This is a genomic window from Methyloceanibacter sp. (assembly GCF_050726195.1).
Lineage (GTDB): Bacteria > Pseudomonadota > Alphaproteobacteria > Rhizobiales > Methyloligellaceae > Methyloceanibacter.
This window is the reverse complement of record NZ_JBOHJC010000004.1, coordinates 110,464-204,971: the sequence shown is the minus strand read 5'-3', so window position 1 is coordinate 204,971 and position 94,508 is coordinate 110,464. Positions and strand designations below refer to the sequence as shown.

101 protein-coding genes and 1 tRNA gene (1 of these 102 running past the window's edge) are annotated in these 94,508 nt (G+C 64.8%); 40 read left to right on the top strand and 62 right to left on the bottom strand.

Annotated elements, in window-relative coordinates:
- On the bottom strand, window positions 1-482 hold a 482-nt coding region (locus ACRECX_RS04630; RefSeq protein WP_431557634.1), incomplete at its 3' end, for a phasin family protein.
- 555 nt (window positions 483-1,037) lie between these two features.
- Here ACRECX_RS04630 and ACRECX_RS04625 point away from each other — a divergent pair.
- On the top strand, window positions 1,038-1,676 hold the full coding sequence (locus ACRECX_RS04625) for a cation transporter (RefSeq protein WP_431557646.1): 639 nt from the start codon (window positions 1,038-1,040) through the stop codon (window positions 1,674-1,676).
- A gap of 101 nt (window positions 1,677-1,777) precedes the next feature.
- On the opposite strand, the gene ACRECX_RS04620 is transcribed toward ACRECX_RS04625, so the two are convergent.
- Entirely contained in the window at window positions 1,778-1,894 is a 117-nt protein-coding gene (locus tag ACRECX_RS04620; RefSeq protein WP_431557633.1) for a hypothetical protein, read from the bottom strand.
- A gap of 75 nt (window positions 1,895-1,969) precedes the next feature.
- Between ACRECX_RS04620 and ACRECX_RS04615 the strand changes: the two genes are divergently transcribed.
- Window positions 1,970-2,581 carry a cytochrome b/b6 domain-containing protein gene (locus tag ACRECX_RS04615; protein ID WP_431557632.1) on the top strand — a complete coding sequence of 204 codons (612 nt, stop codon included), beginning with the start codon at window positions 1,970-1,972 and terminating at the stop codon, window positions 2,579-2,581.
- A 25-nt stretch (window positions 2,582-2,606) separates the two neighbouring features.
- On the opposite strand, the gene ACRECX_RS04610 is transcribed toward ACRECX_RS04615, so the two are convergent.
- Window positions 2,607-3,311, bottom strand: coding sequence for a vWA domain-containing protein (locus ACRECX_RS04610; RefSeq protein ID WP_431557631.1), 705 nt, complete (start codon window positions 3,309-3,311; stop codon window positions 2,607-2,609).
- A gap of 80 nt (window positions 3,312-3,391) precedes the next feature.
- On the opposite strand from ACRECX_RS04610, the gene ACRECX_RS04605 reads away from it, so the two are divergent.
- Window positions 3,392-4,114, top strand: coding sequence for a hypothetical protein (locus ACRECX_RS04605; protein WP_431557630.1), 723 nt, complete (start codon window positions 3,392-3,394; stop codon window positions 4,112-4,114).
- A 73-nt stretch (window positions 4,115-4,187) separates the two neighbouring features.
- Window positions 4,188-4,892: an HAD-IC family P-type ATPase gene (locus ACRECX_RS04600; RefSeq protein ID WP_431557629.1), complete on the top strand. Its 705-nt coding sequence runs from the start codon at window positions 4,188-4,190 to the stop codon at window positions 4,890-4,892.
- Between the two features lie 137 nt (window positions 4,893-5,029).
- On the opposite strand, the gene ACRECX_RS04595 is transcribed toward ACRECX_RS04600, so the two are convergent.
- A tRNA-Ser gene (locus ACRECX_RS04595) sits at window positions 5,030-5,119 on the bottom strand.
- A 393-nt stretch (window positions 5,120-5,512) separates the two neighbouring features.
- Between ACRECX_RS04595 and rplU the strand changes: the two genes are divergently transcribed.
- The 13 genes from rplU to ACRECX_RS04530 all read left to right on the top strand — a co-directional run bounded on the left by rplU (window position 5,513) and on the right by ACRECX_RS04530 (window position 16,878).
- The gene (gene rplU / locus ACRECX_RS04590; RefSeq protein ID WP_431557628.1) at window positions 5,513-6,070 is read left to right on the top strand and encodes a 50S ribosomal protein L21; all 558 of its coding nucleotides are present in this window, start codon (window positions 5,513-5,515) and stop codon (window positions 6,068-6,070) included.
- Window positions 6,071-6,078: 8 nt separating this feature from the next.
- Window positions 6,079-6,333 (top strand): 50S ribosomal protein L27, encoded by a 255-nt coding sequence (gene rpmA / locus ACRECX_RS04585; RefSeq protein WP_431557627.1) that lies wholly within the window; start codon window positions 6,079-6,081, stop codon window positions 6,331-6,333.
- Between the two features lie 78 nt (window positions 6,334-6,411).
- Window positions 6,412-6,951, top strand: a complete 540-nt coding sequence (locus ACRECX_RS04580) for a GNAT family N-acetyltransferase (protein ID WP_431557626.1) — start codon at window positions 6,412-6,414, stop codon at window positions 6,949-6,951.
- Window positions 6,952-6,986: 35 nt separating this feature from the next.
- Complete coding sequence (gene obgE, locus ACRECX_RS04575; RefSeq protein WP_431557625.1) at window positions 6,987-8,021, top strand: GTPase ObgE; 1,035 nt, start codon at window positions 6,987-6,989, stop codon at window positions 8,019-8,021.
- Window positions 8,018-9,142 (top strand): glutamate 5-kinase, encoded by a 1,125-nt coding sequence (proB, locus tag ACRECX_RS04570; protein ID WP_431557624.1) that lies wholly within the window; start codon window positions 8,018-8,020, stop codon window positions 9,140-9,142. The genes obgE and proB overlap by 4 nt, the downstream gene beginning before the upstream one ends.
- Before the next feature lie 50 nt (window positions 9,143-9,192).
- Window positions 9,193-10,434 (top strand): glutamate-5-semialdehyde dehydrogenase, encoded by a 1,242-nt coding sequence (locus ACRECX_RS04565; protein WP_431557645.1) that lies wholly within the window; start codon window positions 9,193-9,195, stop codon window positions 10,432-10,434.
- Window positions 10,398-11,099 carry a nicotinate-nucleotide adenylyltransferase gene (locus ACRECX_RS04560; protein WP_431557644.1) on the top strand — a complete coding sequence of 234 codons (702 nt, stop codon included), beginning with the start codon at window positions 10,398-10,400 and terminating at the stop codon, window positions 11,097-11,099. Before ACRECX_RS04565 ends, ACRECX_RS04560 begins: the two co-directional genes overlap by 37 nt.
- Before the next feature lie 132 nt (window positions 11,100-11,231).
- Entirely contained in the window at window positions 11,232-11,642 is a 411-nt protein-coding gene (rsfS, locus tag ACRECX_RS04555) for a ribosome silencing factor (RefSeq protein WP_431557623.1), read from the top strand.
- 45 nt (window positions 11,643-11,687) lie between these two features.
- Complete coding sequence (gene rlmH / locus ACRECX_RS04550) at window positions 11,688-12,170, top strand: 23S rRNA (pseudouridine(1915)-N(3))-methyltransferase RlmH (protein WP_431557622.1); 483 nt, start codon at window positions 11,688-11,690, stop codon at window positions 12,168-12,170.
- Window positions 12,171-12,333: 163 nt separating this feature from the next.
- Entirely contained in the window at window positions 12,334-13,617 is a 1,284-nt protein-coding gene (locus tag ACRECX_RS04545; protein WP_431557621.1) for a murein hydrolase activator EnvC family protein, read from the top strand.
- Entirely contained in the window at window positions 13,617-14,981 is a 1,365-nt protein-coding gene (locus tag ACRECX_RS04540) for a S41 family peptidase (protein WP_431557643.1), read from the top strand. The genes ACRECX_RS04545 and ACRECX_RS04540 overlap by 1 nt, the downstream gene beginning before the upstream one ends.
- Before the next feature lie 69 nt (window positions 14,982-15,050).
- Window positions 15,051-16,364, top strand: a complete 1,314-nt coding sequence (locus ACRECX_RS04535) for a divergent polysaccharide deacetylase family protein (protein ID WP_431557620.1) — start codon at window positions 15,051-15,053, stop codon at window positions 16,362-16,364.
- A 10-nt stretch (window positions 16,365-16,374) separates the two neighbouring features.
- Entirely contained in the window at window positions 16,375-16,878 is a 504-nt protein-coding gene (locus ACRECX_RS04530) for an RNA pyrophosphohydrolase (RefSeq protein WP_431557619.1), read from the top strand.
- 2 nt (window positions 16,879-16,880) lie between these two features.
- On the opposite strand, the gene ACRECX_RS04525 is transcribed toward ACRECX_RS04530, so the two are convergent.
- The 7 genes from ACRECX_RS04525 to priA form a co-directional block, all read right to left on the bottom strand.
- Window positions 16,881-17,282 carry a F0F1 ATP synthase subunit epsilon gene (locus ACRECX_RS04525; protein ID WP_431557618.1) on the bottom strand — a complete coding sequence of 134 codons (402 nt, stop codon included), beginning with the start codon at window positions 17,280-17,282 and terminating at the stop codon, window positions 16,881-16,883.
- Window positions 17,282-18,769 (bottom strand): F0F1 ATP synthase subunit beta, encoded by a 1,488-nt coding sequence (atpD, locus tag ACRECX_RS04520; protein WP_431557617.1) that lies wholly within the window; start codon window positions 18,767-18,769, stop codon window positions 17,282-17,284. The genes ACRECX_RS04525 and atpD overlap by 1 nt, the downstream gene beginning before the upstream one ends.
- 30 nt (window positions 18,770-18,799) lie before the next feature.
- Window positions 18,800-19,537 (bottom strand): class I SAM-dependent methyltransferase, encoded by a 738-nt coding sequence (locus ACRECX_RS04515; protein WP_431557642.1) that lies wholly within the window; start codon window positions 19,535-19,537, stop codon window positions 18,800-18,802.
- Complete coding sequence (locus tag ACRECX_RS04510) at window positions 19,537-20,421, bottom strand: F0F1 ATP synthase subunit gamma (protein WP_431557616.1); 885 nt, start codon at window positions 20,419-20,421, stop codon at window positions 19,537-19,539. Before ACRECX_RS04510 ends, ACRECX_RS04515 begins: the two co-directional genes overlap by 1 nt.
- Before the next feature lie 8 nt (window positions 20,422-20,429).
- A complete protein-coding gene (gene atpA, locus ACRECX_RS04505; RefSeq protein WP_431557615.1) occupies window positions 20,430-21,959 on the bottom strand; it encodes a F0F1 ATP synthase subunit alpha in 1,530 nt (509 codons plus the stop codon).
- Window positions 21,959-22,519: a F0F1 ATP synthase subunit delta gene (locus ACRECX_RS04500; protein WP_431557614.1), complete on the bottom strand. Its 561-nt coding sequence runs from the start codon at window positions 22,517-22,519 to the stop codon at window positions 21,959-21,961. The genes atpA and ACRECX_RS04500 overlap by 1 nt, the downstream gene beginning before the upstream one ends.
- Before the next feature lie 205 nt (window positions 22,520-22,724).
- Window positions 22,725-25,034 carry a replication restart helicase PriA gene (priA, locus tag ACRECX_RS04495; RefSeq protein WP_431557613.1) on the bottom strand — a complete coding sequence of 770 codons (2,310 nt, stop codon included), beginning with the start codon at window positions 25,032-25,034 and terminating at the stop codon, window positions 22,725-22,727.
- Between the two features lie 121 nt (window positions 25,035-25,155).
- On the opposite strand from priA, the gene ACRECX_RS04490 reads away from it, so the two are divergent.
- Window positions 25,156-26,121, top strand: a complete 966-nt coding sequence (locus ACRECX_RS04490; protein WP_431557612.1) for a tyrosine recombinase XerC — start codon at window positions 25,156-25,158, stop codon at window positions 26,119-26,121.
- 9 nt (window positions 26,122-26,130) lie between these two features.
- Here ACRECX_RS04490 and ACRECX_RS04485 read toward each other — a convergent pair whose 3' ends face one another.
- The 6 genes from ACRECX_RS04485 to ACRECX_RS04460 form a co-directional block, all read right to left on the bottom strand.
- Window positions 26,131-28,212, bottom strand: coding sequence for a WD40 repeat domain-containing protein (locus ACRECX_RS04485; protein ID WP_431557611.1), 2,082 nt, complete (start codon window positions 28,210-28,212; stop codon window positions 26,131-26,133).
- A gap of 86 nt (window positions 28,213-28,298) precedes the next feature.
- Window positions 28,299-28,976, bottom strand: a complete 678-nt coding sequence (locus tag ACRECX_RS04480) for a toll/interleukin-1 receptor domain-containing protein (RefSeq protein WP_431557610.1) — start codon at window positions 28,974-28,976, stop codon at window positions 28,299-28,301.
- Window positions 28,977-29,166: 190 nt separating this feature from the next.
- The gene (locus ACRECX_RS04475) at window positions 29,167-29,814 is read right to left on the bottom strand and encodes a DUF1326 domain-containing protein (RefSeq protein ID WP_431557609.1); all 648 of its coding nucleotides are present in this window, start codon (window positions 29,812-29,814) and stop codon (window positions 29,167-29,169) included.
- A 67-nt stretch (window positions 29,815-29,881) separates the two neighbouring features.
- Window positions 29,882-30,079 carry a hypothetical protein gene (locus ACRECX_RS04470; RefSeq protein ID WP_431557608.1) on the bottom strand — a complete coding sequence of 66 codons (198 nt, stop codon included), beginning with the start codon at window positions 30,077-30,079 and terminating at the stop codon, window positions 29,882-29,884.
- A gap of 484 nt (window positions 30,080-30,563) precedes the next feature.
- Window positions 30,564-31,172: a hypothetical protein gene (locus tag ACRECX_RS04465; RefSeq protein ID WP_431557607.1), complete on the bottom strand. Its 609-nt coding sequence runs from the start codon at window positions 31,170-31,172 to the stop codon at window positions 30,564-30,566.
- A 232-nt stretch (window positions 31,173-31,404) separates the two neighbouring features.
- On the bottom strand, window positions 31,405-31,770 hold the full coding sequence (locus ACRECX_RS04460; RefSeq protein ID WP_431557606.1) for a response regulator: 366 nt from the start codon (window positions 31,768-31,770) through the stop codon (window positions 31,405-31,407).
- Between the two features lie 196 nt (window positions 31,771-31,966).
- On the opposite strand from ACRECX_RS04460, the gene ACRECX_RS04455 reads away from it, so the two are divergent.
- The 6 genes from ACRECX_RS04455 to ACRECX_RS04430 all read left to right on the top strand — a co-directional run bounded on the left by ACRECX_RS04455 (window position 31,967) and on the right by ACRECX_RS04430 (window position 36,537).
- Window positions 31,967-32,200, top strand: a complete 234-nt coding sequence (locus ACRECX_RS04455; RefSeq protein WP_431557605.1) for a DUF6894 family protein — start codon at window positions 31,967-31,969, stop codon at window positions 32,198-32,200.
- A gap of 120 nt (window positions 32,201-32,320) precedes the next feature.
- Window positions 32,321-32,518, top strand: coding sequence for a hypothetical protein (locus ACRECX_RS04450; protein WP_431557604.1), 198 nt, complete (start codon window positions 32,321-32,323; stop codon window positions 32,516-32,518).
- A gap of 254 nt (window positions 32,519-32,772) precedes the next feature.
- Window positions 32,773-33,459, top strand: coding sequence for a TetR/AcrR family transcriptional regulator (locus ACRECX_RS04445; RefSeq protein ID WP_431557603.1), 687 nt, complete (start codon window positions 32,773-32,775; stop codon window positions 33,457-33,459).
- Window positions 33,456-34,445: an HlyD family secretion protein gene (locus tag ACRECX_RS04440; RefSeq protein WP_431557602.1), complete on the top strand. Its 990-nt coding sequence runs from the start codon at window positions 33,456-33,458 to the stop codon at window positions 34,443-34,445. The genes ACRECX_RS04445 and ACRECX_RS04440 overlap by 4 nt, the downstream gene beginning before the upstream one ends.
- The gene (locus ACRECX_RS04435) at window positions 34,442-35,368 is read left to right on the top strand and encodes an ABC transporter ATP-binding protein (RefSeq protein ID WP_431557601.1); all 927 of its coding nucleotides are present in this window, start codon (window positions 34,442-34,444) and stop codon (window positions 35,366-35,368) included. The genes ACRECX_RS04440 and ACRECX_RS04435 overlap by 4 nt, the downstream gene beginning before the upstream one ends.
- On the top strand, window positions 35,365-36,537 hold the full coding sequence (locus tag ACRECX_RS04430) for an ABC transporter permease (protein WP_431557600.1): 1,173 nt from the start codon (window positions 35,365-35,367) through the stop codon (window positions 36,535-36,537). The genes ACRECX_RS04435 and ACRECX_RS04430 overlap by 4 nt, the downstream gene beginning before the upstream one ends.
- Before the next feature lie 43 nt (window positions 36,538-36,580).
- Here the strand turns inward: ACRECX_RS04430 and ACRECX_RS04425 are convergent, their stop codons facing one another.
- On the bottom strand, window positions 36,581-37,948 hold the full coding sequence (locus ACRECX_RS04425) for a calcium-binding protein (RefSeq protein WP_431557599.1): 1,368 nt from the start codon (window positions 37,946-37,948) through the stop codon (window positions 36,581-36,583).
- Window positions 37,949-38,178: 230 nt separating this feature from the next.
- Between ACRECX_RS04425 and ACRECX_RS04420 the strand changes: the two genes are divergently transcribed.
- Together ACRECX_RS04420 and ACRECX_RS04415 are read left to right on the top strand one after the other, a co-directional pair.
- Window positions 38,179-39,309, top strand: coding sequence for a helix-turn-helix transcriptional regulator (locus ACRECX_RS04420; protein ID WP_431557598.1), 1,131 nt, complete (start codon window positions 38,179-38,181; stop codon window positions 39,307-39,309).
- Window positions 39,310-39,315: 6 nt separating this feature from the next.
- Complete coding sequence (locus ACRECX_RS04415; RefSeq protein WP_431557597.1) at window positions 39,316-40,446, top strand: helix-turn-helix transcriptional regulator; 1,131 nt, start codon at window positions 39,316-39,318, stop codon at window positions 40,444-40,446.
- Between the two features lie 67 nt (window positions 40,447-40,513).
- On the opposite strand, the gene ACRECX_RS04410 is transcribed toward ACRECX_RS04415, so the two are convergent.
- From ACRECX_RS04410 to mdh, 9 genes are all read right to left on the bottom strand, one after another.
- On the bottom strand, window positions 40,514-40,822 hold the full coding sequence (locus ACRECX_RS04410) for a Rieske (2Fe-2S) protein (RefSeq protein WP_431557596.1): 309 nt from the start codon (window positions 40,820-40,822) through the stop codon (window positions 40,514-40,516).
- Window positions 40,823-40,900: 78 nt separating this feature from the next.
- A complete protein-coding gene (gene lpdA, locus ACRECX_RS04405; RefSeq protein WP_431557595.1) occupies window positions 40,901-42,301 on the bottom strand; it encodes a dihydrolipoyl dehydrogenase in 1,401 nt (466 codons plus the stop codon).
- An 11-nt stretch (window positions 42,302-42,312) separates the two neighbouring features.
- Entirely contained in the window at window positions 42,313-43,587 is a 1,275-nt protein-coding gene (gene odhB, locus ACRECX_RS04400; protein ID WP_431557594.1) for a 2-oxoglutarate dehydrogenase complex dihydrolipoyllysine-residue succinyltransferase, read from the bottom strand.
- A gap of 18 nt (window positions 43,588-43,605) precedes the next feature.
- Entirely contained in the window at window positions 43,606-46,473 is a 2,868-nt protein-coding gene (locus ACRECX_RS04395; protein ID WP_431557593.1) for a 2-oxoglutarate dehydrogenase E1 component, read from the bottom strand.
- Window positions 46,474-46,546: 73 nt separating this feature from the next.
- Window positions 46,547-47,425 carry a succinate--CoA ligase subunit alpha gene (sucD, locus tag ACRECX_RS04390; protein ID WP_431557592.1) on the bottom strand — a complete coding sequence of 293 codons (879 nt, stop codon included), beginning with the start codon at window positions 47,423-47,425 and terminating at the stop codon, window positions 46,547-46,549.
- A 20-nt stretch (window positions 47,426-47,445) separates the two neighbouring features.
- Window positions 47,446-47,862, bottom strand: a complete 417-nt coding sequence (locus ACRECX_RS04385; protein WP_431557591.1) for a PIN domain-containing protein — start codon at window positions 47,860-47,862, stop codon at window positions 47,446-47,448.
- Window positions 47,771-48,085 (bottom strand): DUF6364 family protein, encoded by a 315-nt coding sequence (locus ACRECX_RS04380; RefSeq protein ID WP_431557590.1) that lies wholly within the window; start codon window positions 48,083-48,085, stop codon window positions 47,771-47,773. Before ACRECX_RS04380 ends, ACRECX_RS04385 begins: the two co-directional genes overlap by 92 nt.
- 40 nt (window positions 48,086-48,125) lie before the next feature.
- Window positions 48,126-49,286: an ADP-forming succinate--CoA ligase subunit beta gene (sucC, locus tag ACRECX_RS04375; RefSeq protein ID WP_431557589.1), complete on the bottom strand. Its 1,161-nt coding sequence runs from the start codon at window positions 49,284-49,286 to the stop codon at window positions 48,126-48,128.
- A 36-nt stretch (window positions 49,287-49,322) separates the two neighbouring features.
- Window positions 49,323-50,291 carry a malate dehydrogenase gene (gene mdh / locus ACRECX_RS04370; RefSeq protein ID WP_431557588.1) on the bottom strand — a complete coding sequence of 323 codons (969 nt, stop codon included), beginning with the start codon at window positions 50,289-50,291 and terminating at the stop codon, window positions 49,323-49,325.
- Window positions 50,292-50,553: 262 nt separating this feature from the next.
- Here mdh and ACRECX_RS04365 point away from each other — a divergent pair, with 262 nt between their 5' ends.
- A complete protein-coding gene (locus ACRECX_RS04365) occupies window positions 50,554-53,925 on the top strand; it encodes a M10 family metallopeptidase C-terminal domain-containing protein (protein WP_431557587.1) in 3,372 nt (1,123 codons plus the stop codon).
- 259 nt (window positions 53,926-54,184) lie between these two features.
- Window positions 54,185-54,625, top strand: coding sequence for a hypothetical protein (locus tag ACRECX_RS04360; protein ID WP_431557586.1), 441 nt, complete (start codon window positions 54,185-54,187; stop codon window positions 54,623-54,625).
- A 1-nt stretch (window position 54,626) separates the two neighbouring features.
- Here the strand turns inward: ACRECX_RS04360 and ACRECX_RS04355 are convergent, their stop codons facing one another.
- Together ACRECX_RS04355 and ACRECX_RS04350 are read right to left on the bottom strand one after the other, a co-directional pair.
- Window positions 54,627-55,055 carry a cupin domain-containing protein gene (locus ACRECX_RS04355; RefSeq protein ID WP_431557585.1) on the bottom strand — a complete coding sequence of 143 codons (429 nt, stop codon included), beginning with the start codon at window positions 55,053-55,055 and terminating at the stop codon, window positions 54,627-54,629.
- 135 nt (window positions 55,056-55,190) lie between these two features.
- Window positions 55,191-55,514 carry a hypothetical protein gene (locus tag ACRECX_RS04350; protein WP_431557584.1) on the bottom strand — a complete coding sequence of 108 codons (324 nt, stop codon included), beginning with the start codon at window positions 55,512-55,514 and terminating at the stop codon, window positions 55,191-55,193.
- 169 nt (window positions 55,515-55,683) lie between these two features.
- Here ACRECX_RS04350 and ACRECX_RS04345 point away from each other — a divergent pair, with 169 nt between their 5' ends.
- A complete protein-coding gene (locus ACRECX_RS04345; RefSeq protein ID WP_431557583.1) occupies window positions 55,684-56,901 on the top strand; it encodes a hypothetical protein in 1,218 nt (405 codons plus the stop codon).
- A gap of 85 nt (window positions 56,902-56,986) precedes the next feature.
- Here the strand turns inward: ACRECX_RS04345 and ACRECX_RS04340 are convergent, their stop codons facing one another.
- The gene (locus tag ACRECX_RS04340) at window positions 56,987-57,295 is read right to left on the bottom strand and encodes a hypothetical protein (RefSeq protein ID WP_431557582.1); all 309 of its coding nucleotides are present in this window, start codon (window positions 57,293-57,295) and stop codon (window positions 56,987-56,989) included.
- Window positions 57,296-57,930: 635 nt separating this feature from the next.
- Window positions 57,931-58,380: a CopD family protein gene (locus tag ACRECX_RS04335; RefSeq protein WP_431557581.1), complete on the bottom strand. Its 450-nt coding sequence runs from the start codon at window positions 58,378-58,380 to the stop codon at window positions 57,931-57,933.
- 143 nt (window positions 58,381-58,523) lie between these two features.
- On the opposite strand from ACRECX_RS04335, the gene ACRECX_RS04330 reads away from it, so the two are divergent.
- The gene (locus ACRECX_RS04330; protein WP_431557580.1) at window positions 58,524-59,066 is read left to right on the top strand and encodes a hypothetical protein; all 543 of its coding nucleotides are present in this window, start codon (window positions 58,524-58,526) and stop codon (window positions 59,064-59,066) included.
- Between the two features lie 111 nt (window positions 59,067-59,177).
- Here the strand turns inward: ACRECX_RS04330 and ACRECX_RS04325 are convergent, their stop codons facing one another.
- From ACRECX_RS04325 to ACRECX_RS04315, 3 genes are all read right to left on the bottom strand, one after another.
- Window positions 59,178-59,588, bottom strand: a complete 411-nt coding sequence (locus ACRECX_RS04325) for a VOC family protein (RefSeq protein WP_431557579.1) — start codon at window positions 59,586-59,588, stop codon at window positions 59,178-59,180.
- Window positions 59,589-59,666: 78 nt separating this feature from the next.
- Window positions 59,667-60,452, bottom strand: coding sequence for a succinate dehydrogenase iron-sulfur subunit (locus ACRECX_RS04320; RefSeq protein WP_431557578.1), 786 nt, complete (start codon window positions 60,450-60,452; stop codon window positions 59,667-59,669).
- 80 nt (window positions 60,453-60,532) lie between these two features.
- Complete coding sequence (locus ACRECX_RS04315) at window positions 60,533-62,395, bottom strand: CHASE3 domain-containing protein (RefSeq protein WP_431557577.1); 1,863 nt, start codon at window positions 62,393-62,395, stop codon at window positions 60,533-60,535.
- A gap of 144 nt (window positions 62,396-62,539) precedes the next feature.
- On the opposite strand from ACRECX_RS04315, the gene ACRECX_RS04310 reads away from it, so the two are divergent.
- Window positions 62,540-62,914 carry a response regulator gene (locus ACRECX_RS04310; RefSeq protein ID WP_431557576.1) on the top strand — a complete coding sequence of 125 codons (375 nt, stop codon included), beginning with the start codon at window positions 62,540-62,542 and terminating at the stop codon, window positions 62,912-62,914.
- Here ACRECX_RS04310 and sdhA read toward each other — a convergent pair.
- The 5 genes from sdhA to ACRECX_RS04285 form a co-directional block, all read right to left on the bottom strand.
- Window positions 62,911-64,758: a succinate dehydrogenase flavoprotein subunit gene (gene sdhA / locus ACRECX_RS04305; RefSeq protein WP_431557575.1), complete on the bottom strand. Its 1,848-nt coding sequence runs from the start codon at window positions 64,756-64,758 to the stop codon at window positions 62,911-62,913. The two genes, ACRECX_RS04310 and sdhA, sit on opposite strands and share 4 nt — an antisense overlap.
- Before the next feature lie 7 nt (window positions 64,759-64,765).
- Window positions 64,766-65,137 carry a succinate dehydrogenase, hydrophobic membrane anchor protein gene (sdhD, locus tag ACRECX_RS04300; protein WP_431557574.1) on the bottom strand — a complete coding sequence of 124 codons (372 nt, stop codon included), beginning with the start codon at window positions 65,135-65,137 and terminating at the stop codon, window positions 64,766-64,768.
- A 1-nt stretch (window position 65,138) separates the two neighbouring features.
- A complete protein-coding gene (gene sdhC, locus ACRECX_RS04295) occupies window positions 65,139-65,543 on the bottom strand; it encodes a succinate dehydrogenase, cytochrome b556 subunit (protein ID WP_431557573.1) in 405 nt (134 codons plus the stop codon).
- A 126-nt stretch (window positions 65,544-65,669) separates the two neighbouring features.
- On the bottom strand, window positions 65,670-65,825 hold the full coding sequence (locus ACRECX_RS04290; RefSeq protein WP_431557572.1) for a hypothetical protein: 156 nt from the start codon (window positions 65,823-65,825) through the stop codon (window positions 65,670-65,672).
- A gap of 98 nt (window positions 65,826-65,923) precedes the next feature.
- The gene (locus tag ACRECX_RS04285) at window positions 65,924-66,436 is read right to left on the bottom strand and encodes a superoxide dismutase family protein (protein ID WP_431557571.1); all 513 of its coding nucleotides are present in this window, start codon (window positions 66,434-66,436) and stop codon (window positions 65,924-65,926) included.
- 223 nt (window positions 66,437-66,659) lie between these two features.
- On the opposite strand from ACRECX_RS04285, the gene ACRECX_RS04280 reads away from it, so the two are divergent.
- Complete coding sequence (locus ACRECX_RS04280; protein WP_431557570.1) at window positions 66,660-67,859, top strand: calcium-binding protein; 1,200 nt, start codon at window positions 66,660-66,662, stop codon at window positions 67,857-67,859.
- A gap of 41 nt (window positions 67,860-67,900) precedes the next feature.
- Here the strand turns inward: ACRECX_RS04280 and ACRECX_RS04275 are convergent, their stop codons facing one another.
- From ACRECX_RS04275 to ACRECX_RS04225, 11 genes are all read right to left on the bottom strand, one after another.
- Window positions 67,901-68,977: a MaoC family dehydratase gene (locus ACRECX_RS04275; protein WP_431557569.1), complete on the bottom strand. Its 1,077-nt coding sequence runs from the start codon at window positions 68,975-68,977 to the stop codon at window positions 67,901-67,903.
- Complete coding sequence (locus tag ACRECX_RS04270; protein WP_431557568.1) at window positions 68,974-69,294, bottom strand: DMT family transporter; 321 nt, start codon at window positions 69,292-69,294, stop codon at window positions 68,974-68,976. Before ACRECX_RS04270 ends, ACRECX_RS04275 begins: the two co-directional genes overlap by 4 nt.
- 146 nt (window positions 69,295-69,440) lie before the next feature.
- Window positions 69,441-69,770 (bottom strand): DUF5615 family PIN-like protein, encoded by a 330-nt coding sequence (locus ACRECX_RS04265; protein WP_431557567.1) that lies wholly within the window; start codon window positions 69,768-69,770, stop codon window positions 69,441-69,443.
- 2 nt (window positions 69,771-69,772) lie between these two features.
- On the bottom strand, window positions 69,773-70,039 hold the full coding sequence (locus ACRECX_RS04260; protein WP_431557566.1) for a DUF433 domain-containing protein: 267 nt from the start codon (window positions 70,037-70,039) through the stop codon (window positions 69,773-69,775).
- Between the two features lie 3 nt (window positions 70,040-70,042).
- Entirely contained in the window at window positions 70,043-72,685 is a 2,643-nt protein-coding gene (locus ACRECX_RS04255; protein ID WP_431557565.1) for a DUF2339 domain-containing protein, read from the bottom strand.
- 243 nt (window positions 72,686-72,928) lie between these two features.
- Window positions 72,929-73,018: a pyrroloquinoline quinone precursor peptide PqqA gene (gene pqqA / locus ACRECX_RS04250; protein ID WP_431557564.1), complete on the bottom strand. Its 90-nt coding sequence runs from the start codon at window positions 73,016-73,018 to the stop codon at window positions 72,929-72,931.
- A gap of 193 nt (window positions 73,019-73,211) precedes the next feature.
- Window positions 73,212-73,301: a pyrroloquinoline quinone precursor peptide PqqA gene (gene pqqA, locus ACRECX_RS04245; RefSeq protein ID WP_045363338.1), complete on the bottom strand. Its 90-nt coding sequence runs from the start codon at window positions 73,299-73,301 to the stop codon at window positions 73,212-73,214.
- 215 nt (window positions 73,302-73,516) lie between these two features.
- Entirely contained in the window at window positions 73,517-75,439 is a 1,923-nt protein-coding gene (locus ACRECX_RS04240; protein WP_431557563.1) for an OFA family MFS transporter, read from the bottom strand.
- A 145-nt stretch (window positions 75,440-75,584) separates the two neighbouring features.
- On the bottom strand, window positions 75,585-77,027 hold the full coding sequence (locus ACRECX_RS04235; RefSeq protein WP_431557562.1) for a GntP family permease: 1,443 nt from the start codon (window positions 77,025-77,027) through the stop codon (window positions 75,585-75,587).
- A gap of 6 nt (window positions 77,028-77,033) precedes the next feature.
- Complete coding sequence (locus ACRECX_RS04230) at window positions 77,034-78,080, bottom strand: patatin-like phospholipase family protein (protein ID WP_431557561.1); 1,047 nt, start codon at window positions 78,078-78,080, stop codon at window positions 77,034-77,036.
- 134 nt (window positions 78,081-78,214) lie between these two features.
- Window positions 78,215-79,420, bottom strand: a complete 1,206-nt coding sequence (locus ACRECX_RS04225) for an NAD-dependent formate dehydrogenase (protein ID WP_431557560.1) — start codon at window positions 79,418-79,420, stop codon at window positions 78,215-78,217.
- A 343-nt stretch (window positions 79,421-79,763) separates the two neighbouring features.
- Here ACRECX_RS04225 and ACRECX_RS04220 point away from each other — a divergent pair, with 343 nt between their 5' ends.
- A complete protein-coding gene (locus ACRECX_RS04220; RefSeq protein ID WP_431557559.1) occupies window positions 79,764-80,399 on the top strand; it encodes a carbonic anhydrase in 636 nt (211 codons plus the stop codon).
- Here the strand turns inward: ACRECX_RS04220 and ACRECX_RS04215 are convergent.
- On the bottom strand, window positions 80,396-80,740 hold the full coding sequence (locus tag ACRECX_RS04215) for a four-helix bundle copper-binding protein (RefSeq protein WP_431557558.1): 345 nt from the start codon (window positions 80,738-80,740) through the stop codon (window positions 80,396-80,398). The genes ACRECX_RS04220 and ACRECX_RS04215 overlap by 4 nt on opposite strands.
- 141 nt (window positions 80,741-80,881) lie before the next feature.
- Here ACRECX_RS04215 and ACRECX_RS04210 point away from each other — a divergent pair, with 141 nt between their 5' ends.
- From ACRECX_RS04210 to ACRECX_RS04200, 3 genes are all read left to right on the top strand, one after another.
- Window positions 80,882-81,463: a GNAT family N-acetyltransferase gene (locus ACRECX_RS04210; protein ID WP_431557557.1), complete on the top strand. Its 582-nt coding sequence runs from the start codon at window positions 80,882-80,884 to the stop codon at window positions 81,461-81,463.
- Window positions 81,464-81,549: 86 nt separating this feature from the next.
- Complete coding sequence (locus ACRECX_RS04205) at window positions 81,550-81,693, top strand: hypothetical protein (protein WP_431557556.1); 144 nt, start codon at window positions 81,550-81,552, stop codon at window positions 81,691-81,693.
- A 95-nt stretch (window positions 81,694-81,788) separates the two neighbouring features.
- On the top strand, window positions 81,789-82,748 hold the full coding sequence (locus tag ACRECX_RS04200; RefSeq protein ID WP_431557555.1) for a tetratricopeptide repeat protein: 960 nt from the start codon (window positions 81,789-81,791) through the stop codon (window positions 82,746-82,748).
- A gap of 8 nt (window positions 82,749-82,756) precedes the next feature.
- Here ACRECX_RS04200 and ACRECX_RS04195 read toward each other — a convergent pair whose 3' ends face one another.
- The 5 genes from ACRECX_RS04195 to leuB form a co-directional block, all read right to left on the bottom strand.
- Entirely contained in the window at window positions 82,757-83,782 is a 1,026-nt protein-coding gene (locus ACRECX_RS04195; protein ID WP_431557554.1) for an aspartate-semialdehyde dehydrogenase, read from the bottom strand.
- A 101-nt stretch (window positions 83,783-83,883) separates the two neighbouring features.
- Window positions 83,884-84,606, bottom strand: coding sequence for an exopolysaccharide biosynthesis protein (locus ACRECX_RS04190; protein ID WP_431557553.1), 723 nt, complete (start codon window positions 84,604-84,606; stop codon window positions 83,884-83,886).
- Window positions 84,607-84,719: 113 nt separating this feature from the next.
- On the bottom strand, window positions 84,720-85,742 hold the full coding sequence (locus ACRECX_RS04185) for a calcium-binding protein (protein ID WP_431557552.1): 1,023 nt from the start codon (window positions 85,740-85,742) through the stop codon (window positions 84,720-84,722).
- Window positions 85,743-85,867: 125 nt separating this feature from the next.
- Entirely contained in the window at window positions 85,868-86,533 is a 666-nt protein-coding gene (locus tag ACRECX_RS04180; protein WP_431557551.1) for a hypothetical protein, read from the bottom strand.
- A 4-nt stretch (window positions 86,534-86,537) separates the two neighbouring features.
- Window positions 86,538-87,644: a 3-isopropylmalate dehydrogenase gene (gene leuB, locus ACRECX_RS04175; RefSeq protein WP_431557550.1), complete on the bottom strand. Its 1,107-nt coding sequence runs from the start codon at window positions 87,642-87,644 to the stop codon at window positions 86,538-86,540.
- 79 nt (window positions 87,645-87,723) lie between these two features.
- Here leuB and ACRECX_RS04170 point away from each other — a divergent pair, with 79 nt between their 5' ends.
- Window positions 87,724-88,143, top strand: coding sequence for a hypothetical protein (locus ACRECX_RS04170; protein ID WP_431557549.1), 420 nt, complete (start codon window positions 87,724-87,726; stop codon window positions 88,141-88,143).
- A 17-nt stretch (window positions 88,144-88,160) separates the two neighbouring features.
- Window positions 88,161-89,126, top strand: coding sequence for a M23 family metallopeptidase (locus tag ACRECX_RS04165; protein ID WP_431557548.1), 966 nt, complete (start codon window positions 88,161-88,163; stop codon window positions 89,124-89,126).
- Window positions 89,127-89,213: 87 nt separating this feature from the next.
- Here the strand turns inward: ACRECX_RS04165 and leuD are convergent, their stop codons facing one another.
- Window positions 89,214-89,819 (bottom strand): 3-isopropylmalate dehydratase small subunit, encoded by a 606-nt coding sequence (leuD, locus tag ACRECX_RS04160; protein ID WP_431557547.1) that lies wholly within the window; start codon window positions 89,817-89,819, stop codon window positions 89,214-89,216.
- Between the two features lie 131 nt (window positions 89,820-89,950).
- Here leuD and ACRECX_RS04155 point away from each other — a divergent pair, with 131 nt between their 5' ends.
- Both ACRECX_RS04155 and ACRECX_RS04150 read left to right on the top strand, forming a co-directional pair.
- Complete coding sequence (locus ACRECX_RS04155; RefSeq protein ID WP_431557546.1) at window positions 89,951-90,349, top strand: PH domain-containing protein; 399 nt, start codon at window positions 89,951-89,953, stop codon at window positions 90,347-90,349.
- A gap of 17 nt (window positions 90,350-90,366) precedes the next feature.
- On the top strand, window positions 90,367-90,690 hold the full coding sequence (locus tag ACRECX_RS04150) for a hypothetical protein (protein ID WP_431557545.1): 324 nt from the start codon (window positions 90,367-90,369) through the stop codon (window positions 90,688-90,690).
- Here ACRECX_RS04150 and ACRECX_RS04145 read toward each other — a convergent pair.
- From ACRECX_RS04145 to leuC, 5 genes are all read right to left on the bottom strand, one after another.
- Window positions 90,687-91,265: a hypothetical protein gene (locus ACRECX_RS04145; RefSeq protein ID WP_431557544.1), complete on the bottom strand. Its 579-nt coding sequence runs from the start codon at window positions 91,263-91,265 to the stop codon at window positions 90,687-90,689. The two genes, ACRECX_RS04150 and ACRECX_RS04145, sit on opposite strands and share 4 nt — an antisense overlap.
- 89 nt (window positions 91,266-91,354) lie before the next feature.
- Complete coding sequence (locus ACRECX_RS04140; protein WP_431557543.1) at window positions 91,355-91,855, bottom strand: hypothetical protein; 501 nt, start codon at window positions 91,853-91,855, stop codon at window positions 91,355-91,357.
- Window positions 91,856-91,937: 82 nt separating this feature from the next.
- Entirely contained in the window at window positions 91,938-92,345 is a 408-nt protein-coding gene (locus ACRECX_RS04135; protein ID WP_431557542.1) for a metallopeptidase family protein, read from the bottom strand.
- Window positions 92,342-93,106, bottom strand: a complete 765-nt coding sequence (locus ACRECX_RS04130) for a class I SAM-dependent methyltransferase (RefSeq protein ID WP_431557541.1) — start codon at window positions 93,104-93,106, stop codon at window positions 92,342-92,344. Before ACRECX_RS04130 ends, ACRECX_RS04135 begins: the two co-directional genes overlap by 4 nt.
- 129 nt (window positions 93,107-93,235) lie before the next feature.
- Window positions 93,236-94,508, bottom strand: partial view of a 3-isopropylmalate dehydratase large subunit gene (gene leuC, locus ACRECX_RS04125; RefSeq protein WP_431557540.1) — the 3' portion only. 134 nt of this gene lie beyond the right edge of the window; only the last 1,273 of its 1,407 coding nucleotides appear in the window; its start codon lies beyond the right edge, outside the window — the gene reads right to left on this strand; its stop codon occupies window positions 93,236-93,238.

Below are 94,508 nucleotides of genomic sequence, written 5' to 3'. Positions count from 1 at the left end.
CGCCCGTCCACGGCGCGTTCGGTCTGCGACTTGATCATCTGCTCGGCCGCAACGGCGGTCACCTTTGTTGACAGCGCGTGGACTTCCTGTGCTTGCGCCGTCAATACGGCGAACTGCTTGCGCCAAAAACCTGCCTGAAGCTCCACGATATCGGTGAGTTTTTTGGCGCCCGCCAGGCTCTCGGCCAAGTTGAAGCTCGCATCGACGTTACGCCGGGCGAGGTCGACGATCTTGCGGTTGAAGGCGGCGGCACTTTGCCCGGCAGCGTCGAAGTTCCTTTCGAACGTCGTCAAGGATGCATCGAAAGCATCCCAGGAGCGGTCAAAGGCTTCGCGGGTCTGCGCTACGGCCTTCTCGGCAAGAGCGCGCACGCCCTCCGGTACGGCGGTATCGAGACCGAGGTTGCCGAGCTGGTCTGTCGTCTTGCGATAGGCGGCGCGGGCCTGGTCGGCGGCAACTTTGGCGTTATGGGTGACGGTCATGAAATACCTCTGGGGGTTAAGCGCAGGCGATTTGCGCAGGCTGTACAACCGCCGGACCCCTGCCGCGTAAAGGCAGGTGCCGGACCCTTACCGCGTAAAGGCAGGTCGTGGTGCTGAATGCTAATTTTTCGGGAAAGGCGTGCACGTAATCGGCACGGTAATCTTTACCGTCAGCGCCTAGGGATGCGGCGTGCCAGTACTAAACAAATGGGCCTTGATGAGGAGGATTACAAGCCTAGCGCGACAAACATATTCATCGCCCGTAATAGTTGCCACATTGGCTTAGGCGGTGCGCAGCGAGGAAGAGAGCGTCACAGCCGACTGACGTGCGCCTCGTGCCAGTTGCCGACCTAAGAGCGAGCCGCCGATGTCCGCTGAGGGTCAAAAACTGACCTGAGGCTGGCCCGCCGGCATGTCAGCTTGGTGCCACTAGCCGACATGAGTTTCGGAAATCTAGACAGGACGGCCGCAAGGTAGGGTGTTTCGCTGCAGGCGGGCTCGCCCTGCTGGGATAGGGGCCTATATTATTTCTTTGTGATTGGTGAGAGGTAGATGATGGGCGGCGGGTGCTGCGCGAGCGGAACCAGGTTTGAAGGGCTGTCGCCGGACTACAAAAGGCGTCTCTGGCTTGTCATCGCCATCAATGCGGCGATGTTTCTGTTCGAGATGGGCGCCGGCGCCATCGCCGGCTCGCGTGCGCTGCAAGCCGACGCGCTCGATTTCCTGGGCGACACATTCACCTACGGGATTACGCTTGCGGTCATCGGGGCCCCGCTGCGTACGCGCGCCCTGGCTGCCTTCGTTAAAGGCGTCAGCCTGACTTTGATGGGGCTCTGGGTCTTCGGGGCTACGGCCTATTACGTGCTGGTTCTTGAGGTTCCCCGCGCCGAAGTCATGGGCATCGTCGGCTTCCTCGCGCTGGCCGCGAATCTCACAAGCGTCCTGATCCTACTGCGCTACAAGGAAGGAGACGCCAATGTCAGGTCGGTGTGGGTCTGCTCGCGGAACGACGCCATCGGCAACATTGCTGTGATGATAGCAGCGCTCGGCGTATGGGGCACGGCAAGCCGGTGGCCCGACCTGATCGTCGCGGGGATCATGGCCGGCATTTTTGTCATGTCTTCCCTACAAATCCTACGACGTTCGGTAGCCGAGCTGCGCAACCTCGAAGCGGCGGCGCCAAGGCAAGCCTGAAAGCTCCGACCCACCCGCCCACCACGGCATCGCAAACTCTCGACGGGGATGAAGAATTGATGGTCCATCCACCGCGGCCGGACCTGTGGGTTCAGTGCCACTCACATCATGCCGCAGTGGCCGCCGAGCAGCGTGTCCGCCTTCTCTTTCTGCGGTCCGGTAAGCACCGCATAGAGGCCTTCGGACACGGGCTTCAGTGCCTTCAGACTTTCCACCATGGCCTCCATGGTCTTCTGCTTTAGCGCTTTATCTGGGCCTTTTTTGGCAACCGGTACGCACGGTGGAGAGCGATTTTGCCCGGTGGTCGCGGTTTCAGTGCGGCTGTCCGGGCCTATGTTGCGTCCTTCCTGACGGGCGAGCCCGAGCAGTATGTGGGACATAATCCCTTGGCCCGTATGGGCGTCACCCTTCTGCTCTTACTCCTGCTCATTCAGGTGATCACGGGGCTTGTCCTCGCAGGAACAGACCTCTATTGGCCGCCTTTTGGCAGCCTCTTTGCGCAATGGGTGGCAGCGCCTGGCGTCGACCCGGGTACTCTTCAGCCGGGTGCGAGCGATTTGGCCGACAAATTAGCCTATCAGGCAATGCGCAACTTCCGCGGACCCTTCGTTGAGGTTCACGAGATAACGTTCTACGTGCTGGCGGCTGCCATCATAGGCCACATTGGAGCGGTGGTGATCACCGAACTCCGGGAGGGCGGCAGCATCACCTCATGTTCACAGGTCACAAAATTCTCAGCAGGAAGCCACCAGACGCACCGGAGAACTCTTGAAGGACAACCTTATGCGACCTGTCCATGGGGAGAGTCATCTCGTCGAACGGATCGCGTTGGGCCAAAAGCGGAAGTCACGCTCGCCATTCGGCATGTCCGCTTAGTGCCAGATGCAGAAGATGCAGACTATTGATGTTGGCCCCAGGGGATCTCCGAACTCACCGAATAGCGCGCTCAGAGATCATCGGGCAATCAAGGGTACTCTGGAAGGCCGCGACCAGCTCGTCCTGGGTGTCAGCAGTGGTGTAGAGACCACCATTCTCTTCGGCGAGGCACTTCGCCTCCTGGATGCTTTGCTCGCCCATCCAGCTGAAATTGTCCGCACGAAAAGAGATGACATGGATGGTGAGCTGGTAGGCCTCAGCGTGGAGCTGCTTGCCGAGGTCGCACGGCGAGCCTGCGCATGTCTCTTCACCGTCGGTGAGCACCACCACGACGCCGGGCTTATTCCGGAAGTCTAGGACGTTGGCCGCTTGTTCCACGGCAGACGTCAGAGGCGTCTTTCCTGCGGGCATCAAGCCGCTCACCTCTCGCATGATGAGGTTAGCCGCATTCGGCGTGGGGTTGAGATTGAGTTCCACATTGCACTGGTTGTATGGGCCAGGGCCGTAGGTAATAAGACCGACCCGACGAAAGCGCGTCGCGCTCGGCAAAACCCTGGCAAGTGCGGATCTTACTTCGTCGATCCGGGTGATGGTCGTGGCGATTCCGAGCTTTTCGTTTCCCGACATTGAGCCCGACGCGTCGAACACGATCATTGCATCGTCGACGCACGGCGGGATCGTCGAGACATCGGCGTCGGCCGCGCTAATCGTTAGGGCGAGCGCCAATCCTGCCGGAGCGAAGGGACGGAAGCCGAGCATTGTTAAATCTCCTCGGACCCAAGGCCAGTTGCGTCAGGGGAGCTCTCGATCAGACGGGCTAAGTAAGGGGTATGTCGTCGATGTCGGAAGCCGAGCACGGACAGTCGCGAAAGGCAATCAGCTTGGCCATTCTCGAGGACGAGCGCATCGTCATCGAAGGCATTTGTTGCGCAACTCCACCTGTTCTGCGAGTCGCATCAACTCAGCCTCGACGCGTTTACGGTCCGATACGTCAGCGACAAGCGGCAGGCGCCATTGTCGAGCTTGGGAAGCAACTGGAGGTCAAGGCAAAGGGGATCGAACGCCCCATCACCCTTTTCGAAGTTTCGGGCATCGGCGGGTTGCATAGGCTCTACTTGTCGCAAGCCACTGAGGCGCTCACATCGCTGCCCGAGGAAATTCCCTTTCTGTACGAGATCGTGGACTCAACTTCCCTCGGCGGCGCCAACTACAGGGGCGCCTGGACTAAGCTATCCCATCGGGAGGCCGAGGCACGTCTCGAAAAGGCGGTTCCGCCCTTGACCAACATCAACATGAAACTCCTCGGCGCCGATGGCCGTGAGATGTCCGGTACGCTTTACGGAAAGGTCCTGGACACAATGCCTGGTAGCACCTCTCGTTTCTCGATCCGGTTCACCTCCGTGACGCCGGAGTTCGAGGCGCTGCTACACAACCTCATCCCGCCTGTCGCTCACGACGGACCGGCGGTCTCGCAGGCGCAAGCTGACTGTCTTCGAATCGGATCGCGCCCAGGCGGCGCCACCGCCGATACGAATTCCGCTTATGGTCAAAAACTGACGTGAGGCTGGCCAGCTGCTACGTCCGCTACGTGCCATGTGTGGACGGCTCCTCATTGGCAAGAGCTTTTTGAAGGTAATGCACGGCTGGTCGGTGCTGCCATGTGTCCGGCCTTTTGATGCGGCGCTTACCCATGGCCGCTGGCTTGGTTCGGCTTCGTGGTGTGGCGTGGAAGGGGGCGCGGGCGACGGCGCCGAGGTGTGGTATCGCAAGGACGATGCGCCGCCGGTGCGCCTCCGCTTCGCCGATAGCTTGCGTCCCGACGCAGCCGAGACGGTCGCCGCGCTGAAGGCCCGCGAACTTGCCGTCGCGCTCCTCTCCGGCGATCGGGCGGGCGTGGTTGAGCGCACCGCGCGCGACGCCGGCATCGACGATTGGCACGCCGCGCTGAAACCGGCGGACAAGATCGCTTGGCTCCACGCGCGCGCGCGCGAGGGGCGCAAGGTGCTGATGGCCGTCGACGGCCTCAACGACGCGCCGGCGCTCGCCGCCGCCCATGCCTCGATCTCGCCGGCGACCGCCGCCGATATCAGCCAGCGCGCCGCCGACTTCGTCTGGCAGGGCGCGAAGCTCGGCACAATCGTCGCGGCGATCGACACGGGGGCCAAAGCCCGCGCCATGGCGCTCCAGAATTTCGGCGTTGCGGCGGTGTACAATATCGTCTGCGTGCCCCTCGCCATCCTGGGCTTCGTCACGCCGCTGATCGCCGCCATCGTCATGTCGACGTCGTCGATCCTGGTCACCTTGAACGCGGCGCGGCTCGCGGGGCGGGGAACGTCATGACATCGCTCGCTTGGCTTATCCCTGCGGCGCTCGCGCTCGGCGCGCTTGGGCTCGGCGCGTTCCTGTGCTGCGCTCGGGCCAATTCGAAGACTTGGAAGGCGGAGTGCGATATTTCTCTGGAAAAACAGGGGACTAGCTGGCGGAGAGGGAGGGATTCGAACCCTCGGTACGGTTACCCGTACAACGGTTTTCGAGACCGTCCCGTTCAACCACTCCGGCACCTCTCCGAGAGCGCTCATGTAGCTTGCCCCTCACCATCCCGCAACCCGGGCCATATCTTGCCGTGGAGGCGCAACAGACTCCCCGCTCCCCCCTTGTGGGGGGAGCAGGATTGCCAGAGGCGATCCGAGGGGGGGTGTGAAGAGGAATGGGGGAATGCATGGTCGTCATTACCCCCCTCCCGCGATGCCATCCGCCGCCTTGGCGGCGGGACATTGCTGCCCTCCCCCACAAGGGGGAGGGCTAGACTTGGGACGATGTCGTGCGCTTTGGGATTGCCGGCAAGTAATTGACTTATCGGCTTTGGCCTCTATATATTGCGCCGCTTATCGCTTCCCTAGAGGCTCTGCCAGGCGCTAAAAGCTGCCGGCAAATCAAGCCCTAAGAGACGGATCAGACAGATGTTCGCGGTCATTCGCACGGGCGGCAAGCAATATCGCGTGGCGCCGAACGACATAATCGAGATTGAGAAGATCGCGGGCGAGCCCGGCGATATTGTCCAGCTTGGCGAGGTTATCCTGCTCGGCGGCGACGGCGGACCCAAGACGGGCAGCCCGACGATTTCCGGCGCGTCCGTGGCGGCAGAGGTGCTCGAGCAAAAACGCGACGACAAGATCATCGTGTTCAAGAAGAAGCGCCGCAAGGGCTATCGCCGCACCAAGGGCCATCGCCAGGCGCTGACGGCGCTCCGCATCACCGAGATCCTGACCGACGGCAAGAAGCCGTCGAAGGCGGCGGCGAAGCCGGAGCCGAAGAAAGCCGAAGCGCCTAAGCCCAAGCCAGAGGCGAAGAAGGCGGAGGCCAAGCCGGCTGCCAAGAAACCCGAGGCGAAGCCAGCGGCCAAAAAGGCCGAGGCCAAGCCCGCGGCGAAGAAACCGGCGGCCAAGGCGGCGGCGAAGAAGCCTGCCAAGGCCGCAGCGAAGGCGCCCGCCAAGAAGCCGGCGCCGAAGAAGAAGTAGAGGCTCCCATGGCACACAAAAAAGCAGGCGGCTCCTCGCGCAACGGCCGCGACTCCATCGGCCGGCGCCTCGGCGTCAAGAAGTCGGGCGGCCAGAGCGTGGTGGCCGGCAACATCATCGTGCGCCAGCGCGGCACCAAGTGGCACAAGGGCGAGGGTGTCGGCATCGGCAAGGACCACACCCTGTTCGCGCTCCGCGACGGCGAGGTCGAGTTCGCGACCAAGCAGAAGGGCCGGGTCTACGTCTCGGTGAAGCCGAGCTAGGCGCTCGCCCGAGCTTCCAGCACTTTTTCCGTTCCCTCTGACTCCCGCGCGCTTGGCCGCCCGTGTACCCTTGCTCCCATGCCCTTCGTCCCGGCCATCAAGACCGAGCGGCTCGCGCTTCGCCCCCTGGGGGCCGCAGACGCCGTGCGCCTCAGCGCGCTTGCCGGCGACTACGATGTCGCCAGCATGACCGGCACCGTCCCGCATCCCTATAGCGAAAGCCAAGCCGCCGAGTGGATCGCCAGCGTCAAGGCCGGCGAAGAGGGCGTGGTCTTCGGGATCTTCAGGGATGATGAACTCATCGGCTGCACCGGCTATCGCGCCTTCGGCGACGACCACGCCGAGCTCGGCTATTGGATCGGCAAGCCCTATTGGGGCCAAGGCTACGCCACCGAGGCGGTTGGTGCCCTGATCGGCTACGCCTTCGACGCGAACGGGTTCGACTATCTGAAAGCCGGGCATTTCACCGACAATCCGGCGTCGGAGCGGGTGATCCGCAAGCTCGGCTTCGTGGCGCAAGGCGGGGAGGTGCGCGACTGCGCGGCGCGTGGGACCAAGACCCAGTGCGTGACCTATCGGCTCGACCGCGCGGAGGTTCAGGCGGCCCTTCGCGGCTAGTGCAACGGTAAGACCTCTGGTGCTAAGCCCTTGCCATGCAGTTCCTCGACCAAGCCAAGGTCTATGTGCGCTCCGGCGACGGAGGCAACGGATGCGTGGGCTTCCGGCGGGAGAAGTTCATCGAGTTCGGCGGCCCTGACGGCGGCGACGGCGGCAGAGGGGGCGACGTCATCGTCGAGTGCGTGGCGAACCTCAACACCCTGCTCGACTTCCGCTATCAGCAGCACTTCAAGGCCAAGAAGGGCGGCGCCGGCATGGGCCAGAACCGCACCGGCGCTGGTGGCGCCGACGTGGTGCTGAAGGTGCCGCCGGGGACGCAGATCCTCGATGAGGACGAGGAGACCTTGCTCGCCGACCTGACCGAGCCGGGCGATCGCGTCGTGCTGCTCAGGGGCGGCAATGGCGGGTTCGGCAATGCGCGGTTCAAGTCGTCGACCAACCGCGCGCCGCGCCTCGCCAATCCGGGGCAGGCGGGCGAGGAGATGTATATCTGGCTCAGGCTCAAGCTGATCGGCGATGCCGGCATCATCGGGCTCCCCAATGCCGGCAAGTCGACCTTCCTCGCCGCGGTCAGCGCCGCCAAGCCGAAGATCGCCGACTACCCGTTCACCACGCTCCACCCCAATCTCGGCGTGGTGCGCATCGACGGGTTCGACTTCGTGCTTGCCGATATCCCCGGCCTGATCGAAGGTGCGCACGAGGGCGCCGGCATCGGCGACCGTTTTCTCGGCCATGTGGAGCGCACCGCCGTCTTGCTGCACCTCGTCGATGCGACCCTCGACGATCCGGTCGAGGCCTACGAGATCGTGCGCGGCGAGGTGGAGGCTTATGGTGCGGGACTCGGCGAGAAACCGGAAGTGCTCGCTCTGTCCAAGGCCGACGCCGTGCCGAAGGACGAGCTCAAGGCCAAGGCGCGTGAGCTGAAGAAAGCGGCCGGCGTTAAACCCCTCATCGTTTCCGCCGCGACCGGGACCGGGGTGCCGGAAGTGCTTCGTGCGGTCGCGGCCAAGATCAAGGCGGTGCGCGCCGAGGAGAAGGCGGAGCCGGCGCGTGCGGGGTGGCGGCCATGAGACAGGAATGGACATCCGCCCGCCGCATCGTGGTCAAGATCGGCTCATCGCTTTTGGTCGATGGCGCGACCGGCACGCTCAAGGCCGAGTGGCTCAATGCGCTCGCCGACGACATCGCGGGTCTTCGCGCCCAAGGCAAGGAGGTGATCGTCGTCTCCTCCGGCGCCATCGCGCTCGGCCGCAACGCGCTCAAACTGCCGAAGAGCGCGCTCAAGCTAGAGGACAGCCAGGCGGCGGCCGCCGTCGGCCAGATCGATCTTGCGCATGCTTACGAGGAGGCGTTCCGCGCGCGTGACCTCGTGGCGGCGCAGGTGCTGGTCACCCTCGGCGATACGGAAGAGCGCCGCCGCTACCTCAACGCGCGCAGCACCATGACGACCCTTCTCAAGCTCGGCGCGGTGCCGGTCGTGAACGAGAACGACACGGTGGCGACCAACGAGATCCGCTACGGGGACAACGACCGGCTTGCGGCCCGAGTCGCTTCGATGATGAGCGCCGATTGTCTCGTGCTGCTGTCGGATGTCGACGGCTTCTACACCGCGCCGCCCGGCAGTTGCGCGGACGCGCGGCGTCTCGACGAAGTACGGGAGATCACCCCCGAGATCGAGGCGATGGCGGGCGACGTCGGCTCGGACCTGTCGCGCGGCGGCATGGTCACCAAGATCGAGGCGGCGAAGATCGCCGTGCAGGGTGGGACCCATATGGTGATCGCGAGCGGCAAAGTGCTCCACCCGCTAAAGGCGCTGGCCGAGACCGGCATCGCCACGTGGTTCCTGGCGCGCTCGGATCCGGTAACGGCGCGCAAGCGCTGGATCGGCGGCACGCTCGAGCCGCGCGGTGCGTTTACCGTGGACGGCGGAGCGGCGGCAGCTCTGGCCTCGGGCAAGAGCCTGCTGCCAGCAGGCGTCACGGCGGTCGAAGGGCGGTTCGAGCGGGGCGATGCCGTGGTGATCAAGAACGGCGAAGGGGCCGAGATCGGCCGCGGGCTCACCGCTTACGGGAACGAGGAGGCCAGGGCCATTATCGGTCGCAAGAGCAGTGAAATCGCCGATATTCTCGGTTACCTTGGACGGCCTGAGCTGATCCACCGCGACGACATGACGTTGAACCGCAAAGGCTAGAACACGTGTCCATCCTCGCCCAGAACCCGGAAGCGAGTCTTGAGCCGATGATGCTCTATATGGGCCGGCTTGCCCGCGAGGCGGCGGCCGAGCTTGCGCTCGCCTCGACAGACAAGAAGAACGACGCGCTCGGGCGCATGGCTGCGCGGCTCGAAGCCGAAGCGGAGAAGATCATCGAGGCGAACCGCCAGGACCTCGAGGCCGCGCAGAAGAAGGGGCGCGACTCTGCCTTCCTCGACCGGCTTCGGCTCGATGGATTGCGCGTCGCCGCAATGGCCAAAGGACTGCACGAGGTGGCGGCGCTCCCCGATCCCGTCGGCGAGACCATCGCCAAGTGGACCCGTCCCAACGGTCTCGAAATCTCCCGCGTACGCGTGCCACTCGGCGTCATCGGCATGATCTATGAGAGCCGGCCGAACGTGACGGCGGACGCCTCGGGACTTTGCCTCAAGGCGGGCAACGCCGTGATCCTGCGCTCTGGCTCTGAGAGCTTCCTCACCTCGCTCGTCATCGCCAACATTCTGACCGAAGCCGTCGCCGCGTCGGGTCTGCCCGCTGCGGCGATCCAGCTCGTGCCGACGGTGGACCGCTCGGCGGTCGGCTTCATGCTCGGCGGGCTCGGTGGCGCCATCGACGTCATCGTGCCGCGCGGTGGCAGGAACCTGGTGGAGCGTGTGCAGCAGGAAGCGCGCGTGCCGGTGTTCGCGCATCTCGAAGGCGTGTGCCACGTCTATGTCGACAAGAACGCTGGCGTCGACATGGCGCGAAATATCGTCGTCAACGCCAAGATGCGGCGGACCGGTGTCTGTGGTTCGGCGGAGACACTGCTTGTCGCGCATGATGCAGTGCCGACCCATCTCAGTCCGATCGTCGATGCGCTGATCGAGGCGGGCTGCGAGGTGCGCGGCGATCCGGAGACGCAGCGCACCGACAGCCGCGTCAAGGCGGCGACCGACGAGGACTGGGGCACCGAGTATCTCGCGCCCATCATCTCGGTGAAGGTGGTCGACGGGCTCGACGAGGCGATTGCGCACATAGCGCGCTACGGCTCGCAGCATACTGATGCCATCGTCACCAACGATCAGGCCGCAGCGAACGCCTTTCTCGCCCGCGTCGACAGCGCCATCGTGCTGCACAACGCCTCGACCCAGTTTGCCGACGGCGGCGAGTTTGGCATGGGTGCCGAGATCGGCATCGCCACGGGCCGGTTCCATGCACGCGGGCCGGTCGGCGTCGAGCAACTCACCACGTTCAAATACGTGGTGCGCGGGCAGGGCCAGACGCGGCCTTGAGCACGACGGAAGGCTCACATCTAAAGCTTCCAGCGGCTGCCCCCGGCATGCGTATAGGGTTGCTTGGGGGCTCGTACAATCCGCCGCACGAAGCCCATCGCGACATCAGCCTCACGGCGCTGAAGCGCCTCGGGCTCGACCGCGTGTGGTGGATGGTCACCCCCGGCAATCCGCTGAAGGATGTCTCTAAGCTGCCGACCTTGGCGAAGCGGGTCGCAGCGGCGGAGAAAGTTGCACGGCATCCGCGCATCGACGTGACCGGCTTCAGCGGCGGAGCGAGCTACACGATCGACCTTCTCAAGGTGCTTAAGCAGCGCTTCCCGCGGGTGCATTTCGTGTGGTTGATGGGGGCCGACAATCTGGCGGACTTCCATCGCTGGAAGGCTTGGCCGGAGATTTTCAGAACTTTGCCGATCGCGGTGCTGGACCGGCCGGGCTACCGGCTCGAGGGCATGGCGAGCCCTGCCGCGCGGCGATTCGCGCCCTATTACGTGGATGAAACCGATGCTGCAGGGCTCGCGTTGCTGATACCTCCGGCCTGGACGATTCTCAGCCACAGGTTGTCGGACCTCTCTTCGACCGCCCTGCGCAAAGGTGGTTTAAGGAGGGACAAAGAGCCACAGTCATCGAGAAAAAAACCAACAACGAGCGACAACCAATACTAGCTATTGAAACGAGCAGAGCCGGCATACTATGTTTATGGTGCGAAGCGGCAATAAGGGGCCCCTCCAGCATGATGTGTGAGATGTGGCCGACGCCGTTTCCAGGAGCAATGGCAGAAGGACACCCACGCAAACATGCGCTCACCTAGAGAGGGTGCCGCACGCGGCACGCCTCCTACCGGATTTGCGTCATTTCGCGCCAATCCGAACCGACTGCTCGAGATCGTTGTCGATACGCTCGATGGCTCCAAGGCCGAGGACGTCGTCGTCATCGACTTGAAGGGCAAGACCTCAATCGGCGATCACATGGTGCTCGCCTCGGGTCGCTCGCAGCGGCATGTCGGCGCCGTCGCCGACCACCTCATCAAGAAGCTGAAGGATGAAGGCTATGGCCGCGCCCGCGTCGAAGGCTTGCCCCAGTGCGACTGGGTGCTGATCGATGCAGGCGATATCATCGTCCACGTCTTCAGGCCCGAGGTTCGCGAGTTCTACAATCTCGAGAAGATGTGGTCCGCCGATCGGCCCATGGAGCGGATGGTGGTCTGAGAGACCGCCCGACCGCAGCCGGCGGCCCGCGGTGAGAGGTGAGCCATGCGGCTCCTGATCGCGGCCGTCGGCAAGTTGAAGCAAGGGCCGGAGCGCGAGCTCTACGTCCACTATCTCGCCCGCGCCGAGGCGCTCGGCCGGAAGCTCGGGCTCACGCCGGTCCTGGGCATCGAAGTCTCGGAATCGAAGGCAAGCGGCCCGGGTCAGCGGGTGAGCGCCGAAGCCGAGGCGCTGCTCGGTAAAGTGCCGCCATCTCATAAAGTTATTTGCCTTGATCGCGAAGGGGACAAGCTGTCCAGCGAGGCCTTCGCGGCAGCGCTGGCCAAGCTCAGGGATGGCGGCGCGCCAGGCGTCGCCTTCCTCATCGGCGGGCCGGACGGGCATGGGCGAGAGGTTGTGGAGAGGTCCGACCGCACCCTTTCGCTCGGGCCCATGACCCTGCCGCACGGGCTTGCCCGCATCGTCGTGGCCGAGCAGATCTACCGGGCCATGACCATTCTTGCGGGCCATCCCTACCACCGCGCCTGAGGACCTCTAAGGTTAAGGATTCGTAAGCGTTTTGCCTTGATTCTGCCGCTTCCCTCCGGTGCCATCGACTGAACGGCCAGGGCGTATGGCGCAACCCGATCGATTGGCTTTTCCGAGACAGAGATTCCGGTTTGTCCTTTGCCTGGCCGGGCTGCTTTGCGTCTTGCCGTGGCAAGGTCATGCGGAGGACGATCTTTCCCGCGACGAGGCCAAAAAGCGTCTCGACGAGACCGAGCAGGAATTGCAGTCGAGCCGGGTCAAAGCCGAGGGCCTCACCAAGGACCTGGTTGCCCTGGCGGAAGAACGGGCGCGGCTCAACAGCGAGCTGATTGAGGCGGGCGAGAGGGTACAGGCGAGCGAAGCCAAGCTGTCGGAAACCGAAGGCAAGCTCGCCGAGCTTACCGAGCAGGTGAACGTCATTCAAAGCTCGATCACCGAGCGGAAGGAAGCCATCGTCAAAATGTTGAGCGCCATGCAGAGGATCGGACGGACACCGCCGCCCGCGCTGGTGACCCGTCGCGACGATGCGCTCGCCGTGGTGCGGAGCGCCATGCTGCTCGCGGAGGTGTTCCCCGAGCTGAAATATCAGGCCGACAACCTGTCGGGGGAGCTGGATAGTCTCGTCACGGTCGAGAACAGCATTCGCGCCAAGCGCGACGAGGAAAAAAAAGAATCGGAGCAACTCGCTGCCGAACGGGCGCGGTTAGACCAACTGCTTGAAGAGAAGAAGACCAAACTTGCGCAGGGCGAGATCGAGTTGACCCAATTGGAACAGTCCACCGAGGCGCTGGCGCTTGAGGTCACCGGCCTGAGCGAGCTAATCGAACGGCTCAACGTTCAGATCGCCAAGGTCGAAGTCGCACAGTACGACGCCGAGATCGCCGCCGAGAAGGCACTTCGCGAGCGGATGCAGGCACAAGTGATGGCCACGCCGGCGAATGAGAGCGTGGTGGAAATCAAGCCGGAATCGACCAGGGTGGCGTTCGCGAGTCCCGACCGGCTGAAGCCGGCCCTGCCGTTCGAGCAGGCTAAGGGCACGTTAAGGTTGCCGGCCCAGGGGCGGCAGCTTAAGGGCTTCGGCGACGCCGACCCGGCCGGTTCAACGCTTAAGGGGATTTCCCTGCAAACCCGCGAGGAAGCCCGGATTACGGCTCCTGCCGACGGCTGGGTGGTCTATGCCGGGCCATTCCGCTCCTACGGGCAACTCTTGATCATCAACGCTGGCGGGGGCTATCATATTTTGCTTGCGGGGATGAGCCGCATTGACGTGAGCCTCGGCCAATTTGTACTTGCCGGCGAGCCCATCGCTGTTATGGGAAATCCGGCAGTGCCGAGCAGCGGCGACGACAGTTCACGCCCCGTCCTCTATGTAGAATTCAGGAAGGACGGTAGGCCAGTAGACCCCGGCCCATGGTGGGCTGCGGCTTCCGGGAAGGTGCAAGGATGATGCGGAAATCGGAATATGCGCTTTGGGCGCTTCTGGTGTTGGCAGTGCTCGCCGCCGGTTCGACAATGGTCAACCTGGCCCGGAGCCAGTCGGCCTCCGCCGCCAACTCGGAGATCTACAAACAGCTCGACCTGTTCGGCGAGGTGCTCGAGCGCGTACGCGCCGACTACGTGGAGGCGCCCGAGGACGCCAAGCTGATCGAATCGGCCATCAACGGCATGTTGACGGCGCTCGACCCGCACTCCGCCTATCTCAACCCCAAGCACTTCCGCGACATGCAGGTGCAGACCCGCGGCGAGTTCGGCGGGCTCGGTATCGAGGTCACCATGGAGAACGGCGTGGTCAAGGTCGTGGCCCCGATCGAGGACACGCCCGCGTCGCGTGCGGGGGTCATGAGCGGCGACCTGATTACGCACTTGGACAAGGAGCAGATTCTCGGCCTCACCCTTCAGGAGGCGGTCGAGAAGATGCGCGGGCCGGTGAACTCGCCGATCACATTGACCATCGTGCGCAAAGGCGTCGAGGATCCCTTCGAGGTGAAGGTCGTCCGCGACATGATCCATATCAACCCGGTGAAGTACAACGCCGAGGGTGACGACGTGGGCTATATCCGGCTCACCACGTTCAACGAGCAGACGACGGCCAATCTGCAGAAGGCGGTCGAGGACCTGAAGAAGGAACTCGGGCCGAACCTAAAGGGCTACGTCATCGATCTCCGCAATAATCCCGGTGGGCTTCTCGACCAGGCTATCTCGGTGTCGGATGCGTTCCTCGACCAGGGCGCGATCGTGCTGACCCGCGGCCGCAATCTTGAGGAGACCCAGCGCTCCAACGCGCGGTCTGGCGACATCACCGATGGCGCGAAGCTCGTAGTGCTGATCAACGGCGGCTCGGCCTCGGCGTCGGAGATCGTCGCCGGTGCGCTCCAGGATCATCACCGGGCGACGGTGATCGGCACGCGCTCGTTCGGCAAGGGGTCGGTGCAGACCATCATTCCGCTCGGCTCGAACGGCGCGCTTAGACTCACCACGGCGCGCTACTACACCCCATCGGGGCGCTCGATCCAGGCCAAGGGCATCGATCCCGAGCTCGTGGTCGAGGAGGAGTTGCCGGAGGAACTCAAGAAGAAGACCGACGTCCAGGGTACCCGCGGCGAGTCCAATCTGCGGGGCCACCTCAAGGGTGAGTACGAGGATGAGGACGGCGCCGAAGCGGAGGCGGAAGAGGAGGAGGAAGAATCCGGAAGCTCGTCCTATGTGCCTCAAGACAAGACCAAGGACACGCAGCTCAACTATGCCCTCGATCTCTTAAGGGGCATCAAATCCGTCGACACCGAAGCCAAGAAGAAGGCGGAAGCCAATTAGCCACGGCATGTGCCCCGAGGGGAAGGCGTTAGCCCCAGACTACGGCCGGGAAGCGGGGAGGACGAAAACATGAAGGCCCTGGCCATCGCAGCTGGGATTGTGTTCTGGACGCTGGTGCTCGGCACCGCCGTGCTCGTCTTCTTCCCGGGCGGCAATGCGGGCGAGCCCGTCGCTGTCCTCCAAGTTGAGCCGGCACCTCCGGCGGCCGCTCCCGCCACGGCTCCCATGGCACCTCCGCCACATGGAGACACCCGCGGCGTCGACTTGCCGCCTGGCTTTGCCGTGACCGGGCCGGCGCAGCCCCAGGCGCCGCTACTCGCGCCGCCCGATCAGGGCACGGAAATGGTACCGGTCACGCCCGGCCAGCTCACCCCGCCGCCCCAGGCGCCGGGGCCGGAAGGCTCGCTACCGCAGGCTCCCGATCGCCACGGCGAGGCGCCCCCGACCGAGTCGCAAGCCGCGGCAGGCGGGGAGACGCAACAGGCTGCGCTCGGAGGCGTCGAATCGCCATCGATGCCGGCAGACGCACCGCCGGAGGCGGCGGCCGAGGTCGACGAGACTGGCGCTGTGACGCTGGCGGCGGTGCCGGTGCCGGCGCTGGTGGAGGAGTCACAATATGGGCCGCTGCCCAAGGTCGCCGCCGACGGGCGCCGCCCTGCCGAGGTCTATGCGCGGCCATCGCGCTACGCTCAAGCGGCCGGGGGGCCGGCGCGCGTGGCGGTATTGGTCGGCGGGCTCGGCGTTCCCGGCGCGCCGGACGGCGACGTGATCAAGGGACTGCCGCCGCCAGTGAGTATCGCCTATGGCGCCTACGGGCGCCGTCTCCAGGAGTGGGTGACAAAAGCCCGCGCCGACGGCCACGAGGTTCTCCTCGCAATCCCCCTGGAGCCGAACAACTACCCGAACGAAGACCCCGGCCCCCACACCCTCCTCACCACCCTCCCCCCCGAAGACAACATCAAGCGGCTGCATTGGCTGATGTCGCGCTACACCGGCTATGTCGGCGTGACCAACCACATGGGCGCCAAGTTCGAGGCAACCCAGAGCGCGCTCCAACCGGTGCTCGAGGAACTGAAGCGGCGGGGCCTCATCTATGTGGATGACGGCGGCGCGGAGGGGTCGGCCGCCGGGCAGGTGGCAGGGGCGCTGGGTCTCGACTACGCGGTGGCCCAGGTGCGGCTCGAGGCGAAGTCGGCCGCCGAACTCGCCACGGCCTTGGCGCAGCTCGAAGCCACCGCCAAGGAGCGCGGCACGGCGATCGGTGTTGCCAAGGCAGAGCCTGCTACGGTCAAGCAGATCGGCGAGTGGGCCAGTTCGCTCGAAGGCAAGGGTCTCGTTCTCGTGCCGGTCAGCGCCGCGGTGCGGGCGCAGCGGCAGAGCTGAGTCTTCTCCGATGACAGATGCTGCGGGCCTGCCCTACCGGCCGTGCGTGGGCGTGATGGTGCTGAACGCGCAAGGCTTGGCCTTCGTCGGCCGCCGCGCCGATCACGGCAATGAGCCGGAGGGCAAAGGAAATTGGTGGCAGATGCCGCAAGGCGGCATGGACGAGGGCGAGGATCCCGAGACTGCGGCGCGGCGGGAGCTTGAAGAGGAGACCGGCATAAGCAGCGTGTGCTTCATCGCCCGCGCCAAGGACTGGCTGCGTTACGATCTGCCGAGCGAGCTGATCGGTGTCGCCTGGCACGGCCGTTATCGCGGCCAGAAGCAGATGTGGTTCGCCGCCCGCTTCGAGGGGGAGGAGAGCGAGATCGAGCTTGAGCGTCCAGGCCACGAGGCCGAGTTCGATGCGTGGCGCTGGGTGCCGGTGGCTGAGTTGCCGGACCTCGTCGTGCCGTTCAAGCGCGACGTCTATGCCGCGGTGGTGGCTGAGTTCACGCCCATGCTCGGCAGCCGATAAACCTAAAGATGGAGCGCTGCCTGGACCTGGCGCAAATGGTCGAGCTTGGTCTGCGCGCGGTCGCGCGCCTCGCCGGCGCAGTCGGCGACGTCCTCCTCGGCATCCTTGATCGCTTGCGCAAGCTGGTCGGCCCTGAGCTCGTCGAGATCGATGGCCGTTTCGGCGAGAACGGTGAGGCCGGCCGGGTTGACCTCGGCAAAGCCGCCGCGGATGAAGAAGCGCTGACGCTTGCCGCCGGGAAGGCCGATGTCGAGCACGCCCGGGCGCAAGGTGGTGAGCACCGGCGCGTGGCGTGCGAGCACGGTCATGTCGCCCTCGGCGCCAGGCACCAGCACCTGCTCCACATCGCCGGACACGAGCAGTCGCTCCGGCGACACCAGCTCGAACTTGAATGGATCAGGCATCAGGCGGCCTCGGCGAGCTTCTCGGCCTTGGCCACCGCCTCTTCGATGGTGCCGACCATGTAGAAGGCCTGCTCCGGCAGGTGGTCGTAGTCGCCGTCACACAGGCCTTTGAAGCCCTTGATGGTGTCGGCGAGGTCGACGAACACCCCCGGCGAGCCGGTGAACACCTCTGCCACATGGAACGGCTGCGACAGGAAGCGCTCGATCTTGCGGGCGCGCGCCACGGTGATCTTGTCCTCCTCCGACAACTCGTCCATGCCGAGAATGGCGATGATGTCTTGCAGCGCCTTGTAGCGCTGCAGGATCTCCTGCACGCGGCGGGCCACGGCGTAATGCTCCTCGCCGACGACCAGCGGCGACAGCATGCGGGAAGTCGAGTCGAGCGGGTCCACGGCGGGGTAGATGCCCTTCTCGGCGATGCCGCGCGACAGCACCGTGGTGGCGTCGAGATGCGCGAATGAGGTCGCCGGCGCCGGGTCGGTCAGGTCGTCAGCCGGCACGTAGATGGCCTGCACCGACGTGATTGAGCCCTTCTGCGTCGTGGTGATGCGCTCTTGCAGCGCGCCCATGTCGGTTGCGAGGGTCGGCTGATAGCCCACGGCCGAGGGAATGCGGCCGAGCAGCGCCGACACTTCCGAGCCGGCTTGCGTGAAGCGGAAGATGTTGTCGACGAAGAACAGCACGTCCTGGCCCTGGTCGCGGAAGTACTCGGCGACGGTGAGACCCGACAGGCCGACGCGGGCGCGCGCACCCGGCGGCTCGTTCATCTGGCCGTACACCAGCGCGCATTTGGAGCCCTCGACGGAGCCCTTGCGCGGGTCCTTGTTCACGCCGGAGTCGATCATCTCGTGATAGAGATCGTTGCCCTCGCGGGTGCGCTCGCCGACGCCGGCGAACACCGAATAGCCGCCATGCGCCTTGGCGACGTTGTTGATCAGCTCCATGATGAGCACGGTCTTGCCGACCCCGGCGCCGCCGAACAGGCCGATCTTGCCGCCCTTGGCGTAAGGCGCGAGCAAATCGACGACCTTGATGCCGGTCACGAGAATCTCGGCCTCGGTCGACTGGTCGACGTAAGCCGGCGCCGGCGCATGGATCGGACGCTTTTCCGCGGTCTTGATGGGACCTGCCTCGTCAACCGCCACGCCGACCACATTCATGATGCGGCCTAGGGTCTCGTCGCCGACGGGCACCGCGATGGCCTCGCCGGTATCGACCACCTCCTGTCCGCGCACCAGGCCCTCCGTCGAGTCCATGGCGACGGTGCGCACGGTGTTCTCGCCGAGATGCTGCGCCACCTCGAGCACGAGGCGATTGCCCTGATTGTCGGTTTCGAGCGCGTTCAGAATCGCCGGCAGTTGCTCGTCGAACTGGACGTCGACGACAGCGCCCATGACTTGGCGCACATGGCCTTTGGGGCCTTTGCCTGCGGCGATCCGCTTCTCTTGCTTCTTGGTCTCGGCGACCACGGGTGATCTTTTTGCCATTTCAAGGCTTCCTTTTGGTCTCACACTGCATTAAGGCGCGATCGGTTGTGCCGTCACGATGTAGGATACTCCGAACGGCAGGGCAAACCGGCCCATGGCGACGCGCTCGGATGCAAACAGGCGCGCGAGCAACCAATTGATAAGCGACGGCGGCATGGCGAGGTCGCTCTGGTCCCCGATGCCAAGCAGATTTTTGCCTGCTCGCCCCAGCGCAACCAACGGAAACAGCCAGAAGTTGGCGAAGCTCTGGTAGCCAGGCCGGAAACCTGTCTCACGCAGCCTTTCGTTCAGCGCGCGGCGCGTATAGCGGCGGCAATGGTGAGAATGGACGTCGTGTGCCGACCACAGAAATGGAAATGCAGGGACTGTCATCACCAGCCAGCCAGCCTCGGCAAGATGGGCGCGGATGGCAGCGAGACTCGCGCGATCGTCCTCGATATGCTCGATCACGTCGAGCAGGACGATGAGGTCGAAGACTTCGTCGTCGAAGGGGAAGCGATCCGGCAACGCACACGGTACGACACGGCCGGCAACGCCGCGACCGGCCGCCAGGCGGCGGGCTTCGTCATTGTACTCGCCGGCCGACAATCGCCCGTATCGGGCAAGCATCGCAAAGTTGCCGCCCGAACCGCAACCGATCTCTAGAATCTCGGCATTCTTGCTCAAGGGTAGACGCGAGAGCAACGCATCGATGATCGCGCGGCGTCCGACGAACCACCAGTGGCGGTCCTCCAATTCGGCCATTTCCCGGTAAGCGGCGGCGTCCATCACAAAGCCTCGGCGCCGGAGATGATCTCGATCAGCTCCTTGGTGATCTGAGCCTGGCGGGTCCGGTTGTAGTTGAGGGTCAATCTGCCGATCATGTCGCCGGCATTGCGGGTGGCGTTATCCATGGCGCTCATCCGCGCGCCCTGCTCTGACGCCGCGTTCTCGAGCAGCGCCTTGAAGATCTGGACGGTGATGTTGAGGGGCAAAAGCTCGGTCAGGATCTCGGCCTCGTTCGGCTCGTACTCGTAGACGGCGCCGCCAAGATCGGTGGCGGCCGCGCCGCCGGCCGGGATCGATGCCGGGATGATCTGCTGCGCCGTCGGGATCTGGCTAATCACCGACTTGAAGCGCGAGAAGAATAAGGTGGCGACATCAAAGGCGCCTTCGGCGAACAGCGCGAGCACTTTCTGGGCGACCTGCTCGGCATGCTCGAAGGAAAGCTGGCGGACCCCCCTGAACTCGATGGTGTCGATGATGAGCGGCTTGTACAGCCGGCGCAGCTGGTCATAGCCCTTCTTGCCGACGCAGAGGATCTTCACCCGCTTGCCGTCGGCCTGAAGCCTATTGATGTGCTCGCGGGCGAGGCGGACGATGGACGAGTTGAAGGCGCCGCACAGCCCGCGCTCTGCGGTGCAGACGATGAGCAGATGGACCGCGTCCTTGCCGGTGCCGACCATCAGTGGCGGACCGCCTTCGCGGCCTTCCAATGCTGCGGCGAGGTTGGACAACACGGCCTCCATGCGGCTCGCATAGGGCCGGGCGGCTTCCGCCGCGGTCTGGGCGCGCCGAAGCTTCGCCGCGGCCACCATCTGCATGGCCTTGGTGATCTTCTGGGTCGCCTTCACCGAGGCGATGCGATTCCTGAGCTCCTTCAGCGACGCCATGGATCAACTCACGCGAATGCCTTGGCGAACTTGTCGACCGCGGCTTTGAGCTTGTCGCCGGTCTCCTTGGAGATTTCCTTCTTGTCGCGGATGTCGTCGAGAATGTCCTGATGCTCGGCGCGCATGAAGCGGAGCAGCTCGGCCTCGAAGCGGCCCACGTCGGAGACCTTGATGGGATCGAGATAGCCGTTCACGCCGGCATAGATCACGACCACCTGCTCCTCGACCTTCATCGGCGAGAACTGCGGCTGCTTGAGAAGCTCGGTGAGCCGTGCGCCGCGGTTGAGCAGGCGCTGGGTGGTGGCGTCGAGGTCGGAGCCGAACTGGGCGAAGGCGGCCATCTCGCGGTATTGCGCCAGCTCGCCCTTGATCTTGCCGGCCACCTGCTTCATCGCCTTCACCTGCGCGGCGGAGCCCACGCGCGACACCGAGAGGCCGACATTCACCGCCGGCCTGATGCCCTGATAGAACAGGTCGGTCTCGAGGAAGATCTGGCCGTCGGTGATGGAGATCACGTTGGTCGGAATGTAAGCCGACACGTCGTTGGCCTGGGTCTCGATCACCGGCAGCGCGGTGAGCGAGCCCGAGCCATTGTCCTTGTTGAGCTTGGCGGCGCGCTCCAAGAGCCGCGAGTGCAGATAGAACACGTCGCCGGGATAGGCTTCGCGTCCGGGCGGACGGCGCAACAGCAGCGACATCTGACGATAGGCCACGGCCTGCTTGGAGAGGTCGTCGTAGAACACGACCGCGTGCATGCCGTTGTCGCGGAAGAACTCGCCCATGGCGCAGCCGGAGAACGGCGCCAGGAACTGCATCGGCGCCGGGTCAGACGCGGTGGCGGCGACGATGATGGAATAGGGCAGCGCGCCGTTGTCCTCGAGGATCTTGACGAACTGGGCGACGGTCGAGCGCTTCTGGCCGACGGCGACGTAGATGCAGTAGAGATTCGTCTTGTCGTCGCCGCGAGCGTTGATGGATTTCTGGTTGAGGATGGTGTCGAGGATGATGGCGGTCTTGCCGGTCTGGCGGTCGCCGATGATGAGCTCGCGCTGGCCGCGGCCGATGGGGATCAAGGCGTCGATGGCCTTCAAGCCGGTCTGCATCGGCTCGTGCACCGACTGGCGGGGAATGATGCCGGGCGCCTTCACGTCCACGCGGCGCTTCTCGGTCGCCTCGATGGGGCCTTTGCCGTCAATGGGATTGCCGAGAGCGTCGACCACGCGGCCGAGCAAGCCCTTGCCCACCGGCACCTCGACGATGGCGCCGGTGCGCTTGACGATGTCGCCTTCCTTGATGTTGCGGTCGTCGCCGAAAATCACGATGCCGACATTGTCGACTTCGAGGTTGAGCGCCATGCCGCGCGTGCCGTCGGCGAACTCCACCATCTCGCCGGCCTGCACCTTGTCGAGGCCGTAGACGCGGGCGATGCCGTCGCCCACGGATAGCACCTGTCCGACTTCGGCGACTTCGGCTTCCTGGCCGAAATTCTTGATTTGCTCCTTGAGGATCGCGGAGATCTCGGCGGCCCTGATATCCATTAGCCAACCTCTTTCATGGCGTGCTTGAGACTGATGAGTTTGGTGCGAAGCGAGGTGTCGACCATGCGGCTGCCGACCTTGACCATGAGGCCGCCGATGAGGCTCGGGTCGATGCGCTGATCGAGCATGACGTCCTTGCCGAGCGCGGCTTTCAGCGCCTGCTTCAGCGCGGTGGCCTGTGCTTCGGTGAGCTTGGAGGCGGCGGTGACCGTCGCGCTCGTCTCGCCCCTGTGGTCGGCGAGGAGCGCGCGAAAGGCGCGGATCATGTCGGGGGCGGCGAACAGGCGGCGGTTCTTGGCGACGAGCAGCAGGAAATTCTTGGTGAGGCCTTCGATTTTGATCTCGTCGAGGACGGCGGCGAGCGCGCGGCCCTGCTCCTCGGCGGAGAATACCGGGCTTTGGACGAGGCGGCGCAGGTCGTCGACGGCGTCGAGCGCCTGGTTGAAGCGGTTGAGATCGGCCTCGATCTTGTCGAGCGCCTTCTCCTCGAGGGCTAGCTCGAACAGCGCGGTGGCGTAGCGGCCTGCAACGCCCGATACGGTATGCTCCTCGCCTGCCACCTCGAAAAACGCCTCTTGCTCAGGGGCGGGCGCCTTTAGCCGACCCACCCTCGGACCCCGGAAAATGCTGGGATTGGAGCCTCCGCGTCAACGGGTGGAACCCCCGAAAACGGTCCCCTCGGAAACCCCGCGCGAGCCTCTAACACAGGGGGGAAAGGGGCGCAATATGGGGGGGTCGACCTGCGGCCGCGTGGCGCCGCTCTCGCTACAAGAAACTGTAGGGGTCGATGTCGACGGTGAGGCGGAGGTCGCCGCGTGGCTTCGGCGCCTGGCTGAGCCAGAGCCGCAAATAGGCCTGGAGGTCGGCTTCGCGGGCGGCCTTGACCAGGAGCCGGTAGCGGTGGCGGCCGCGGATCACTGACAGAGGCGCTTCGGCCGGTCCAAGCACTTGGATCTTCGCGGCTTGCGGCGCGGCGCGGGCGACCTCGCGGGCGTAAGCCTCGGCGGCGGCGCGCGTGCCGGCGGTGACGAGGATCGCGGCGAGGCGGCCGAAGGGCGGCATGCTGGCCTCTTTGCGGGCGGCGATCTCCTGGGTGTAGAAGGCGTCGCGGTCGCCCGAGACGAGCGCTGAGATGACCGGGTGCTCGGGCATATAGGTCTGGAGCAGGCCGCGCCCTTCGATGGCCTCGCGGCCGGCGCGGCCGGTGACCTGGCTCAAGAGCTGGAAGGTACGCTCGGCGGCGCGCGGATCGCCCTGGGCGAGGCCGAGATCGGCATCGACCACGCTGACCAGCGCCAGCCCCGGAAAATGATGGCCCTTGGCCACGAGCTGGGTGCCGATGACGATGTCGACCTCGCGCTCCTCGATCTCCCTAAGGGTCTGGCGAAGCTCGGTAATCGACGGCGTCAGGTCGCTCGACAGCAGCACGCGGCGGGCGTCCGGGAAGCGTTCCGCGACCTCCTCGGCGATGCGCTCGATGCCGGGGCCGCAGGGGACCAGCGACTCCTCAGCCCCGCAATTCGGGCAAGTCTCGGGAATTGCTACGAACTTGCCGCAGTGGTGGCATTCGAGCCGGCGGCGGAATCTATGCTCCACCAGCCAGGCCGAGCAGTTGGGGCACTCGAAGCGGAATCCGCATTTTCGGCAAAGGGTTACCGGCGCATAGCCGCGGCGGTTCAAGAACAGCAGCGCCTGCTCGCCGCGCGCCAAGGTCTTGGCCACCGCGTTGGTCAGGACCGGCGACAGCCACTTGCCCCGCTCCGGCGGATCCTTCCGCATATCAATGGCTTGGATGGCGGGAAGGCCGGCCGCCTTGTAGCGGGTACCTAGCCGGACATGGCGGTAGCGGCCCCATTCGGCGTTGACCAGGCTCTCGATCGACGGGGTGGCCGAGCTCAGCACCACCGGAATCCCACCCCCGGGACCGGCGCTCAATCCGGCGCGTTCGGCGCCAATTCCGGCGCGTTCGGCGCTCAATTTGGCGGGTTCGGCGCCAGTTTCGGCGCGATTGGCGGCAGTTGTGGCGCGATTGGCGCCAATTGCGGCTTGTGCACCGAGATGCGCGCGGACCACGGCCATGTCGCGCGCCTGATAGGCGACCCGATCCTCCTGCTTGTAGCTCTGGTCGTGCTCCTCATCGACGACGATGAGGCCGAGATCGGGGAACGGGAGGAACAGGGCGGAGCGGGCGCCGACCACGAGCTTCGCCTCGCCCTCCGCCACCGCGCGCCAGACCCGCCCGCGCACCGCCGGGCTCATGCCCGAATGCCACTCGGCGGGCTTGGCGCCGAAGCGCTCCTCGCAGCGGGCGATGAACTGGCTGGTCAGCGCGATCTCCGGCATCAGCACGAGCGCCTGGCGGCCGCGCGCGAGGCATTGCGCGATCGCCTCGAAATAGATCTCGGTCTTGCCCGAGCCGGTGACGCCGTCGAGCAAGGTCACGGCGAAGCCATCGCTCGTGTGTTGCAGAAGTTCGTTCGCGGCGTCGCGCTGCTCCACGGTCAGCTGCGCGCGCTCGCGCGACGGATCGAGGGGCAGCGCATGCCAGTCCGGCAGCGGCTCGGATTGAAGCGTGCCATTGTCGACCAGGCCGTCGATGACGCCAGGACTGACACCGGCCGCTTCGGCGAGGGCGGACTTGATCCACACGAGTCCATTGCTCGCCGCCTCGATGACTCGCGCGCGGGCCGGCGTCAGCCGCGCGGGCGAAGCACCAGTGAGCCGCACGCCATAGCGGGGCGCAGGCGGATCGAAGGCGCGGCCGGCGCTCATCATCATGCGCAAGACCATGCCGGGCGAGGCAAGCGTGTAGTCGGCGACCCAGTCGGCGAAGTCGAGCGAGACAAGCGGCAGAGGCGGCACGTCGTCGAGCACCTCGGCGATCTCGCGGAGCTTCTTGCGCTCGACCTGCGGCGCCACCTCTCCCGCGCGCCGCCACACGCAAGCGAGATATTCGACCGTGGCGAGCGGCACGACGACGAACCGGCCGGGCCCGACCTGCATCCCTTCGGGCACGAGATAGTCGTAGGGCGCCGGCAACGCGAGCGGCAGCAGCACCGGCACGGTCTCAGGCACCGTCGCGAGGTTCGGCTTCGGTTTTTGTTTGGGCTTGGCCAGGGCGCGGGCTCGGGGTTAAGTGGCAGTTAACGACTCACCGACCCATAGTAGCGCGGGGCGGGCAAAGTCGAGGGGCGGGATGGCGGCCAGATCGAGCGCCAGGAAGGCCAAGGGGATCGGCGCCGCGCCGGATTTGGACCGCGCGGCGAACGCCTGGCTCGTCTATCTGATGACCGAGCGCCAGCTTGCCGCCCACACGGTCGAGGCCTACAGGCGCGACCTCACGCAGTTCCTCGGGTTCCTTGCCCGCCATTTCAAGCGCAAGCCAGACCTCAAGCTCCTGCTCACGCTGTCGGCGCGGGACGTGCGCGCGTTCCTCGCGGCGCGGCGCGGGCAGGACGTCGGCAGCCGGAGCCTGTCGCGCAGTTTGAGCGCGCTTCGCATGTTCTACCGCTTCCTCGAGCGGCGGGGGCTTGGCAAGAACGATGCGATCCGCGCCGTCCAGCTGCCGAAGCTACCGCATTCGGTGCCGAAGCCGCTCACCGCGCCGAAGGCGACCGCGCTGGTCGACGGCGCCGACATCGCCGCGCCGGACGCGCCGGAGTGGATCCTCGCCCGCGACACGGCGGTGCTGACCTTGCTCTACGGCTCGGGCCTTCGCATCTCGGAGGCGCTGTCGCTCCGTCTGAGAGACGCGCCGGTCAAGGGCCGCGACATGTTGCGTGTCACCGGCAAAGGCGCAAAGACGCGGGTGGTGCCGGTGCTGCCGATCACGCGCCAGGCGATCGAGCGCTATCTTGCGCTCGTGCCCGCGAAGCTCGGCGCGGACGATCCGCTGTTCATCGGCGCGCGGGGGAAGCAGCTCTCGCCGCGCATCATCCAGCTTCGCATTGAGCGCGCCCGGGCCGCGCTCGGGCTGCCGGACACCGCGACGCCGCACGCGCTGCGGCATTCCTTCGCCACGCATTTGCTGGGCGCCGGCGCGGACCTCCGCGCCATCCAGGAGCTGCTCGGCCATGCGAGCCTGTCGACGACGCAAGGCTATACCGAGGTCGACCGCGCGCATCTGCTCAAGACTTACGAGGCGGCGCATCCGCGGGCTTGAGGCAGTCCCTCACTTGAGCTTGCCCGGATCGACCGGCAGTGGCGCATGCTCGCCGCAGATCGGCGCGATCTTGCCGAGCCCATAACGGCTGCGGACCTCGGTCAGATCGGTGTTTTTGCCGAGCCGCGCGCAGGCAATGGCAAAGCCGTCACCCTTCTCCAATTTCGTCAGATCCCACAGCCGCGCGGTGTCGTCCCAGGAGGCCGTCACCAATTTCGTCCCGTCGGGCGAGAAAGCGGCGGACTCGACGGTGCTCTCATGCCCCTCAAGCACGGCGAGCTCGGCCCCGGTCGCGGCGTCCCAGAGGCGCGCGGTGTTGTCCCAGGATGCCGTCACCACCTTCGTCCCGTCGGGTGAGAATGCGGCTGAGTTGATCCTACCCCGGTGCTTGAGCCGGGCGATCTCGGCCCAGGTTGCGGCGCCCCATATGCGCGCGGCGCCATCATCGGACGCCGTCAGCACCTTTGTCCCGTCGGGCGAGAAGACGGCGGAATTGACAATGCTCTCATGCCCCTCGAGCACGGCGATCTCGGTCCCGGTCGCGGCATCCCATACCCGCGCGGTCAAGTCCTGAGAGGCCGTCACGACCTTTGTCCCGCCGGGCGAGAAAGCGGCGGAAGTGACAGAGTACCCATGCCCCTCGAGCACGGCGATCTCGGCCCCGGTCGCCACATCCCAGAGGCGCGCGGTGTTATCGGAGGAGGTCGTCACCAATTTCGTCCCGTCGGGCGAGAAGGCGGCGGAATTGACAATGCTCTCATGCCCCTCGAGCACGGCGATCTCGGCTCGGGTGGCGGCGTCCCACAGGCGCGCAGTCTCATCTTCGGAGGCCGTCGCCAATTTGGTCCCGTCGGGCGAGAAAGCGGCGGAAGTGACACTGTCCTCATGCCCTTCGAGCGCGGCGAGCTCGGCCCCGGTCGCCACATCCCACAGGCGCGCGGTCTTGTCGTCCGCCTCCGTCACCAATTTCGTCCCGTCGGGCGAGAAGGCGGCGGAATGGACGGAGCCCTCGTGCCCCTTGAGCACGGCGATCTCGGCCCAGGTGGCGGCGTCCCACAGCCGCGCGGTCCCATCATCGGAGGCCGTCACCACCTTGGTTCCGTCGGGCAAGAAGGCGGCGGAACTAACCGGATCCTCATGCCCTTCGAGCACGGCGATCTCGGCCCCGGTCGCCACATCCCACAGCCGCGCGGTGCGACCACTGGAGGCCGTCACCAATTTGGTCCCGTCGGGCGAGAAGGCGGCGGATTTGACGTAGCTCTCTTGCCCTTCGAGCACGGCGATCTCGGCCTCGGTGGCGGCGTTCCAAAGGCGCGCGGTGTCGTCCAATGACGCCGTCACCACGAGCCTCCCGTCGGGCGAGAAGGCGGCGGACAAGATCCGGTGCTCATGCCCCTCAAGCACGGCGAGCTCGGCGCCGGTCGCCACGTCCCACAGGCGCGCGGTCTCGTCCCCGGAGGCCGTCACCACCTTGATCCCGTCGGGCGAGAAGGCGGCGGAATTGACATCGTCCTCGTGACCTTTGAGCACGGCGATCTCGGCCCCGGTGGCGGCGTCCCAAAGCCGCGCGGTTTTGTCATCGGAGGCCGTCACTACCTTCGTCCCGTCGGTCGAGAAGGCGGCGGAATTGACAATGCTCTCATGCCCCTCGAGCACGGCGATCTCAGCCCCGGTCGCGGCATCCCATAGCCGCGCGGTGTTATCAGAGGAGGCCGTCACCACCTTCGTCCCATCGGGCGAGAAGGAGGCGGAAAGGACAAGGCCCTCATGCCCTTTGAGCACGGCGATCTCAGCCCCGGTCGCCACATCCCACAGCCGCGCGGTGCGATCATAGGAGGCCGTCACCACCTTCGTCCCGTCGGGCGAGAAGACGGCGGATTTGACATCGCGCTCATGCCCCTCGAGCGCGGCGATCTCGGCACCGGTCGCTGCCTCCCACAGCCGCGCGGTCCCGTCCGACGACGCCGTCACCATCTTTGAGCCATCGGGCGAGAAGGCGGCGGAATTGAGAGTCCCCTCATGGCCCTTGAGCCGCAATCGCTCGCGAAGCTGCGGGAGGGCGGTGCCGAGGCTCTCAAGCGTCAACTTCAACTGTGGTCTGTCGGCATTTCCTTCCCGCGGCCATGCCGCAAGTGCTAGTTGGACAGCGTCTACGGGGCGTCCCTCGCCGAGCGCTTTCACCGATAGGGCAGCCAAGCCAACGCTCTCGTTGTGCGTGGCGACCTTCCGGCGCTCTTCCGCGTTCGACCATTGCCACACCGCCGCGGCTGCGAGCACGAGCAGCAAGGCTGCGGCGCCCATGGCGAGAGAGCGCGCGCGGCGCTGCTGCCGCACTTCCTGCGAGAGGAGGTCCTCCTTTGGCATGCCGCGGATGGCCGCGGCGAAGTCCGCGCCAAGCTCGATGAACCGCGTGTCGCGCGGATCGGCGCCGTCGCGATAGGGCCGGAGGTCGACCCATTTCGGCGGCCCTTAAGCGTTTTGGGGAGGGGCGTCCTGGCCGACCATTTGAAGTCATCCGTCTTGCCATTCCAGGCAAGCTCGCCGGCCGTCAGACCGATGAGCATGGTGTCGGGGGTCTTGTTCTTGAGCCAATAGTCCACCTCCTTGGAGACCCACGGGGAGGCGGCGGCCTCGGGCGAGGCGAACAGGATCAGATGGCTAGACTCCGACAGCGCCTTCTCGATCGACGGCCAAAGATGCGGGGTGGCCGAGAGGCTCGTGTCGTCGCGGAACACGCGCAGCGCCCGGCGCCGGTACCAGGGCTTGCCGAGCTTCTGCACCACCGATTGCAGCGCGCCGGCAATCGGCTTGTCCTGGGCATGGCTATAGGAGATGAAAGCGTCGTAGAGCGTCAAATGCGTTTGTCCTGCATGACCATTCTAGGCCTAAGCACCGCTCCTTGACGCCGATTATCCGCTAGGTCCCGCAGGTTGCGCAACTTACAGTTCTGCAAGACGCGCCCTGCCTCCCGAATAATCCTCCCCTGCAAGGGGGAGGGATTTTCGCCGGTATGACGGGATGGCGGCGCGCCGAATCCGAGACCGGTTATGCCGCGTCGGGACCGCTCCAGTCGAAGGTGATGTGCTTGCTGGAGTTGCCGGCGCGGTCCCACTTGAAGACGAAGGCATTGACCTTGTCCTCCGTTGCCTTCCCCTGCGTCCCGACCTGTCCGGGTCCCGTCTCGGACCCGGGAAGGTTCTGCATCCGAGGTGGCTTGCCTTCGCTCGTCGGGCCTGACAGGGCCTTGGCCGCCGCACGCACGAGACCCGGAATGACCGCGCGCCAGGAGGTTTGGTCCGGCGCAATCTCCACCTCGATGGGCGCAAACTCGAGCCCCAGCATCTCGGGGCCGAAGATCTCGCCGAAGCGGGTGGGCCAGCCACCGGCCAGTCCACCGAAAATCATCTGGAGCGCCGCACGCTGTGCCTCGTCCGCACGCTCGTCCATGACGATGCCCATTTTGGGTTCCGAATGAGACCCCTCCCATACGTTGCCCTTGAAGCTGGCAAGGCCGACGACGTTGAGTCCGTCCAGCGGGACATCGCCGTAGCGGCCCTCCCGGATGTGCCAGACAAGGACACCGTCACAGTAGTCGTTGTCGGGGGGTTGGGCCCAAGAACAGGGGCAGGGAACGTTGCAGCTGCATACGTCGAACCATTCACCCTTGGCGTGCCAGGCAGGGATGTCAGCCATAATGCTCTCCAATCGCGAGGTCGCAACTGCGGCCGGCGCTGGCTACGCCGGCTAAGCGCCCCAGGAGCTAACCGCCGTGGGGACCCTCAAGCTTCCACAGCTCAAGGAGCTGCTCCACCGCCTCGATCGTCAGATTGTCTTGCGGCGTAAAGCCGCCGGTCTTGCGGCATAGAAAGAAGCGGTCGCCACGCTTCTCCAATTTGAAGAACATGCGCCGCGCCAGATCATGCGCGGCTCGTTCGCGATCCGTGTCAAAGCTCTGCATGGCGCCATCTCCCTGAAATAACGCCCCGATAGTTGGGAGTGTTCCGGGGCCTTACCAGCCAAAAGCGCTTCGCAAGGCGCCCGGTCGAGACGATTGCCCCACCGGCTCTTCGACTAGCCACCCAAGCCAAGCACGCGCCCCGTGTCATGAGCGGACCTTTGGAACGGAGGAGGGCCATCGTTGGTTAAGGGTAAAGGCGGGTGGCCTGCCGGGAGATCGAGGCGGCCATGATGCGACTCCTGCTCTCAGCTGTATTCCTGGGCGCAGCCCTTGTTCAGCCGGTGCCGTCGGGCGCAGGCGAACGCGGCGAGCTCCCTGCCGCCGTTACGGACATGCCGGAGGCCATAGACATGTCGTATGCGTCACCTGACACGTGGCATGCGTTGCCCCCGTCAACCAACCTTCATGAGAAGTCGCCACTCCCCGCGCTTGAGCCGGATGAGGTCGATCTCCCGTCATCACCCACCACGCTTGCGGTCCTGGACTAGAAGCTGCCCGTCGGCAGGCCTCTTTGCTCATGCTCCGCGACTGCAAGCGCGTTCGGGCGGCCCGCCAAGCTGCCCGCCAGCGCGAAGGAGTCTCCCTTGCGCTCCGCTTCCTCCAGGCATCGCTGTCGCAGCCGGTCCATGACGCCGCCGATCTGCGCCTCTACCCACGAATTGAAAATCGCCTGCTGCGGCATGCCGCGAAGCTGCCCCGCTATCTCAGTGTTCAAGTACGAAACGAGAGCGGGCGAGACATCGAGCCGATCCACGACCTGAAGCATGCATTTGAAGCCCTTGTAGGCCGGGTTGCTGGCGTCATTCCGCAGGAACGCCTGTTCGAGGTCTTGGCGCTCCCGCTTGTTCAAGGCACCGATGATCTTCCTCGTGAGGAGGACCGCCACCTGCACGGCGCAGGCACAAGCATCGGTTCCTTCGGCTTGGCCCCGCCGCACGAAACCCCAATTGCCGACTCGCTGCCTTAACGAGGGCAGCATGTTGTCAGGGAAGCCGCAGAACAGGACCGCGACATATTCGTCGACCGTTCTTTTGTATGCGCGATGAGCGGCTCGCTTCTGGAGCAATGCCTGAAAGGCCTGCGTCTCGAGCAATGCCTGAAACATGTGCCCATCCCCCGAGGGCGAGGAAGATCGTAGGACGCCAACCACTTGGGCACGATTTGCAATTGGAGTTCTGGTGCCCCTTGCCAAGGCGGTCGCTGGCCAACTGCAGCAACTCCACAGTCAGCCAAAGGTTCCTGGACAGGGGAGGAAAAAGAGGTTCCCGAGGCTGGCTGTGGAGCCCGTCGGGCAGGCTTTCTCGCTCAGTCGGCCCGCAAAGCGCCTATTGGTGAGCCGGGACAACCGCCGCCACCGCCTCTGCCAGGCGATCGCGATAGACCGGCTTGTGTACGACCCGCGCTCCGGGTACGCGGTCGCGGATGCGATCCATGGTCGCGTCATCAGTGTAGCCCGTGACGAACACAATAGGTGCATCGCACACCTTTCGAAGCCTCCTAGCGACCTCGACGCCTTCGCGACCTCCTTCGAGACAGACATCCATCACGACAACATCAGGCTGATCGCTCAGGGCAAGCCAGTAGGCCTGTTCTCCGTCCGTCGCCAAGTCGCAAATATCGAAGCCGAGCGCGCGCAGGGCTCCTTTCAGGCCGATGGCGAAGGCGATTTCATCGTCAACAATCAGGGCCACGCGGTGGTTCGGGGGTGAATGGTGAACCATGAGGCCATCCACTTTCCCGGCAGTGCCCTTGTTACCTAAGCGCACCTGGCTAGACTTGGTTCCCAGCGAGTTGTGGAGAAAAGCTTAACGCGATGGATCGCCGCCAAACCCCAGCAGGAACTTGGGCGCCCCCGCTCGCGTTTGCTCCTTAGACGAGGAGCACGCCATGCCGAGATTCTACTTTTATCTGCGCGATGCTGCCGCGCCACCGCATATCACCGGGGCTGTCTTTCCGGACGCTGCTGCGGCCAAGGAATTTGCGAAAAGGCTACGTACGGCGATGACTGACCGCGCCACATGTGGCAAAGCGCATTGGTCCGTTGCGGTAGCTGACGAGAATGGCTCTGCGGTGCTTGAAGCTTCGGGCGGTGAGGCCGCCAATCGACAAAATGTCCACTGACAAGCGCATGTCACTGGGCTGTTGATAAGGTGGCGGCTGGAAGCTCGCCCTCACGAGGCCGCGGCCCGCTTGAGTGTTCGGTTGATGGATAAGTTCTGCAGGCAATTCGCGTTGCAACTTATGCAACCAATGCTTTGCGAGTTCAACAAGGCGCTCAACGAGATGCGCGACCGGGGACAGACGGACACGGAAATCGCGGCCATGCTCGATCAAATCGAGTTGGAGAATCGCGGCAAGGTGGAGGAGTGGATTCTCGATGCAATGATGAGCGAACTGAGGCTCGTCGCCGGACTCCAGCCAACAAACCTGCACGACTAGATCGCCGGCGCGGGTGTGCGAAGCGCTGCGCCGGACCCTCGGGTCACGCCCGAGGGCCGCTGTCCCTACGAGGCTGCCTCCTAGGGCTCGCGCCCGCCTTCTCGATGCCAATCAAGGCCCGGAGGTCCCGGCAGGGAATAGTCGGGGCGTTAGCTGTTCCCAACTGCGGCCTATTGCGGTACTGACCGGTCAGTCATAAATATAGGGGTGGCGCCCCAGGCTAGAAGCCGGCAAAGGGGCGGAAGGCTCGAAACATGGCCAAAACGGACCACCTCAAGGCGCGAAAGATCGCCCCGGCGCGCAAGACCACGGAACCGCGGAAACGCGAGCGCAAGGACAGCCGGCCCGAGGAGATCGTCGCCGCGGCCTTCGAGGAGTTCGTGACGCATGGCTATTCGGGGACGCGGCTCGAGGACGTGGCCTCTCGGGCGAAGGTCTCCAAGGGCCTGCCCTATCTCTACTTCAAGACCAAGGAAGAGCTGTTCAAGGCGGTGATCCGCAGCGTCATCTCGCCGGTGTTCGACGCGATGCGCGCCCGGATGCTGGCGACGGACCTGTCGTGCGAGGACTTTCTCAAAGGGCCGTTCCTCTCGTTCCTGCAAGAGCTGGTCAAGTCGCGGCGCATCCTCATCGCGCGGCTCCTGATCGCCGAAGGACCCAAGCATCCCGAGCTTACCGCGTTCTACTACGACCACGTCATTTCGAAGGGCAAAGAGACGCTCAAGACCTTCATCGATCGTGGCATCGAGCGGGGCGAGTTCCGCGAGACGCCGCTCCGCGACTTTCCGCAGCTCATCATCGCGCCGGCGCTCATGGCGGTCATCTGGCGCACCTTGTTCGAGCGGCACCACCATCTCGACACCGACGCACTGATCAAGACGCATATCGATCTTCTGCTCGACGCGATCAGGGCGCCGGGGCGTGCGAAGGACACGCGATGAAACGCCTCCCCATCATCCTTGCCGGGCTTGTCGTGCTCGGCGTTGCGTTTCTGCTGGCCACGTTCCCGGCCAACGATGAGGCGGGTGTTCCCGGCTACATGGAGGCGGACCTCGTACTGGTCGGCTCCGAGCAGGGCGGCAGGGTCGAGAGCCTCAGCGTGAAGGAAGGCGACAGAGTCTCGCCCGGCGATCCGGTCTTCACGTTGGAAAGCTCCGAGCAGGAGGCCTCCGTCGCCGCGGCCAAAGCGCGGCTCTTGGAAGCTGAGGCCCGGCTCGCCGACGCCAAGGCGGAAATCCAGAGGCCGCGCGAGATCGAGGTGCTGGTGGCGGCGCTCACGCGCGCCGAAGCCATGCTCCAGCAGTCCAAATTGAATCTGGAGCGCGTGCGGGCGCTGTTCGACAAAGGCTGGGTGTCGAAGGCGCAGCTCGACGAGGCGGTGGCGCAGCACGACAGCAACGAAGCTGCGGTCAAGGAGGCCGATCGGCGCATCGAGGCGGCGAAGCTCCCCGGCCGCTCGGGCCAGATCGAGGCGGCGGCGGCAAGCGTCGAGGCGGCGCGCCATGCGCTCGCCGAAGCGGAGAAGAATCTCGGCAAGCGCCAGGTTTTCGCGCCTGAGAGCGGCACCGTGGAAGAGGTCTATTTCCGCCCGGGCGAAGTGGTGAACGCAGGGCAGGCGGTGGTCTCGCTCCTGCCGCCGGGCAATCTCAAGGTGCGCTTCTTCGTGGCCGAGCCCGTGCGTGCGACCTTGCATGTCGGCCAGACCGTCACGCTCACCTGCGATAGCTGCCCGCCCGACTTGCGCGCCAAGATCAGCTTCATCGCCCGCGAGGCGGAGTTCACGCCGCCGGTGATCTTCTCGCGCGAGCAGCGCCAGAAGCTCGTGTTCCTGGTCGAGGCCCTGCCGGGCGAGGCGGCGGCCGAGCTCACCGCCGGCCAGCCGGTGAGTGTGGCGCTCGGCCCAGGGGAGCAGGTGGTGCGGCAATGAAGGAGATCGCCATCGACGTGCAAGGGCTCACCAAGAGCTTCGGCGCCCGCACGGTGGTGCGGAACCTGAGCCTCAAGGTGCCGAAGGGCGAAATCTACGGCTTTCTCGGGCCGAACGGCAGCGGCAAGACGACGACGATCCGCCTGCTTTGCGGGCTGCTGACGCCGGACGCGGGTGAGGGGACCTGCCTCGGCTACGACATCCTCACCGAGCAGGATTCCATCAAGCGCCATGTCGGCTACATGACGCAGCGCTTCAGCCTCTATACGGACCTGTCCATCCGCGAGAACCTCGAGTTCGTGGCGCGGGTCTACGGCGTGCCCGACCCGAAGGCTGCGGCGAAAGAGGCGATCGACCGGCTCGGGCTCAAGGGGCGTGCCGAGCAGCTCGCCGGCGAACTGTCGGGCGGCTGGAAGCAGCGGCTCGCGCTCGGCGCCTGCATCCTGCCCGACCCGCAGCTCCTGCTGCTCGACGAGCCGACCGCAGGCGTCGATCCAAAGGCGCGACGCGAGTTTTGGGACGAAATCCATGGGCTCGCGGCGGAGGGCATCACCGTGCTGGTGTCCACCCACTACATGGACGAGGCCGAGCGTTGCCACGAACTCGCCTATATCGCCTTCGGCGAGCTGCTGGCGAAGGGAACGGCGCACGAAGTGGTCGCGAAGTCGGGCCTCAGCACGTGGATCGTGTCGGGCAAAGGCCTGCACGAGCTGGCGCTCGCACTTCAGGCGCGCGAGGGCATCGACATGGTGGCGCCGTTCGGCGCCGAGCTGCACGTCTCCGGCCGCGACAGGCGCGCGCTCGATGCGGCGATCGCAACAGCGAAGAAAGCTAATGGCGCGCATCGCTGGACGCGCGGCGAGCCCTCGCTCGAGGACGTGTTCATCGACCTGATGGACAAGTCGAAGGACAATTTCGCATGAAGGCGCCCGCCTACAGACGCCCCATCGTGACGCGGGCCGATCCCGGCTTCCTCAAGCGCACCTGGGCGATGATCGTGAAGGAGTTCGTGCAGATGCGGCGCGACCGCATGACCTTCGCCACCATGATCATCATCCCCATCCTTCAGCTCGTGCTGTTCGGTTACGCCATCAACACCGACCCCAAGCAGCTGCCGACGGCGGTGCTGGTGCGCGACGACGGGCCGCTGACCCGCGCCGTGCTCCAGGCGATGAAGAACAGCGACTATTTCGAGTTCACCACACAAGTGCGCGACCCGGCCGCGCTCGACGCCATGATCCGCTCCGGCGAGGCGCAGTTCGCGGTGGAGATCCCGGCGAGCTTCGAGCGCGACGTGCGCCGCGGCGACAGACCGGCATTGCTCGTGATCGCCGACGCGACAGACCCGGTGGCGACAGGCACGGCGATCGCCGCGCTCGAAGGCCTGACCGACACGGCGCTCTGGCGCGACCTGCGTCGGCCGGACGCCTCCATCGAAGCCCGGGCGCCGCCGTTCGAGATCAGGTTGCAGCGAAGGTACAACCCGGAAGGCCTCACGCAATACAACATCGTGCCGGGGCTGCTCGGCGTCGTGCTGACCATGACCATGATGATGTTCACCGCGCTCGCGGTGACGCGCGAGATCGAGCGCGGCACCATGGAGAGTCTGCTCGCCATGCCGATCAAGCCGGTCGAGATCATGATCGGCAAGATCGCGCCGTTCGTGCTCGTGGGCTTCGTGCAGATGAGCATCATCCTCGGCGCGGCGCATGTGCTGTTCGGCGTGCCGATCATGGGGAGCCTGTGGCTCCTGGTGGCACTGTCCACTCTGTTCGCCGCCGCCAATCTCGCCGTGGGCTACACGTTCTCGACCATCGCCGAGAACCAGCTGCAGGCGGTGCAGATGACGTTCTTCTTCTTCCTGCCGAACATTCTCTTGTCGGGCTTCATGTTCCCGTTCCGCGGCATGCCGGATTGGGCGCAATGGATCGGCGAGGCGCTGCCGCTAACCCATTTCATCCGCATCGTGCGCGGCATCATGCTGAAGGGCAACGGCTTCGCCGACATGCAGCTGGACGTGCTGGCGCTCGTGCTGTTCACCGCGGCGGCGATGGCGCTCGCGCTGTTCCGCTTCCGCCGGACACTGGATTAGCGGCCATTGGCCTTGTCAAAGCCCGGATGGTGGTCGGCGGGGCTTAGAGAAAGAAATCACCCGAGCTCAGCGCACCCACCTTCACGAAGATCTCAAAATCGGCCTTGCCGTCGCCGTTGACGTCGCCCTGAACGATGACTTTCGAGCCTTTGTCCTCGTAGCGAAGCTCGCCCTTCTTGTCGTGGAAGTCGTCCTTGCCGATGAACTTGAACTTGTTGTTGCCGGAGACGCCGGTCTTGGCGTCGATGTCCTCGAGGTCGATCTTGTCGTTCTGGCCGCGGCTGAAGTGGTTGATCTTGTCGCGCTGCGCGCCCTTCTTGCTGTCGGCGATCGCGTTGAAATCGAAGATGTCCCGGCCGGCATCGCCGAACATGACGTCCCGCCCCTTGGCGCCTGTCAGGGTGTCGTTACCCGCATCGCCAAAGAGCTTGTCGTTGCCGGAAAGACCGAAGAGGAAATCGTTGCCGCCGAGGCCGAGCAACTTATTGGCGCTGGCATTGCCGGTGATCTCGTTGGCGAGACCGTTGCCGGTACCGTTCAGCGCACCGCTGCCGGTGAGCGTCAGGTTCTCGACATCGCCGGAGGCATCGGTGGCAAGGCTGTACGTGATCGAGGAGAGCACGGCGTCGACGCCGCTTGACGCGATGCCCTCGGACACGTGGTCGGTGAGTGCGCGGACGATATAGGTGTCGTTGCCCGGGCCGCCGGAGAGCGTGTTATTCCCGCCGCCGCCATCGAGTCGGTCGTTGCCGTCGCCGCCTTCGAGCTCGTCGTCGCCGAATTCACCGAGGAGCTCGTCGTCGCCAGCGCCACCGTCAAGGAAATTGTCGCCGTCATCGCCTCTTATCGTGTCGTCGAAATTGCTGCCGATGACCGATTCGATCCCCTGGATGCTGCCGCCGGAGAGTAGATTAATGCTGACGGCCTCCGCCGAGAACAGGAAGGTGACCGTGTCGATCCCGCCGCCCCCCAAGATGAAATCCTCTACCCCGGCAGCGATGACATCGTTACCCGCTCCGCCGATAAGCCGGTTGGCGGAAGCGTCGCCGATAAGAACGTCGTTGAAATCCGACCCGGTGAGATTTTCGATACCGTTCAGCGTGTCGCCCTCGGCATCGCCGTTGGCGCCGACGCCGGCTGCGAGACTGACCGTCACCCCCGCGGCCGACGTCGCGTAGCTTGCCGTGTCGTTGCCAGTACCGCCGAAGAGAGCGTCGGCACCGGGACCGCCGATTAGTACGTCGTTGTCGGCGCCGCCATCTAGAACGTCGTTACCGCCGAGACCGAATACCAGATCGTTGCCGGGGTCTGCGAAGACCGTATCGTTGGCATCGCTGACGCTATTTCCAAACGCATCGACATAAGTCGCATTGATGACATCGTTGCCGCTCGTTCCAAAGACAGTGGCCATGGCCGCATCCTCCTGCCGCAGGGGCGTAGGTCGGAGGACAGCACAATCGCGGGCACGCTCGCGTCATCCGATCGGAGGATACGGGAGCGCCCACGGAGGTTGCCGAGGATGGGGGTTTGGCCCGTGTCGCCCGATTCCCAGGCATTTGGCCCATCTGGTGCTCCTGTCCAAATGGACTATGCTTGAGAGACGGTGCTTCCGCTCTTCGCCCAGCCCGCGAGGCTGAGTCCATGCAGAAAGGCGAACTTTCCGCCCTGATCGGCGACATCTACGATGCGGCCCTGGACCCTGAGCTGTGGCCCGGGGTGTTGGAGACGTGCGCGCGGTTCATTGGTGGCTCGGCGGCAGCGCTCTTTTCCAAGGATGCTGCCAGCAAGACCGGAAACGCCGTCTACTACTGCGGCATCGATCCTTACTACGAGCAGCTCTACTTCGAGAGAATCGTAAAGCTCGACCCGCTCACAATCGGTCACTACTTCGCCGAGATTGGCGAACCGGTCGCTGTGGCGGATATCCTTCCCTACGACGAGTTTCTTGCAACACGCGCCTATCAGGAATGGGGGCGCCCACAGGGTATCGTCGACACCTTGAACGTCGCGCTCGACAAGACGGCGACGAGCGCCGCCTTTTTCGCGATATTCCGCCACGAACGCGACGGCCTGGTTGACGATGAAGCGCGCCACCGCATGCGGCTGATCGCGCCGCACGTGCGCCGCGCCGTGCTGATCGGCAAGGTGATCGAGGCCAAGACCGAGGAGGCCGCGACACTCACCGACGCGCTCGACGGCATCAACGCCAGCATGTTCCTCGTCGACGCGAGGGGGCGCATCGTGCATGCCAATGCCGCAGGTCATGCGATGCTGGCTGAGGGTGCGGTGTTACACGCAGCCGGACCAAAGCTTGCGGCGAGCGACGGCGAGGTAGATGCGGCCCTGCATGAGGCCTTCATGGCGGCCGGCGAGGGCGACGCTGTGCTCGGCGTCAAGGGCATTGCCATGCCGCTCGAAAAGCCCGACGGCGAGCGCTACCTCGCACATGTCTTGCCGCTCAGCTCGGGCGCGCGGCGCCAGGCGGGCGTCACATATAGGGCCGCCGCCATGCTGTTCGTGCACAAGGCCGCGCTCGATACGCCCTCAATGCCGGAAGTGATTGCCGAGACCTATAGGCTCACGCCAATGGAGCTGCGGGTGCTGCTCGCCATCGTCGAGGTGGGCGGGGTGCCGGAAGTCGCCGAGGCGCTCGGCAGCGCCGAGACCACCGTCAAAACCCATCTTGGCAGGCTCTACGGGAAGACCGGCGTCCGGCGACAAGCCGACCTCGTCAAGCTGGTGGCCGGATATTCCAACCCGCTCGTCGCCTGAAACCGCATGCGCGAAGAGGAACAGCTCTCCCTTCTAATCGGCGACATCTACGACGCCACGCTCGATGCAGCGCTGTGGCTTGGGGTTCTATCCAAAATTGCCGATTTCGTCGGTGGTAAGACGGCGGGACTTCTTTCCAAGGACTCGGTGAGCCGAATCGGCAATATTCATTACAATTTTGGCGTCGACGAGCACTACATCAGGCTCTACCAGGAGACCTACTGGCGGTTTGATCCCCTCAGCGCTCTCATCTTCTATCCGGTCGGCCAGGTGACTGCCATATCGGACGTCATGCCCATGGAAGAAATACGCGAGACACGCTTCTTCCGTGAGTGGGTCGAGCCACAAGGCTGGTGGGACGCCGCGAACGTCATCCTCGAGAAATCAGCGACGAGCTTTTCGCTTCTGAGCGTCGTCCGCAACGAGGCGCAAGGTTTTGTAGATGTGGAGATGCGCCGTCGCATGCGGCTCGTGGCGCCCCATGTCCGCCGCGCAGTGCTGATCTCCAGGGTGATCGAGCTGAAAGCCACGCAAGCCGACAGCTTCGCCGAGATGCTCGACGCTCTGTCCGCCGGCATGTTTCTCGTCGATGCGAGGGGGCGCATCGTGCATGCCAATGCCGCTGGCCATGCGATGCTGGCTGAGGGTGCGGTGTTACACGCAGCCGGACTAAAGCTTTCCGCGAGCGACGGCGAGGCGGATGCGGCCCTGCATGAGGCCTTCATGGCGGCCGGCGAGGGCGACGCTGTGCTCGGCGTCAAGGGCATTGCCATGCCGCTCGCCAAGCCCGGCGGCGAGCGCTACCTCGCGCACGTTTTGCCTCTCAGCTCGGGCGCGCGACGACAGGCGGGCGCGACGCACAAGGCTGCCGCCGCGCTGTTCGTGCACAAGGCCGCACTCGACACGCCCTCAATGCCGGAGGTGATTGCGAAGACCTATAAGCTCACGCCAACGGAGCTGCGGGTGCTGCTCGCCATCGTTGAGGTGGGCGGCGTACCGGAAGTCGCCGAGGCGCTCGGCAGCGCCGAGACCACGGTCAAAACCCATCTTGGCAGGCTCTACGGGAAGACCGGCGTCCGGCGACAAGCCGACCTCGTCAAGCTGGTGGCCGGATATTCCAACCCGCTCGTCGCCTGAAAGGTACCCGCAGGCGATTAGCCTGTGAGCGGATGATGCGCTCAGCGCAAAGCGGTATGGCATGGCGCTAGACCTCGACCTCGATGTCTTCGCCGGTCACGCGGACGTTGTAGCGGGCGACGGCGTCATAGGCCGGGTCCTGAAGCACCTCGCCGGTGCGGATGTCGAACTTGGCGCCATGCCACGGGCAAGTCACCTCGAAGCCTTCGACCTCTCCCTCGCAGAGCGGTCCTTCCTCGTGGGTGCAGAGATTGTCGAGGGCGAAAAATTCGCCGCCGATGTTGAAGACGACGATCTCCTTGCCCTTGACGATGGCGAGCTTGCACTGGCCCGGCGGGACCTCGTCCGTGCGCGCCGCCTTGACGAACTCGGCCATGCACGTACCTCCCGGCATTTGTGCGCTCCAATGGAGCGCGTGCCATACGGGTCAATATAAGGCCGATGCGCCCCGATTTCACATATGGATGGGACGCTTGTCGACGGCGAGGGCCGCTTCCTTCACCGCCTCGTTCAACGTGGGATGGGCGTGGCAGGTGCGGGCGAGGTCCTCGGCCGAGCCGCCGAACTCCATCAGCACGGCGGCCTCGGCGATCATGGTGCCGGCGTCGGCACCGAGAATATGCACGCCGAGCACGCGGTCGGTCGCGGCATCGGCCAGCACCTTGACGAAGCCTTCGGTGGTGCGGTTGACCTTGGCGCGGCCATTGGCGGTGAAGGGGAACTTGCCGACCTTGTAGGTCACGCCGGCCTCCTTCAGCTCCTCCTCGGTCTTGCCGACGGAGGCTACCTCGGGCGCGGTGTAGACCACCGAGGGGATCACGTCGTAGTTCACGTGGCCCGCCTGGCCGGCGAGGATCTCGGCGACGGCCACGCCCTCGTCCTCCGCCTTGTGGGCGAGCATGGGGCCGGCGATGACGTCGCCGATGGCGTAGATGCCCGGCACATTGGTCTGGAAGTGCGGGTCCACCACGATCCGGCCGCGATTGTCCGTCTTCACACCGGCCGCGGCGAGGCCGAGCCCTTGGGTGTTGGGCGCGCGGCCGACCGCGACCAGCAACACGTCGCATTCGATGGTCTCCGCCTTGCCGCCATTTGCCGGCTCGACCGTGAGCTTCAGGCTCTTGCCTTTGGCATCGACGCCCGCGACCTTGGCGCCGAGCTTGAATTTGAGGCCCTGCTTCTCCAGCGCGCGCTGAAACTGGCGCGCCACCTCGCCGTCGAGGCCAGGGGTGATGCGCGGCAGCATCTCGACCACGGTCACCTCCGAGCCGAGCCGCGACCACACCGAGCCGAGCTCGAGCCCGATATAGCCGCCGCCGATCACCACCATGCGCTTCGGCACTTCGGGCAGCGACAAGGCACCGGTGGAGGAAACGATGCGCTTCTCGTCGATGTCGATGCCGGGCAGGCTCGCCACCTCTGAGCCGGTGGCGATGACAATGTTCTTGGCCTCGATCGTCTGCTTCTCGCCGTTGATGAACGTCACCTCGACCTTGCCTGGCGCGCGGATGCGGCCGGTGCCGTGGAAATGGTCGATCGTGTGCTTCTTCAGGAGAAAGGCGACGCCGTCGACATTGCCCTTCACACCTTCGTCCTTGAAGGCGAGCATGGCGCCAAGGTCGAGCTGCGGTTTCACCTTGATGCCCATGTCCGCAAAGCCATTGGCGGCCTCGGCATAGGCTTCGCTCGCGTGCAGCAGCGCCTTCGACGGAATGCAACCGACATTGAGGCAGGTGCCGCCATAGTTGGCGCGCTTCTCCACCACGGCGACCTTCATGCCGAGTTGCGCGGCACGGATGGCGCACACATAGCCGCCGGGGCCGGTGCCGATGACGATCAGGTCGAATTGAGCCATGCCCTATCGTCTCACAGATCGAGGACGAGGCGAGCCGGGTTCTCGAGCGAGTCCTTGACGTTCACCAGGAAGGTGACGGCCTCTTTGCCGTCGACCAGGCGGTGGTCGTAGGACAGCGCCAGATACATCATCGGCCGCGCCACGATGGTGCCGTCGCGCACCACGGCGCGTTCCTCGATGCGATGCATGCCGAGAATGCCCGACTGCGGCGCATTGAGGATGGGCGTCGACAGCAGCGAGCCGTAGATGCCGCCATTGGAGATGGTGAAGGTGCCGCCTTGCATCTCCTCCAATCCCAGCTTGCCCTCGCGGGCGCGCATGCCGAAATCGGCGATCGCCGTCTCGATCTCGGCGAGGCCGAGCTGGTCGGCGTTGCGGATGACCGGCACCACGAGCCCGCGGTCGGTGCCGACGGCGACGCCGATGTGATAATAGTTCTTGAAGACGATGTCCTCGCCGTCGATCTCGGCGTTGACGGCGGGAACGTCCTTCAGCGCCTGCACGCACGCTTTCACGAAGAAGCCCATGAAGCCGAGCTTGACGCCGTGCTTCTTCTCGAAGGCCTCGCGATAGTCCTTCCTGATCTGCATGATCGCGCTCATGTCCACGTCATTGAACGTGGTGAGCATGGCGGCGGTGTCTTGCGCCTCCTTGAGGCGCTTGGCAATGGTCTGGCGGAGCCGCGTCATGCGCACGCGCTCTTCGCGGGACTCGTCGTCCGCGGCGACGGGCGCGCGCGGGCGGGCAGGCGGCTTCGGCTTCCGCTCGCGGGCAAGCAGCGCCTGCGCGGCTTGTGCCGTCACGTCCTCCTTCAGTACCTGGCCGCGGCGGCCCGAGCCCTTGACGTCACCGGGGGTGAGCCCTTGCTCGGCAAGCGCCTTACGGGCGGCGGGGGACGGCGGCATCTCGTCGGTGGAAATCTCCTCGCGCGGCTGCGGCTCGCGCTCGAGTTCCTTCAGTTCGGGTTTGGGGGCAGGCTTCGGCGGAGCCGCCTTGGTCTCGGCCATGGAGGGTTTGGCTTCCGCCTTCGCCGGCTTCGCCTTGCCGTCACCATCGGTGATGGCGCCGAGCAGAGCGCCGACGGCGACCGTGTCGCCCGCCTGCACGACGATCTCGGAGAGCACGCCGGAGGCCGGCGCAGGCACCTCGACGGTGACTTTGTCGGTTTCGAGCTCGACCAAAGGCTCGTCGGCGGCGACCGCATCGCCCGCCTGCTTGAACCACTGGCCGACCGTCGCTTCGACGACCGATTCTCCCAAGGCCGGCACGCGGATCTCTGTGGCCATCGTCGTTCGCCTATTCCTCTAGCCCAACGCCTCGTCGAGGAACGCCTTCAACTCGCGCTGGTGCTTGCTTGTCAGCCCGGTCGCCGTCGCGGCGGAGCTTGGGCGTCCAGCATAGCGCGGCCGCCTGTGCCTGGCACCGATGTGGTCGAGCACCCATTCGAGGTTCGGCTCGATGAAGCTCCAAGCGCCCATGTTCTTCGGCTCCTCCTGGCACCATACCATCTCGGCGTCCTTGAAGCGGGACAGCTCCTGGATCAGCGCGCGGGCCGGGAAGGGGTAAAGCTGCTCGACGCGCAACAGGTAGACGTCGTTGATGCCGCGTTTCTCGCGCTCCTCGTAGAGGTCGTAATAGACCTTGCCGGAGCAGAGCACCACACGCCGGATTTGCTCGTCGGGGACGAGCTTGATGGGCTCATCCGGCTTGAACTGGGCGTCGTCCCACAACAGGCGGTGGAAGCTCGACTCCGGGCCGAGCTGGTCTAGGGCCGATACCACCTTCTTGTGACGAAGCAGCGACTTCGGCGTCATGAGCACCAGGGGCTTGCGGAACTGGCGGTGCAGCTGGCGCCGCAGCACATGGAAATAGTTGGCCGGCGTGGTGCAGTTGACGATCTGCCAGTTGTCCTCGGCGCAGAGCTGGAGATAGCGCTCCAGCCGGGCCGAGGAATGCTCCGGTCCCTGGCCCTCGTAGCCGTGCGGCAGAAGGAGAACGAGCCCCGACATGCGCAGCCATTTGCGCTCGCCGCTCGAGATAAACTGGTCGATGATCACCTGCGCGCCGTTGGCGAAGTCGCCGAACTGCGCCTCCCACAGCACGAGCGCATTGGGTTCGGCGAGGCTGTAGCCATACTCGAAGCCGAGCACGGCTTCCTCCGAGAGCATGGAATTGATGACCTCGAACTCTGCCTGCTCCTTGGCGATGTGCTTGAGCGGCGTGTACTTCTTCTCGTTGACCTGATCCATGAGCACCGAATGGCGCTGGGAGAAGGTGCCGCGCTCGGAATCCTGGCCCGACAGGCGGACCTTGAAACCCTCCACGAGGAGCGTGCTGAAGGCGAGCGCCTCGGCGGTCGCCCAGTCGATGCCTTTGCCGTCGTCGATCATCTTGCGGCGCCCCGCCATGATGCGGGCGATGGTCTTGTGCGGCGTGAAGCTCTTGGGGATGGTGGTGATCTTCTCGCCGACCTCCTTGAGCACGCTGAGATCGACGGCGGTCGTGCCGCGGCGGGCGCCTTCCTCGGCATGGCCGATGCCGGACCATTTGCCGTCGAGCCAGTCGGCGCGATTGGGCCGGTAGCCCTCGCCCGCGGCGAACTCCTCCTCGAGGTAGCCGCGGAACCGCGCCTGGAGGTCATCGACCTCCTCGCGGGTGAACAGGCCCTCGCCGATGAGGCGCTCGGCGTAGAGGTCGACCACCCCCGGATGCTCGGCGATGCGCTGATACATCAAGGGCTGGGTGAAGGCCGGCTCGTCAGCCTCGTTATGGCCATGCCGGCGGTAGCAGAACATGTCGATGACGACGGGCTTACCGAATTGCTGGCGGAACTCGGTGGCGATCTTGGTGACGTGGACCACGGCCTCCGGATCGTCGCCATTCACATGGAAGATCGGCGCGTCGATCATCTTGGCGACGTCGGACGGGTAAGGCGACGAGCGGGCGAAACGCGGCGCCGTGGTGAAGCCGATCTGGTTGTTGACGATGAAGTGGATCGAGCCGCCGGTGCGGTGTCCGCGCAGGCCCGACAGGCTCAAGCATTCGGCCACAACGCCTTGGCCGGCGAATGCGGCGTCGCCATGGAGGAGGAGCGGCAAGACTTGCTTCCGCTCCTTGTCGCCAAGTTGATCCTGCTTGGCGCGAACCTTGCCAAGCACCACGGGGTCGACAATCTCGAGATGCGAGGGGTTGGCGGTAAGCGACAGATGCACGCGGTTTTCGTCGAATTCGCGGTCGGACGACGCGCCAAGGTGATATTTGACGTCGCCGGAGCCTTCGACGTCGTCGGGCTGGGCCGAGCCGCCGCGGAACTCGTTGAAGATGGCGCGCCAGGGCTTGGTCATGACATTGGCCAGCACGTTGAGGCGCCCGCGATGCGGCATGCCGAGCACGATCTCGCGCACGCCGAGCTGGCCGCCGCGCTTGATGATCTGCTCGAGCGCCGGAACCATGGATTCGCCGCCGTCGAGACCGAAACGCTTGGTGCCGGTATATTTGACGTTGAGGAAGCGCTCGCAGCCTTCCGCCTCGATGAGCTTGGCGAGGATGGCGCGCTTGCCTTGCGAGGTGAAGCGCACCTCCTTGTCCATGCCCTCGATACGCTCCTGGATCCAGGCGCGCTGCACGGGATCGGAGATGTGCATGTACTCGAAGCCGATCGTGCCGGCATAGGTGCGGCGCAGGATGTCGAGCACCTGGCGCAACGTGGCGAATTCGAGCCCGAAGGCGCCGCCAATGAAGATGGGCCGGTCGTAATCGGCCTTGGTGAAGCCGTAGGTCTTGGGCTTGAGCTCCGGATGCTCGCGGCGGGTGACGAGCTCGAGCGGGTCGAGCTTGGCGATGAGGTGGCCGCGCGTGCGGTAGGCCCGGATCAGCAGGCGGGCGCCCAACGTGTCGCGCGCCGCGTCGACGGCCTGCTGCCGGGTCAGAGCGCCGCGCGGTGCAGCCGGCACCGGGAAGGTGCTCTTCGCTTCGCTCCATGACGGCCCGCGCGCCTCGGCGAGCACGTCGTCCGCAGCGTCGCCGAGGCTGGCAAAGAAGCTCTGCCATTCGGCGTCGAGCGAGGCGGGGTCCGTCTCGAAGCGGGCGTAGAGGTCAGCGAGATAGGTGGCGTTGGCGCCATGCAGGAACGACGTCTGCGCAAAGACGTCGTTCAGCTCATGTCGTGTCATCGGACCAAACCTGCCGGTCGGCTAGTGGATCACCGGCGTGAAGGGCAATCAAGGCGAGGGTTGGGCGCCCGGCTCACCTGTCATGTAATATTCGTGCAAGCGTCGTTCCAAGGGCGGCGGGCGATTGGGACACGACAATGCCGGCCGCCTGCATTGCCTCAATTTTACTCTTTGCGTCGCCTTTGCCGCCCGAAATCACGGCACCGGCATGGCCCATGCGCCGGCCTGGCGGCGCGGTGGCGCCGGCGACGAAGCCGACCACAGGCTTGGTATTGCCGGCGGTGATGAGGAACTCGGCGGCGTCCTCCTCGGCGCTGCCGCCGATCTCGCCGATCATGATGATGGCCTCGGTTTCGTCGTCCTCGAGGAACAGCGACAGCGCGTCGACGAAATTCGTGCCGTTGACGGGATCGCCGCCGATGCCGATGCAGGTCGATTGGCCGAGGCCGACGGCGGTGGTCTGGGCCACGGCCTCATAGGTGAGGGTGCCGGAGCGCGACACGATGCCGACCTTGCCCGGCATGTGGATATGGCCGGGCATGATGCCGATCTTGCATTGGCCGGGGGTGATGACGCCGGGGCAATTCGGGCCGACCAGGCGCGTGCCTGACTCGCACAGCGCGCGCTTGACCTTGACCATGTCGAGCACGGGCACGCCTTCGGTAATGCAGACGACGAGGCGGATGCCCGCGTCGATCGCCTCCAGGATGGCGTCGGCGGCGAAGGGCGGCGGCACGTAGATGGCGGAGGCATCGGCGCCGGTCGCTTCGAACGCGTCGCGCACCGTGTCGAATACGGGCAGGCCGAGATGGGTGGTGCCGCCTTTGCCGGGGGTCACGCCGCCCACCATCTTGGTGCCGTAGGCGATGGCTTGCTCGGAGTGGAACGTGCCTTGGGCGCCGGTGAAGCCCTGGCAGATGACGCGCGTATTCTTATCGACGAGAACGGACATGGACCCCCACGCTTACTCCTTCAAAGAAATGGATTGATGACACGAACCGGGCCATAGCTCTGCTCGTGATTGAGGTCTTCGGTATAGACGATTTCTGCGCCCAAGCGTTCGGCCGCTGCAAGGATCGCGCCGTCCCAATAATTGATGCGGTAGCGCCACGAAACTTCTATGGCCATCTGAATCAGAACCTCATCCACGATGGCGCAAGGTTGCCTCGAGAGATCCTCCACCCACCTGCGTGCATTCGCGGGAGAGAGCGGGGCGCCGGTGCGTTGTTTGATTGCAGCGGTATAGAACTCTTGCAGGACCTGAGTGGAAACGCCAAAGGCCAAGCGCCCGATTAGGTCAGCTGCCTTCGCCCTCTTGGCCTCCTCCGCCTTCTTCCCCAAAGCCGCGTAAAGCAGGACGTTCGTGTCGAGGAAACATTCGATCTTCATAGATTTCCTCGCGGTTCCATTTCCAATCGGGCCCCAGGCGTCCTTCGGACTCCTCGCTCATCTTGACGAGGCGTTTGCGCGCTTCGGCCGCTCTCTCCTCCCATCTGACAAGGCCGGTGAGATAGTCGCGCACGAGCGCGTTCACGGTGGTGCCGTGCTCTGCGGCATAGATGCGGGCCTGCCGCAACACATCCTCATCGATGGCCAGCGTAATGTTCTTCATTTACACAGGATATGTGTAACTGTGTGAATTTTCAAGCCCCCTATTTGAGGGCGGCGACGGCCTTTTTGGCCGCATCGTCGAGGTCGTCGGCGGGGATGATGGCGAGGCCGGAGTCGCGCAACAGCTCCTTGCCGCGCTCCACGTTGGTGCCCTCAAGGCGAACCACGAGCGGCACGGCAAGATGGGTCTCGCGGGCGGCGGCGATGATGCCTTCGGCGATGGTGTCGCAGCGCATGATGCCGCCAAAGATATTGACCAGCACGCCCTTCACGTTCGGGTCGGACAGGATGATCTTGAACGCCTCGGTGACGCGCTCCTTGGTGGCGCCGCCGCCTACATCGAGGAAGTTGGCGGGCTCCCCGCCATAGAGCTTGATGATGTCCATGGTGGCCATGGCGAGACCGGCGCCGTTGACCATGCAGCCGATGGTGCCATCGAGCTTCACATAGGACAGATCGTGCTTGGAGGCCTCGACCTCGGCCGGGTCCTCTTCGTGGATGTCGCGAAGCGCGGCGATGTCGGGATGGCGGAACAGCGCATTGTCCTCAAAGCCCATCTTGGCGTCGAGGCAGAGGAGGTTGCCTTCCTTGGTGACGATCAGGGGGTTGATCTCGATCAGGCTCGCGTCCTTGTCGATGAAGAGCTTGTAGAGCGCCGCCACGAGCTTCGCGCATTGCTTGGCAAGGTCGCCGTCGAGCTTCAGCGCCGCGGCGATGACGCGGCCGTGGAAGGCGCTGAGCCCCGAGGCCGGATCGACGTCGATGGTGGTGATCAGCTCGGGCGTCTTGGCGGCGACCTCCTCGATGTTGACCCCGCCTTCGGTCGAGGCGACGAAGGCGAGGCGGCCGGTCGAGCGGTCGACCAGAAGCGAGAGGTAGAGCTCCCGGGCGATGGTCGCATCCTTGACCACATAGACGCTGCGCACGATGCGGCCCTTGGGGCCGGTCTGCGGCGTGACGAGCGGCTTGCCGAGCATGCGGTCGGCTTCGGCGTGCAGCTCTTCGAGCGTCTTGACGAGCTTGATGCCGCCGCCTTTGCCGCGACCGCCGGCATGGATCTGCGCCTTGACCACGAAGGTGTCGCCGCCGAGCTCGCGCGCCCGCGCCGCAGCCTCGTGCGGGCTCGTGGCGATACCGCCCGGCGCCACCGGCGCGCCATACTGCTTGAGCAGATCCTTCGCCTGGTACTCGTGAATATTCATGCCACCCCCCCCCACCCATAGCGGCGCGAGCCTAGCCTAAGCCGTGGCGAGGTTGGGCGCGATCCTTTGGCACAGCTCGACCAGCGCCTTGACCGACTCCACTGAATGCATGAACGCGTCCTTCTCGGCCGAGGACAGGTCGAGCTCGATGACGCGCTCGACGCCCTTGGCGCTGATGATGACCGGGACGCCGGCATAGATGCCCTTCACGCCGTATTCGCCGTTGAGATAGGCGGCGGCGGGCAGCACGCGCTTCTCGTTGTTGAGATAGGACTCAGCCATGTCGAGCGCGGCGGAGGCGGGAGCATAGTAGGCCGAGCCCGTCTTGAGCAGGCCGACGATCTCGGCGCCGCCGTCACGGGTGCGCTGCACGATCTCGTCGAGCCGCTTCTGAGTGATCCAGCGCATCTTGACGAGGTCGGCAAGCGGAATGCCGGCGACCGACGAATAGCGGATCAGCGGCACCATGGTGTCGCCGTGGCCGCCGAGCACCATGGTGTGGATGTCCTGCGGGCTGACGTCAAACTCCTCGGAGAGGAAGAAGCGGAAGCGGGCCGAGTCGAGCACGCCGGCCATGCCGACCACCTTGTTGCGCGGCAGGCCGGAGGTCTTCTGCAAGGCCCACACCATGGCGTCGAGGGGGTTGGTGACGCAGATGACGAAGGCCTCAGGCGCGTATTTGCGCAAGCCGGCGCCAACCTGCTCCATGACCTTCAAGTTGATCTCGAGAAGGTCGTCGCGGCTCATGCCGGGCTTGCGCGGCACGCCGGCGGTGACGATCACCACGTCGGCGTCCTTGATCTCGGCATATTCGTTGGCGCCCTTGAACTTGGGGACGAAGCCGTGGACCGGGGCGGAGTGGGAGAGATCGAGCGCTTTGCCTTGCGGCACGCCGTCCACCACGTCGAACAGGATAATGTCGCCAAGCTCCTTGATGCCGGCGAGGTGGGCGATGGTGCCGCCGATCTGGCCGGCGCCGATCAATGCAATCTTACTCCGCGCCATGAAAACCCCCTTCTCGAGATGGCCGCCGCTACGCGTCCAGGCAGGGCTGGACGCGAGGTTTGGTTAAATGCAATCGGGGGCGGGCGCAAGGCGGGGATTTGCCGAGGCCAGGAAGGGGTTCCCAGCCTCTTTGTGAGGCCTGTCACAGTGCCGGGTCGAACACCGCCCATAATTGCTGTTTGCGGCGCCTAGCCGAGGGCAGCCGCAGCGAGAACATCCCGGCGGCCAAGCGAGCCGCGCATTGGGCGCGAGGGAGGTGTGGATGACCGACTATTTTTTCCTGGGTGGCGATCTCAGCGACGTCAATCGCTATCGCATTGGATCTGCCGACGGTCCGACGGCGACCATGCTGCCAATGGCCGGGGACACCGTGACGGGCTCGGGCTCGGGCGGCAATGGCGGGTCCTTGAGCGTCGATGAAGTCATAAATCTCACAATCACCCACAACGCGACGGTTACCGCCGACAGTGCCACGACCTTGGTGACAGTGGGCAACGTCAACGCCGTTGGGGGCGGCGCCACCATGACCATCAACGGCACCGTGGCCGGTGCCGCCACGGTCTGGGGCAACGGGACGCTCACCGCCGACACGATAACCGGCAATATTCAGGGCCGCGGCGGCACCATCACGCTCAATAACGATCTCAATGTCGGCGGCGACAGCGGCACGATCGACGTGTCGCTGCAAGGCGGGACGATGACCGTCGACGGCGCCCTCGATTTCACCGGCACACAGTCGGATGTCTCAGTCGACGACGATGCGATCCTGAACGTCGATACGATCAGCTTCGCCGGCGGCGACTCGACGCTCGGCATCACCGACGGCGGGGAAGTGAATGTCGCGAGCGCCGGCACGCTCTCCTTGAACGACGGCGACGCGATCAGCCTTACCGGCGGCACGCTCGATGCGTCGGGCCTTGCTGTCGAGATCGACGGCTCGGCGTTCAATTCGCGTGGGGAAATGTTCGTCGACCGGTCGCCGGACGGCACCCAGTCGGAGGCGAGCATCGCCTCGCTCGATGTCACCGGCTTTGGCCTGGTGCGGTCGCTCGGCGGCCTTCTCGATGTTGCCGGTGACGTCGACATCGGCGTCACGGCAGACGGCGGCAGGGTCGAGGTGTTCGATTTCTCCGGCCCGTTGGGAACGCTCAAGGCGCAGAACATCACGGTCGGCAACGGCATGGGGACCGTCGACCATTGCGGCGACTGGACCTACGCCGGAACGAGCGGCGTGCTTGCGGTGAGCACCAAGGGCTACACCTCGATCGCCGACACGCTCATTCTGGACAACGCCAACGACTCAGGCATCGGCCTGTTCGACACATCGAGCTTTCACGTCGGCGGCGACGGCGGCTACGTGCCTGGACAATTCCTGGTCGACGGGAATGGCAAGGTCATCGGCCACGGCACGATTTCGGCGCCGAGCATCGTCGTCAACGGCGGTGGCACGATCAGCGCCGCCAACGGCACGCTCGTGCTCGATTCCGAGGTAACCGGCACCGGCACGCTCCAGATCGACGATTCGGCGATACTTGTTCTGACCGATGATTGCAGTGTCGATGTGGCGTTCCTCGATCGCGCCGATACCTCGCTCGCGCATTCGTCGATCCTCAAGTTCGACGATCCGGCGAACTTCAGCGGCTCGATCTCAGGTCTGTCCACCGGCTGCACCATCGAGCTTAACGGGGACATGCTCGACGATTGGACAGGTCTCGCCAATCCAACGTTGGCGCACACCGAAATTCAGGCCGGCCAGCTCATCCTGACGTTCATCAACGACGTGGCCGGCAACATCGTCACCGGACCTGGCGCGGTGACCAAGACGATCAGTCTCGACAATGCCCCGGACGATCACGTGTTCACCATCCGCGAGTTTTTCGGCGGCGACTATGCGCTGAGCTTCACGGATGCGTCCGACCAGGTCATCACCGGCTTGGACGGCAGGCCGACGGTCGGCGCCCATCCCTATATCGACGCGCTGGTGAACGGCTGGGCCAAGTGGGACAAGGACGCGGGGCCCATCACTTTTTGGTTCGGCGAGCAGGCCAATCTCGATGCCGCCATCGATGTGCATGGCACGAATTTCGACCTCGGCTGTGACGACACAGTCGACGGCTGGTCGCAGGACGAGGTCGACGCCGTCATGCGCTCGCTCGATCTCTACACGGACATCACGGGGATTCAATTCGACGAGGCGGGCTCGGTCGAAGAGGCGAACTTCGTCTTCTGGCAAAAGCCGTTGTTCGACGGCGCGGCGGCCGGCTCTGACTTCATCAGCAAGACGGTCGACGGCCATCTCTGGCTCATCTTCGACCAGACGCAGTGGAGCGAGGAGACGCTGAACTTTGGCGGCTATGGCCAGCTCACCATCACCCACGAGATCGGTCACGCGCTAGGCCTCGTGCATCCGCATGACGGTGGCAGCGAGCCGGACCGCGGCCGTTTCCCCGGCGTGTTCTTCAACAACGATCAGTCGGTCGGCACCAACGCCCAGAACCAGGCGATCTTCACGGCCATGTCCTACAAGCAGGGATGGACCGGCGAGGCGCCGCCGCCCGCGGAATTTGGCCAACAGGGGGGCCTCGGAGCCTTCGACATCGCGGCGCTGAAGGCGCTCTACGGGCTCAACGAGAATACCAACGCGGGCGACGACGTTTACTTCCTGCCTGATTCGAATGTCATCGGCACGGGTTGGCAGGCGATCTGGGACACCGGCGGCGAGGACACGATCTCGAATTTCGGCTCGACTCTCGGGGCGACCATCGACCTCAGGGCCGCGCCGCTGCTCGGCGTCAACGCCGGCGGCTTCGTCTCGCATGCCGGCGGCATTCTCGGCGGCTTCACCATCGCCAACGACGTGGTCATCGAGAACGCCGTCGGCGGCAATGGCCATGACACGCTGATCGGCAACGATGCTGACAACACGCTCGAAGGTAGCGGCGGCAACGATACGCTAATCGGCGGCTTGGGCGCCGACACCTTGGTCGGCGGCGATGGTCACGATACCTACCATGTCGATGCCGCCGACACGATCATCGAGGGCACATCGGAGGGCCTCGATACGGTGGTCTCGTCGAGCATGAGTCTCAGCCTCGTCAATTATGGCAATGTCGAGAACCTCATGCTGCAGGGATCTGGGGGCTTCAGTCTCATTGGCAATTCCGGCGTGAACACGCTCACGGGGAACGCCGGCGCCAACAGTCTCAATGGCCTCGACGGCAACGACAAGCTCCTCGGCCAAAGCGGCAATGACACATTGCGCGGCGGAATCGGCGACGATGCCCTCACCGGCGGCGCGGGACGTGACACCATGTTCGGCGATGCCGGCAAGGACATGTTCGACTTCAATTCGATCAAAGACAGCAAAAAAGGTGGTCAGCGCGACAAGATCAGCCATTTCCAGCGCGGGCAGGACGACATCGACCTCAAGGGCATCGACGCCAAGAAGGGTGGCGGCAATCAGAAGTTCAAATGGATCGGAAAGAACGACTTCCACGATAAGAAGGGGGAGCTGCGCTACGAGGACAAGGGCTCCAAGGTCATCGTGCAAGGCGACGTGAATGGCGACGGCAAGGCCGACTTCGAAATCTTCGTCGCCGTGGGCGCCCTCAGCAAAGGCGATTTCTTCTTGTAGCGGCTCTTCCTTGTCATGCCCGCGCAGGCGGGCATCCAGTAACCACCGTGTTTCGTAATAGCGTGCCGCCGGGGTTTACTGGATCGCCCGATCAAGTCGGGCGATGACATGACTGAATGGGGAACTTGAAAAAGCGAAGGGCCGCTCCTTATGGGGCGGGGTCCGCCGCACCGGCATTGCGCCAGAAGCCCGATCGGGTAGACTCATCTCCTCTAGACGCGTGAAGAGGACGCGCCGTAGCAGAGCTGGTGGGGGCAAAGTGCCCAAACGGGCAGAGCCGACCGACGAGGAGCTGGACCGAACGCAGCCGCTGCCGCTCGTGGTGTGGGCGGCGCGGTGCAGCGCCTATTTCCTCGCGCTCGGCGGCATCATGCTGGTGACCTACGCCTTTCACGGCTTCGATGCCGACCCGCAGAGCTTCCCGCCCGGCTTCCGCCTCAATCCGCTCCAGGCCGGCGTCAATTTCATCTGGGGACTGGTGGGGACTCTCATCGGATTTTTCCGCCCACGCTTCGCCACCGCCTTCGTGCTCGCCTTCGCCGCGTTCTATACGCTGGTCGCGGGGCTCGGCACGTTCGCGGGCTCCGCGCTCGGCATGGAGCTAGGCACGCCGGCCAAGGTGTTCTACTGGCTCGTGGTGGCTGGCGCCTGGGCGGTGGGGTTACGCGCGCTGCTCAAGAAGCGGCGCGCGGGCGCATAGACTACTCGGCCTGCTTCGGCTCGACTTCGACGGCGAGCGGCTCGCCGACCGGCTTGATGCGCACGACGAACAGCTTCACCGGCTCCTTGCCGCTGATGCCGCGATGAATAGCGTCAGGCCGCATATAGAAGCTTTCGCCCGGCTTGAGCGGCTTGGCCGCCTCGCCGTCGATCTCGATGGCGAAATCGCCTTCGAGCACATAAGCGATCTCGTGCGTGCCGGGGTGGACATGCCAAGGGAGAACGGTGTTGCCTGGGAAGGTGTAGAGATGGGTCACCACTTCTTTGCCCGGCTCGCCGGCAAGCGGCTCGGCGAGCAGTTGCTCGACCGTCACGCCTTCCGTTACCCCAGCCTCGCGGGCAGAGGCCGAGGCCGCCCCAACGGCGGCAACCAGAGTGAGACATAGTACGAAAGCCGCTATCCGCGTCACGCTCCGCCTCCATCAAGAACGACCCCACTCTAGCGCGAGCGCGTGCGGCCGAGGAAACGCAATCGCGTGGAGTAGGCGCCAACAGCATGACCCCTCCCGAGGGGGGAGGGGTCCGAAAGTCGCGCTGCTTACGGCCTAGAAGACGCCAACGCCGAAGCTGACGCTCGGGCCGCGATCGTAGTAATAGGGTGCGCCATAGTAACCGTGGCGCGGGCCGTAATAGGCGTAGCCGCGCGGCGCGGAATAGCCAGGGCCACGATAGTACCGCTTGCTATAGAGCGGGCCGACGCGGCCGGCATGGCGCCGGTCGTAGTAGCGGGAGTGCGGGCCGATTCTGTCCCAGCTGCCGCCGAAATACCCTTCCTTGTGGACCGAGTTGGCCATGGCGGGCGGGGCCATGAGCGCGGCACCGGCCACGAGGCCGAGCGCAAGCGCGCCGTAGCGAATTCCATGTCGCATCAGAAGCCTCCTTTCGTTGGCTTTTTCCATGGAAGATCAACGGATGAGGCACGGACGGGGTTCCGCAGCAGACAACATGTCGCGGGGGAGGGGCGCGTGCATCTTCTCCGCTCTGCAATTCACGGATATGCTACGTGTCTTCGCTTGGTGACTTCGCGTGGGGGACAGAATGATCAGTCGCGAGCGGCTCACTGAACGCCGCGTGAAGCCCCTTCCCACGATTGTGATTGCCGCCACTGTCAGCGCCGGTGCAGCGCTCGCCGCGCAATATGAGCAGCCGCCATCATTCACGGCGCAGCAGGTGCTGCCACCCTCGTTGCTCTCAAGCCCCTATTACACCGTCCAGAACCATGTCGGGATGCAGAACTACCAGTATGTTTTCACAGTGAACACCCAATGGGGAACTTTCCGCATCGTGGGGACGACCTTGTTGCGCGTGCGCGCCAGAGAAATGGAGGCCGCGGCGAAGCTTCAGGAGATCGGCGGTGCCGAGACGTTCGTCGACGCGGCGGGGCGCACGGCGCTGAAGCCGCTCGGCACTGCCAAGGGCCTGCTCACCGAACCCGGCAAGACGGTCGGCGACACGTTCAAGGGTGTCGGCAATCTGTTCGGCAGCGTCGGGGCGGCCATGCAGGCGACCGACCCGCGCAAGGAAGGCGTGGTCGCGTCGGTGACGGGCGGTGCCGAGGCGCGGCGCAAGCTCGCCTTCGATCTCGGCGTCGACCCTTACACAAGCTTCAAACCGCTCGACGATGAGCTACGGCGGCTCGCCACGGCGAGCGCCATCGGCAATACCGGTGTCAATGTCGGCCTTGCTTTTGTCACCGGCGGCGCCGGCATCGCCATCAGCGCAACCTCGACCAGCCAGAAGCTGCGCGAGGCCTTGCGCGACAAGACGGCGGCGCAGCTCGAGCAGGAGGGCCACAAGTTCCTCGCCGCCATGAGCGTGCCGCAAGGTGCCGCCGCCGCCTTCTATGCCAACCAATATCTCACGCCGACCGACAAGGCGGTCATCGTCGTGGCGCTCAAGACGCTTGGCAGTGTGGGCGGGCGGGAGATCTACGTGGAGACCGCGGCGCGCGCGGATTCGGTCGAGATGGCCTTCTATTACCGCCGCCAGGCTGAGCTGATCGCGAGATACGCCGCGAAGGTCGCGCCGGTCACCGGCTTCGTTCGCGCCGGACGCGCGCCGTTGATCCAGACGGGACGCGGCACCGTGTCCATCCTGCCGGTCGACTATCTCTATTGGAGCGCGCCGCTCGAGGATCTCGCGTCAGGGGGGCGGGGCGAGATGTGGATCACGGGTCGGGCGAGCAATCTAGCGACCTCGCAGCTCGCCGCGCGGGGCTGGAAGCTCGTGCCGAAGGTCGGCGACCGGCTCGACTAGGTTTTCTTGCCGGGGTGACATTGAAGCGAACCCTTCGCCACGTTGCCGAGGCGAAGGGTTCGCGCGCGTTCGCTGCAGTTCCCTGCTAGCGAATGGTGATGCTGAACCCGGGCCCACCGTAATAGTAGGGCCAGCCGTAAGCCCGGCGACCGTAGCCGTAGTACGGGTTCGAGCCATAGCTCCGGTAGCCATAGCCGCGATAGCCGTAGTTCCGGTAGCCGTAATTTTTGCGGGCGTAGTAGTTGTGCTTCTTCTTGTACGAGTACTTCTTATACGACTTGTTCCAGGACTTCTTGCCCCAATGGTCGTGACCCGCCATGGCCGGGGCCGCGGCGAGCGCAGTGCCGGCGAGAAGCGCGAGCGCCAGCGCGCCGGTGCGAAGCATAGTGTTCATGTCAAACTCCTTCAGTTGATCCTCGGGCGGAGGAACCCCGATTTGCCTGGTGTTCCAGACATCGACATAAGGCCGGCGCGTGTCTCGCCAATTACTGAACGTGGCCGAATGTGTCCGGCGGCGGCGATTTTGTGTCGCTCTGTGCAAATGTGTCCTGCCTGACACATTTCGTCCCCTGCCTGCGATGAGTGGGCGTGCTCCCCTCCCCATCAAGGGACGGACGGGTCGCGTTACGTTGGCGTCTCGCCACCTTCCCTAAAGGGAAGGGAGCCCCGCGGGCAAAGAGGTCAGGCTCCGGCCTTTGGCTTCCGCATCATCTTCTTGGCGATCCCCTCGGCTACGACCCGCTCTGACTGCGGCATGAGGGGCTTGTTGCTCCACCCTGGCCGCGATAAGGACGGGGCACGCTCACCAGGCTCGCACCGCGTCACGGGATGGGCGGCTATCTCCCGTTCAAGTCGAGCGGCCTCCTCTTCTCGCGTCTCACCGATCAACACCCGTTTACCCGCCTTCCGCATGGGATAGGGTTGCGAGTTTTTGTTGAAGCTCATCGACTATCTCCCGATGTTGAGGGGTTGCACCGCAAGCGCGTGCTCGCTGACACCGCTTCGCACATAAGCTGCTGAGCGGCTTTATCAGAACCGCCCGCTCGCGCCTACGACAATCGTGATGAGGCCGAGCACAAGGTTCGCGGCGACGATGAGGCGGATCCGGCCGAGCTGTTTGCCGGCTTGCCCATAGTCGCGCCGGTCTATCGCCGCGCGGAAGCGGGGCCATGGCGCGAAGAAGAGATGGAGGAACAGCAGCATCATGACAATGCCGGTGGCCTGCATGACATGGACGTGCAGGTCGACGCCGGCGAAGCCGCCGAAATAGCCGAAGATCATGCCGTAGCCGCTTGCGAGCAGCACGACAACGCTCGCCCACACCCATGGGAAGAAGCGGGCGAACACGCGCCGCCATAGCGCGAGCCGCTCTTCCGGCGGAAGCGGACCTGACGCGGGGCGCAACACCAGATAGGCGAAGAACATGCCGCCGACCCAGACCACGGCGGCGAGGATATGAAGCGCGACGAGAAGTGCCACGGGGGCGAGGGTAGCACGGGCGCGGGCTGGGCGCGGCGGGCGGAAAGAGCCTGCGTCCCGAGGTAATGTGGCGGGAGCGGCATTTCCCGCCCAAAAAGCCGCGCAATCTGGCGCTAGGCCCCTACCAGGCTTATGAGAAGGGGATGGATTTGCTGAGGGACCAGCACTCCCGGTGGCGCCGGGGCGCGGCTGACTTTAGGCTCGCGGGCTTCGGCGTAGCCGCCGGACTCGCGGCTTTGCTCGGGGCTTGTGCCAACACCGGGCCTGGCGACGCCCTCCAGCAGCTGACCAGGGTCGATCACGGCGATCCCTATATCGGCATGAGCAAGGCCGAGGTCCTGAAATGCGCCGGTGAGCCGCGGTCGCGTATCCCCGCAGGCCCCACCACCGAGACGCTCGTCTACCACTATAACGGCGCCGGGCCCGTGCCCGGCGGCGGCGGTGGCGGTGGCGATGACAAGAAGAAAAAGGCGGGCATGTTCGACACCGGCAGCAAATCCTCCGGCGCCAACTGCACCGCGAGCCTCACCTTCGAGAAGGGAACGCTGGTGCGCGTGAGCTATGCGCACAAGGACGTGCGCAGCCCCTATGAGTGGCAGGGCGAGGACGATCCCGAAAAGGCGGAGCAGATGCGCAAAGAGGGCGTGCCCAGTTGCGTCTTCTCGCTGCCGCGCTGCCCTCGATAGCTTTTCGGGCGTCTGGTTCGAGGCTCGGGCCGTCGTCCTGAGGTGCGAGCGAAGCGAGCCTCGAAGGACGGCCCGAGCACCTCACCATGACGCGCGACTGAGACGAGCGGTTTACCCGGGGGCGTGGCAGACGGCCTCGATGTTGTTTCCGTCGGGATCGAGCACGAAGGCGCCGTAGTAGTTCGCGTGATATTGCGGGCGGAGGCCTGGCGGTCCGTTGTCCTTGCCGCCGGCGGCAAGCGCCGCCTGGTAGAACGCATCGACGGAAGCGCGCGACGGCGCGACGAAGGCGACATGGATGTGGCCGGCAAGCGGCTCGCCTTCGCCGATCCAGAAGGACGGCTTGCCGCTCTGGAAATCCTCAGCCGCGCCGGGCGCCCCGAAGCCGACCGCAGCACCATGACCGGTCTCAACGGCCGAGACCTGCATGACGATGCCGTAGCCGAGCGGCCGGAGCGCCTTGAGATAGAACTCGGTGGCGCGGGCAAGGTCGCTGACCGGCATGCCGAGGTGGTCGATCATATTTGTCCTTTAATTGCGCTACCGCTCCGCTACTTGAGCGCTGATTTTTAATGCGCTACCGCTCCGCTACTTGAGCGCTCAAGCGCGCTCCACCATCTTGCGCTTCAAGGAGGCGATGGCCGAAGCGGGGTTCAGCCCCTTTGGGCAGGCCTTGGTGCAGTTGAGGATGGTGTGGCAGCGATAGAGCCGGAACGGATCCTCGAGATCGTCGAGGCGCTCGCCGGTGCGCTCGTCGCGCGAATCCTCGATCCAGCGGTCGGCCTGAAGCAGGATGGCCGGGCCGAGATAGCGGTCTGAGTTCCACCAATAAGACGGGCAGGCGGTGGAGCAGCAGGCGCAGAGGATGCACTCATAGAGACCGTCGAGCTTGGCGCGGTCCTCCTTCGACTGACGCCATTCCTTCTGCGGCGTCGGGCTGTCGGTCTTGAGCCACGGTTCGATCTGACGGAGCTGCGCGTAGAAATTCGTCATGTCGGGGACCAGGTCCTTGATCACCGGCATATGCGGCAGCGGGTAGATGGCAATCGCGCCCTTGGCATCCTCGGCGTGCATGGTGCAGGCGAGGGTATTGGTGCCGGCGATGTTCATCGAACACGAGCCGCATACGCCTTCGCGGCAGGAGCGGCGGAAGGTCAAGGTCGGGTCGATATTGTTCTTGATCCAGATGAGGGCGTCGAGAACCATCGGCCCGCAATCGTTCATGTCGACCCAATAGGTGTCGAGGCGCGGGTTGTCGCCGGTCTCGGGATCGAAGCGGTAGATGCGGTACTCGCGCCAGCGGCCAGGCTCGGCGTCCTTGGCCGGCGGATTCCACGCTCTGCCTTTCTTCACCTTCGAGTTCTTGGGAAGTGTGAATTGGACCATGTCTGACCTATGGAACTGCCCTGCACGTCATTGGTAGCCAGCGGGGAAGGCGCGGGCAAGCCTCATATGCCGCGCCATTTTCACTCACGGTCGAGCATCTCGCGCACTTTGCTGGCAAGATCCTGGTGGGTGTAGGGCTTGTTGAGCAGCTGGACGTCCGGGTCGAGCCGCCCCTGATGCACGATGGCGTTACGCGTATAGCCGGTGGTGAACAGCACCGGCAGGCCGGGATATTTCTCGCGTATCGTGTCGGCCAACTCGCGGCCATTGGTCTCGGGCAGAACTACGTCGGTGAACAGCAAATGGATGGTGGGCTTGCCCTTGAGCAGGCGCAAGGCCTCGGCGGCGTGACGCGCTTCGAGGACGGTATAGCCGAGCGACTGGAGCACACCCTTGGCGAAGTCCCTGACGCCATCGTTGTCCTCGACCAGGAGAATGGTCTCGTGCGGCTCCGCGCGGGGCACCGAGGAGGTTTCGTCCTTGCCGGCGGGAGCGGCAGGTCTCACTTCCGCGCCGGTCATGCGCGGCAGGTAGACCTTGACGGTCGTGCCCTTGCCCGCCTCGCTATAGATGCGCACGTGACCACCCGACTGCTTGACGAAGCCGTGCACCATGGCGAGTCCAAGGCCCGAGCCCTCGCCGCGCGGCTTGGTGGTGAAGAACGGCTCGAAGACAAGATCGATAATGTTGGGCGGGATTCCCATCCCCGTATCCGTCACGCACAGCACGGCGTATTGTCCGGCCTCGACGTCGCCGAAGCGGCGCGCGTAAGCCTCGTCGAGATAGGTATTCGCGGTTTCGATGGTCAGGCAGCCGCCTTCCGGCATGGCGTCCTTGGCGTTCAAGGCAAGATTGAGCAGCAGGTTCTCCAACTGATGCGGATCGGCGAAGGCCGGCCACAGACCGGCGCCGTACACCGTTTCGATGCTGATGTTCTCGCCGAGAGTGCGGCGGATCATGTCGAGCATGCCGGCGATCAGCTGATTGAAGTCTACTCGCGCCGGCTCAAGCGCTTGGCGGCGCGAGAAGGCAAGTAGGCGCTGGGTTAGTTGGGCCGCGCTCCGCGCACCCTGCATCGCCGCATCTACGGGCTTCATCAGCTTGGCTGCGAGGGGATTCGCGTTCTCTGACTTTGCGGTGCCGGTCAATTGCCGCTTCACGGTGTCGAGATTGCCGATGATGATCGTGAGCAAATTGTTGAAGTCGTGAGCCATGCCGCCGGTCAGCTGGCCCACCGACTCCATCTTCTGCGCTTGGCGGAGCGTGTCTTCCGCTTCGGCACGCATCCGCGATTCCGCTTCGAGCTCCGACGTTCGCTGCACGAGGTCGCTGAGCGCCTGCCGCGTGGCAACAGCCAGCAGGGCGGCGAGAGCAGTCGCCAGGACAAGGGCAAAGCCGATGAGACCGGCGAGCAAATAGCGCACATTCCGCGCGCGCCGCTGACGTTCGACGAGCAGGTTACGCTCGGCGGCAAGAATGGCCGTCAGCCCCTGCCTGATGTCCTGGGTCAGCGCGCGGCTCTCCTGGCTGTTGATGATATTCAGCGCCGTGTCGCGCTGGCCCCGCTGAATCATGTCCCGGGTGAGTGAGAACTCCTCGATCTTGGCGTCCGCAGCGCCCACAAGCGCCGCCATGCGCGCCTTCTGTACGGGATTGTCGGCGGTCAGCTCGTGGAGTTCCTCGAACCCGGCTGGTATGGCCGCCAAGGCGGCGTCAAAGGCCCTGAGATATTCGTAGTCGCCGGTCAGGAGGTAGCTGCGTTTGGAAGCCTCGGCGTCTCTGATCTCGATGATCAGGGCTTGGGCGGCCTGCTGCACCTCGAAGGTGTGAGTAACCGTCCGCTCGGCGTGCTGGGCTCGCACGAGGCCGACAACGATGGCCAAGATGGCGATGAGGACAAGCCCGAAACCGATGGGAATCAGCAGCCGGGACCGCTTGAGCAATTGTCGCGCTCTGATAAGTCGCGCCGGCACGGCTGAGCACCCACTTCTTGTGACCAAATCTAGCGCTGGCGGAGATGGCACAGCGCCGGGTACACTTGCCCCTCGCTGGCCTCTAAGCAAGCTGTTTTCAAGGAGTTGTGCTCCGTGCCGCGTATCCTTGTCGTCGACGACGAACCACTTATTTCCATGCTCATCGAGGACTGGCTGACCGAGCTAGGCTGCGAGGTCGTGGGTCCCGCATGCTCGATCGAGGACGGCCTCGACCTCGCGGGCACCGCTGGCCTCGACGGCGCCATTCTGGACGTGAAGCTCGGCGATCGTTCCTATCCCGTCGCTAACGCGCTCCGAGCGCGCGGCGTGCCGTTCGCTTTCGCCACGGGCGACAGCACCATCCGCGACGCGCCCGAGTTCAAGGACCCACTGCTCCTGGCGAAACCGTTCGATTTCGAGGGGGTTAAGGCGGTCGTGGATAAGCTCCTGGAGCGACCGGCCGACCCCGCCGGAACCCACGCGGCCTAGTACACCCGCTCCTTGGGCTGGATGTAGCTGACCTCGTTCGACAAAGTGAATTTGTGCACCGGGCGGAAGTCGAGCTTCACCGTGTGCGTGCCGTAGTCGGCGTAGGACAAAGTGTGCTTCATCCAATTCTCGTCGTCGCGCTTGGGGAAGTCCTCGCGCGCGTGCGCGCCGCGGCTCTCTTCGCGGGCGAGCGCGCCTTGCACCGTTACCGCGGCCTGGGAGATCAGATTGTCGAACTCCAAGGTCTCGATGAGGTCGGTGTTCCAGATCAGCGACCGGTCGGTGACCTTGATGCCGGCGGCGTCGTCCCACACTTTCTTGATACCCTTCACGCCCTCTTTGAGCACCGCCTTGGTGCGGAACACGGCACAATCGCGCTGCATGGTCTTCTGCATGCGCACCCGAAGCTCGGCGGTGGGCGATGACCCATCGGCATAGCGGAAGCGGTCGAGCCGCGCGACCGCTTCGTCGCCCGCGCCCTTTGGCAGTTCGGGGATGGCTCTGTCCTTGCCCACGATCTCGGCGCAACGCAGCGCCGCGGCGCGGCCGAACACGACGAGGTCGATCAGCGAATTCGAGCCGAGCCGGTTCGCGCCATGCACCGATACGCAGGCCGCCTCGCCGAGCGCCATGAGGCCCGGCACGGTGGCGTCGGCGTCGCCGTTCCTCGGTGAGATCACCTCGCCATGCATGTTGGTGGGGATGCCGCCCATGTTGTAGTGGCAGGTGGGGATGATGGGAATCGGCTCCTTGCGGACGTCGACGCCGCCGAAGATGCGGGCGAGCTCGGTGATGCCGGGGAGCCGCTCCTCGATCAACGCGGGGTCGAGATGATCGAGGTGCAGGTGCATGTAGTCCTTGTCGGCACCGTGGCCGCGGCCTTCGCGGATCTCGATGGTGATGGCGCGGGACACCACGTCGCGCGAGGCGAGGTCCTTGGCGGACGGCGCGTAGCGCTCCATGAATTTCTCGCCCTCTGAGTTGCGCAAGAAACCGCCTTCGCCGCGGGCCCCCTCGGTGATGAGCACGCCGGCGCCATAAACGCCGGTGGGGTGGAACTGCACGAACTCCATGTCCTGGAGCGGCAGCCCGGCGCGGAGCACCATGGCGTTGCCGTCGCCGGTGCAGATATGCGCGGATGTGCACGAGAAGTAGGCGCGGCCATAGCCGCCGGTCGCCAAGATCACCTGATGGGCGCGGAAGCGGTGGACCGAGCCATCGGCCATGTTCAGGGCGACCACGCCGCGGCAGCGGCCCTCGTCGTCCATGATCAGGTCGATGGCGAAATACTCGATGAAGAACTCGGCGGAGTGGCGGAGTGCCTGGCCGTACATGGTGTGCAGCATGGCGTGGCCGGTGCGGTCGGCGGCGGCGCAGGTGCGCTTGGCCGGACCTTTGCCGAAGTCCATGGTCATGCCGCCGAAAGCGCGCTGCAGGATCTTGCCGTCGTCGGTGCGCGAGAACGGCACGCCCCAATGCTCGAGCTCGTACACGGCCTCCGGCGCGTTGCGGCAGAGATATTCGATGGCATCCTGGTCGCCGAGCCAGTCGGAGCCCTTGACCGTGTCGTACATGTGCCAGCGCCAGTCGTCGGGGCCCATATTGCCAAGCGCCGCGGCGATGCCGCCTTGCGCCGCCACGGTGTGCGAGCGGGTGGGAAACACCTTGGTGATGCAGGCGGTGCGCAGGCCAGCCTCGCTACAGCCGACCACGGCGCGAAGCCCCGAGCCGCCCGCGCCGACGACGATGACGTCATAGGCGTGCTCGGTGATGGGGTAGGCGCGACCGTTCACCTGAACGGCGTTGTGGGGCGGCGCGTCTTGCGGGGTCGCGTCTTGGGGCATGGGCGGATCAGGCTCCGAGACTGATCTTCAAAATGGCGAGAGCGCTCGCAAGGCCGACGGCGCCGGCGAAGAACGTGGCAAGCAGGATGCAGAGCACCTTGCCGCCGCCGTGGACGTAATCCTCGATGATCTCTTTCAGACCGATATGCATGTGGATCGCGGCGGAAATGACGAGGGCCAGCATGAGGAGGGCGACCACGGGCTGCGCGAAGTAGGCCTTCACCTCGCCATAGGGCGCGCCGATATGGCTGACGATCGACAGAATGAGAAAAATCACGAGCGGGATGTTGGCGAGCGCCGTCACCCGCTGGCGCCAGAAGGTCTCGGTGCCGCGATGGGCGGGCCCTAGCCCGCGCACGCGCTTGAGGGGGGTGGCCATGTCAATGGGCTCCCTGTAGCGCGTAGCCCGCGACCCAGATCAGGACCGTAAGCACGATGGATGAGACGATGGTGAGCCAGGCGGCAACCTCGATGCTCGTCTTGTCGAGGGCTGCGCCCGTATCCCAGATCAGGTGGCGGATGCCGCCGAGCATGTGGTGGACCAGAGCCCAGGTGAACAGGAACAGCAGGAGCCGGCCCAAGAGGCTTGAGAAGAAGCCCGCTACGACCTCGTAGGCCTCTGGGCCGATGCTGATGGCCACGAGCCACCAGGTGAGAAGCAGGAAGCCGGCGGCCAGCGACGCCCCCGTGATGCGATGCGCGATCGACATCATCATGGTCAGCATCGGCCGATAAATTTGCAGATGCGGGGAGAGCGGCCGCTCCGCCTCTAGCTTGTTGGCCATTGGAAATTGGTGTTGTTGCCCAGACGAGCCTTGTTCATAGCCCAGCGGCCGGGTAGGGGCAATCAGAGCGCCTGCTACCTTTTGGCGGCCAGGCCGGCGAGTGCACGCGTGGCTTGGGCCGGTGGGCTAGGCGGGCGCTGCGATCTCATCGCAGGCGCAAAGGTCGTCGACGAACTTGGTCATGATCCAGGTCAGGCCGCCGTCCACGGACTCCCAGATATGCGAGCCTATGACATAGGCCACGCCCCCCAGCTCACCTTCGAACGGGCCGTCGAAAGCCATGCCGATCCCCCTACGCAAAACGAATCCCCGGGGACCAGCTTGCGTCTCAAACCTTTGACAGAAGGTTTATTTCACGGGGGAAGCGCCGCGGCCGGCGCCTATTCGGTGACGACGCCGCAGGCGAGGCGGGCGCCGGCGTGGCCGGCAGGATCGGAGATGTAGTCGTCCGCGCCCTCGTGGATGACGATGGCCGAGCCGTCGTCGTCGAACAGGCCGAGCTCCAGGTTCACCATCTGATTGTGCACCTCGATCCTGAGCTGCCCGCTCTCCGGCACATGGATGTTGGGCATGTCGCCCGCGTGCGGGCCTGCCGGGTTCATGAGGCCGTGCTTGTCCTCCTCGGGATTGAAATGGCCGCCAGCGGAGGCGAAGTCTGGGGGCTCGCATTTGCCGGTCTCATGGATGTGGAAGGCATGGGTGCCAGGGGGCATGGCGGTGAGGTCGACGTCGAGAAGGACGCCGGAGGGCACGGCGGTGATGGTGACCTTGCCAACCTCCTTGCCGTCGGGGTCCATCAGCACGGCGGTGGCCTGGTCCGCGGCAAAGGCAGGCGAGGAAAGAGCAAGCGTTGCGGCCACCAAGGTTGCGAGCCGGATGTCGTTGCGTCCCATGATACGCCTCCTACAGAATTTTTCGGCCCACACCATAGCGCAAGTTGCGCCCGTAAATGTCTAATCAAATGCGGACAATTGGCGTTAGCCGCTCTCGCCCCTTACGTCGCTGACTTACGCTTTTGTTCGCCTCAGTCCAAGCCTTGTCGCTCCAGTCCAAGACCGGCGCTAACGGCGCGCCTAAACTCGGCCGAGGGGGCGCACCGAGTGCGAGGAGGCCAACATGGCAATCATCGACGGAACGGCAGGTAACGATCATCTGATCGGCGGGGTCGAAAACGATGAAATTCGCGGCTTTGGCGGCAATGACATTCTCGAAGGCCAGGGTGGTGAGGACTTCATCAATGGCGGCGCCGGCAACGACACGATCTTGGGCGGCGCAGGCGCCGACGAAATGCATGGCGGCGGCGGCATCGATACGTTGAGCTACGCCGGGGCGCCGTCGGTCGTCCTCATCACGCTTGGACCGACCGGAAATCTTGTCGCCGCCGATGGCGGACATGCCACCGGCGACACCGGCGACGGCTTCGAAAACATCATCGGCACCAACTTCAATGACAATCTGACAGGCAATGACTTCGCCAACGTCTTCACGGGCGGCAACGGCGACGACGACATGAGAGGCGGTGGCGGTAACGATACGCTCAATGGCGGCAACGACCTTGACGAACTGTTCGGCCAAGGTGGTAGTGACACGCTCAATGGCGGCAACGGCAACGATTTCCTCAACGGGGGCGGCGGTATCGACACGCTCAATGGCCAAGGCGGCGTCGATATCCTTATAGGCGGTGGTGGCGCCGACATCATCAATGGCGGCGGCAACTTCGATACCGTCGACTATACCGCCAGTCCTTCTGGCGTGACGCTGACGCTCGGAGCGAACGGCGCCCAGACCATTGGCCAGGGCGGCCACGCCCAGGGCGACCAGGTGAGGAATGTCGAGCACATCTTCGGCAGCAACAGCAACGACGCTTTGACCGGCAACAACCTCTCGAATGCCATAAACGGGCAGGGTGGCAACGATACGATCAACGGCGGCGGCGGCGCCGATCTCCTGGGCGGGAGCGACGGTCGCGACACGCTCAATGGCGGCAACGGCAGTGACGCTATCGACGGCGGCGCCGGCAACGACACGATCACCGGCGGCAACGGCAACGACTTTCTGTTTGGCGGCGGCGGCAACGACACCTTCGTGTTCGCCCAAGGCTTCGGACACGATAGGATCACCGACTTCGTGGCGGGCGCCGGGACCGTCGACGTCATCCGCTTCGATCAGGACCTGTTCCGGAACTTCAACGCCGTTATCAATGCAAGCGAGCAGGACGGTGACGATGTCGTGATCACGTTGAATGCCAACAACTCGCTCAGGCTCGATGACGTGCAGCTCGCCAATCTGCACGCCGACGACTTCGACTTCGTCTAGGAGCCGGAGATTCCGTGCCAAGGGGAAGGCACACGCGTTAGTCAGCGCGGCAGCGCCACCCAGTAGTCCATGTCGAGGACCACGCCGTCCTCGGGGCTACCATCCGGCTTCAGGCCTGGGAAATCGGCGCAAGCGCGGTCCTTGACCGCGAAGGTGCGCAGGCGAAGCGCGCCCATGTCGGAACGGCCGGGGAGATGGGCTTTGTCGAGCACCTCGCTCCAGGCGTAGATGGTGTCGCCGGCGAAAGACGGCGCTACGTGCCGCGCGCCGTTCAGCCCGAGCACGTGGAAGGCATTGGCGAGGCCGTTGAAGCTCAGGGAGCGGGCGATCGAGATGATATGCCCGCCATAGACGAGGCGGCGGCCGAACCGGCCCTGGCCTTCGACATGCTGGTTGAAATGTACGCGCGCGGTGTTCTGGAATAGGCGGGTGGCGAGCTGATGCTCGGCCTCCTCGATGGTCTGGCCGTCGACGTGGTCGATCTTGTCGCCGACCGCATAGTCCTCCCAGCGCCGCTGCGAGCCGGCGAGCCCATAGTCGTAGACAGTGAGCTTCAAGGGCGGCAGCGCCTTGCCGAGAGACTCCGGGTCCACGCTTTGAGCAAGCTCCGGCACGACGGGATCGGGCGCGGGCGCGTCGAGGTTGCGCTTGTTGACCATGACCCAGCGCGCGTAGGAGAGAACGGGCTCACCGTTCTGGTTGCGCCCGGTGGAGCGCACATAGACGGTGCCGCTCTTCTTGTTGGAGTTCTCCTTGACGCCGATCACCTCGGAGACCGAGGCGATGGTGTCGCCGGGATAGACGGGCTTCAAGAAACGGAACTCGGCGTAGCCGAGATTGGCGATGGCGTTGCGCGAAATGTCCGGCACGGTCTTGCCGATGACGAAGTGGAAGACCAGGAGATCGTCGATGGGGCTGCGCGGATAGCCGATGCTCTGTGCGAATGCATCCGACGACTGCACGGCGAAGCGCGAGCCGTAGAGCGCCGTGTAGAGGCTCACGTCGCCCACGGTCACGGTGCGCGGCGTAGCGTGCACGATCTCCTGGCCGAGCTTGAAGTCTTCGAAATAGTTGCCCGTGACGGTCCGGTCGATCTTTTCCATTCTGGTGTCGTTCATGTTTTTGTTGCGAATTTCAAGCCGATGATGGACGCGATCAGGGTCACGATGAAGAATAGCCGAAGCGCCGTCGCCGGCTCCTTATAGACGAGGATGCCGACAATGGCAGTGCCCGCCGCGCCGATGCCGGTCCATACCGCGTAGGCGGTGCCGATGGGAATGTCCTTGAGCGATTTTTCGAGGAAAGTGAAGCTCAGGAGGATGCAGGCGAGGAAGATCAGGGTGGGCCAAAGCCTGGTGAAGCCTTCGGTCGGCTTGAGAGTCAAGGCGAAGCCCACCTCGAAAAGCCCGGCGAGCATGAGATAGGCCCAAGACATTGGGTCACCTTTCTCGGATGTTTCGAGGGGCCGGCGTTGCGGCGCCGGCCCCGGCGGCGCGGACCATAGTTTCGGCCGCGCCCCGTGTCACCCCTCCGTCTGGGTGGGCCGCGGGAACAGGAGGCGCTGGTAGAACCAGCCGATGCCTACCTGATCTCAATTAGGACTTCGCCGCGTTCGAGCCCACTGATGACGGCGTTCCACACGTCGGACAGCCTGTTCAGGAGGTGAGGCGTCGTTGTATTGCCGATGCGGACCCAGACGACGGGCGGGCCTTCCGTCTGGGATAGGCGCAGCGTGCGGAAATCCTCGTCCTTCGTAATAAGGACGGCCGAGTGCTCCCTGGCAAAGTCCCAAACGGTGCCATCGGAGGCCGTCTCCAGTTGAAAGTCGATCACGTGATCGGCTTCATGGCCCAACACCCTCAAGAACCGCGCCAGCGCCGGAGGTAACTGCGCATCAACGAGGAAGCGCACGCCTACTTGGTCCGAATGACGGGGTGGTCGCTTTGGTGCGAGGCATAGGCAAGAGCGGCACTAATGTCCTCGTCCTCCAGGTAAGGGTAGTCCCGCAATATGTCCTGGCGGGTGGCACCGGCGGCAAGCATATCGAGAATGTCGGTCACACGGATGCGCAGGCCGCGAATGGTTGGCTTCCCTCCGCAGATTTCGGGATCGGATGTAATGCGATCGGCGCTATCGGTCATTTGAGAAGTGAGAATACCAAGCTTGCGGCGCGCGACCAAGTCTCACTCTGATGGCGCCTCATCCGCCCCGGTGGGCCGCGGGAACAGGAGGCGTTGGTAGAACCAGCCGATGCCGATGAGCACGGCGCCAAGCCCGAGGAACGACAGCGCCCGGTAGATGCCGGTCAGGTCGGACATGTCGAACAGAAACACCTTGAGCACCGTGAGCACCACAACCGCGGCCGACGCCGCGCGCAAGGGCAGCGACTTGAGCCAGATGCCGGCGGCGAGCAGCGCCACGCCGAAGGCGAGCCACACGGCGGAGTAGGTGTATTGCTCGGCGTCGGACGTCGCGCCGACGCTCAATATCGGGCCGTGATAGAGTGTGCGGATCTCGAGGCTGAGATAGGCGAGCGCGAGCGCGAGCGCCGCTGCGGCGGCCGTGGCGCTGTACCATTTGGGCCGCGTGTTGCGGGTGACGTAGGCGAGGATCGCGGCGAGGAGCGCCGGCAGGCCGTAGCCGAGCAGGATCAGATTGAAGACGGGTGGCCCGACGGCCTCATCGGTAAAGAGCGGGTTGGCGGCCACGCCGAGCCCGAACAGGGCGGTGTAGAGGAGCCCGGCGGCAAGGATGCGCGCGCCCCAATCGTGGACGACGCTGCCGCTCTTCTCGCGCACGCGCTCGAGCCCGATGAGTACGGCGAGCAGCAGGGTGACATCGAGCGCGGTCTCGGCGAGCACGCCGTCGGCGTCGTACGGCGCGCCGGCCCAGACATAGTGGCGCACCTGGAACACGATGAGGAGCACGGTGAAGAGGATGGCGGCGGCGTCGACGATGCGGGACGGCACGTCGTCGGTGCGTTGCCGCAGCTTGCGACCGGCGAACCAGAACGCCAAGGCCGGCACGCCGTAGCCGTAAAGCAGCCAGTTGAAGACGGGCGTGGTGCCGATGTCGTCGCCGACGATGCGCGGGTCCCAGGCGATGCGGCCGAGCACGGCGACCGTCATGGCGGCGGCGAGCCAGCGCAGCGCCAGCCACGCCCTCTGCTCGGCGACCCAGGCGATGCCGGGGACCATCAGCGCGAGCGCCACGGTGAGCCAGCCCTTCTCCAGAGCGAGGCTGAGTGCCAGGGCGAGCGCGGCGATGGCGCCGGTGGCGAAGATCGCGCCCGAAGCGGCCTGGCCCGGTCGCGGGGGACGCTTGGCGAGCGCCTCGGTGGCGAAGGCGTAGATGGCGGCAAGAACAAGCGCGGCCGTGGCGAAGGGCAGCGAGCGATCGAAGCCGGCGATGCGGTAGTAGAGGGCGATGAGGATGGCGATGGGCGCGGCGACGGCGCAGGCACTCCAAAGGATGGCGATGAAGGGCCTGGTGCTCCGGCCCTGGGCCAGGAACCCGGAGATACCGAACAGGGCGGCAAACGCCCCGCCAAGCATCAGCGGCGCGCCGAACAGAAACTCGTCAGGGCGCCAGGCGGAGTCGGGGACTGCGCCGGCGAGAATGTCGAGCTGATGCAGGTCGAAGTCGAATGCCCATTGCGCGAAGACGAGGGCGACGAGAAGCGCAGCGACCGGCACGGAGGCGATGCTTGAATCGGTGCGCCAGGCGATGGCGACGGTCGCGGCGACGAGCACGACGAAGAGGAGAAGGGCGAGGGTGTCGTGGCCGGTCGCAAGGACGAGCAGAGTGGAGGCGAGGAGATAGGCGGCGAGCGCGCCGGAAGAGACCGCGTCGATCTCGCCCTTCTCGCTGTCCGGTCCGAACAGGAGGCCGGACACGATCAGAAGCGCGCTCAAGACGAAGCCCGCGGCGACGTGAAAGGCATGCGGCGCGACGGCGGCGATGTCGCCGATGCCTGGCAAGGTCCACAGCGCACTCGCAACGATCGCCGTGACGGCAAGCCAGCGCCAATGGCGAATGCGTGCGAGCGCGAAGGCGGCGGCGGTGACCACGGCGAGATAGAGATAGAGCGCCCAGTAGCTCGGCTCCTCGGTCGAAACGATGAGCGGGGTGACATACGCGCCGACCAGGCCGAGCCCGGCGAGGGCAGGTCCGTGCAGCAGCGCCGCGGCAAGCGTGCCGAGGGCGACGACGGCAAGCAGCAGGAAGGCGGTCGCGGCGTTGAGGAAGCCATAAAGCGCGAAGGCGGCGTAGACGTCGGCGTAGGCGATGGCCGTGCCGGCGGCGGTCAGCACGCTCGGGATGTGCGCGCTCGCCAGCCCGGCGAGCCCGGTCTTGAGCTCGTTGCGACGGGTCCATTCGCCGGCGGCGATGAGGGCGGCCGCCACGAGACCCGCGAGCAGCACGCGCGCGGCAGGGCCGAACCAGCCCTGTTCGATGGAATAGCGGACGAGAAAGAAGCCACCGAGCGCGAGCGCGATGCCGCCGGCCCATACCACCCATTGGGTGCCGAAGCGCTCCTCGAGGCTTCGCTTTGCCTTGGGCGGCGAAGGTGGCGCAGCGGCCGCTGCAGCAGACTCTAATGGTTCAGTCGCCGCGACGGGAGCGGGCGCTTCGACCGGCGCGGCTGGTTGGGGCGGCGGTATGACGGGCGCAGGCGCTCCGGTGAGGATTGCGAGTTGCCCCTCGAGATTCGCCAGCTTGAACTCGAGCCGCTTCAGGCGTTCCCGCGTCGAGGCCGCCATGACGATGGCGACGATGGCGAGCACCGGGATGGCCAGCACGGCGATGACGATGGAGGGGAGCATGGAGATCAGCTCTACCGGACGTGCGCGCGCCGTTTGTGGCAGCCGATCATGGTTCTCGTGTGGAGACCCTCGCCGTCAGCGCACCCGGTTTCGCGGGACGCCTATCTAGCCGAAGCGCTTGGTGGAGGGGAAGCGGGAGCTGCCGTGGCGGGACGCCCCTGCCCCTTACAACAAAAATGGCGGCCCTGCACAGCGCCGGAACCGCCATTTCAGCGAAAACTTAGAAAAGATCGACGCGTCGAATTAGGCGCGGTCGGGCTCGGCCGGAAGATAGGAGGTGACCTCCATGCCAGCCTCGGACTCGGTGATCTCGGGTTTCAGCCACTCTTTCATGATGGATCTCCTTTCATGAAGTCACGGCTTAGACTTAGGGATTGGCGATGAGAAGCGCATGAAGTGGTGATGAAAACTGTCTGAACGGCGCATGATGGTTTGATGGACGCACCGGCGCTGGCGCGCAAAAGAAAATGGCGGCCCCGCTAACGCTGGGACCGCCATTTCTGAAAACTTGCTAGATCAGCGCGAATTAAGCGCGGTCGAGCTCAGCCGGAAGATAGGAGGTGACTTCCATGCCAGCCTCGGACTCGGTGATCTCGGGTTTCAGCCACTCTTTCATTGGTCGTCTCCTTCGGTGAACTTCAGCCCAGATAATGGGGTCTGGGGATGATAGTGGCATGACGGGTCCATGAACGCAGCCTGAAGAGGGCATTAACGGATTCTGACAGCAAAAATCCTTGTGAATCAGTCATGTAGCTAGAATCAGCCGCTCCCGGCCGGCTCGAACGCCGCTTTTGCCGCCGATTCTGACAACGAAGGCTGCCGAGATGGCCGCTATCTGAACAACACCAGCGCCTTTTCCAGGGTGATCCACACCGCCCAGAGCAGCGGAATTCCGACCGCCGCCCAGGCGAGCGGCGCGATCTCCACGTGCCGGCGGAGAACGATGCCGGCGAACCAGAGCGCCAGCCCGATCCACATCAGGAACGGCCGGTAGGCGAAATAGCCGGCAAGCTCGGACTTGGCGATGGTGTCGGCGCAAGGGCCCGTGGTGACGATCAGGCACTGCCAGGCGCCGCCGATGCCGCCAACGGCGGTGTAGAAGGTGATCCACCATACGAGCGCCACGGCGATCACCGCCATGCCGATCGGCTGGAGCAGGCGGATGCTCGGGTTGACGTCGTGGGTGGCGCGAACTTCGGTGACGCGCCGCGCCGAGACGACCGCCGCCTTGGTCTGGAGCGCCTCGACCTCCTCCGGCTTCATGAACCATTTCTGATGCAGCGGCCTGATCAGGAGGTTGCAGACAAAGCCTGCGACGAGCAGCCCGGACAGCACGTAGAAGATCGGACCGTAGATCTGGTCGGGCGGAACGCCTTGGGCCACCCGATTGTCGTGCATGTAATTGACGATCACCGGACCGACGATGCCGGCGGTCGACCAGGCGGTGAGCAGGCGGCCATGGATGGCACCGACGAACTGCGTGCCGAACACGTCGGCGAGATAGGCCGGGATGGTGGCGAAGCCGCCGCCATACATGGAGGCGATGAGGCACATGGCGGCGGCGAATATGGCGAGCATGCCGAGCGTGGCGAGGCTCGGAGCCGCGGCGTAGCAAATGAAGCCGAGCGTGAAGAACGTGTAGTAGGTGAGCTTGCGGCCGATCTTGTCGGACAGCGAGGCCCAGAAGAACCGGCCGGCGATATTGAACAGCGAGAACAGGCCGACGAACGCCGCGCCGACCGCTGCGGCCATCCGCTTCTGGTCGTCGGTGAAGACGGCAAAGCCGACGGACGGATCGCCGAACAGCCGGCCGCCGAACGTCTCCTGAAGCATCGGCGAGGCCGCGCCGATAATGCCGATACCGGCCGAGACGTTGAGGCAAAGCACGGCCCAAATCAGCCAGAACTGCACCGTCTTGTGCGCATCCCTGAGATGCACATGGCCGGTCGTGATCATGGCATGCGAGTTCTCGGGCGGCGTCCACCCTTCCGGCTTCCAGCCCGTTGGCGGCAGGCGATAGCCGAAGGCGCCGCCCATCATGAAGACAAAGTAGATGATGCCGAGGGTGACGAAGGTCTCCCACACGCCGACCGACGTGGGCGTGCGGTAGTAGGCCATCAACATGGCGGCGAGCGGCGAACCGATCATGGCGCCGCCGCCGAAGCCCATGATGGCCATGCCGGTCGCCATGCCGCGCCGGTCCGGGAACCACTTGATCAGGGTCGAGACGGGGGAAATGTAGCCGAGGCCAAGACCGATCCCGCCGATAAACCCGGAGCCGAGCCACAGCATCCAAAGCTGGTGGAAGTAGACTCCGACGGCGGAGATCATGAGGCCGCCGCTCCAGCAGAGCGCCGCGACGAAGCCGGCCTTGCGCGGGCCGACGCGCTCCAGCCAGCCGCCCCATATGGCCGCGGACACGCCGAGAAGAACGAAGAACAGCGTGTACATCCAGCCGAGGTCGAACTGAGTCCAGTCGCAGTCGGTGGCGAACAGGGCGTGCGCCGTCATGGCGAGCTTGCCGAAGAACGTGGTGGCGTCGCCGGGGCACGTGACCGGGTGATCGAGCCCTTCGGAGACGCCGACAGCGCGGCCGAGCGGCAGCCAGAACACGCTGAAGCCGTAGGCCATGCCGATGCAGAGGTGGATGGCAAGCGCTGCGGGAGGAACGAGCCAGCGGTTGTAGCCGGGAGGCGCGATAATCCGCGCCTTGTCGAGCTGATCTGTTGCGGCAGCCACTCCAGTGCGCGCCATTCGCTGTCCCCCGAACCTTACCATTGCCTTTTGGCCGGTAGTCTGGCCGGGCTTCGCCATCATCGCAAGTGCCGATGGCCCAAGACCCCGGGGCGATTGCTGCGGCCGCGAAGTGCGACAGGCAGATGACGCCGCGAGCGATCGGTCAGAACGAACCCATCGCCGAGCCCAGGGCGATAGCGACCGCAAGCGCGATCAGCGCGCCAACGATGGCGACCATAAGGAGATCGAAATAGCTCTCCCGATGCGTGACGCCGCAAACGGACAGCAGCGTCACGACGGCGCCATTGTGCGGCAGGCTGTCGAGCGTTCCCGCGCTCATCACGGCAATGCGGTGCAATAACGCGGGGTCGATGCCCTGTTCGCCGGCGAGCTGAAGGTAGGTCTCGCCCAGCGCATCGAGCGCGATCGTCAAGCCGCCCGCGGCAGATCCGGTCAACGCGGCGAGAATATTGGTGGAAACCGCAAGCGAGACGAGCGGGCCGCCCTCGATGGACAGCACGAAGTCCCGCACCAGGGCGAATGCGGGCAACGCGGCGATGACGGCGCCAAAGCCGACGAGGCTCGCTACGCTAAGCGCCGGAAGCACCGATGCGTTCGCGCCCGCGTCCACGCTTTCCTTGAGCGACGGCAAGCGCCGGTAGTTCAGGACTATGAGGGTCACAAGTGCGGCGAAGAGCGCGACTGCCACCGACCATACGCCGCCGACTGCCGCTAGAGTTGTCGATCCGAACCGCTCTTCGGCGAGAAAGCTGGTATCGAGCCGGGGCAGCACCAAGACGCTCATGGCGAGATTGACGAGGATCACCACGACGAGAGGCAGCAGCGCGACCCAAACGGCCGGAACCTCCGCAGCGTGGCGGCCGTGCGGAAGCTCCGCGGGATCGAATTCGCTGGCAATCGTCGCCCGCTCGCGGAGACCGGGCGCTTCAGCCGGAGACTGCGGAGCCTGCCCGTAGCCCTCGCCCTGCCGTCGTGCCAATCTCTCCGCGCGCCCCAGCCACCACATGCCAAAAGTCAGCATGATGGCGGCGGCTACGATGCCAAGGCCGGGAGCCGCGAAGGGCGTGGTGCCGAAGAACGGCATGGGTATCGCGTTCTGGAGGGCCGGCGTCCCGGGAAGGGCCGACATCGTAAACGTCATGGTGCCAAGCGCGATCGCTGCCGGCATCAACCGAACGGGAATGTCGGCACGCTTGAAGACACCGTGTGCCATGGGCGCGATGACGAAGATCGCGACGAAGAGGCTGACGCCGCCATAGGTGACGATCGCACCGGCCAAGACGACGGCAAGCATGGCGCGGCCCGCGCCGAGTCTGTCGGTCATGAAGCGGGCAATGGCTTCGACCGAGCCGCTATCCTCCATCAGCTTGCCGAAGAGCGCGCCAAGCAGAAATAAGGGAAAGAACTGGGCCAAGAACTGTGCTCCGCCGCCCATGAAGGTCTGCGTCCAGTGGGCCAAGAGCGGCTCGCCGGATAACGCTGCGGCGAGTAGCGCCGCTCCGGGTGCGAGCAGCAGTATGGTCCAGCCGCGATAGGACAGGAAGACGAGGAGCCCTAGCGCGAGAAGAATACCGGCAAGTCCCATCGCCGGTCAGACCTGCCCGACTGCGGCATCGAGATCGAGAGTCGACCGCACGCCAAGCTCAGCCGCATGCGCGGTAAGAAACACCTCCGCGGCGCTGCGCCCCTCATCCCGCAGCATCACGAGAAACTCCCACTCGGCATTGAGCTTCGAGGAGTAGCCAAGGTCCGTCATCGCGGCGCTCGTAACGCGGTGGATTCGCATCTGCGCCCAACGCGCGCTTTCGCTGGTCCCGGCATTCGAGACCTGCCGCAATAGCGCGATCATGCGCAGCTCCTTCAGCAAGGTCGCGTTGAACGAGACCTCGTTCACGCGGCTGGCGATTTCCTGCGCGGTGCGCGGCGTGCCCGGCCGCTCCACCGGATTGACCTGCACCAGGATGGTGTCGCCCGACTCGCATTCGCGGATAAGGGGCGTGATGGTCGGATTGCCGGCGAATCCGCCGTCCCAATAGGCCTCGCCGTCGATCTCGACGGCGCGGAACATCGTCGGCAGGCAGGCGGAGGCCAGCAGCACTTCGGGCGTCAGTTCCGCGTTGCGGAACACGCGTCCACGCCCGGTATGAACGTTGGTGGCGGTCACGAACAGCTTGGTCGGCACATTGGCCAAGCGCTTGAAGTCGATGCAATCCGCCAGAATTTCGGCCAAGGGATTGAAGCCATGCGGACTGAGATCGTACGGCGAGAAAATGCGCGCCATAAGATCGAAAGCGAGAAAGACGGGCGATGTATCGAGAGTCCAGCGGCCAAGGAGAATGTCGAGCGGACTACGACGAAAGGGACTGAAACGGGCTGCGTCGGACACCTTCCGCCAAAACAGCTCGAGCCGCGCTTTGGCGCCGTCCGCTCCGCCTTCGGCATAACCGTCGATGAGAACGGCGGCATTCATGGCGCCTGCGGAGGTGCCGGAGATGCCCTCTATGAGCAGCCAGGGCTCCTCCAACAATCGATCGAGAACGCCCCACGTGAACGCGCCATGCGCGCCGCCTCCCTGGAGGGCGAGGTCAACTAGGACCGCATCGCGTCCTGAGGTCGCCGCCGATGGGACGTCACCCATATCGTTCTCCCGAAGAGCGACCATTTCCCGCATAAGAAAAGGCCTCGCGACTGTGGTCGCGAGGCCTCAACATTAGCTGCAATCGCGAGACGCCACTACTAGGCCGGCGTGGCAATCTCGCCCGATGCTGCGGCCTAACCGGCCTTCTTGAAATTCGCGGCCTCCTCGGAGCCCTTGGTGGCGTCGCCCGCCGTGTATGAGTGTGCGCCGGCGCCGGCGAGCTGGCCCTTGTCGACGATGAGATACTCGGTGCGGATCGGCTTCTTGGCGAAGTAACATTCCAAGATCTCGCGGGTGCCGGCGGCATAGCGCGCCTGCGCCGACAGCGAGCTGCCGGAGATGTGCGGCGTCATGCCGTGATGCGGCATGGTGCGCCACGGGTGATCGCGGGGCGCGGGCTGCGGGAACCAGACATCGCCGGCATAGCCGGCGAGCTGGCCGCTCTCCAGCGCCCGGACAATGGCGTCGCGGTCGGCGATCTTGCCGCGTGCGGTGTTCACGATGTAGCTGCCGCGCTTCATCTTGCCGATCAGCTCGTCGTTGAACATGTGTTCGGTCTCGGGATGGAGCGGCGTGTTGATGGTGACCACGTCGCAGACCTTGACCAGCGACTCGACATTCGGGTGGAAGGTGAGGCCAAGCTCCTGCTCCACCTCCTTCGGCAGACGATGCTTGTCGTAGTAGTGCAGCTTGACGTCGAACGGCTTGAGCCGCCGCAGCGCGGCGAGGCCGATGCGGCCGGCCGCCACCGTGCCCACGTTCATGCCTTCGAGGTCGTAGGACCGCTCGACGCAATCGGCGATGTTCCAGCCGCCTTTGACGACCCAGCCGTAGGACGGGATGTAGTTCCGCACCAGCGCCAGGATCATCATCACGATGTGCTCGGACACGCTGAGCGAATTGCAATAGGTGACTTCGGCCACGGTGACGCCTTTTTCCATCGCGGCCTGGAGATCGGTGTGATCTGAGCCGATGCCGGCGGTGACGACGAGCTTGAGATTCTTGGCCTTGTCGAAGCGCTCCTTGGTCATGTAAGCGGGCCAGAACGGCTGTGAGATGACGATCTCGGCGTCGGGAAGCTCCTTCTCGAAGACCGAGTTGGGGCCGTCCTTGTCCGAGGTCACCACGAGCGTGTGTCCGGCGTCTTCGAGAAACTTGCGAAGGCCGAGCTCGCCCGAGACACTGCCGAGCAGCTCGCCAGGCTTGAAGTCGACCTTGCTCGGGGTCGGCGTGGTCATGCCGTCGGGGTAGTGGTCGATCTTGGGGATGTCGTCCCGTGCGTATTGCGGCGGATAGCCGGTGACGGGATCGTCATAGAGAACACAAAGTACTTTTGCCATCTCACGCTCCTTTGCGAGCGACATGGGCAAGTGACGGCAGCGCCCGCTCGTGCCCACAAGCGGAGGCCAACGACCTGCTGCCACATGTCGCTGTGAAGGGATCAAGGCTCTGCGTGGGCCACGCTGTAAGCCTCATCCGCGTCTCCTCGTGCCGGCAGGGCGCAATTGGCTTTTGCGCTTCTGGTGGCGCCAGCACTTGCATTACGCGCCGGCCCGCCGCCGGGATCAAGGCGGCAGACGCAAACGCCCGATAGAGTTTCCCTATCAATATGGTGATCGACTCCCAGCTGGACAAAGGCTGGAGGGGCTGGAATTGTGCCGCGCGAACAGGAGGATCTGACTCTTGCAATTACCGAAGACCTTAGCGGATGGATATTGGCGCTTCCGGCGCGACCGGCATGCGCCCGACAAGGGGCGCTACCGGCAGCTTGCCGAACTCGGGCAGTCGCCGACCGCCATGGTCATCGCTTGCTGCGACGCGCGGGTCGACGTCTCGGCGATTTTCGACGCCGGTCCGGGTGACCTGTTCATCGTGCGCAACGTCGCGAATCTCGTGCCGCCTTACGAGCCGGAAGGCAAATATCACGGCACGAGCGCCGCCATCGAATACGCCGCGCTGGTGCTGAAAGTGCCGAACATCATCGTGCTCGGCCATTCTCATTGCGGCGGCGTCGCCGCCTATCGCGAGCGGCTGAAAGGCAACGCCTCCGAGACAAGCTTCATCGGCCGCTGGCTAACATTGCTTGATGGACTTCAGGTGAGGGAGCGCGACCTTGCCGCCTTCGGAAAAGAGACGGCATTCGAACTTGCCGGAGTTCGCCAGTCGCTGGCGAATTTGCGCACCTTTCCGGCGCTAAAAGAGCGCGAAGGGGAAGGCCTCCTCATCCTACACGGGCTTCATTTCGATATCGGCAGCGGCCAAGTCATCGAGCTCGACGAGAAGGCCGACCGCTTCGCCGCGCTGACCGAGGAGAGCTAGGCCGCCCGCCGCTCGGCGGCAGCCATCTCACTGCAGCTTCGCGCGCACCGCCGGCACGTTTCGACGCAAAGGACCATCGTCTCGTCGTCGGCGATCTTGGCACAGTCGTCGGCGCACATTTCGCATACGCCCGCGCAGATGCGACAGGTCATCTGGTGCAGCGGCGAATTGCGCAGCATGAAATCGGCACTGGTAATGCAAATCTGCACGCAGTCCTGAAGCAGGCGGATGTGCGCGGGCTCGGCGTGTTCGCCGCCCTTTTGCAGACAATGCGAGATTGTGGACAGACAGACCGAGTGGCAGTCCAAGCAGTCGGTAATGCACTCTTGCATGGTGGCCATGTCGTTCTCCTCCTACTCAAACTAGGAAAACGAGCCTTGCGGCGCGCAGTTCCCCAAAATTGGGGGTTGCGAAATTTCGGGTTGATGCCCATTTCGGCCATCTGAAGGATGTTTGCGCGGTTCCCCACGAAGTGAGGATGGATGGCTACCCAAGACGTCAAGACCGCGACCAAAGCAGAGATGGATCAGTGCGTGGCGCTGATCGCGCTTGCGTTCAACAGCGATCCGGCGGCGCGGTGGCTGTACAAGGACGCCGATGCGTTCTTGGAGAATTTCCCGCGCCTCGTCCGCATCCTCGGCGGTGCGGCGTTCGATCATGGCTCGGCCCACATAATCGAAGGCGCCGCCGCCGCGCTCTGGATGCCGCCCGGCGTGCAGCCCGACGAGGAGGCGTTAGCCGCGCTGGTCGAGAGCACGGCGCCGGCGAGCCAGCATACCGCGGTGTTTGCGATGTTCGAGCAGATGAGTGAGGCGCATCCTCAAGAGCCGCATTGGTATCTGCCGATGATCGGCACCGATCCGGCTCGGCAAGGCCAGGGCTATGGCTCGGCGCTGCTCAGCCACGCGCTGTCAAACTGCGACGCGCAGGGGACGCTCGCTTATCTCGAGGCGACGAGCCCACGCAGCGCCAGGCTCTATCAGCGGCACGGGTTCGAGCCCGTGGGCACCATCCAGGCCGGCGATGGGCCGCCCATCACGCCGATGCTGCGCAAGCCCCGCTGATCGGACAAAATCCCTTCTAGCTAGATGTTTTGTTTTATGCTACTTTAGGTTGAGTTCAGGAAGGGAAGTCGACGCTGGAGGTGCTCATGGCAGCGATGCATTGGTTCGGCATTGGGGTGATGATCGTTGCCACGGCCTTTCTCTTGGCGGCGCCACCTGCCGCGGCCGATCCCTGTCCGATGTTCCGCTCCTGCGGTCCGACCTCGGAGCCCATCGACGCCGGCGAATAGGCTCGACAATGACGCCGCCCGCCTCGCCCGTGCGTCCCCGGTGGAACCGTCCATCGACGGCTCAGACGGCGATTGCGTTCGCGGTCGCGGTCCTTGTGCTGATCGTGCTGCTTGCGAGCGCACTTCTCGGATATGTGCCAAACCAATATGCCGGGGACATATTCAAGCTCGGCATTGCCGTGGCAGGCGCCGGCTTCGCCCTCTTTCTCATCGGCTATTTCGACTATGAATCCAGGGGACTGCGCATTGGCGGACCCTTGGGCGTCTTCGTGCTGCTGATGGTTTTCAATCCGGCGAAGGACGTACCCGAATTTTTGAACGAATACCTCAATAAGAATTTTCAGGCCTGCCGAGAGAATGTGCAGTCCCAACAATATGACGTGGCCGAGGCCGACTACGCCAAGGCAGCCTACGACCTCCCGCAAAGTGGTACGGCGATGCATTGGCTGGCGCTGTGCCAGTATCACCAGGAGCGATACAATGATGCAATCGCGACGTGGAAAAGGGCGCTGAGGCTCGGCTACGATCCGGCACGCACGTACTACAACATTGCGTTCGCCAACTTCCAACTGGGCAGGTACGAGGACGCCGCCAAGGCGGGACGGTCCGTGGTCGACGGGGCGGCCGACAATATCGCATTGCGGGCCCGGGCTTGGTTTCTGATCGCCGACGCTGAGTTCTTGTTATGGGACTTCGGTGCGGGGTCCGACCAAAATTTCATCAACGCCAAGGAAGCCTTTCAATCGTTCCTCGAGGTCGGTACGCCAAAATACAAGGCCCAAGCAGAGCTCGCGTGCATTCTCGCCGTCAAAGGTGAGTTGACGACGCAGTCCGCAGAGAAGGACAGGTATGATTCTCAGGCGGTCGCCGCGTTCAGTGCCGCCCTCAGCGAGATATCTGCTTACAACAAGCGCAACTCAAAGACCGAGAGAGGGTCCTTTGCCGACGCCTTCGAATCGAAGGCGGATCGCTGCGGCAAAGCCTTGAGCGAATTGTGGAAGCGAAAGCGTCCCGATGAGAGCTACGATAGCCTCCTCATCGAGGTCAGGGCGTGACCAGAGCGCTAGGCCGCCTTGTCGAGCAGGCCGCGATTGATCACCGTCTCGGCGATCTGCACGGTGTTGAGCGCGGCGCCTTTGCGTAAGTTGTCCGACACCACCCACAGCGACAGGCCGTTGTCGACGGTCTGGTCGTCGCGGATGCGCGAAACATAGGTCGCGTAATCGCCGACGCATTCGATGGGCGTGACGTAGCCGCCGGGCTCGCGCTTGTCGACCACGAGAAGGCCCGGCGCCTCGCGCAAGATGTCGCGCGCGTCATCGGCCGAGAGCGGGCTCTCGAACTCGATATTGACCGCCTCGGAATGGCCGACGAACACCGGCACGCGCACGCAGGTCGCCGTCAGCTTGATCTTGGGGTCGAGGATCTTCTTCGTCTCGGCCACCATCTTCCATTCCTCCTTGGTCTGGCCGTCGTCGAGGAAGACGTCGATGTGGGGAATGACGTTGAAAGCGATCTGCTTGGTGAACTTCTTGGGCTCGGGCGCTGCGGTGACGAAGATGCCCTTGGTCTGGTTCCACAGCTCGACCATGGCTTCCTTGCCGGCGCCGGACACCGACTGATAGGTCGCCACCACCACGCGCCTGATCTTGGCGGCGTCGTGCAGCGGCTTCAGCACGACGACGAGCTGTGCGGTGGAGCAATTCGGATTGGCGATGATGTTCTTTTTAGTGAAGCCGGTCACCGCGTCGGCGTTGACCTCCGGCACGATCAGCGGCACGTCGGGGTCGTAGCGCCAGCACGAGGAGTTGTCGATGACGACGCAGCCCTGGGCGCCGATCCTGGGCGACCAGTCCTTGGACACGGCGGAGCCGGCCGACATCAGGGCGAAGTCGATGCCCTTGAAGTCGAAATTTTCGAGGTCGCGGCACTTCAGGCGATGATCGCCGAACGAGACCTCGACGCCCATGGAGCGGCGCGAGGCCAAGGCGATCACCTCGTCGGCGGGGAACTCGCGCTCGGCGAGGATATTGAGCATCTCGCGCCCGACATTGCCGGTCGCGCCGACGACGGCGACTTTGTAACCCATGACGAACTCCTAAAGCCGGCGGCCTTTTCGGCCGGCCTCGCGGCGGATTTATGGGAACGGCGCGCCAATGTAAAGGCGGAGGCGTGGAGGGCCTGCGGCGCCTAGCCGAGGAGGCCGGAGAGAATCAGGAGGAATGCCTTGATCAGGCCGATGACCACGGCCCCGGCGACGACGACGCTCGCCACGGCCGCGGCAAAGCCGGCCAAGACCGCCAGGCCGTCCTTCTCGACGATGGCGAGGCCAAATAGCGCAATGCCAAAGGCCGGCAGCCAATTGGCGAAGGGAATGGGTAGAGTGAGGATGAGGGCGAGGAGCAGAATCACGACGCCGACGAGCCGCTCGCCGGTCCAGGAGAGAAGAATGGTGAGGCGCGGGCGGAGCAGTGTCTCGATGCGCCCTAGGGCCGGCAGGGCGCGCCGCACGACGGCGGTGAAGCTTTCGCGCGGAAACGAGCGGCCGGTGAGCCAGTCCGGCAGCCACGGCTCGTGCCGGCCATAGGCGAGCTGCGCCGCGAGCAGCACCAGCGGAGCCCCGAGCACAGCCGAAAGCAGCGGAACGTTGACCGGCACCAGATTCGGCAACGCGAAGATGAGGAGCAGCACGCCGAAGCCGCGATCGCCCAGGGCGTCGCGCAACGACCCGAGGCTGACTCGCTCGCCGGTTTGGCTATCCAGGAATTCGCGCAACACTGTCGAGGTGCGGTGCCCGTTCGGCGCAGGCAGAGCACCGCTCAAGGCGGCCGCGGGCGCGCGCCCGAGCGCCTCGCCGTCAGGTGGCGCGGTTGCCTCCATGGCATGGGGCGCGGATATGGTCGAATCGTCCATCGTCGTGTCGCATCCAGCCCCCCATCAGGGGGCTAGGTATACGCCCGCAATATGACGGCGGGTTCAACCGGGCCGGTGATATGCCGCAGGCCAAGGCCGCTCGGGCCCTAGCGCTAGAGCAGAAAATCGTCCGCCACCAGCTTGGAGACCTCGATGCGGATCTCGAAGTCAGCCTTGCCGTCGCCGTTCACGTCGCCTTGGAGCACGTCGTCCTTGAATCTCAGCTCGCCCTCGATCTTGTGGAATTTCTTGGTGCCGATGAACTTGAAGGCCTGATCGCCCGGCGTGTGGATGTCGGCGTCAATCTTGCGGAGGCCGATCAAGTCGCCCTCTGCGCGGCGGAAATCGTGGATGACGTCGCGGTCTGAGCCGGGGCGGCTGTGCTTGATGTTATTGAACGAGAAGGTGTCGTGTCCGGCCCCGCCATAGAGGTGATCCTTGCCGGACCCGCCGGTGAGACTATCGTGGCCGCCGCCGCCCTTGAGCTTGTCGTCGCCACTGCTGCCCGAGAGCTTGTCGTTGCCGGCGCCGCCATCGAGAATGTCGTTGGCGCCCTTTCCGTGGAGCTTGTCATCGCCGCCGCGGCCGGAGAGCTTGTCATTGCCGCTGCCGCCTTTGATCGTTTCGGCGACGCTGTGATTGGCGGAGAAGGGCGTGTCGTAACCGGCGAACTGCTTGACGTAGCTGCTGACCTTGACGCTGTTGCCGTCGGAGGACACGGCATCGCCGCCGGAGAGCAGATATTTGTTGAGATTGCCGGCGCCCACGAGATGCGCACCGGCCAGCATGCCGGACTCGGTGATCTTGATACCGTCGAGCGTCTGCCCTTCGTAGGCCCAGGCCGTCTTCACGTACTGCCATTGCAGGGTCATGTACTCCCTGATGGCGGACTCCTGGGCGCTCGGGCTGCCGAGGAACTCGGCCTTGCTGTCGATGCCGTTCTTGCCGGTCCAATAGGCGGTCTTGAAGTCGTTGGCGCTGGTGCCGTCGTAGGTGTAGTAGCCGATGTCGCGGAGCGCGAACTCACCGAACTGGTATTTGCCGAGATAGCCGAACTGGTTGACGGCCGCGTAATTGCCGTTCGATTCCCGCTCGCCGAGAGCGTTGAGAAACGCGGTGTAATTGCCTTTCGCCAAACCTCAATCCCCCGTACCCACGCAGACGACCGGAGCGCGGCCATTGTCCTCGGCAATTGTTATGTGTGGGTTTACGGGTGAGCCGGCGGCGTTAACGAGTGTGACGGAGGGCCGGCGCTGTCCAACTAGTCGGGCGCGGCGCCCGGCAGCTCGCTTTTCACCTTGGCGCAGTCCTTACGGGCGAACTTGTTGATCTGGTGCGCGACTTCCGGCCCGAGCACATTGGTCGAGTTGTCCAGTCCGGTCGCGGCGTAAAGCAGAGGATAAATCGCTGCCGGTGCGGACACGTCGCCCCAGTTGACCTGAGCCTCGGTGGCCTTGCCGTTTTCGAATGTGACCCTGGGCGCGAGTTCGATCTCAACGATGTAAGGCTTGCCGTCCTTGTTATGCAGCGAGCAGCGCACGGTTTGAACATCCGCGGCGGCCTGGTAACGCGGTCCGCTCATCGCCTCGGCGAGCGCCGCGCGCGAGAGCCTGATTTGCGACTGGCAGACCAGCTTGCCCCAGGGCCAATCGATACGGTCACCTAGCACATCGATGATCTCGTCCTCGCGCCAGGTCCAGCCGATGTCGCAGGCAACGTCGGGGCCTTGCTCCCCCTTGGTGGCGAGGATGCCGCAGATCTCGATCTTGCAGGCCCTGCGTGCCGCCTTCTGCGCTTGCTCCTCAGGGGTCAGCGTGCGCTTCGAGGTGATCTGGGTCGAAGCGGAGGGCCTGTCATCGGCGAGCACAGGGATATGCGCCCCGGAGAGGAACAGCGCAACCGTAAGCAGACCGATGTGCGTTTTCATGCGTTTAGGTCGCACGGTTTAGCGACGCGAGGATGGCGTCGCCCATGTCACGCGTGCCGACGGTCTTGCAGCCGTCTTGCTTGATGTCGGCGGTGCGCAGGCCCTGGCCGAGCACATCGGCGATGGCCTGCTCGACGCGGTCCGCCGCATCGCCGAGATCGAAGGAATAGCGCAAGGCCATGGCGAAGCTGGCGATGGTGGCGATGGGGTTGGCCACGCCCTTGCCGGCGATGTCGGGGGCGGAGCCGTGCACCGGCTCGTAGAGCGCGCGGCGGCGGCCATGCGCGTCGGCGGCGCCAAGCGAGGCCGACGGTAGCATGCCGAGCGAGCCCGTCGCCATGGCCGCCTCGTCGGACAGCACGTCGCCGAACAGATTGTCGGTGACGATGACGTCGAACTGCTGCGGCGCGCGCACGAGTTGCATCGCACAGTTATCGGCGAGAATGTGCTCGAGCTTGACGTCGGCGTAGCGGTCCTTGTGCAGCTTCGTGACTACCTCGTGCCACAACACGCCGGTCTTCATCACGTTGCGCTTGTCGGCGGAATGCACAAGGTTGCGGCGCTTGCGCGCCAGCTCGAAGGCGACGGCGGCGATACGCTCGATCTCATAGGTCTCGTAGACTTGCGTGTCGACGGCGCGCTTCTGGCCTCCTCCGAGATCGACGATCTCCTTGGGCTCGCCGAAATAGACGCCGCCGGTCAGCTCGCGCACGATCATGATGTCGAGGCCGTCGACCAGCTCGCGCTTCAAGGACGAGGCGTCGGCGAGGGCCGGGTAGCAGATGGCGGGGCGCAGATTGGCGAACAGTTCGAGGTCCTTGCGCAAGCGGAGCAGCCCGGCCTCGGGGCGCTGGTCGTAAGGCACGCCGTCCCATTTGGGGCCGCCGACGGCGCCGAGCATCACCGCGTCGGCGGCGAGCGCCGTCTTCATGGTGGCGTCGGAAATGGCCTCGCCGTGGGCGTCGTAGGCGCAGCCGCCGACAAGGTCTGTCTCGGTCTCGATCTTTGCGAGGCCTTGCGCGTTAACCCATGCGATCAGGCGCTCGACCTCGCCCATGACCTCGGGGCCGATGCCGTCGCCGGGTAGCAGAAGAAGTCTGTAGGAAGCCATGAATTCAAGTCCGCCGTGTGCTAAAGCATCTGGCCGAGAAGCCGGGAGTAACCGGCGCTTTGCCTACCGGGAGAGAGACATGCTGACAAGGGCGCTGTTTGGTTTGGTCATGATTTGCGGTACGGCCGCCACCGCGGTGGCGCAGGAGACCAAGGTCGTGGCGCTCGGCATCACCGACCACAAGACCACGATCGAAGAGCTGCAAACGGGCGAAACCCCGCCTAAGCCGAAGTTCAACACGCCGGGCGTGGCCTATGCCCTGGTCGCCCATGCCAGGAAGGGCGATAGCATCGAGGTCACCTTGATGAAGGACGGCAAGCCGCTGATGAGCAACAGCCGTGCGCTCGAGGCGGACGAGCCCGGCGTCCTGGTGCAGGCGGGGAAGTCGGGGGTGCCCGCGGGCGGCTGGCCCGACGGCGCCTATGGCGCCCACGTCAAGATCACGCGCGACGGCAAGGACCTCGCCGTCCAGGAGTCCCAAGCCGCACCGTTCGAGTAGGAGAGCGTGACAACGCCATGCTGAAACGCGCGTTCCTGCTATTTGCTCTGACCGCTGGGCCGGCCTCGGCCTTCGAGCTCGAGATGCCCGTCGCTTGCACGCCGGGGACCGACTGCTTCATCCAGCAATATGTCGATCGCGATGCGGGTCCGGAGGCGCGCGATTATGTCTGCGGCGGCGAGACCTATGACGGGCACAAGGGCACCGATATCCGCCTCCGCACCACAGCCGACGTGGCGAAGGGGGTCGCCATCCTGGCGGCTGCGCCGGGGGTCGTGGCCGGCTTGCGCGACGGCATGGCCGATCATCTCCTGCGCAACGAAGAGGATCAGGCCGCCGTCGCCGACAAGGAATGCGGCAATGGCGTGTTGATCGATCATGGCGACGGCTGGGCGACGCAATACTGCCATATGCGCAACGGCTCGGTCGCGGTTAAGAAGGGCGATAAGGTGAAAGCCGGCGACAAGCTTGGCGAGATCGGCTACTCGGGCGCGGCGGCCTTCCCGCATGTCGAGATCGTGGTGACCAAGGACGACGCGACGGTCGACCCGTTTCTCGCCGACATGGCGGCCGCGTGCGATACGAACGAAGAAGCGCTGTGGACCCAATCCGCCAGGGCGAAGCTCCTTTACGAGCCGGGCGTCCTGCTCGGCTCCGGCGTCACCGATCATCCCGTGACGCTCGAGGAGCTCGAAGCCGGCGCGCCGCTGCCTCAGCCGAAGCGCGATACGCCTGTCGTCGCGTATCTGTGGGGCATCAATCTCCAGAAGGGAGACTTCGTTCACGTGCTGCTAAGACAAGACGGCACGATGCTGGCGGAGAACACCGAGACGCTCGACCGCAACAAGGCGCAGTTCATGTTGTTCGCCGGCAAGAAGGCGCCGCAAGGCGGCTGGCCCGCCGGGAGCTATGTTGGGGAAATCAAGGTGATGCGCGACGGGAAGCCGGTGCTCAGCGAAACAGCGACTCTGACGTTTGAGTAGGGTGGGCAACGGCATCGCCGTTGCCCACGTTGAGTGATGCGCGGTGGGCACGGCGCGTCCCCGCGCCTTTGCCCACCCTACCTCGGCCTAAGCCCAGGGGCGCTGCGCCTTCGCGGCGCGCTCGAACGTTTCGATGGCGTCGGCCTTCTCCATGGTCAGCCCGATGTCGTCGAGCCCTTCCATGAGGCAGCGCTTGCGGAACGGGTCGACGTCGAAATGAATGACGCCACCGTCTGGGCCCGTGATCTCCTGTGCCTCGAGGTCGACCCTGAGCACGGCATTATGTCCCCGCGAGGCATCGTCGATCAGCTTGTCGATCTCGGCCTGCGGCAAGGTGATGGGCAGAATGCCGTTCTTGAAGCAGTTGTTGTAGAAGATGTCGGCGAAGGACGGCGCGATGAGGCAGCGGAAGCCGAAGTCGAGCAGCGCCCAGGGCGCGTGCTCGCGCGAGGAGCCGCAGCCGAAATTCTCGCCCGTGATGAGGATCACCGCCTTGTCGTAAGGCGGCTTGTGCAGCACGAAGTCGGGGAGGGGATCGCCCGTCTCGTCGTAGCGCAGCTCGGCGAACAGGCCCGAGCCGAGTCCGGTGCGCTTGATGGTCTTCAGGTACTGCTTGGGGATGATCATGTCGGTATCGACATTGATCATGGGCAGATGGGCGGCGATGCCGGTGAGGGTGGTGAACTTTTCCATGGCGGTCCTCTAGGTGTCCGCCATATAGCCTTTAAGCGCCGGCCTTTCCACCGTCACGATATCGCGCTTTCCTCGCGCCAAGGCGCGGACTAAGGTCCGTCGGGCCAGAGGCAGACGGGAGGGTTTCGGCGATGGCGGGCACGGTGATCTACCAGGCGCATCCGGCGATGTTCCGGGCGCACCCCTTCTGGTTCATTCTGTTCGTGCTGTTGATCGCCGCCTTCGGCATCGGCCTCCTCATCTTGCTCTATTGGTACATTAAGACGCGGGCGACGGCGCTCACCATCACTGAAAATGACCTCCTCTACGAGAAAGGTATCCTCAGCAAGGAGCGGCTCGCGGTCTCGTTGCGGCATGTGCGCTCGGTTCAAGTGAACCAGGGCTTCATCAACCGCATCCTCGGCGTGGGCACGATCGAGATCAAGACCGCGGGCGACGAGCCGGAGTTCACGGTTGACGACCTGCCGGACCCGCACGAGATCAGAGAGGCGATCAGCCGCGCGCAAGAAGCGAGGCTCGACGACGACTAAGCGGTAAGGGGACGGCGATGACAGGCGAGGAAGATCGTCGCGACCGGAAAGAGGCGACGCGGCTGTTCGTGGCGGCAACCGTCGCGCTCGTGCTGCTCGTGGCGATGGGTGCGGCCGGCCTCTATTACATGACCGAGGTGATGGGCGCGGCGGACCCGTTCGCCGAGGGGCTCGGGCTCAAGAATGCGGCGCTGATCTCGTTCGGCGTGTCCTTCGCCGCCATTCTCGTCATGGCGGTGGTGTCGGGGGGCGACGCCATTTTCGGCGAGCTGCCCTTCACCATTCTAGGCTTTTTGATTTTCTTCGTGATCTTCTGGCTGATGATCGCCTGGATTTTCTAGTGCGCGGGGCCGAGGGTCTGGGCGCGCGACGGCGGCGTGGATGAGGCGCGTTGCCCGCCGCCCTCGACCAGCTCGCGATAGTGGTTGCGCATGAGCTCGCAGCGCCTGGGGCCCGGCGGATGCACCGCGTCGCCCTTGAGCTGCGAGATGAAAGCGCAGATGTCCTCGAGCCCTTGCGCATCGAGCCAGCCCCATTTTACACCGCGCCTGATCGCGAACAGGTCTGCCATCACCTCGTCGGCGCCGACGAACTGGTGGCCGCATTCGTGGGAATAGATGTAGAGCTTTACCTGGGTGCTGAGCCCGTTGATCTTTTTCGAGTTGAGGATGACGAAGCCGGGAAACGCGCCGCCCCAACTGTCGAAGTTCGGGTTCAGCACGGTCGGCCGCTTGCCGCAATTGACCGCCTTGCCGTCGATGGTCAACGAACCGTGGGCGACGAAGGAGGCGTCGGGGCCGACCTCTTCAAGATATTCGTCGACGGTCGGGCCGGTTGCCGTCCCGCCGCGATAGACGAACTCCTGGGCATGGCCGGCGGTGGTCGCGCCCGCCCACGAAACAACGGCCAGCGCCAAGGCCGCCGCCAAACGATGGATTACCCGCCCGTCAGTCATGTCGAGTCGACAGTGTAAGGGGCCTTCGCGGTCCGCGCAATTGCCGCAAACTAGCGCACATCCAACGAGCCAATTGCGGCCTTCGTGCTGAAACATTGGCGGAGCTTGGCGCAGCGCTCTTCCGGGTTGGAATGGACCGGGCCGTGGCCCGCAATGTTGAACGTCGCACAGATGTCGTCGAGCGCCTGGCTGGTCAGCCAGCCCTCGCGGCGGGCGCGGCGCACGGCGTAGCAGTCGGCCGCCGTTTCACTCGGCCCATACAGGATGTGCCCGCATTCGTGGTAGTAGATCAGCCACTGCACCGGACGAGGCAGGTCCTTCAAGGCTTGCATGTTGAGCATGATGACCGTCGAGGAGACGGCGAAGCCCGCGAAATCCCTGATCAAAGTGGCGGTTTGGCCACAGGAGAGACGGCGCCCGGCGACCACCAGGCGCCCCGGCGCGACCAGCCGGCTCTGCTCGATGGCGGCGGCGGTCTGCGGCTCCGGCGCGGTCGCGGTCAACATGAGGCAGAGGGCAAGCCCCATGAGAAGATGGGCAGCTGACCGCATGATGTTTCCCTCTGCTACCCACCCCGCGCCTTGCGCCAGTCTGCGGGCGGGGGCCTGAGGCGTCAACGGTATTCGGACCGCGTCAGTCGACGGCTGCCGCCTCGATGCGCGCCATGTCGGCGTCGGACAGGCCGAAATGGTGCCCGATCTCGTGCACCAGCACATGGGTGACGATCTGGCCTAGCGTGTCGTCGTGCTCGGCCCAGTAGTCGAGGATGGGACGGCGATACAGGAAGATCATCTCGGGCAACGTCGAGACGTCGAGAACGCTCTGACGCGTGAGGTCGACGCCCTGATAGAGGCCGAGCAGGTCGAACGGCGACTCGATGCCGAGCGAATCGAGCACCTCGTCGGTGGGGAATTCCTCGACCCGGATCAAGACGTCCTTGGTCATGTCGCGGAAGTGCGCAGGCAGCTTGTCGTACGCCGCCTGCGCGATGGTCTCGAATTCGGCGATGCCCGGCGCCTGATGCTTGTGCCAGTCGGTCATGTCGGCTGCTTTCTGGTGAGGATGATCGCCTCGCGCAAGGTGAAGGTGAGACCATCATCCGTGTCGCGGGGCCGCAGCAGCTCGCTGAGCGGCGCGGTGTGCAGCATGTCCCTGAGGCGTGTGACGGTGGACGGCGTGCAGCGCATGCGCTTGACCCAGGGATCGAAGGCGATGTCCTGATCGATCACTTCGCTCGCTTCTATCGTGAGACGCGCACCTTGGATGAGGCCGCTCCACTCGGCGAGGCTGAGGCAGCGTCCGTGGCTCGGGTCGCGCAATTTCTCGAAGGCGTTGTAGGCAGCAGCCAGGCCCTGGTCGTCGGGCGAGATGTTGTCGACGAGCGCGAACGTGCCTCCTGGAATGAGCACGCGCGCCGCTTCGCGCATGAAGGCTTTCGGGCTCGGGAAGTGATGGGCGGCAAGGCGGCAAGTCACGAGGTTGAAGCTCGTGTCGGGGAAAGGGAGATCGTCAGCCGCGGCTTGCGCCGTGACCACATTGCCGAGCTTCCGTTCCTTGGCGAGCCGCCGCGTCTCGGCCAGCATTTCCGGCGTGATGTCGGTCGCGGTGACCTTGGCCACCTTTGGCGCGAAGGCGAGCGCGGTGTGGCCGGCGCCGGTGGCGATGTCGAGCACGCGCCAGGTCGGCTTGGTCTCGATCAGCGCGACGAGACGCGCGAGGCTAGGGCCCGCGGCGTGCACTGTGGACGCCGCATAGTCGGCAGCCGCTGCACCGAATTTTTGCCGGACGAGAGAATTGGCCATCCATCGACATCCTTCATCCCGTCATCGCCGGGCTTGACCCGGCGATCCAGGGCGGCGCGCTCAGAGTCTGTTGCCCTGGAGGCCCGGGTCTTCGCCCGGGCATGACGAGGATAGCGTGGATTACAGACCTCAGTGCAGCTCGCGGATGTCGACGAAGCGCCCGGCGATGGCGGCGGCGGCGGCCATTTGCGGCGACACCAGATGCGTGCGGCCCAGGCGGCCCTGGCGGCCCTCGAAATTGCGGTTCGAGGTGGAGGCGCAGCGCTCGCCGGGCCGGAGCTGATCCGGGTTCATGCCAAGGCACATGGAGCAGCCGGGCTCGCGCCACTCGAAGCCGGCGGCCTTGAAGATCGCATCGAGGCCTTCCTCCTCGGCTTGCGCCTTCACGAGCCCCGAGCCAGGCACGATCATCGCGCTCAAATTCTCGTTGACGTGCTTGCCCGCGACGATCTTGGCCACGGCGCGCAAATCCTCGATGCGGCCATTGGTGCACGAGCCGATGAAGATGCGGTCGAGCGTGATGTCGGTGATCTTCTCGCCGCCGTGCAAGCCCATATAGTCGAGGGCGCGGACTGCGGCTTTGCGCTTGGTCTCGTCGGCGATCTCCTCAGGCATCGGCACGCGGCCGGAAACGGAGACCACCTGCTCGGGGCTCGTGCCCCAGGATACGATGGGCGGCAGCTTCTCGGCATGCAGGGTGACCTCGCGGTCGAACGCGGCACCGTCGTCGGAGTAGAGGGTTTCCCAATACGCCTTCGCCATCTCGTAATGCCCGGCCTTGGGCGCGCGCGGACGGCCCTTGATGTAGTCGAAGGTCTTTTCGTCGGGCGCGATCAGGCCGGCTCGCGCGCCGCCCTCGATCGACATGTTGCAGATGGTCATGCGGCCTTCCATGGAGAGCGCCTCGATCGCCTCGCCGGCATATTCCAGCACATGGCCGGTGCCGCTGGCGGTGCCGATCTCGCCGATGATGGACAGGATGATGTCCTTGGCGGTGACGCCGTCGGGCAATTTGCCGTCGACGCGCACGCGCATGTTCTTGGCCTTCTGCTGGATCAGCGTCTGGGTGGCGAGCACATGCTCCACCTCGCTCGTGCCGATGCCATGGGCTAGGGCCCCGAAGGCGCCATGGGTCGAGGTGTGGCTGTCGCCGCAGACGATGGTGGTGCCGGGGAGGGTGAAGCCCTGCTCGGGGCCAACCACATGGACGATGCCCTGGCGGCGGTCGCGCTCATGGTAGTACTCGATGCCGAAGTCCTTGGCGTTCTCGGCCAAGGTGGCGACCTGGAGCGCCGATTCCGGGTCGTCGATGCCGAAGGAGCGGTCGGTGGTCGGCACGTTGTGATCGACCACGGCGAGCGTCTTCTCCGGCGCGCGCACCTTGCGGCCGGCCATGCGCAGG

Bases quoted from the DNA above. Each gene is read 5' to 3' on its own strand.
- ACRECX_RS04625 (WP_431557646.1), top strand. From the start codon at position 1,038: ATGGGCGGCGGGTGCTGCGCGAGCGGAACCAGGTTTGAAGGGCTGTCG.
- ACRECX_RS04620 (WP_431557633.1), bottom strand. From the start codon at position 1,894: ATGGTGGAAAGTCTGAAGGCACTGAAGCCCGTGTCCGAAGGCCTCTAT.
- ACRECX_RS04610 (WP_431557631.1), bottom strand. From the start codon at position 3,311: ATGCTCGGCTTCCGTCCCTTCGCTCCGGCAGGATTGGCGCTCGCCCTA.
- ACRECX_RS04605 (WP_431557630.1), top strand. From the start codon at position 3,392: ATGTCGGAAGCCGAGCACGGACAGTCGCGAAAGGCAATCAGCTTGGCC.
- ACRECX_RS04600 (WP_431557629.1), top strand. From the start codon at position 4,188: ATGCACGGCTGGTCGGTGCTGCCATGTGTCCGGCCTTTTGATGCGGCG.
- rplU (WP_431557628.1), top strand. From the start codon at position 5,513: ATGTTCGCGGTCATTCGCACGGGCGGCAAGCAATATCGCGTGGCGCCG.
- rpmA (WP_431557627.1), top strand. From the start codon at position 6,079: ATGGCACACAAAAAAGCAGGCGGCTCCTCGCGCAACGGCCGCGACTCC.
- ACRECX_RS04580 (WP_431557626.1), top strand. From the start codon at position 6,412: ATGCCCTTCGTCCCGGCCATCAAGACCGAGCGGCTCGCGCTTCGCCCC.
- obgE (WP_431557625.1), top strand. From the start codon at position 6,987: ATGCAGTTCCTCGACCAAGCCAAGGTCTATGTGCGCTCCGGCGACGGA.
- proB (WP_431557624.1), top strand. From the start codon at position 8,018: ATGAGACAGGAATGGACATCCGCCCGCCGCATCGTGGTCAAGATCGGC.
- ACRECX_RS04565 (WP_431557645.1), top strand. From the start codon at position 9,193: ATGCTCTATATGGGCCGGCTTGCCCGCGAGGCGGCGGCCGAGCTTGCG.
- rsfS (WP_431557623.1), top strand. From the start codon at position 11,232: ATGCGCTCACCTAGAGAGGGTGCCGCACGCGGCACGCCTCCTACCGGA.
- rlmH (WP_431557622.1), top strand. From the start codon at position 11,688: ATGCGGCTCCTGATCGCGGCCGTCGGCAAGTTGAAGCAAGGGCCGGAG.
- ACRECX_RS04540 (WP_431557643.1), top strand. From the start codon at position 13,617: ATGCGGAAATCGGAATATGCGCTTTGGGCGCTTCTGGTGTTGGCAGTG.
- ACRECX_RS04535 (WP_431557620.1), top strand. From the start codon at position 15,051: ATGAAGGCCCTGGCCATCGCAGCTGGGATTGTGTTCTGGACGCTGGTG.
- ACRECX_RS04530 (WP_431557619.1), top strand. From the start codon at position 16,375: ATGACAGATGCTGCGGGCCTGCCCTACCGGCCGTGCGTGGGCGTGATG.
- ACRECX_RS04525 (WP_431557618.1), bottom strand. From the start codon at position 17,282: ATGCCTGATCCATTCAAGTTCGAGCTGGTGTCGCCGGAGCGACTGCTC.
- atpD (WP_431557617.1), bottom strand. From the start codon at position 18,769: ATGGCAAAAAGATCACCCGTGGTCGCCGAGACCAAGAAGCAAGAGAAG.
- ACRECX_RS04515 (WP_431557642.1), bottom strand. From the start codon at position 19,537: ATGGACGCCGCCGCTTACCGGGAAATGGCCGAATTGGAGGACCGCCAC.
- ACRECX_RS04510 (WP_431557616.1), bottom strand. From the start codon at position 20,421: ATGGCGTCGCTGAAGGAGCTCAGGAATCGCATCGCCTCGGTGAAGGCG.
- atpA (WP_431557615.1), bottom strand. From the start codon at position 21,959: ATGGATATCAGGGCCGCCGAGATCTCCGCGATCCTCAAGGAGCAAATC.
- ACRECX_RS04490 (WP_431557612.1), top strand. From the start codon at position 25,156: ATGGCGGCCAGATCGAGCGCCAGGAAGGCCAAGGGGATCGGCGCCGCG.
- ACRECX_RS04475 (WP_431557609.1), bottom strand. From the start codon at position 29,814: ATGGCTGACATCCCTGCCTGGCACGCCAAGGGTGAATGGTTCGACGTA.
- ACRECX_RS04470 (WP_431557608.1), bottom strand. From the start codon at position 30,079: ATGCAGAGCTTTGACACGGATCGCGAACGAGCCGCGCATGATCTGGCG.
- ACRECX_RS04455 (WP_431557605.1), top strand. From the start codon at position 31,967: ATGCCGAGATTCTACTTTTATCTGCGCGATGCTGCCGCGCCACCGCAT.
- ACRECX_RS04450 (WP_431557604.1), top strand. From the start codon at position 32,321: ATGCAACCAATGCTTTGCGAGTTCAACAAGGCGCTCAACGAGATGCGC.
- ACRECX_RS04445 (WP_431557603.1), top strand. From the start codon at position 32,773: ATGGCCAAAACGGACCACCTCAAGGCGCGAAAGATCGCCCCGGCGCGC.
- ACRECX_RS04440 (WP_431557602.1), top strand. From the start codon at position 33,456: ATGAAACGCCTCCCCATCATCCTTGCCGGGCTTGTCGTGCTCGGCGTT.
- ACRECX_RS04435 (WP_431557601.1), top strand. From the start codon at position 34,442: ATGAAGGAGATCGCCATCGACGTGCAAGGGCTCACCAAGAGCTTCGGC.
- ACRECX_RS04430 (WP_431557600.1), top strand. From the start codon at position 35,365: ATGAAGGCGCCCGCCTACAGACGCCCCATCGTGACGCGGGCCGATCCC.
- ACRECX_RS04425 (WP_431557599.1), bottom strand. From the start codon at position 37,948: ATGGCCACTGTCTTTGGAACGAGCGGCAACGATGTCATCAATGCGACT.
- ACRECX_RS04420 (WP_431557598.1), top strand. From the start codon at position 38,179: ATGCAGAAAGGCGAACTTTCCGCCCTGATCGGCGACATCTACGATGCG.
- ACRECX_RS04415 (WP_431557597.1), top strand. From the start codon at position 39,316: ATGCGCGAAGAGGAACAGCTCTCCCTTCTAATCGGCGACATCTACGAC.
- ACRECX_RS04410 (WP_431557596.1), bottom strand. From the start codon at position 40,822: ATGGCCGAGTTCGTCAAGGCGGCGCGCACGGACGAGGTCCCGCCGGGC.
- lpdA (WP_431557595.1), bottom strand. From the start codon at position 42,301: ATGGCTCAATTCGACCTGATCGTCATCGGCACCGGCCCCGGCGGCTAT.
- odhB (WP_431557594.1), bottom strand. From the start codon at position 43,587: ATGGCCACAGAGATCCGCGTGCCGGCCTTGGGAGAATCGGTCGTCGAA.
- ACRECX_RS04395 (WP_431557593.1), bottom strand. From the start codon at position 46,473: ATGACACGACATGAGCTGAACGACGTCTTTGCGCAGACGTCGTTCCTG.
- sucD (WP_431557592.1), bottom strand. From the start codon at position 47,425: ATGTCCGTTCTCGTCGATAAGAATACGCGCGTCATCTGCCAGGGCTTC.
- ACRECX_RS04385 (WP_431557591.1), bottom strand. From the start codon at position 47,862: ATGAAGATCGAATGTTTCCTCGACACGAACGTCCTGCTTTACGCGGCT.
- ACRECX_RS04380 (WP_431557590.1), bottom strand. From the start codon at position 48,085: ATGAAGAACATTACGCTGGCCATCGATGAGGATGTGTTGCGGCAGGCC.
- sucC (WP_431557589.1), bottom strand. From the start codon at position 49,286: ATGAATATTCACGAGTACCAGGCGAAGGATCTGCTCAAGCAGTATGGC.
- mdh (WP_431557588.1), bottom strand. From the start codon at position 50,291: ATGGCGCGGAGTAAGATTGCATTGATCGGCGCCGGCCAGATCGGCGGC.
- ACRECX_RS04365 (WP_431557587.1), top strand. From the start codon at position 50,554: ATGACCGACTATTTTTTCCTGGGTGGCGATCTCAGCGACGTCAATCGC.
- ACRECX_RS04350 (WP_431557584.1), bottom strand. From the start codon at position 55,514: ATGCGACATGGAATTCGCTACGGCGCGCTTGCGCTCGGCCTCGTGGCC.
- ACRECX_RS04345 (WP_431557583.1), top strand. From the start codon at position 55,684: ATGATCAGTCGCGAGCGGCTCACTGAACGCCGCGTGAAGCCCCTTCCC.
- ACRECX_RS04340 (WP_431557582.1), bottom strand. From the start codon at position 57,295: ATGAACACTATGCTTCGCACCGGCGCGCTGGCGCTCGCGCTTCTCGCC.
- ACRECX_RS04330 (WP_431557580.1), top strand. From the start codon at position 58,524: ATGGATTTGCTGAGGGACCAGCACTCCCGGTGGCGCCGGGGCGCGGCT.
- ACRECX_RS04325 (WP_431557579.1), bottom strand. From the start codon at position 59,588: ATGATCGACCACCTCGGCATGCCGGTCAGCGACCTTGCCCGCGCCACC.
- ACRECX_RS04320 (WP_431557578.1), bottom strand. From the start codon at position 60,452: ATGGTCCAATTCACACTTCCCAAGAACTCGAAGGTGAAGAAAGGCAGA.
- sdhA (WP_431557575.1), bottom strand. From the start codon at position 64,758: ATGCCCCAAGACGCGACCCCGCAAGACGCGCCGCCCCACAACGCCGTT.
- sdhD (WP_431557574.1), bottom strand. From the start codon at position 65,137: ATGGCCACCCCCCTCAAGCGCGTGCGCGGGCTAGGGCCCGCCCATCGC.
- sdhC (WP_431557573.1), bottom strand. From the start codon at position 65,543: ATGGCCAACAAGCTAGAGGCGGAGCGGCCGCTCTCCCCGCATCTGCAA.
- ACRECX_RS04290 (WP_431557572.1), bottom strand. From the start codon at position 65,825: ATGGCTTTCGACGGCCCGTTCGAAGGTGAGCTGGGGGGCGTGGCCTAT.
- ACRECX_RS04285 (WP_431557571.1), bottom strand. From the start codon at position 66,436: ATGGGACGCAACGACATCCGGCTCGCAACCTTGGTGGCCGCAACGCTT.
- ACRECX_RS04280 (WP_431557570.1), top strand. From the start codon at position 66,660: ATGGCAATCATCGACGGAACGGCAGGTAACGATCATCTGATCGGCGGG.
- ACRECX_RS04275 (WP_431557569.1), bottom strand. From the start codon at position 68,977: ATGAACGACACCAGAATGGAAAAGATCGACCGGACCGTCACGGGCAAC.
- ACRECX_RS04270 (WP_431557568.1), bottom strand. From the start codon at position 69,294: ATGTCTTGGGCCTATCTCATGCTCGCCGGGCTTTTCGAGGTGGGCTTC.
- ACRECX_RS04255 (WP_431557565.1), bottom strand. From the start codon at position 72,685: ATGCTCCCCTCCATCGTCATCGCCGTGCTGGCCATCCCGGTGCTCGCC.
- pqqA (WP_431557564.1), bottom strand. From the start codon at position 73,018: ATGAAAGAGTGGCTGAAACCCGAGATCACCGAGTCCGAGGCTGGCATG.
- pqqA (WP_045363338.1), bottom strand. From the start codon at position 73,301: ATGAAAGAGTGGCTGAAACCCGAGATCACCGAGTCCGAGGCTGGCATG.
- ACRECX_RS04240 (WP_431557563.1), bottom strand. From the start codon at position 75,439: ATGGCGCGCACTGGAGTGGCTGCCGCAACAGATCAGCTCGACAAGGCG.
- ACRECX_RS04235 (WP_431557562.1), bottom strand. From the start codon at position 77,027: ATGGGACTTGCCGGTATTCTTCTCGCGCTAGGGCTCCTCGTCTTCCTG.
- ACRECX_RS04230 (WP_431557561.1), bottom strand. From the start codon at position 78,080: ATGGGTGACGTCCCATCGGCGGCGACCTCAGGACGCGATGCGGTCCTA.
- ACRECX_RS04225 (WP_431557560.1), bottom strand. From the start codon at position 79,420: ATGGCAAAAGTACTTTGTGTTCTCTATGACGATCCCGTCACCGGCTAT.
- ACRECX_RS04215 (WP_431557558.1), bottom strand. From the start codon at position 80,740: ATGGCCACCATGCAAGAGTGCATTACCGACTGCTTGGACTGCCACTCG.
- ACRECX_RS04210 (WP_431557557.1), top strand. From the start codon at position 80,882: ATGGCTACCCAAGACGTCAAGACCGCGACCAAAGCAGAGATGGATCAG.
- ACRECX_RS04205 (WP_431557556.1), top strand. From the start codon at position 81,550: ATGGCAGCGATGCATTGGTTCGGCATTGGGGTGATGATCGTTGCCACG.
- ACRECX_RS04195 (WP_431557554.1), bottom strand. From the start codon at position 83,782: ATGGGTTACAAAGTCGCCGTCGTCGGCGCGACCGGCAATGTCGGGCGC.
- ACRECX_RS04190 (WP_431557553.1), bottom strand. From the start codon at position 84,606: ATGGACGATTCGACCATATCCGCGCCCCATGCCATGGAGGCAACCGCG.
- ACRECX_RS04180 (WP_431557551.1), bottom strand. From the start codon at position 86,533: ATGAAAACGCACATCGGTCTGCTTACGGTTGCGCTGTTCCTCTCCGGG.
- leuB (WP_431557550.1), bottom strand. From the start codon at position 87,644: ATGGCTTCCTACAGACTTCTTCTGCTACCCGGCGACGGCATCGGCCCC.
- ACRECX_RS04170 (WP_431557549.1), top strand. From the start codon at position 87,724: ATGCTGACAAGGGCGCTGTTTGGTTTGGTCATGATTTGCGGTACGGCC.
- ACRECX_RS04165 (WP_431557548.1), top strand. From the start codon at position 88,161: ATGCTGAAACGCGCGTTCCTGCTATTTGCTCTGACCGCTGGGCCGGCC.
- leuD (WP_431557547.1), bottom strand. From the start codon at position 89,819: ATGGAAAAGTTCACCACCCTCACCGGCATCGCCGCCCATCTGCCCATG.
- ACRECX_RS04155 (WP_431557546.1), top strand. From the start codon at position 89,951: ATGGCGGGCACGGTGATCTACCAGGCGCATCCGGCGATGTTCCGGGCG.
- ACRECX_RS04150 (WP_431557545.1), top strand. From the start codon at position 90,367: ATGACAGGCGAGGAAGATCGTCGCGACCGGAAAGAGGCGACGCGGCTG.
- ACRECX_RS04140 (WP_431557543.1), bottom strand. From the start codon at position 91,855: ATGCGGTCAGCTGCCCATCTTCTCATGGGGCTTGCCCTCTGCCTCATG.
- ACRECX_RS04135 (WP_431557542.1), bottom strand. From the start codon at position 92,345: ATGACCGACTGGCACAAGCATCAGGCGCCGGGCATCGCCGAATTCGAG.
- ACRECX_RS04130 (WP_431557541.1), bottom strand. From the start codon at position 93,106: ATGGCCAATTCTCTCGTCCGGCAAAAATTCGGTGCAGCGGCTGCCGAC.